Raw genomic sequence first — 115343 nt, forward strand, 5'->3', positions numbered from 1 at the left:
GATTACCAGGAAGGCGTGTACATGATGAAGTACAACGAGCTCTGCATCCTTCCTGAGGACAAATTAGCAAAATAAATCATAAAGGTGACATTATGCCAAAGGCGTTAATACTAGCAAACTCATCAAGTGGGCTCTATGATTTCAGAAATGAACTTCTTCTGGGACTTATGGATGAAGGATATGAAATAGTTATCAGCCTGCCTGATGATCTTAAGGTAAAAGAGCTGACTGCAGAAGGCTGCAGAGTAGTTCATACTGACATCAACAGACGCGGAGTCAATCCTGTACAGGACTTGGCTCTTTTTGGCGCTTATAGAAAGCTTTTAAAAAGTGAGCGCCCGGATGTGGTTTTGACCTATACAATAAAGCCCAATATTTACGGCGGATTTGCCTGCAGACTTGCAAGAATCCCATATTTTTCGACTATAACAGGTCTTGGAAGCACATTTGAGCGCGGAGGAATTTTGCTCAAAATGATAATCGCCATGTACAAGACTTCCTTAAAGGGGTGCAAATGCCTCTTTTTCCAGAATCAGAACAACAGGCAGATATTTGAAGACTGTGGCATACATGCCAAAAAGCATGTGACTGTAAATGGCTCAGGCGTTAATCTTGATAAACATAAATTTGAAGAATACCCCGGCCACAGCGATGACGTTACAAGATTTCTTTATATTGGAAGGATCATGAAGGAAAAGGGCTCGGAAGAGTATTTGTATGCAGCGAAAAAAATCCATGAGAAATATGGAGATAAAGTTTCTTTTTCTGCCATCGGTTACTTTGAGGACGAATTTGAAGACCAGGTAAAAGAAGCTGAGAAAAAAGGAATCCTTAAGATGATACCATATCAAAAGGATATTCATCCTTATATTAAAGAAGCGGACGCAGTAGTTCACCCTTCTTACCATGAGGGCATGTCAAATGTTCTGATGGAAGCAGCAGCCACAGGAAGACCGGTTATTGCTTCAGATATAAATGGATGCAAGGAAATCGTTGATAAAGACAGATCAGGAATTTTGGTTGAACCCAGAAACAGAGAGGCTCTTTTTGATGCAATCGATAGATTTATGCAGCTTGATGCCGATTCCAGGAAAGAAATGGGGCGCTTAGGCCGCAGCTGGGTTGAAAATAATTTTGACAGGAAAAAGATAATAAAAGCGTACATAGATGAGATTACTGCTTAATGAGGGGCGTTTTGCCATATTTGACAGCCGTAGTATAATACCTATGTATGTTATTGATATTAAATTTAAATTGAAATATTTTTTAGTGTGGAGGATACACCATGAGCTTATATGAGAAGCTCCTTTCTGGAGAGGAAAAGTTATCACTTGTAGGACTTGGATATGTAGGAATGCCTATAGCAGTGGCCTACGCCAAAAAAATCAAGGTTGTAGGATACGATTTCAACGCTGCTAAGGTTGATCTTTATAAAAAGGGAATTGACCCAACAAGAGAAGTTGGAGACGCAGCTATTAAAGAGACTTCTGTAGAATTTACAGCAGATCCTGAGAAACTTAAGGAATGTAAATTCCACGTTGTTGCAGTTCCAACACCTGTTAACGACGATCATACACCTGATCTTTCACCTGTAGAGGGAGCTAGCCGTACACTTGGTAAGTACCTCACAAAGGGTTCTATCGTAGTTTATGAGTCAACTGTATATCCGGGAGTAACAGAGGATATCTGTGTTCCTATTCTTGAAAAAGAGTCTGGACTTAAGTGCGGAGTAGACTTTAAGGTTGGCTATTCACCTGAGCGTATCAACCCTGGTGACAAGGTTCACAGACTTGATACTATTACAAAGATTGTTTCAGGTATGGATGAAGAGACTCTTGAGGAGATTGCAAACGTATACAGCCTCGTTGCACTTGCAGGCGTATATAAGGCTCAGTCAATCAAGGTTGCTGAGGCTGCAAAGGTTATCGAGAACTCACAGCGTGATATCAACATCGCTTTCATGAACGAGCTTTCAATGATCTTCCACAAGATGGATATCGATACAAAGAGCGTACTTGAAGCAGCAGGCACAAAGTGGAACTTCCTTAACTTCAGACCGGGTCTTGTAGGTGGTCACTGTATAGGTGTTGACCCTTACTACCTAACATACAAGGCTGAGGAACTTGGTTACCACTCACAGATCATCCTTTCAGGAAGACGTATCAACGATGATATGGGTAAGTATATCGCAGAGTCAGCTGTGAAGAGACTTATCGCTAACGATATCGCTGTTAAGAATGCAAAGGTTGCAATCCTTGGCTTCACATTCAAGGAGAACTGCCCTGATACAAGAAATACAAAGGTAATCGACATATACAACGAGCTTTTAGAGTATGGCATCACACCTGTAGTTGTTGACCCAGAAGCTGATTCAGATGAAGCTAAGAGACTTTACGGCATTGAATTCGATACTCTTGATGCGGTAAAAGACATGGATGCTGTTATCGTAGCTGTAGCTCACAAGGAGTTTGAGAACTACAAACCAGCAGACATTGTTAAGTTCTTTAATCCTGCCCATGCCACAAAGGTATTTATGGACCTCAAGGGCATTTATGACATGAACGACTACAAGGCACCTGAGTTTGATTATTGGAGGCTGTAAGCACTTAGCGAGGTTGTTTCGAGCTTAGTGCGCGCGTGTTCCGGCGAGCGAACGCGAGAGCGGAACTTCCTTATTTTTACAGGACGGTTTTGAAATACTAGATTTATTTAGATATATAAGGAGTTGTACATGAGTTATAAAGAGTTGAAATTCCCGGAGAATTCAGTGTTCCTCGTTACTGGTGGAGCTGGTTTCATCGGATCAAATATTTGTGAAGCACTTTTAAATATGGGTTATACAGTTAGATGTATGGATAACCTTTCAACTGGACATATTGAGAATATCCAGCCTTTTATGGGAAATCCTAAGTTTACGTTCATCGAGAAGGATATAAGAGACCTTGATGCATGTATGGAAGCTACAAAGGGCGTTGATTATGTTCTCAATGAGGCTGCCTGGGGATCAGTTCCCAGAAGTATTGAGATGCCTCTTTTGTATGAGGAGATCAATATCAGAGGAACACTTAACATGATGGAAGCTTCAAGACAGAACGGAGTTAAGAAGTTCGTCTATGCTTCAAGCTCATCAGTTTACGGTGATTCTACAACACTTCCTAAGAAGGAAGGGCAGGAAGGAAACGTTCTTTCTCCTTATGCTCTTACAAAGAAGACAGATGAAGAGTACGGTAAGCTTTACAAAAAGCTTTATGGCCTTGATACATATGGCCTCCGCTATTTCAACGTATTTGGAAGAAGACAGGATCCTAACGGCGCTTATGCAGCTGTTATTCCTAAGTTCCTTCGTCAGCTCATGAATGGTGAGACACCAACTATCAACGGCGACGGCAAACAGTCCCGTGATTTCACATATGTAGATAACGTTATTGAAGGAAATTTACGTGCTTGTCTTGCTTCTTCAGAGGCAGCAGGCGAAGCTTACAATATCGGTGCAGGCGGAAGAGAGTTCCTTATTGATGTTTATCATCATCTTACAGAAGCACTTGGCATGGATGTAGAGCCAATATTTGGACCTCCACGCGCAGGCGATATCAGAGATTCCAATGCTGATATTTCAAAGGCAAGAAAGAACCTTGGATACGATCCTTCCTATGATTTCCAGGCAGGAATCAAGCTCGCTATCGACTGGTATAAAGAAAACCTATAAGATATAGGGATTCAAAGTCATGAGAATTTCATGCTTGCATGATAATTCACATGACCTTGAAGACCGAACGAAGATGAGGAAAAAAGATATGCGAAGAATGAGCATATCGATTTCCGAATATTCGTAGCATGACGAGAGCGAAGCGAAGTCATGCGTATATCTTACACACGAGGATAACCATGAAGATAACAATCCGAATTGACGATATTGCTCCGGAAATTGATTGGAGAAACTTTAATAGATTCAAGGCTATCCTGGATCAACATGGGATCAAGCCACTTATTGGAGTCATTCCAGATAATAAGGACAGTAAGTTAAAGATATCAGATGCTCCCAAAGGTTTTTGGGAATACATAAAAAAGCTTCAGGATGAAGGCTGGATTGTTTCCATGCACGGATGCAATCATTTATATACCACTGTTAATGGCGGATTATTTCCTCTTAACAAAAAGTCTGAGTTTGCCGGTTATGACTATGAAACTCAGCTTGATAAAATACAAAATGGTAAAGAAATATTGGAAAGCCATGGAATAAAGACAGACATTTTCATGGCTCCTTCACATTCCTATGATCGCGTTACTTTAAAAGCACTGAAGGCCAGTGGCTTTACTACTATAACAGATGGCTTTGGGGATAGACCATATAAAAGGTGTGGACTTATTTTTTATCCAATATCTCTTCAGAAATCAAAAAGTGTTGCGTCAACTAAAGATGGCATTACAACTTTTGTCTATCACCCCAATACTATGGATGAAAAAGATTTCGAAAGATTTGAAAAGCTTTTTGATAAGGCCCAGGTTGTTTCCTATTCCGAATATTCAAAGTATAATGTAAGAAGTCGGAGTTTTATTGGAAATATATATGAATATGCACTGGCAAAAGGCAAATATTTAGCCGTTCGTATCAAAAGTTCTATGATGTAAAGTGCAGGTGCATTTGAACTTATAGTATCAGGGAGAAATGATATGGAAGAAGGATATGGACAGATAAGGGTGCTTCATGTTCTTGGGGGACTTGGAGTAGGCGGCGCAGAATGCCGTATTATTGATTTGTATCGAAACATGGATAGAGACAAGATTCAGTTTGATTTTCTTGTACACTATTCTCCAGAAAAAACAGGTAAAAAGAGTCCGACTTCAGATGAACTCATGGCAGTTCGCGAGCCGGACTATTTTGATTCTAGTGTAAAAAAGCTGGGAGGCAGAATTTTCTGTCTTCCTAAATTTGTTGGAACAAACCTTGTAGAGTATAAAAAGGCTATAAAGCAGTTTTTTAAAGAACATCCCAATGAATGGAAAGTTGTGCAGGGACATATGACAAGCACTGCAGCAATCTACCTTCCAATAGCTAAAAAGGCCGGAGTTCCTATTTGTATAGCTCATGCAAGAAGTGCCGGAGTTGACCAGGGTGTAAAAGGTCTTGCCACAAGAGTACTAAGGAAACCTCTCCATAAAGAAGGGATAGCGGACTATAGCTTTGCATGCTCCAGAGAAGCGGGTGTTTCTGTATTCGGACAGGATATGGTTGATGCCGGCAATGTTCGTGTAATACCAAATGCCATTGATATTAAGCGTTTTGCGTATAATGAACAGGTAAGAGAAAATATAAGAGATGAACTGAACGTTTCCAATGCCCTTGTAATAGGCCATGTAGGAAGCTTTAGATATGCCAAGAACCACGAGTTCTTGTTGGAGGTTTTTGCGCAGCTCTGCAGATTCCTCGACAATGATGAAAATAACCAGTACAGCATGCTCCATGGTATGAGAATAAGACTCCTTATGCTTGGAAAAGGCCCTCTTATGGATGAAATGAAGAATAGGGCTGAGAAGCTCCACATCTATGACAGATGCATATTTGCAGGGAACAAGAGCAATGCCAGTGAGTACTATCAGGCAATGGACTATTTCTGTTTCCCATCCAGATATGAGGGACTTCCCGGAAGTGTTATTGAGGCCCAGGCAGCAGGTCTTCAGTGCCTTGTGTCTGACGCAGTAACACCTGAAGTTAACGTTACTGAACTTGTTTCCATGATGAGCATAAATTCAGAAGCCAAAGACTGGGCAAGGAAAATCCTCGATGACTTGCTTCTTAGAGAGAATTATCAGAGCGACCCTCTTATGGAGGAAATCAAACTCAACCAGACTCTTACAGCAATAGCTGGAGAGCGCAGAGAGAGCGTATTTGAGTCCGATGATATGCCTGATCTTGATGCTCTTGATAAGGGCACTGGCTTTGAAAAGCTCAATGCTCCATCTGAGAAAAAGACAAAGCGCAATAATATAAATGAGTTTTCAATCGGAGACAGAGACAAATCTTCAGATTATATTTTGAGTAAGCTTCGTCATGCGGGATTCGATGTGAAGAATCAGGCCAAGATGATGACTTACTTTTACGAGAGAGGACATTTTTAATGCAGGATAAAACCAAAAAGAACCTCTTACTTATGGTTCCAATGCTCCATCAGGGCGGATTTGAGAGAGTGTGCGTCACAACTGCCAGACTTATGCAGGACTTTTATAACGTTCACATTCTTATATTCAGTTCAAAAGACATTAACTTTGACATTACAGGTCTTGATGTGATCGACATTGATGTTCCCGCCAAAAAAGGCAAGATCAATAAAGTTATAAACGTGTTTAAGCGCGTTCAAAAAGTTAAGAAAATAAAGAAAGACCTTAATATAGATATTTCCTACAGCTTTGGCAGTTCCTCCAACTATGTAAATGTTCTTTCAAGAGGAAAAGAAAAAGTGCTCACAGGTCTTCGCTGCCAGACGGATCTTGAAAGTCCAAGGCAGGTTCAGCTCTTTTGCAGCAGATCCGATCAGGTCCTGTCTTGCTCAAAAGAGATTGTAAGACAGCTGAAAAGAGATTTTAATTACGACAGAAGCACCTATATATACAATCCTCTCGATACTGAGGACATTCAGAAAAAAGGAAGCGAAACTATTGAAGATTTTCCTTTTGACAGTGATACCAAAGTAATAGCCTGCATGGGAAGAAATGACTACATCAAAGGAATCTGGCATCTTGTAAAGGCATTTTCGCTTGTTGAGAAAAAACATCCCGAGGCACGCCTTATGGTTCTTGGTGCCGGAAATTGGGATCCCTACAAAGAGATGGCTGAAAAGCTGGGCATTTCTGGTAAGATATTTCTTCCCGGAAACAGAAAGAATCCGTTTGCATACGTTGCGAAGTCGGATGTCTATGTTTGCAGTTCAAATCATGAAGGCTTTCCTAATGCAGTCCTGGAGGCAATGGCCCTCAAAAAGCCACTTATTTCCGCTGATTGTAAGACAGGCCCCCGAGAGATATTACTTGACGATGCCCAGTACAACGACCTCATCACACAGATTCCAAGCGGTGACAGCATAAAAGAGCCTATAAACGGCAAATATGGTATACTAGTACCTGATATGGGTGAAAATGTGGATATGGATATCACTCATGTAACAGAAGAAGAGAAAATGCTTGCAGAAAAGATTTGCATGCTTCTTGATGATAAGAACCTTAGAGATGAATATTCTGAGCGAGCTTTCGAGCGAGCTTTGAATTATACACCTGAGAAATACCGTGACAGCATACATGATATATTTAGGTTGTACGAGTAATGTACCATTCCGCCCACACCTATAGTACTCCTCCAGCAATTTGCTGAGGCTGGTACATTTTTGGAAGGAACGTAGATTCAACTTGGGAGATATATGGTGGTGGAGTGTGAGTGCGAGTATGTCCTTTTGCGAGCCTTGAAAAACGCCGGTACTTAGGTGGCGTTTTTTGACACCTTAGTACCGCTGCGTTTTTCACGGAGCGAAAGCGTCCGCAAAAACATACTCACACGAACACGATAACCCCATATATTCCAAAGTTGTGCTAAAACCCACGAAAGGAGCCACAAACAAATGCACTACAAAGTTGTGGTTTTTGGCGTAAAAGATACGTCGGAAAATATTATAGATTTTATACAGAAAGAGCTTTGCCCTGTTGACCTTGTCATCACCATCGCACCTAAGGTTACAGAGAAAAACCAGGTTTCCGGTTTTAAGGGCCTTAGTTTTTTAACTGATAAATACGGAATCCCTGTTTTTGAAGCAGACAGCTACTTCTTAAACGATGACAAGACAAATAAATTCATTTCTGAAAATACCTTCGATCTCGGAATCGTTATGGGTTGGCAGAGACTTATCCCCAAGGAAGTCCTTGATGTATTCAAAGCCGGAATCTACGGATTCCACGGCAACTGTGGATATCTTCCTTTTGGAAGAGGCAGAAGTCCTCTCAACTGGTCAATGATACTTGGAGATACAAGATTTAACTTAAATCTCTTTAGATATGATGAGCATGCAGATTCACCTAATGTTTTTGCTACAGAGATGTTCCAGATAAATGAACACGATGACATCAGAACAGCTCAGTACAAGAACATGATATGCTCCAAGAACCTTATAAGAAAACTTGTTAAGACCTACATGGAAAAAGGAACCATTGAGATCCGCACAGATTCCAAGGACTTTGATTCATGGTACAATAAGCGTACAGCGGCAGATGGAAAGATTGATTTCCATGAGAGGACCAGAAACATCTACAACCTTATCCGCGGCGTGGCAGCTCCTTTCCCGGGTGCATTCTGCTATGCGGATACAGAGGATGACGACCACAAAGTTACGGTGTGGGAGGCACATCCTTTTGATGAGATGATTGATTTCTCGGCCTTTGCTCCCGGAGAGATTGTTGATATGTTTGATGGAAAGCCAATCGTAAGGACTGTTGACGGTTCCATTAGAATAGATAGATTTGATAGTAAAGTGGAGTTATCCACAGGAATGGTACTTAAGTAATATGAAGACAATTGCATTTCATTTAAACTGCCTCGTTCAGGGAGGCGCAGAGAGAGTAGTTTCCAACCTTGCCAATCAGTTTGCCAAGGAGGGCTACAAGGTTTACGTTGCGACAGAATGGGTAGACGAAAATGAATTTGCTCTCGATGAGAGAGTTACCCGTGTTCACGTTGGACTTCGTGAGGGCGATGAAAAGAAAAACCGTATAACAAAGTTCTTTTTACGAATTAAATACTTAAAAGAGTTCGTTAAAAAATATCATCCGGATGTGCTTATTGCCTTTGCCCAGAGAGCCAATTACAGAGCCCTCATGGCAGCAGGAAACAGCGATGTTCCGGTAGTTATATCCATAAGAACAGACCCGGTTGGACACTACGATGCATTTTCTGATAAAGTGCAGATAAAATGGCTCTTCCCCAAGGCAGCGGGATGCGTATTCCAGACTACAGGCCAGAAGGAGTTCTTTAAACCATACCTACAGGACAATTCAAGGATCATCTTAAATCCTGTTAATCCTAAGTACTTTGGCCTGACAGCACCTGCAGAGAGAGAAAAGGCTGTTGTTCATCACGCAAGACTTGTGGACTTCAAAAATCAGCCAATGCTTTGCAGAGCCTTTATCAAGGTTCATGAAAAGCACCCGGATTATGTACTTAAGATCTATGGTCCGGATTCTTTTGACGGAACAAAAGAGATACTGGATAAGATAATTGCTGATAATCATGCGGAAGATTACATCCTTCTTATGGGAGGCAGCGATGAACTGGAAAAAGAGATTCCAAAGGGTGCAGTCTACGCCTTCTCCTCAGACTGGGAAGGCATGCCAAACTCTCTTTTGGAAGCTATGGCAATGGGAATGCCTATTGTTGCTACGGACTGCCCATGCGGCGGACCAAGGACTGTTATGACAGATGGCAAGAACGGACTACTTGTTCCCATAAAAGATGAGGACAAGATGGCAGAGGGCATCTGCAAGCTCATCGAGGACAGAGAGCTTGCTGAGCGCCTTGGAAAAGAAGCTGCAAAGATAGAGGAAATAGCAAACGCTGATGCAGTATTTGTTCAGTGGAGAGATTATCTTGACGAAGTGATCGCCAGATCAAAGAGATAATGATAAGGAGCAAAAATGTTTTCATTTGAAGATTACAGAGAAATACTTAGAGCAATAAAAGAGACAGGTCTTTACGCTACATACGAGGAAGCTCTTGAAAGAGACTCATGGATCATCATGAGACACGACGTTGAGTATTCAGTAGAAAGAGCGTATGCCTTGTCAAAGGTTGAGGAGAGCATGGATTTCAGGTCTACATTCTTTTTCCAGTGGACCAACAATTCCTACAACATCCTTTCAAGGAAAAACAGGGATATCCTCACAGATATGCATGAAAGAGGACAGACAATAGGTCTTCATTTTGCCTTAAACGGAATGACAGATATGAAGCTCATAAGAGAGCGTATCAGACAGGAGATCGATATGCTCAGCAACATGCTTGGATTCGAGATCAATTCTTTCTCAATCCACAGACCATCACCTGATGTACTTGCAGAGAACATCAAAATCCCAGGCATTATCAATGCTTATCAGGACAACTTCTTTTCTTTTGACCCTAAGGCTACACCTGAGTCAAAGCTTGAAGTAAAGTACATGTCAGATGCAAACCACATCTGGAGATATGGCTACCCTGATGCGGAGACAATTGGCAAACACCAGAAGATTCAGATCCTGACACATCCATTTGCATGGACCAAAAAAGGATATGATAACCTTGAAAATTACAGGGCACTCATCAATGAGAAATATGTAGAACTTCTTGATTCGATCGACAATGAGTGCAAGGACTTCGGGCCACTTAGGGATAACTTCGAGAAATTGCCACTTTGATGCTTTTAGTTAGTAGTAAATATTACACATTACATTAAGGAAACAACATAGAGAATGTGCGGAATTTGCGGATATATTTCCAAAAACAGAATAAGTGAAGATAATCTCAGAATCATGAACGATACCATGATCCATAGAGGTCCTGATGACAACGGAGTTGCTATTTACGAGGATAAGGACGGCTATTCAGTGGGGCTTGCCCAGAGAAGACTTTCAATTCTTGATCTGTCGCCACTTGGACATCAGCCCATGCATTCGGTCAATGGCAGAATAACAATTGTTTTTAATGGCGAGATCTACAATTTCCTTGAGCTCAAAGAGGAGTTGTCAGACTATCCATATAAGTCACACTGCGACACAGAGGTTATCATTGCAGCTTACCTTAAATGGGGCATAGATATGGTTGACCACATTCATGGTATGTTTGCAATCGCCATTTATGACAGAGAAACTTCTGATGTTTACCTTATAAGAGACAGGATTGGTAAAAAACCTCTCTTTTACTGGATAGATGGTGAGAATCTTGTGTTTGGCTCAGAGCTTAAGCCTATTATGAAATGCCCGGGATTTAAGCCTGAAGTAAGAAAAGATGTTATTTCAAGGTTTCTTTATCAGCAGTATATTCTGGCCCCTGACACTATTTTTGAGAATGTCTATAAGCTTGAAGCCGGTGGAGTCCTGAAGTTCCACAAGGGTCAAGTGACAAAGTGGAAATACTGGGACATCAAAAAGGTTTATGCTGAAAAGTCTAAGGATCAGATAGAGAGCTACGAAGAAGCTAAAGCGGGTCTTAAAGAGAGACTTAAAAAGGCAGTTGCTGACAGAATGATCGCGGATGTTCCTCTTGGAACTTTCCTTTCTGGTGGATATGATTCATCCCTTGTAACAGCCATGGCCCAGGAATTTTCTGATAAGCCTGTCAAGACTTTCTGTATCGGCTTTGATGTGCCAAGTTACAATGAAGCTGAATATGCAAAAGAGGTTGCCAAGCACCTTGGTTGTGATCACACAGAGCTCTATATTTCTGAAAAAGAGATGTTTGACCTTGTAAGCAGCATTCCTCAGTACTATGATGAGCCTTTTGCAGACAATTCACAGATCCCTTCAATGCTGGTAAGTAAGCTTGCCAAAAAAGACGTTACAGTTGCTCTTTCAGGCGATGGCGGCGATGAGTTTTTCTGTGGGTACAATATATATGACAACGTAAGACAGGCACAGAAGCTTGAAATTCCTGGAGCAATAGTTAATGCCATTGGACAGATTCCTTTGGGAAATGGAAAGCTTATAGACAAGATGCCTTTCAGGGTAAGAGTTGTTGCTGCAAACAGGAATCCTGAGACAAAGACACAACTTGTTTCAGGAAGCTATGTGAAGGCTGCTCACGCTTTTATAAGCGGAGTAGAGAGTTTTGACAGGGATGTAAGAGGTCAGCAACCGGTTCTTTTCCCATTTGAGTCATCATATGGGGTAAAAGATTTCCAGATAAGGCGAATGCTCCTTGATATGGATACCTATCTTCCCGATGATATTCTGGTTAAGATGGACAGAGCATCCATGAAGTATTCACTTGAGAACAGATGCCCTATCATGGACACTGAGGTAATGGAGTATTCCTTCAGAATTCCTCAGAAGTTCAAATATATGGACGGCGACAAGAAGCATATCCTTAAGGATATAGCTTATGACTATATACCAAAAGAGCTGCTTAATCGTCCTAAGACAGGCTTTGGCGTGCCTATGGATCAGTGGCTCAGAGGTCCGTTAAAAGACCAGCTCATGGACTTTAGCTCCACTTCATTTTTGGAGAAACAGGGAATTTTCGACAGTGCGTATGTTTCCAAATTTATCAATAACTACATTGTAAACGGAGACGCAGGTCCTGCTACAGGAGCCAACTTTAGTAAGATTTCCTGGTCATTCTTTATTTTCCAGCAGTGGTATAACTACTACGTTGGGTAATCACATTTTAGAAAGAGGTTAATTATGACAAGAGAAGAAGTTTTTGAGAAAATGAACGAAGTTTTCAGAGACGTTTTTGAAGATGACGATATCACAGTAACAGATGAGACAACAGCAGACGACATTGATGATTGGGATTCACTTGAGCACATCAATCTTATGAATGCTATTGAGCAGGAATTCGACATCAAGTTTACAATGGGTGAGATCGTTGGAATGAAGAACGTTGGCGCAATGGCTGACCTTATCCTTGCAAAGCTTGGCTGATGATTATTTGAGGTAAAAATGAAAGTACACCACATAGGATATCTGGTAAAAAACATATCAAAGACTGAGAAAAAGTTTTTAGAACTCGGGTATGAAATTGAATCTCCTACAAAGTTTGATGAGATTCGAAACATTGACATTGAGTTTTTGGTAAACGGAGATTACAGGGTAGAGCTGATCGAGCCCAAAGGCGAAGAGTCTCCAATGTATCCACTCCTTAAACGTTACAAGAACACTCCTTATCATCTGTGTTATGAAGTGGAAAACATTGACAATGCCATATCTGATCTTCAGGATAAGCATTACACTGTGATCCAGGAACCCAATATCGCACCATGCATTGAGGGCAAAAAAGTAGCTTTTTTGAATAACATAAGCATGGGAATCATAGAGCTCGTTGAAATGTAAGCAAACAAACAGATGTTATGCTGTATTATCTGGCTAACGTAAAAATGCATGTATATTCATTTTGAGAGGAATATAATCCCTTGGAACAAGGAAACAAGAGTAAAAAGCATATAGCGATGTATATAGGCTCCCTTCAGAAAGGCGGAGCAGAGAGGGTCATGACGAACCTTGCAGATTTCTTTTTCGAGCAGGGCTACAGAGTGACCTTTGTTACTACATACCTTGCTGACAATGAATATGAGGTCAGGCACGCGGCATGGAAAAGAGTTCCTGCAGGAGCTCCCGGAGCTGAGCTTGTGGCAGACCTTGATGAGAATCCTGCCTGGGTTGACCCAAATGGCGGAGAAAAAGATGGTATAGCCCGCGTTTTCTCAGCTCTTTTAAAGTCTGAACAAAAGGGCAGAGCTTATAATCTTCGCATGAGACATAAAAAGCTCCAGGACATCTGGAAGAATCTTCATCCGGATCTGATCCTCAGCTTTATCGGAAAAAACAATATTATGGCACTTTCAACTGCTGGCGGCGAGAAAATCCCGGTAGTAGTTTCTGTGCGCTCAGACCCTGACAGGGAATATGCATCTCTTTCAATGAAATCTTCGATGCTCGCTCTCTTTGGAAGGGCAGCAGGTGTTGTAGTTCAGTCACAGGGAGCAAAAGAGAAGTTCCCGGGCTATATACAAAAGAAATGCACTATACTTCCAAATGCCATCAATCCTTCATTTATCAGAAAACGCTACATTGGCGAGAGGGAAAAGAAAATTGTAATGGTGGCAAGGCTTGATGCCAATAAGAATCAATCAATGGTTCTGGAGGCCTTTAAAGAGATCCTTGAAAAAGGCCATAAGGACTACAGCCTTGTATTCTACGGCGATGGCCCCGACAGGATAAAGCTTCAGAATATGGCAGTTAAGCTTGGAATCGACAAAAACGTTGAGTTTAAGGGAAGTGTGCAGCATGTTGCTGAGCACATTGAAAAGGCATCTATGTTTATCCTTGCATCCAAGCAGGAGGGAATGCCAAACTCCCTTATTGAGGCCATGTCTTTGGGACTTCCTTGTATTTCTACGGATTGTCCTTGTGGTGGGCCGAGAGACCTTATAACTGACGGAGAAAATGGAATCCTTATCCCGGTAGATGACAGGGAAGCTCTTGTAAGCGCCATGGAGAAGCTTATCACGGATAAGGACTTTGCAGAGAAGATAGGAACTGAAGCTGTGAAGATCCAGGAAAAATGCAGTCCTGAAGTTACAAATCAGAAGTGGAAAGAATACTTTGATTCACTCATGTGACAAATGTTTGAATATATAGGAGCAAAAGGTGAAAGAATTAGAATACCCCTTTGATAGCAGCTACATAATGAAAAAGTCAAAGAGCCTAAAGAAGGCTCTTTTATCTGATGGAAGTGACAGGATCCACAAGAAAATAGCAGTCCTTGGGGGGTCTACTACCCATGACATTATAAGGATCTTGGAGCTCTTTTTACTAAATTATGGAATTGAGCCCGAATTCTATGAGTCTGAGTATGGTCAGTACTGGCAGGATGCAATGTTCCCGGGTGAACTTAATGACTTTAAGCCGGATATCATCTATATCCACACTTCAAACCGCAATATCACTGACTTTCCTACAATGGATGACAGCGCGGAGGCGGTAGAAGAAAAGCTCCAAAAGACCTATCAGCACTTTGAGACCATGTGGAAGAAGCTCTCTGACACCTATCACTGTCCTATTATTCAGAACAATTTCGAGGCGCCATTTTATAGGCTCCTTGGAAACAGGGACTTTTTTGATGTTCACGGTCGACTTTCCTTTATAAACAGACTTAACGAGAAGTTTGCTGAGTATGCAAGGAAGGCTTCAGACTCAGCTGAGAGCTTTTTTATCAATGATATAAACTACCTTTCAAGCTGCTATGGACTTGATCAGTGGTCAGATCCGCTTGCCTGGCACATGTACAAATATGCCCTTTGCATTCCGGCTATTCCTACCCTTAGTTTCAACGTTGCCAATATTATCAAGTCAATTTATGGCAAGAACAAAAAGGGACTTGTGCTTGACCTGGACAACACCCTCTGGGGCGGAGTTGTAGGTGACGACGGCGTTGACGGCATCGAGATCGGCCAGGAGACCAATCTTGGTCAGGTATATGCTGAGTTCCAGAATTATGTGAAAATGCAGAAGGACATCGGAGTTCTTTTGACTGTTGATTCCAAGAACGATGAGGAAAATGCTATCGCAGGTCTTAATCATCCTGACGGAAGCCTTAAGCCCGATGACTTTGTGGCTATAAAGGCCAACTGGGAGCCCAAGAGCGAGAATATGAAGGCCATAGCAAAAGAGCTGAATATCTTGCCTGAGTCCTTGGTATTTGTAGATGACAACCCTGCTGAAAGAGCTATTGTTGAGGGACAGATCAAAGGGGCAGCAGTTCCGGAGATCGACAGCCCTGAGCACTATATCAGGATTATTGACCATGCGGGCTTTTTCGAGGCCACATCTGTTTCTGATGATGACAGAAAGCGCAACGAGATGTATATGGCCAACAAAAAGAGAACTGAGCTTGAGGAGAGCTTTACTGACTACAGCGAGTACCTTAAGTCTCTGGAGATGGAGGCTGAGATCGCGCCTTTTGAGAAGATGTACATGCCTCGAATCGCGCAGCTCACCAATAAGAGCAACCAGTTCAACCTGACAACCAAGCGTTACACGCAGGATGACATCGAGAAAACTGCCGCAGATGACAGTAACATAACCCTTTACGGGAGACTTAAAGATAAATTTGGTGATAACGGAATCGTATCACTTGTTATTGGAAATATCCGCTCTGATGCTGAGCTTCATATTGATCTGTGGCTTATGAGCTGCAGAGTTCTAAAGCGAGATATGGAGTTTGCCATGATGGATGCTCTGGTTAAAAAAGCTGTGGAGCGCGGAGTTAAGACAATTTATGGCTATTATTATCCAACAGCCAAGAACAAGATGGTAAAAGAGTTCTACGATATCCAGGGTTTTGACCTTGTTTCTGAGGATGCTGACGGAAATAAGACCTACAAGCTGGATATAAGTAAGGACTATGAAAACAAGAATAAAGTGATCAGTGTTAAGTGACACTAGAGGCATACTATGTGCGGAATTGCAGGACTGATACAGTTTAAGGGCGATGCAGAAAAGAACATCCGAAGGATGAATGATCGGATGCTTCACAGGGGCCCTGATGACGGTGGAATTTACATAAGTGATGATGGAAAAGTCGCCTTGGGACACAGGCGACTTGCTATTGTTGACCTTTCCAAGAATGGCGCTCAACCCATGAAATCTCATAGTGAAAAGAGCGTCATTATTTATAATGGCGAGATTTACAATGCTGCTGAGGTAAAAAATCTTTTGCTTAAAGATGCTTCTTCAAAGGGTGTAGATATTGGTTCATTTCGCGGAACTTCTGACACAGAGGTTTTAGTAGAAGCTATTGAGTATTTTGGCATGAAAAGAGCTCTTTCTCTCTGCAAAGGAATGTTTGCAATTGCAGTCTATGATCTTGAGAAAGGCACTATTTCTTTTGCCAGGGACAGAGTGGGAGAGAAGCCTTTATATTACGGAAATGTAGCAGGAGCCTTCGCTTTTGCTTCTGATATCGGCTGCCTTCGCGTTGTTGATGGCTTTGCTAACGAGATAAACACTGATGTTTTGGATATGTATTTTGAGGAAGGATATATTCCGGCGCCTTACTCCATCTATAAGGGGATAAATAAACTGGAGCCTGGTACTATTCTTACTTTGAATGTGGAGACACTAAAGACTCAGAGTGAAGTTTACTGGTCAATGGCAGAAGCAGCTAAAAAGGGCCAGAGCAATATTTTTACAGGTAGCAGAAAAGAAGCGACAGATGAGCTCGAAAGACTCCTAAAAGAGTCCATCAGGGGACAGATGATCGCGGATGTTCCTCTTGGAGCATTTCTTTCTGCGGGAATCGACAGCAGCACTGTGGTTTCTCTTATGCAGTCCATAGCTCCCGGAAAAGTGCGCACGTTCACCATCGGCATGGAAGATGAGAAGTTCAACGAAGCGGTTATTGCAAAAGAAATCGCGGCGCATCTTGGAACAGATCACACAGAACTCTACATAAATGAAAATGATGCAAAGGCAGTTATTCCAAGGCTTTCTTCTATGTTTGGAGAGCCATTTGCTGATTCATCCCAGATCCCGACTTACCTTGTAAGCAAGATGACAAGGGAGCATGTAACGGTTTCTCTTTCAGGTGACGGTGGGGATGAGCTCTTTTGCGGATATAAGTCCTATAATTCAGTGGCAAGAGTCTGGGGAAAGGCAGCAAAAATACCTTATGCCTTAAGAAACCCTGTAAGCTCACTTCTTATGAATATTTATGGGCCGGATAATTCAGATGAGCTTAAGGATAAAGTAAAATTTGCAAAGGCTCAGTATTTTGGCGCAAAGTCTCCTTACGAAGTTCACAGAATGGAGCATGAGAGCGACCCAATAATTAAAAAGATTGCGCTTAAAAAGGGAGAAGCAAGGTATAAATGCCTTGATCTGCCGGCGGATTTCCTTGGAGAAGTCAACCACGAAGCCATGCTTATGGACATGTGCATGTACCATCCGGACGATATTCTGGTGAAGGTAGACAGGACAGCTATGGCGGTTTCTCTTGAAACAAGAGTGCCTATGCTTGATAAAGACGTAGTAGAATTTGCCTGGTCACTGCCAATTGAGTACCTTCGAAATGATGAGCAGGGCAAACTTGTTCTGCGTGATGTGTTGTATAGATACGTTCCTCGTGATATGATGGAGCGACCTAAAAAAGGATTTTCAATTCCGGTCTCTAAATGGCTATTGGAAAAAGACATAAGAGATTGGGCTGAAGCTCTTTTGGACAAGGACAAGATAAGGCAGCAGGGCCTTTTAAATCCTGATGTCGTTGAAAAGATCTGGAAAGATTTCACAGACCGTGGAGTTTACCGCATTCAGATCTGGTATATCCTTATGTTCCAGCAGTGGCTGGAGACTGAGTACCAGCGATAATAGAGAGATAATATGGGAATCACTTCGTTTTATTTTTTGTTGTTTTTTGTAATTACAGTAGCTGTATATTATACAGTGCCTCTGCTTTTTAAAGGTAAAGGTCAGTGGGTGGTGCTTCTTCTTGCAAGCATTGCCTACTATCTTTTGTCTGGCAATGGGGTGCTGATTTTGTATCCTCTTTTTGCATCATTTGCAACCTGGGGACTTTTGAAAATCCTTAAGAAGGCTGATACTGCTCCTAAAAGGCGCACAGTTCTCTGCCTTGAGCTTGCAGCCCTTCTTGGAATCCTGATATTTCTTAAGTATACCAAGCTGATCCATGGAGGAAGCATTGCAACTCCACTTGGTCTTTCTTTTTATACCTTCATTCTTCTTGGATATTTCATCGAAGTTTACAACGGACTTGCAGAGGGTGGTGAGAGTTTTTTAAAAACTGCCCTTATCGGAATGTATTTTCCTGTTATGATATCAGGCCCTATTTTCCAGATAAGAGAAACAGGAAAGCAGTTTTTTGAAAGACATAAGCTCAATTATAAAAACATAACCTTTGGCGCTCAGAGAATGCTTTGGGGCTTTTTTAAAGAGCTGGTTATTTCCGAGAGACTGGCTGTAGTTGTTAACACAATCTACAACAACGATACAGAGTATCCAGGCGCTTATATCATACTTGGGACAGTGGGCTTTGCGCTTCAGCTTTACACTAACTTTTCAGGCTGCATGGATATAGTTATCGGAGCTTCAGAGTGCTTTGGGATCATATTGCCTGAGAACTTTACTACTCCGTTTTTTGCTAAGAACATCAGTGAATACTGGAGAAGATGGCATATCACTCTTGGAGTGTGGATGAGAGAAAATGTCTTTTACCCACTCCTTAGAAGTAAGATGATCATGAACCTGGGCAAGACTTTAAAAAGTAAGCTTGGTAAAAAGAAGGGCAAGCAGTATACCACCTATGTTGCTATGTTTATCCTCTGGTTTTCTGTAGGTTTGTGGCATGGCGGTGAGATGAAATATGTTATTGGTTCCGGCCTTTTGCACTGGGCATACATAGTAATTGGTGAACTCACACTTCCATTTTTTACCTGGCTCTTTGGCGAAAAGATGAAGATCAATATGAAGGGCAGATTTGCTGACTGCGTGCGTGTTGTAAGAACATTTATCCTTGTTTGCATCGGTGACCTGTTCTTTAGAGCAGACAACGTTCCTCACGCACTTCGCATGTTAAAAGAGAGCGTATCTACTTTCAACCCACAGATATTTGTGGATGGAAGCCTTTTGAACCTTGGAATTGATATTGTTGACTGGGGAATCGTTGTGGTTTCACTTATCATTCTCACATGTGTTTCTGTTATGCAGTATCGCATGGAGAATGGAATTAATGATTACAGTAACGTAAGAGAATTCATTGCTGACAGGCCGGTAGTTCTTAGATGGTGCATCTACATCGCATTTTTATTCTTTGTGATATTGATCGCAGAGTATGGCCCTGGCTACAGCGCAGCGGAGTTTATATATAAGGATTTCTGATTTAAGAGCAAATTCGGTTTTATTCAGATAGAGAGAACATAGTTTAGTTATGACAAAGAAACAAGTAGCAAAAATAGTAGTTTTCATATTGATCGTATCCTGGCTCCTTTTGCATGTGACCTACTGCATCAGGACTAATGGTGATGTTAAAGACAGGTTTGTTGGTTTTTATTCAGAGAAGAATAACACCATAGATGCTGTAATGATTGGGTCAAGTCCGGTATATCCCTGTATCTCCAATCCAATGATCTACGGCGATATGGGAATAACCATGTATCCTCTGGCCTCCAATATGCAGAGACCTGTTGCCACAAAGTATCTGGTGGAAGAGGTGTTAAAGACTCAGACACCTGATCTTTTCATTTTTGAGATGCGCATGTGGACTGCAGAGGATGAGAACCTTCTTGGAAACATGGCCCACACAAGGGAAGTTACAGATAATCTCAAGTACTCCATAAACAGGATCAAAACCATAAATGCTATGGTTGAGGATCCATCAGAGAGACTTTCCTATTATTTTGATATCTTTAAGTATCATTCAAACTGGAAGACATTGGCTTTGTGGTCACAGCTTCGCACTTTCATGTATGAGTACCCGGATGATTATAAGGGATTTGTGCCCTATTCTTCAGTTGGACCTGTTGAAAGAACAAATAATGCTTCTATCACGGAAAGGCAACCAATTCCTGCGGAACAGGAAGATTATTTGACAGATCTTTTGACATATCTGAAAGAGAAGAATCTCAATGCTCTCTTCGTTATCACTCCCTATGATGTAAAGGAAGATGAGCAGAAAAAGATTAATTATATCAGCGACATAGTTACGGCAGCAGGCTACAACTTCCTTGATATGGACCAGTATGTAGATGAGATTGGCCTTGATCATGCTGTTGATTTCAAGGACTACGGAACCCACACCAATATCGTCGGAGCTTATAAAGTTACTAAGTTCTTTGAGGATTATCTTCAGAAGAACTATGTGAAAGATGGAGTATTGGCTGACCACAGAGGCGATTCCAGGTACAAGTCATGGGATGAAGCCTACAAGCTGTGGCTTGAAGCCTACGAGACCGGTTCTGCGGAAGTTACCTACAACGTTGAGAACAAGATTTACTATGACCTTGAAGAAGGCGAGTAATAGGGGGCGTTGTTTTATAGATACGACAACTATGGTATAATATGACGACAGGGTCAAAAGGCCATAATGCGTTCATGCTTGCATGATAAGCTTTATGACTCGTCAGACTTACAGTATGCACATGCAACCAACCTGGAGGAGCTATGATAATCATTCAGCTTAAGGGCGGACTGGGCAATCAGATGTTTCAGTACGCATTATATAAGTCTCTGAAAAAGCGCGGAAAAGAAGTTAAGATTGATGATAAGACAGGCTTTGTCAATGACAAGCTCAGAATCCCGGTATTATCCAGATGGGGCGTTGAGTATGACAGGGCAACTGATGAAGAGATCATAAATCTTACTGATTCTAAAATGGATCTTTTCAGTCGCATCAGAAGAAAACTCACCGGTAGAAAAACATTTAGAATAGATGAGGAATCCGGCAAATTTAATCCGGAGATCCTTGAAAAAGAGAACGCTTATCTCGTAGGTTACTGGCAGTGTGATAAGTACTTTGATGATAAGGATGTTGTCAGGGAAATAAGGGAAGCATTCGAGAAAAAACCACAGGAACTTATGACAGATGCTTCAAGCTGGTCAACACTGCAGCAGATTGAGTGCTGCGAGTCAGTAAGTCTCCATGTCCGCAGGACAGACTATGTGGATGAAGAGCATATTCATATCCACAATATCTGCACTGAGAAATATTATAAAAATGCTATTGATAGGGTGAGAAAGCAGTATCCATCAGCTGTGTTCTTTATTTTCACAGATGATAAGGAATGGTGCAGAGACCACTTCAAGGGACCTAATTTCATAGTGGTTGAGCTTGAAGAGGGCGATGGCACTGATATTGCAGAGATGACTCTTATGAGCAGATGTAAGCACCACATCATTGCAAACAGCTCATTTAGCTGGTGGGCAGCATGGCTCAATGATTCACCTGAAAAAATTGTTATTGCACCTCAGAAGTGGATCAATAACCGCGATATGGACGACATCTACACAGAGCGCATGACTAAGATTGCTCTGTGATGGTCATTATTTCTTTGAACATACAACAAATAGTTAGGAAATATCTTAATGAGTAATACGAAAAAGGTAAGCCTGCTTGCCAAGATAAATTACATATTTGATAAAAAACAAAAGGGACAGCTATTCATACTAGCTGTCCTTATACTGATTGGGGGTGTTGTTGAGACTTTAGGTGTCTCAATGATGATCCCGGTTATTTCAGTTATATTAAAACCTGAGTCTCTTCACAGACAGATAGAAAAACGTGAGATACTCCAGAATATCGTGAATGCACTGGGCCTTAATACTGACCTTAAGCTCGCCAGTGCACTTCTTATTTCACTTATTTTCCTGTTTATATTTAAAAATCTGTATCTGCTTTTCCTTGTTTACAAGCAGAACACATTCATTTCAAGAGCCAGAAATGACATGATAAGCAGGGTAATGAGAGAATTCTTAAATAGACCCTATGAAGATTACCTTGGTGCGGATATTCCGACAGTATTTAGAATAACTGACAGTGATATTCCAAAGACATTTACTCTGATGCTTTCTCTTTTGTCACTTTCAACAGAGATGGTAGTTTCAATCTGCCTTGGAATCGTGCTTTTGGCAGTAAACTGGCAGATGACAGTGCTTATCCTTGTGGTTTTGGTGATACTTACACTTATCATTACCAAGATTTTGAAACCAAGGCTTAACACAATCGGAAGGAAGAATCAGGAAACACAGTCAAGGATCGCCAAGTGGAGAATCCAGGCAATCTATGGACTTAAGGATGTAAAAGTATTAAACAGGCAGGATTTCTTTATCCGAAACTATTACGAGTCAGGCAGGATCGGGGCTGATATCGACAGAAATTATATTGTTCTGAACAATATCCCAAGGCTCCTTATTGAGACTGTTTTCATATCAGTAGTTCTTTTGTATGTGCTTATCTATCTTGTAAATGGCGGCGATGCGAAAGCACTTCTTCCGCAGATCACAGCCTTTGGTATGGCAGCCATCAGGATCATGCCATCAGCAAACAGAATTAACACATACCTTACTCAGATAGCTTACAACCAGTACAGTCTGGACTTTGTTTATAACAACCTCACAGAATCCATGAAAATGGAAAAAGAGATGCGTGCAGAGAGAGCCAAGGTTGCAGGACCTGCCCTTCATCTGGAAAAAGAGATTGAGCTTAAAGATATAACATTCCATTATCCTGATTCCGAAGACAATATCTTTACTGATGCTAACATGATGGTTCCAAGAGGAAAGTCAGTTGGTATCATTGGACCTTCAGGTGCCGGTAAATCTACAATTGTAGATATTCTGCTCGGACTTTTGCACGTTAAAAGCGGCGAGATCCTCTGCGATGGCAGCAATATCTTTAGTAACTACGAGTCATGGCTTGCGCAGATTGGTTATATTCCACAGTCTATCTACCTTGTGGATGAGTCCATCAGAGATAACATAGCATTTGGTATTGATGCTGATAAGATAAATGACGACAGAATCTGGGAAGTTTGCGAAGAGGCCCAGCTTGCTGACTTTATCAGGACTCTTCCCGAAGGCCTTGATACAAGGATTGGTGACAGAGGTGTCAGACTTTCCGGTGGTCAGAGGCAGCGTATCGGTATTGCAAGAGCTCTTTATCACAACCCTGAGATCCTTGTATTTGATGAAGCTACCAGTGCTCTTGACAATGAGACAGAAGCAGCAGTTATGGAAGCCATCAACAGTTTCCACGGCAAGAAGACAATGATCATCATTGCTCACAGACTTAACACCATTGCTAACTGCGATATTATCTACGAAGTTAAGGATGAGAAGATAAAAGAGACAACACTTGAAGGTAGGACCATCATTCAGTAATGTGATGTTTTGCCCTTGAATAATACATAAGATCTGGCAATCAGCCTGTAATCTTATGATTGGAGTTTATATGATAGGAACAGAGTTTATACCGGGGTATGGTCTCGGCAATCAGTTGTTTTTTTATATAGTCACTCGATGTATGGCGCTTGATAAAGGCGTGGAATATGGATTCATAAATCCCGGTCAGGTGGGAAACGTGGCCCAGTCCCATCAAGGCATGTATTTCATGGATATCGACATGGGAAAAGAAATCCCTATGGCCGACAAGGACAAATTCACGATTTTTACTGAGCAGGACGATCGCCTGTACATGGGCAATTCCAAGCATGACATGGCAAATGGCTGCTATATAAGTGGGCCGGATCCAAAGCTCTTTGAAATTGAAGACAATACTTTGATCTATGGTAATCTCCAGGATCAGAGCTACTTTGAAAAATACAGAGATCAGATCAGGGACTGGCTCAAGGTTAAACCTGAGTATGAATCCTATGAGTACACAGCGAATGACCTGTGCATCATAAACATCCGCGGCGGTGAGTATACCAATCACCCGGAGCTCTACCTTGACAGAAAGTACTTTTTAAATGCGATAAAAAATATGAAGAAGATCAATCCTGCCATGAGATTCATGGTGGTGACTGAGGATGAAGAGGCAGCAAGGAAGATTCTTCCGGAATATGAGTGCCATCATTTTGACATGGGAAAAGATTATGTGACAGTAAAGAATGCCAGATATCTTATTCTTTCCAATTCATCTTTTTCAATTATGCCTGTAATGTCAAGCACTGAGCTTAAATACGCAATTGCGCCCAAGTATTGGGCAAGGCACAATATATCAGATGGTTTCTGGTCTTCAGAACAGAATATCTACACCTTTTTGCACTATCAGGACAAAAAGGGAAGGATATTTGAGGCAGATGAGTGCAGAAGAGAGCTTGAAGAGTATAAAAAGAAATCAGCTCTTTATGCACGAAGGAATCAAAGGCCGGGTAAGCTAAGGCTCTTTTGCCAGGTGATCCGCAGGAAATGCCTCTATGGCTTGTTCTATGCAAAGAAGATTTTGAGAAGCCTTGAAAAGCGTGTAGGAATTATCAAGAGATTTCAGTATTGATAATAATTCTCAGCTATACGTTTGTATATCAAATATATTAGAGGAATAAAATGGAGAAAAAATTAAAGCTCCCGCAGGTTACGCTCTGTGCCATGACCAGTGTCAACGTTTATGAGACTGTGCAGGCCATGAAGTACAGCATGAGGGAGATTGAGTTTGGAGATGCGGTTCTTATTTCAGATAAAAGACCTTTTTATCTGCCAAAGAACATCAGATTCAGTTACACCTCCAAGCTCGACAGTATCGATAAATTTAATTACAAGATGGTCTATGAACTCAAGGATCACATAAATACAGACTTCTGTATGGTGGTCCACGCTGACGGATTTGTTATTCATCCTGAAAACTGGCGCGACGAGTTCCTTGAGTACGACTATATTGGCTCTCCCTGGCCGCTTCCTAAAAATGATTACGCCTACAGAGATTCAAAGGGCGAAATCTGTAGAGTGGGAAACAGCGTATCTATCAGGTCAAAGAGACTTTTGGAATATCCTACAGCCCATAATCTTAAGTGGGAAAAGGTTTACGATGGATTTTATAACGAGGATATTTTCCTTTGCTGTTACCATAAAAATGCCATGGAAGCCGAAGGCATGAAGTGGGCACCTATCGAAGTTGCAGTGCAGTTTGGAAGGGAGCATCCACTTCCTGAAAACAAGGGAATAGAGCCATTTGCATTCCATAAATGGTGGGGTGAGAATTCGGAGTATCCCAGATTCTACAGCCCAAAAAAGAGATTCAAAATGGCAGTAAGACCGCTTCTTTTCTGGAGAAGAAGTAAAAAGTGGAAAGAGGAGCATGGCATAGAATGATCTTTTCAGTTATAGTTCCGGTTCATAACGCAGAAAAGTACATAAAAGAATTGATGGATTGCATTATCCCTCAGCTTGGTAAGAGCGGAATGGATGCGGAGCTTATCCTGATAGAGAACGGATCAACGGATAATTCTCCTGCGATCTGTGATGAGTATGCAGCGGGTAATCCATTTGTTTTTTGCTATCACTATGGAAAGATCGGGGCATACGCTGCCCGCAAGGAAGGCATAAAAAAGTCCATGGGCCAATGGCTCATTTTTGTTGATGCGGACGATATTTTGGTGGATACCGCGATTGAGGATATATGTAGAGGGCTTACCGACGCTTCTATAGCTCACAGGCCCCTGGATATTATTTTGTATAACGCAGCTACAAGCAGTAATCCGTCCAAGAGAAAGTTCAACTTTCCTTTTGAAGAAAATAAGGTTTATCATGGAGCTTCCAAGGACTCTTTTTACAAGGTTATGTGTGAGGGTGACTCCCTTAACGCTATGTGGAACAAGTGTGTAAAGAGAGAGCTTGCGATTGAAGTCCTGCTTGATGACAGGGATATGTTTCTTAATTATGGCGAGGATCTTTTGCAGACCGCTGCTTTTTTGGATAAAGCCAGAGGAATCGTTTATCTTGATAAGATTCTCTACATCTACAGACCAAACGAAAAGGGACTTACAGGCGGTTATCACATTGAATATCTCCCCAATCAGGAGACAGCCTGGAATAAGTTTGACAGCTACGTAAAAAAATGGGGTGGCGAGCGTTTTGTTACTACAGTGGACAGAAGAAAGTCTTTGACTTGTAGCATTGCAATAGCCAAGCTCATTTATTCAGATCAGCCCATTTCTGTAAAGATGTCAGAGCTTTCAAATATATTTAACAGTGAATTTTACAAAAGATATAGCCAGATGCCGCTTCCTGACTGGGCTCCGGATGAGAGCAAGGATGTGCACAGACTTCAGATATCAAAAGGGGCGATGCAAAAGCTCTTTTTATCGGGAGTAAAATACAGTGCAAAGTCAGTGGCAAAGCGCGCGATAAAAAGGAAATGACCCATGGTTTACGATTTAATACCTTTTTTTAACGAAATAGATATATTAAAGCTCAGGCTCGGGATCCTTGACCCATATGTGGACAAGTTCATAATTGAGGAAGCTACTACGACTTTCTCCGGGGAGCCAAAAGAGCTGTGTTTTGAGAAAAATAAAGATCTGTTCAAGGAATACCTCGATAAGATAATCTACATTGTTGTGGATGAGGACAAAGACTTCAAGGTGACCCACGAGAGGGATTACTTCCAGAAAAATCACTTAAAACAGGGACTTGAGGAGATTGGAGCAACGGCGGATGATGTGATCATCTTTGGTGATGCCGATGAGATCCCAAATCCTCTTGTGTTAAAAGATATTGTGGATAACTTCGACAATACAAAAGTTTACCACCTGGCCCAGAGGAATTTTTATGTTTACATGAATAATGAGGAAAAGTCCGGAACACTTATGTCTATAACCGGCGAATTTCCTGATGTTCCACAGGCTGATAGAAAATGGCTTGGAACCAAGATAACTTCCATAAACAACATTCCAAGGGAAGGAATCGTAAGACTCAGAGACCTTGTTTCTGTGTGCGATAAGCGCTCAGTTCGTGTACCAAATGGTGGATGGCACTTTGGATATATGGGCGGACATGTGGAAAAAGACCCGACCAAGAGAATCGGCGTCAAGGTAAAAGCCGCAGCTCACCAGGAGTACAACGACAGGGAAGTTTTGAAAGAAACCATGGATCATCTCATCCTTGGACACGATATCTTTGGAAGAAATGCTCATTTTGAGAGATGCGAGATCGATGAGAGTTATCCACAGTACTTGAGGGAACACATCGCAGAGTACAGTCATCTTGTAATGCCAAAAGTAACAGCGTTTTCAAAATGCTATCACTACGTAGATATTACTGCAGGAAGATTCTGCAGGAAAGCCTATTACAAGGTGATGAGGATGCTGAAAAATAAATGATCATTGAATGGATTAATGCCAAAGAGAGTAATGATCATTGAATAGATATATGTTAATGAAGTAAATGTTGATTTCATGAATACATGGTTGGTAATCTAAAGTGAAATAGAGGAACTGATAATGCCTGAGAAAAAGAACAAAAGACTTTTCATAGGACTTGTGATTACAGCATTCTTAATGATTGCTGTCTATGAGTTTTTAACTCCAAACATGTCTGATGACATCATATATGGCGACACTGTGGCTAAGGCAGGAAACTTTTTTGATCTGTTTAGTCAGGAATATGAGCATTACATGAACCACAGTGGCAGAAGCGTTGCTCACTTTATTCTCAGAGTATTTCTTTTCATGAAGACAAAGAGCGTGTTCAACGTGGTTGCGGCAGCAGTTTTTACCGTTTTATCACTTCTTATGTATGAGAATATTGATCACAAGAGAAAATATGACATAAGGCTTTATGGTCTTGTGCTTTTATTTTTGTGGTTTTTAGACCCAGCTATGAGCAACACTGTCTTTTGGGAGACAGGTGCCTGCAACTATCTGTTTACAGGGACCATCGCTATTGCCTATTGTACATATTTTAGAAGGCACATGAGACTTGAGAGTGGCAACAGCCTTTCTCTCATGATCAAGATGTTTGTCCTTGGACTTTTGGCAGGCTGGTGCAACGAGAACACATCGGGCGGCGTTATCCTCTTTTGTCTGATCCTGTTTGTGGATAAATGGCTTGCGAATGGCAAAAAATGTGGATTCGTAAAGCCATGGATGATAACAGGTTTTATTGGAAATCTTATTGGATTTGCGGTTATGATCCTTTCTCCCGGCAATTTTGGAAGGGCGGAAGTTGCTGAGGAAGAGCACACAGGTCTTTTAGCCATAATGGCGAGGTTTTTGAAGATAGTTATCAACATAAGAGATAACTATTTCATTCTAGTGGCTGCTTTCGTAGTTCTTTTGATCTTCATTTACTACATGTCAGCAGATAAAAAGAAATTCCTTGAGACCACAAAGTACATGAGAATGCTGGGCTTTGTGGCTCTTATGACAGCTTTTTCACTTATTGCTGTTCCTTCATCACAGATAAGAACCTACTACGGTGCAAGTCTTTTCCTGATGATGGCGGTACTTAACGGTATAGGAATTGTGGCTAATACACATGTTATGTCAGGAAGCGCATCGGACAGAGAGGGCGGCCTTTCATATACGATGCTGCAGACAGCAGTAACTTCACTTGTGGCAGTTTGGGCAATTGTGCTTGCTTTCACTTATATCGAGCAGGGAGCAAACCTCGCCAGGATCAAAAGAGAAATGGATGAGCGTGATGCCTACGTTTGGCAGCAGGTAGAGGCTGGGGAAGTGGAAATTTGTGTTCCAAGGCTCAGACCACAGTGGGAAAACAGATTTTCTTTTGCCTATGATTCAGATATTTCTGATGATTGCGATTATTGGATCAATCTATTCTATACAGAGCACTATGGAATCGAATGTTTTTGGAGCGTTGATAGAGAGGAATGGACTGCGTACTAATGGAAAAAAAGGTAAGCATAATAATTCCGGTTTATCAGGCAGCCAAATACCTTGAAAGGTGCGTAGAATCCTGCCTTGGGCAGAAGGGCATAAATGCCGATGAGCTGGAAATAATCCTGGTCGATGATGGCTCAACAGATGGCAGCAGCGAGCTTGCAGATGAGCTTGAAAAAAGTGCAAACTGTGTAGCTGTTCATACCGGCAACCACGGCGTTTCTCATGCCCGCAATCTGGGAATTGAGAAGGCGACAGGCAAGTACATCTGCTTTGTAGATGCAGATGACTATGTTGGTGAGAGTTTTGTGACTGATCTTCTTGCTGCTGCGGGTTGTGAGAGTGCAACGCCAGTAATAATCGATTCCACAGATGCGTATTTGTCGGGACTTAGTATCAGTGGATATCAGTATATTGAGAACTCTATCCTGAATAGGAATACCCACGTTTGGGGAAAGCTCTTTTTACTTAGTGAGATAAGAGACAATCACGTCACCTTCAAAGAAGGGCTGACTATTGGTGAGGATCTTCTTTTTCTCCTGGATCTAGCTCTTTTGCAGGGAAAGAAAAAGACAGTGAAGTGCACTGGAACGAGTGGCTATGTTTATGTGGATAACCCTGAAGGCGCTATGAAAAAGGCTTTTAAGGCCAGCTACATGGATGAGATCATCTGCTGGAAAGAGGCTGAAGAAAAGCTTCTTGGGGCAAGAGAGTTTCTTTCAGAGTATTCTTTTGTGAGCGTCGCTGTAAGCCAGATCATGACAGCTCTTTTGGTGGCGGGGAAACTTGCAAGGACGGATGAAGTCGAAAGAGATAAAGATATAGAAACACTTGTTATTTCAAAAGTCAGGGAACAGGTCAGCCATGCCCTTAAAGTGAGAGGTGCTTTTGCTGCCCTTGAATTTGGATACAAGATCAAGGTGACTATTTTCAGAATCAATCCGAAGTTTTATCTTAAACTTTATGGGAATTATAAGAAATATTAAGGAAAGGATTCGCATGAATCTAAACAGACCGATAGTTTTATATTATCATGCCGGCAGCGGAAATCATGGTTGCGAGGCAATTGCAAACAGCACACTAAAGCTCATTCATAGAAAGAGGATCGAGCAGGGATGCGACATGGAGAACACTCCGATTCCTGTTGTTATTTCTAACAATGTGGAAGAGGACAGGAAATATTCCCTTGGAGAGCTGGAAAAGCAGGGACTTTGCGTTCTTGCCAATGAAAGGCATATTGATCAGGACTTTTTTGCCCATGTGATCTACTACGTATGGCGCAAGATAACCGGTGATAAGCAGTCATTCATGAGATACAGATTTAGGGATGGCTACAGGGCCTATGTTCAGGAGCATAACAGGTGCGATATTCAGAAACGGGATGAAAAAGCGGATATGAGCATTGCGACAAACAATACTCCCCTTGCGATTTCAATTGGTGGTGACAACTACTGTTATCCTGAGATGGTTTCAGACCTGATACTTGCTCATGATTATTTCAGAAAAAGAGGCTTTGATACAGTCCTTTGGGGATGCTCCATTGAGCCTGGCTCCCTTAAGAATGCAGCTCTTTTGCAGGATCTTAAGAACTTCGACAGGATTTATGCAAGAGAGTCCATAACTTACAATGCTCTTTTAAATGCAGGGATCTCTGCTGATAAGCTTGAACTTAGGAAAGATCCGGCTTTTGAGCTTGAAACAAACGATGTATCAGGGCTTCACGACGGAATCCAGGGAGCAAGCTTGGAGGCTGGTAATTACATCGGAATAAACTTAAGCCCAATGGTAATTGCCAAGGAGAAGACTCCGGGGATTACTATGGAGAACTACAAGAGATTCATTAAGTATATATTGGAAAGCACTGATCAGTCAGTCGCCCTGATTCCGCATGTTGTCTGGAGCAGCAGCGATGACAGAAAGCCACTTTCTGAGCTTTTTGAAGCTTTCAGGGATAGCGGAAGAGTCTTTTTGGTAGAAGATATGCCTGCTTCGGATCTAAAAGGCTATATTTCCGGCTGCAGCTTTTTTGTGGGAGCAAGGACTCACAGCACGATTGCCGCTTATTCAAGTGGCGTGCCTACCCTTGTTATTGGCTATTCAGTAAAGAGCCGTGGCATTGCGACAGATCTTTTTGGAAGTTATGAGAATTACTGCCTTCCGGTGCAGGAACTGTCAGATCCGGATGCGCTGATAAATGGCTATAAATGGGTTATGAGTCATTCATAACTGAATCGATAGTTGTGATGATGGATTTTATGTTTTAAGGTGTTAATAAACAGGGACGAGAAGAAAATTGGGGATGAAAATATGATAATTTTGCAGATAGCTGGTGGTTTGGGGAACCAGATGCAGCAGTATGCACTGTACAGGAAACTTTTAAAGTGCGGAAAAACAGTTAAGCTGGACCTTTCATGGTTTGGCCCGGAAATTCAGAAAAATATGCTTGCTCCACGTGAGTTTGAGCTGGTTCTTTTTAAGGATCTTCCTTTTGAAATTTGTACGAAAGAGGAAAAAGATGCTCTTATAAAGCAGAATCTTTTTCAAAAGATAGCAGGGAAAGTTTCACAAAAGCTTGGAAAAAGTGCAAGCTCCAACGCAAAGGTTTTTGTGGAAACCAAAATGTATCATGAAGAGATCTTTGACCTTGATGATGTTTATATCACGGGGTATTTTGCCTGCCAATATTACTACGACGATGTGATGGCAGAGCTTCAGGATCTGTTTGTATTCCCGTCTCACTCCATTCCGGAACTTGATCAGCGAAATGCTGTTCTTGCTTCGAAGATGGAAAAAGAAAATTCGGTAAGTGTCCACATCAGACGTGGGGATTATCTGAGTCCTGAAAATGTGGGAATTCTTGGGAATATTGCCTCTGATAAATATTATGAGAGTGCAATGAATTATTTCCTTGAAAAAGATGAGAATACTCATTTTTATATTTTTACCAATGACCATGAGTACGCAAGGGAGCACTACAGCGATGAATCCCGCTACACGATCATAGATTGGAACACCGGAAAGAACAGCCTTCAGGATCTCATGCTGATGAGTCATTGCAAGGGCAATATCTGTGCCAATTCCACATTTAGTTTCTGGGGAGCAAGACTTAATAAGCGTCCCGACAGAGAGCTTGTGCGCACACTTAAGATGAGAAACAATCAGGAAGCACAGCCTGAGATCATGCATGAGTACTGGAAGAATTGGATTCTCATTGATGAGAACGGAGTGATTGTCTGAAATGTGCGTGAGTGCACAGAGTGCCAGTAATTAGCGAAATGTTAGATGTATAAAGGAATTTGTTTTAATGGGTAGAGTTAAGTCAGCAACGAGAAATATTGCATTCGGATATATTGGTCAGGTCGCAACCATGATCATGTCTTTTGTGCTGCGAAAGATCTTTATCATGCATCTGAGCGAAACTCTGCTTGGTATCAACAGCACATACACAAATATTCTCTCGATTTTAAACATGGCAGAGCTTGGCATCGGAACAGCGCTTAACTTCAGCCTTTACGGCCCGGTTTCCCGCGGCGAAAAAGAGAAGATCAAGTCTTACATGCAGATGTACAGAAAGGCCTATTACTGTATTGCTTTGGTAGTGGCAGTTATGGGCACAGCTCTTGCGCCGTTCCTTAAGTATCTGGTAAAAAAGCCGGATGGAGTTCTTTTACGAGATCTCACCCTTTACTATTTCATTTTTCTTTTTAACACTGTCAGCAGCTACTTTGTTGCTTATAAATACAGTCTTGTAAATGCTGAGCAAAAGAACTATGTCCAGACCAATATTCTTACAATAACAAAGGTTATTACAGTCTTTTTCCAGATAATTGTCATCATCGTTACCAAGAATTTCTATCTGTTCCTGATAACAGATGCAGTGATCCAGCTTCTTCAGAAGATATTTGTTTCAAGATATCTTAACAAGATGTATCCATATCTTACGGAAAAAGATATTACGCCTCTGTCAAAAGAGGAGAGTGACACTGTCTGGAAGAAGACGAAAGCCCTTGTGTTCCATAAGGTTGGCGATGTAGCCAGACTTCAGACCGATGCCCTTATTATTTCTTCATTTATCGAAGTAAAAATGGCAGGCTTTGTTGATAACTACAACATGGTAATCAGCTCAGTCTCAAATTTTGTAAATATCATTTTCAATTCGGTAATCTCTAGCTTTGGAAACCTCATTGCCACAGAGTCCAAGGAAAAGCAGTACGAGATGTTCAAAGTCTACAGATTTTTTGCATCCTGGGTTTATGGCTACTCCTGCGTGGGATTCATGGTTCTTTTGACTCCTCTTATCAGGATAATGTACGGAGATTACTGGGCTCTGGCGCCAATGGTAATCTACTGTATTCTCATTGACTATTACTTTAAGGGCGACAGAATTGTCCTAAGTAACTATAAGACCGCAGCAGGCGTATTCGAGCAGGATAAGTACCTGGCTCTGATCCAGGGTGCAGTAAACCTCGTGATATCAATTGCGCTGGTGCAGACGCCCCTTGGCCTTGCCGGAATTTACGTTGGAACAATTGTTTCAGGATTAATTGCCAATATCACCAAACCAATCATTATCTACCGCACCTGCTTTGACATGAGCGCCAAAAGCTACTTCGTAGACACCTGCAAATACCTTGCAAGCCTTGTCTTTGTGATGGTTGTATGCAATGCTATCAGTATCAGGCTTCTTGCGGATTTGAATATTCTAACTTTCCTTGTTATGGCTGTAATCATTACTGTCGTATTCAACGGAGTGTATTTCCTACTTTACGGCAGAACAGCAGAGTTTAAGTATGTACTTGGCAAAGTCCTCGCCAAGTTTGGAAAATAGTAGTAAACATGATTTATATTTGCACGTAGAGGTGTTAATTATGGGCTATAGAGTTGATGAAAGATACAAAATGGTCTTGGACAGGACAGCCAATGATTTACTTGGAATCATGAATGTTTCCTTGGTCCAGCAGGCAAAAGACGTAGTAAAAAGGTTTATGGGGCGCTCGGTCCGCACTAAAGATCCATTGTTCTGGCCTGCAGGAATGCTGATGCTGGGACTTGTATCGGCAGCTGAGCAGGAAAACAGCGAAATAAAGAGCAAGTGCCTTGCTGTAATCTCAGCGCACCTTGATATGTGGCTTAAATCCTATGATGGAAAAATAGACTTTGTTGATGATGCCTTGTCTGGAGTTTGTTTTATTAAAGCATATGAGCTTACTCATGAAGATAAGTACAAAGAGGCAGCTGACAAGATAGCACAGTTTATATTAACAGCCCCTCGAGATGAGCAGGGAACGATCATCTATAATCCGGGGAGAAATTCATCCAATATTTTTGCTGACGGAGTGGGACAGGTTTCCATGTTCATGGCTGCTTATACAAGCGCCTTTCCGGATAGCGACATTGTCATAAGTTCCGGTTCCAGGCTTGATGCCAGCAAGCAGATCAAGAACTTCTTTGAAATGGGAGTAGACAAAAAAAGTGGGCTTAATTACCACGGATACTCGCTCCATGATAACCAGAAAAAAGGTCTTCTTGGCTGGGGAAGAGCATTCGGATGGCTTTACATGGGAGTCGCAGAGGCAGCCTGTGCTGCAATTAAAAGCAGTGATGAAGCAAATGATAATGACGAGAAAATTCCAAATAGCGAAAATCTCGATAGTAGTGAGTGCCAAAAAGATTGTCCTGATAAGAAGCGCTGTTTCATGAATTCCGGATTCAATATAACCGGACTTTACAGGAAGATGAGCAGAACAGCTCTTGAATATCAGCGTGCTGACGGCGGTTGGAGCTGGCAGATTCAGGGGACAGAAGGGCATATTGATATGTCTGCAACAGGCATGATCGCATATTCACTGGCAAGGGGGTATAACGCCGGGATACTTGATAACGTTGAAGACATAGATAGCTCTTTTGACAAGGCTGTTGAGTGCATGTTGTCGCATACTGAAAAAGGGGCAGTGCTTGACGCACTTAGCTCATGCGATGATTTTGGGGTTCATTATCAGACTTATGGACATTATCCTTGGGGACAGGGAGCAGTGCTCGCAGCACTTGCAGAGATAAGCTAATATGGGTTAGCAAATTATAAAACAATAGGAAAGAAAAGGGGATTACAATGAGATACGGAGCACTTGAAGCTGGCGGAACAAAGATGATAGTAGCAATTGGGGATGAGAATGGAAAGATCTTGGAGAGGGCATCTTTTCCTACGCTGACTCCGGCAGAGACAATGCCAAAGATGATTGATTTCTTTAAAGATAAAGAGATCGTTAGCCTTGGAATTGCCTGCTTTGGACCAATTGACCTGAATAAGGAGTCAAAGACTTACGGATATATTACATCCACACCAAAGCTTGACTGGAGAAACTACGATATCGTAGGAGAATTCAAGAAGGCGCTTAATGTTCCTGTTGGATTTGATACAGATGTTAACGGTTCACTTCTTGGCGAGATCACATGGGGATGTGCACAGAATAAGACTGATGCCATTTACCTGACAATCGGAACAGGCATAGGAGGCGGAGTTATGACCAATGGCAAGCTCCTTCATGGCATGCTTCATCCGGAGATGGGGCACATTAAACTTGCTTTGGAAGATGGAGATACCTACAAAGGAAAGTGCCCATATCACGGTACCTGCTTTGAAGGTCTGGCAGCAGGCCCTGCAATAGAAGAGCGCTGGGGCAAAAAAGCTATTGAACTTGCTGACAATAGCGAAGTCTGGGAACTTGAAAGTGCCTATATTGCACAGGCCCTCAGCTCATATATTCTTACCTTAAGTCCTCAGATAATCATTCTTGGCGGCGGCGTAATGCACCAGATGCAGCTCTTTCCACTTATCAGGAAAAAAGTCATTGAGCAGCTTAATGGTTACATCAACACTGATGAAATCAAAAACATTGATGAATACATCGTTCCTGCAAGCCTAAACGATGACCAGGGAATAATGGGAGCTGTGAAACTCGCTATTGATGCGGTTTGAGTCACAACAAAAAAATAGAGCGGCACCTTAGCGTGCCGCTCTTTTATTTAAGCGAATAAATCTAGTGAAGCTCCCTGAACGCCATATGTTTGACCGGACATATTTTGTCCATATCCAATTGTCATGCCTTGGAATTTCTGAGCGACTTCGTTGTAGGCCCTATTTGTTTCCTGAGATTTTTTTACATAGTCCATAGACATGGACAATGAATCAGAGTCTTCCTGGGGTGATGCGACCTGTGCATTTGGATATATCACAGGCGGCACATTCATCACGGCGCCCTGCATACCTGTCTCAGTAAATGCGTCAGATATATCAGCTTCGTTTTTTACCCTATAGTTCAAAGGCTGAACAAAACTCATTCCGTACATGTTTCCAATTCCACCAACTGTTAATCCCATACATACCCTTTCTAAAAAAGTGCAAACATCATTAAACAATTGTATCGAAACCGATTAAGACAATTGTTCCAAAAATTCAATAATATTGCTTTCAGATAAAAATCGGCAAAAAGCCCACCATTACTTACTTTAATGATATTCTCAGAGGATAAGGGAATCAATTATTGCCATTGAAATTTTGTATTAAATTTTTATGACCAATTATGAAATTTTGTTTAAATTTATGATAAAATTATGTTGAGGGGTAATCTTATCCTTCGGAAAAAGACTTCAATTGTTGGACATAAATGGAAAGAGAGAAAGGAGCGACCTGCTTATGAAAAACAGCCAGCTGCAATACTCTCCGTTCAAACCAAACTTGAAGACAGCCGAAGTATTTGCGTGGGGCGATCCGGAGTATAATCTTTTTGACCAGCTGAATGAAAAGTACGAAAAGACACACCCTGAGTATTCTAAGTTATCTTCGTACGAGAAGATGGTTATCAGAGAGCAGATCCATCATGAAGCTATTGGCTTGACGCCATTGAATCTTATTAAGAGCTTCATAGAAGATCCGCAATTTGATGAATTTAGAATTGTATGACATTTTGAATGTTTTTACCGTACTCATCTAATCCCAGAACTAGAAAATAGTTCTGGGATATTCTTTTTGCGATATATGCCCAAATCATCATCCTTTCTTTTCATACTGCACTTTGGCGGCATGGATCTGTTCGTTGACGTCGGCTAGAAACTGGTGGTTGGTTGGATCTGAGATGAACATTAGGAAATCGCTGGCTTCCTTGCGGGTGAGCTTTTGAATTCCGGTAAGATAGGACATGATTTCTTCCTGGGTCTTGCCCTCGCTGATAAAGCTTTCGACTTTATCGAAAAGAATCATAAACCTGCGGACTTTATTTTTAGTATTTATATGATGCAGTTCAATAACGATGGAAAGCAGAATGAACGAAGATGCCACAAAAAGAATCAGGCTCAGTATACCGTACAGATAGATACCAACCCTCATATTAAGAATGGTGGAACTTAAAGATGATAACACCAGAATAGAAAGAGATGTTATCAAGATGACCAGCCGGGTATAATTCCGGAGCTTGTCATCCAAATCCATGAGCTTTACAGCTAGTCCGAAAACTATGTAGAATACTGCTGCAAAGGCCATCCCCAGATAACACAACTGTAGCATATGTTTATCCCCCTTTATTCAATTGTAACAATCATAAATGAATTATGCAATTCTAAGTAGAATCTATTGACTTTTACACTACAATGCTTTAACCTTTAAAAGTAAATACGAGATTGTATACATATATACATTGTGTTTACACTCTTATGAAGGAGGAAAAATATTATGAAGAAGTTCACTAAGGCATTTAGCGTATTCATGGCGTCAGCGCTCCTTGCTACATCACTTGTTGGATGTGGTGATGCTCAGAGCACAGGTGCTACAGGAGCAGCAGAAGGCGAAGCACAGGCAGAAGGCAGTGCAGCAGGTGCTACATTTAAGATTGGTGCGATAGGACCTCTTACAGGTGGCGCAGCAGCTTACGGTAATGCAGTATGTAACGCAGCAGAGCTTGCAGTTGCAGAGATCAATGCAGCAGGCGGAATCAACGGTTATCAGGTTGAGTACAGCAAAGAAGATGATGAGCTCAACGCTGAGAAGTCAGTAAATGCTTATAACACTCTTAAGGACTGGGGCATGCAGATCCTTGTTGGTTCAACAACAAGTGCTTGCTCAATCGCAGTTTCAGAGTACACAAAGGCTGACAACATGTTCCAGCTTACACCTTCAGGATCAGCTGAGGATTGCGTAAAATATGACAACGTATTCCGTGTATGCTTCTCAGATCCTAACCAGGGTATTGCTTCAGCTCAGTATATTTCAGATCACAACCTTGCTACAAAGGTTGGTATCATCTACGACAGCTCAGACGTATATTCAAACGGTATCTATCAGAAGTTTGTTCAGGAGTCTGAGGGAAAGAACTACGAAGTAGTTTCAGCTGAAGCTTTCACACAGGACAACAACACAGACTTCTCAGTACAGCTTCAGAAGGCAAAAGATGCAGGTGCAGACCTTGTATTCCTTCCTATCTACTACAAAGATGCATCTCTTATCCTTACACAGGCAAACACAATGGGATATGCTCCAACATTCTTCGGTGTTGATGGTATGGATGGTATCCTTTCAGTTGAGAATTTTGACACAGCACTTGCTGAGGGCGTAATGCTTCTTACACCTTTCGCAGCTGATGCAACAGATGATCTTACAGTTAACTTTGTAAAGAACTACAAAGAAAAATATGGTGATACACCTAACCAGTTCGCAGCAGATGCTTATGATGCAGTATTCATCCTTAAGCAGGCACTTGAGTCAAAGAATGCAACACCTGATATGAGCACATCTGATCTTTGTGAAGCTCTTAAGAGCGCTATGACAGAGATTGAAGCTTCAGGTCTTACATCAACAAAGATGACTTGGGATGCAAGCGGTGAGCCTAACAAAGAGCCAAAGGCCGTAGTTATCAAGGATGGTGCATACGTTTCAGCCAACTAAGCTGAGGTAACCTGACGAGGTAATTTCGAGTCTGGTTCGAACGTGTTACACCGAGCGAAGAGAGGTGTAACTTCCTTAGAAAATAAAAGTAAATGCAAGCGAGGGCGCTTAGAAATAAATGCCCTCGTTTTCTGTTACTGTGTTATTATTATAATGATGCAATAATTAAATCAATTTTTAACATGAAAAAGAGCTTATTTGCGCATTATATTTAAGAGGAATCCGCATTCTCAGCGTTTTTCTCATCATGAAAAAAGATATCAATATTTTGGAGGAGACTATGAGTTTTTTGACATATCTCATAAATGGTCTGAGTCTTGGCAGTATCTATGCCATAATAGCCCTTGGATATACGATGGTTTACGGAATTGCCAAGATGCTTAATTTTGCACACGGTGATTTCATCATGGTGGGCTGCTACATTATTTTCTCAGTAAGCGCAGCACTTTCAGGCAATCCTATTATAGGGATCCTTATTGCCATTGTTCTCTGCACACTTTTGGGAATTACAACTGAGTTCGTGGCATACAGACCACTTCGAGGTGCAGCATCTCCTTTGGCAGTTCTTATCACTGCAATTGGTGTCAGCTACCTTTTGGAAAATGTAGCCCTTTTAATATTTGGTGCTGACATTAAATCTTTTACTTCCGTAGTCAAATGGGAAGGAATCACACTTTTTGATGGACAACTTAAGATCCAGGGAGTAACAATCGTCACAATTGTTGTGAGTATCGTTATTCTCATTGTTTTACAGCTCTTTATTAATAAGACAAAACAGGGACAGGCTATGCTGGCAGCATCTGAAGATAAGGGCGCTGCAGCACTTATGGGCATCAATGTTAACAGAACTATCATGCTTACATTTGCCATTGGTTCTGCTCTTGCAGCTATTGCGGGAGCGCTCTTGTGCTCAGCATATCCTTCACTTTCACCATATACAGGCGCAATGCCCGGTATCAAGGCCTTCGTGGCAGCTGTTCTTGGAGGAATCGGTTCGATTCCCGGAGCCATGATCGGAGGACTTGTTCTCGGTATCGTTGAGATACTGAGTAAGACATATATTTCATCACAGCTTTCAGATGCAATCGTGTTCGGTATTCTTGTTATCGTACTTCTTGTTAAGCCAACCGGCATTTTAGGAAAAAAATACTTGGAAAAGGTATGACTTGATGAGGTTTTTTCGAATCATAGTCAGACCTTTGTTCTGGCGAACACGAAGTGTGAGAGCAGAACTTCCTTATGACAAATCATCCTTAGTGAAAGGACTTATATAAATGAGCAAAACAAAACGTGACAATCTCATTACATATGGCATAGTAATTCTTGCCTTTATAATATTTCAGGTGTTATCGGCAACGGGCAATCTTTCAAGCCACATGAAAGGCCTTTTGGTTCCAATGACATACTATGCGGTTATCGCTGTGGCACTTAATCTTTGCGTCGGAATCCTGGGAGAGCTCAGTATCGGACACTGCGGATTTATGTGCATCGGCGCATTTACAAGTGCATTCTTTTCAAAAGTGACTGAGGAAGTGCTTCCAACTGCGCCAAGATTCATTATTGCATTTATCATAGGCATCGCTTTTGCTGCACTGTTTGGATTCCTTATTGGTATCCCTGTTCTGCGACTTAAGGGCGACTACCTTGCTATTGTTACTCTTGCCTTTGGTGAGATCATAAAAAATGTTATCAATGCTTTCTATATTGGAGTTGATAGCCATGGACTTCACTTCTCTATGAAAAACGCCATGGAACTCAACATGGAAGCGGATGGACAGATCATTGTAAACGGCGCCATGGGAATCACAGGAACACCACATGATTCCAACTTTGCTATTGGAATCGCAGTTCTTCTTATCTCACTTTTTGTTGTGCTCAACCTGATCAATTCAAGAGACGGCAGAGCTATCATGGCAGTAAGAGATAACTACATCGCTGCAGAGGCTTCAGGAATCAATGTCACCAGATACAAGATGATGGCATTTACCATTTCAGCTGCAATTGCAGGCGCTGCAGGAGTTCTTTTCTCACATAACATCACAACTCTTACAGCTTCATCCCAGTACTTTGGATACAACGCGTCGATCATGATCCTTGTTTACGTGGTTTTGGGCGGCATCGGAAATATCAGAGGAAGCGTGATCGCAGCATGCATACTTTACCTTCTTCCGGAGCTCCTTCGTGGCCTTAACACCTACAGAATGCTGATCTACTCAATCGTTCTTATCGTGATGATGATCGTTAACTGGTCACCTAAGGTAATCGAGTGGAGGAAAAGAACTTTTGGCAACCTCCTTAAGAAGAGCGGAAAGGAGATGGCATAATGGCACTACTTGAAGTAAACAATCTTAGCATCTCTTTTGGCGGTCTTCGCGCAGTTGGAGATTTTAATCTGAAAATTGAAAAGGGCGAGTTGTATGGCCTTATCGGACCAAACGGCGCCGGCAAAACAACAGTTTTCAACCTTCTTACAGGTGTTTATAAGCCCGATGAAGGAATCATAAAGCTTGATGGTCAGGATATTACAAGGAAAAACACGATTGAGATCAATCACGCAGGAATTGCAAGAACCTTTCAGAACATCAGACTTTTCAAGCAGCTTTCAGTTATAGACAACGTTAAGGTTGGTCTTTCTGAGCGCATTAAATATAGCCTTTTTGAGAGTGTTTTCCACCTTGGAAGCTACAAGGCAAAAGAAAAAGAGATGGAAGAGGAGGCCCTTCGCCTTTTAAAGGTCTTTGACCTTGACGGGGAAAAAGATATCCTGGCATCCAATCTTCCTTACGGTAAGCAGAGAAAACTTGAAATTGCCAGAGCTATGGCGACAAATCCTAAGCTCCTTTTACTTGACGAGCCGGCAGCAGGCATGAATCCTAATGAGACAAAGGAGCTTATGGAGACAATAGCCCTTGTGAGAAGAGAGTTTGATATGACTATCCTTCTCATTGAGCATGACATGAAGCTTGTTTCAGGAATTTGTGAGAAGCTCACAGTGCTCAACTTTGGACGAGTGCTGTGTCAGGGCGAAACTAAAGAGGTTCTGGCGGATCCGGAAGTTATAAAAGCATACATCGGAGATTGAATATGGCAAATTTACTTGAAGTCAATAATTTAAGCGTATATTACGGTGTGATCCAGGCTCTAAAGGGGATTTCTTTCCATGTAGATAAGGGCGAGATTGTTGCTCTTATTGGTGCGAACGGAGCAGGTAAGACAACAACACTTCACACCTTATCAGGCCTTATAAAGGCCGATAGCGGCAGTATCTTATATCAGGGAAAAGAGCTGACAAAGATCCCAAATCATAAGATCGTCAGCCTTGGAATGGCGCAGGTTCCTGAGGGAAGAAGAGTTTTTGCAGAGATGACTGTTCTGCAGAACCTCAAGATGGGTGCTTATACCAGAAATGATAAGGCAGAATTTGAGAGCACTCTTGAGATGATATACAAGCGCTTCCCTAGACTTGAAGAGAGAAAGAGCCAGTTTGCAGGAACTCTTTCAGGCGGTGAGCAGCAGATGCTTGCCATGGGTCGAGCACTTATGTCACACCCTGACATTATCCTTATGGATGAGCCATCCATGGGACTTTCACCTATATTTGTAAACGAGATTTTTAGCATCATTGAAGATGTTAATAAAGATGGAGTGACAGTGCTCCTGGTTGAGCAGAACGCCAAAAAGGCACTTTCCATCGCCAACAGAGCCTATGTCCTCGAGACCGGAAGCATCGTAAAAGAGGGGGATGCTCACGAACTTCTTAATGATGAATCTATAAAGTCTGCTTATCTAGGAGAATAAACATGAAAAAAAACATCGTCATTACAATAGCCCGTCAGTACGGCAGTGGCGGACGTACAGTTGGAGAAATGCTGGCAAATGAACTTGGCATCCACTACTATGACAAAGAACTTAGCAAGATTGCTTCAGAAGAAAGTGGCATAAGTGAAGGCCTCTTTCTGGAAGTTGATGAAAAACGCAGAAAAAGAGGTTTCCTTCGCACTCCGGTAAATGTGTACAAGGGAGATGTTATAGGCCCTGACAGCAAGGAATATACATCAGAAGACAATCTTTTTAATCTTCAGGCTGCTACAATAAAGAAACTGGCAGAAAATACAAGCTGTGTTATAATTGGACGTGCGGCTAATTTCGTTTTAAAAGATTACGAAAATGTGCTAAGTGTTTTTGTCCATGCACCACATGATTTCCTGATGGAGCAGGCAGGCAAGGTTCAGCCACTTACAGGAAAAGAGCTGGAGAAATACATAGCAACAGAGGATAAATACCGCGCCGAGTACTACCATCATCACACAGGACAGAACTGGACAGACGCCATGAACTATGACCTGTGTCTTGACAGTAGTAAACTTGGATTTGAAGGAACTGTTAGAGCCATAAAGGCCCAACTGAAAGTACGTTTTGGCGAGGATATTTTTGAATGAAAAAGTTTTTTGAAAACAAAAGAAATTTGATTATTGGAGTACTAGCTCTCGAGCTAGTACTTCTTGTGGTTAATGCCCTTAGATTTTACAGGCATGAAGAGATCTCTTTTACCAGCGATGATATGATACTTTCATATTATGATGAGGCAACGGCCAGCACAGTGACAGAGCCGGGCTTTTACGCTGATCACTCCAACAAACCTGAGAGTGTGATCTATACACCGGAGTTTTTCCTGCGCAAAGGAATCTACGCCGTAACAATGGATTTTGAAGCAAATGGCGGAACATGGCATCAGTCATACGGCACACTTATCGCTACAAAAGATACAACTCCTGATGGACAGGCCAATCTTGTCAGCAGCGACCGCGCTGAGCTTCCTGCAGGATCACACCAGATCACATACCGCTCATGGGTTCATTATGGCACTGATTTTGCAGTGAGAATGGGTCCTGCAACTGATGAACAGGGCGATGGCTACTATTGCCTGGTCAATGGTGTATCAGTCGTCTACATGGCAGGTCAGACAATCCTTCATGAGACAACCAAGCTCCTGTTTGCCCTCCTTTTGATCGATATAGTGCTTTTCCTTTATTTATTTAAGAAAAAAGAGACCATCGATTACCTCAGCCGCAAAGCCTATGTTGTTGCGGGCATGGTTTTCATTGTATTTTTATCAAGCTTACTTCTCTTTTACAGAAAAATATACTTTGGTGATGACATTTTCTATCACTTAAGAAGAATTGCCTTTCTTGCTGAGGGTCTTCAGACAGGCCAGTTCCCGGTCAAGATCCAGAGTGGCTGGGATAATGACTATGGATACGCCGTTGGCGTAGGATATGGTGATGTGTTCCTTTACCCTTCAGCAATCCTGGTAATTTTAGGATTCAGCATCCAGTTTGCCTACAAGTTTTATTATGTTCTCCACAACGTGCTTACAGCCTGGATTTCCTATCACATGGGCAAAAGAGTTTCAGGTAATGACTACATAGCTCTGTTGTGCGCAGGTTTCTATACACTTGTTGGATTCAGACTTCAGGCTCTTTACACAGGAGCAACACTTGGAGAGCTTGGTGCTTACACCTTCCTTCCTATGGTCGTACTTGGACTTTACGATATTTACACAAGGGAAAAGAAATATGGCTATGTCACACTTGCATTTGGTATCGCGCTGGTAGTTGCAAACCACGTTATCACGCCATATATTCTCGCTTTTACAATTCCTCTTTTCTGCCTTCTCATGATTGAAAAGACACTGCAAAAGCCTGTACTCATTGACCTGTTTAAGGCTATGGGACTTACATTTTTATCCAGCGCGTTTTTCGTTGTGCCGCTCCTTGATTTCTTTGATGACATGAGAGGCAATGACTACACTGATATTCTCTGGGAACGTGGTCAGGAGATGGTTACTATCTTCACTGAAGTTTATGACAAAGGCAGAGAGTCAGGCGGCTGGGCAGGCATGGGATATGGAACCATTGTTATAATGGCCATTGGCCTTGCTGCAGTTCTCACAGGAAAGTTTGCAAAAAAAACAAGCGTTTATGCCAGAATATGGCTCTTTAACTGCTTCCTTTTCTATATGTGCTTAAACAACAAGCTGCTGTTCATATTTAAGGACAGACTTTACAGCATTTACGAACACTACGCAGAGATTCAGTATCCATGGCATGTGCTTGATATTGTTTGCGCAGTGACTGTATTTATTTTGGCAGTTTCACTTAAAGTGATAGTAAAGGAAAATACAGGCAAACAGATAGCTATTGTTGTGGGAGCTATCATCATGATGACCTGCATTTATCACGCGGGAGAACTCTACAAAGAAACTGCTGTAGAGGCAAACCCTATCACTATGTTTGACAACACTCCGCTGAGAGTCAACTTTGATGCAGAATTTATCGTTACAGGAAGAGATGAGAGTCTTATTTCTACAGAGCCTGATATGGTGATCCGTGAGGAAACAGAGGCAACAGCTTCTGTGGTGGAGAGAAAAGGACTTCAGATCACAGCAGAGGTTAACAATCCTACAAGTGAGACAGTTACTGTAGAAGCACCTCTTTGGGGCTACAGATATTACACAGCCAAAGGCAATGGCCAGAAGTTAAAGACCTACAGGGCAGAGAGCTACAAGCTTGCTATTGATATTCCTGCAGGATTTAGCGGACAGATAAAGATAAAGTTCACAGAACCATGGCATTGGAGACTTGCTGAACTTGCTTCTCTTTTAGCATTTATCTTCTGGGGTTGGAAACTTTATTCATACAAAAAGGAATCTATAAATGTCACAGAATAAATTTATTTTAATAGACGGAAGCTCAATGCTTGTTACCAATTACTACGGCAATCTTCCCAAAGCACTTTTGTTTGAAAAAGATCCTGAGAAAAAAGAAAAGCTCTTTTCCCAGATCATGCATAATGAGGCAGGCCAGTACACAAACGCCATGTATGGTATGATGCGAACGATCATGAAGATAATCGAAGAGCAAAAGCCTACGCATATGATGTTTGCCTTTGATATGACAAGGGATACCTTCAGAAGGGAAAAATATGCCGATTATAAGGGAAACCGTGGCGAGACTCCGGAGCCTTTAAAAGAACAGTTTAAGAACATGGAAGAGCTCCTTTCGGAGATTGGCTTCCAGGTCATGTATGACATGAAGTACGAAGCCGACGATATAGTTGGAAGCGTTGTTTCTAAGTTTGAAAAAGAGATTCCTTCTTATATCATCACCAAGGACCACGATTATTTGCAGCTGGTCAGCGACTACACAAGAGTCTGGCTTATTCAGACCAAGCAGGAGACTGCTGATGAACTGCAGGCTAAATACAGCGCAGAATATGGTTGGACTGGAAAGATAGTAAAGATTCCCGATAAGGCCTTTGAAGTTACACCGCCTCTTTGCTTATCTGAGTACGGCGTTAATCCTGCGCAGATACCGGATCTTAAGGGTATCCAGGGAGATAGCAGTGATAATATTCCGGGTGTTAAGGGCGTTAGTAGCGCAGCAATGCCGCTTCTGGCTGAGTATGGCACTGTTGAAGGAATCTATAGCGCTATTGATGCCTGCGAAGGCGATGCCAAGAAGTTAAAAGAGCTGGGTGCTTACTGGAAAGAGAATCTTGGAATATCAAGAAGTCCTATGAAAGCCCTGACTGAGTACAGGGATATGGCATTTTTGTCAAAAGACCTTGCCATGATCAGAAGAGACTATGATTTCAAAAAGGAACTTGATGATTTTAAGGTAAATATCAATGTGGAAAAGGCCAGAGAACAGTTTGAAAAATACGGCTTTAAGTCTCTTATGGAAAAACTTTAATGCGAAATTATTACCACACTATATTAATTAATTTACATAGAATAATTTATTACGTTATAAAATCCCGTCTTTGGCTTCTTAATATCGACAGCCACACAGATGAAGAGAGATACGCTCTTGCCAATGAGATGGTAACCAAGATGAACAGATCTTCAGGTTACAGTACTAAGGCTTTTGGAACAGAGAATCTGCCAAAAGAGGGCGGATATATGTTGTATCCCAATCATCAGGGGAAATATGACGTATTAGGAATATTTACAACTCACAAAAAGCCTTGTTCCTTTGTTATGGATGAAAAGAGATCCCATATCATTCTGGTTTCTGAGTTCTTGAATCTTGTTAAGGGCAAAAGACTTGTCTTAAATGATCCAAGACAGACCATAAGAGTTTTCCAGGAAATGGCAATGGAACTTAAAAACGGAAGGAAATTTATTCTTTTTCCTGAAGGCGGGTACAAGGAGAATAACGGGAACATAGTTGAGAAGTTTAAGGCGGGAAGCTTTAAAGTTGCTCAAATGGCCAAGGCGCCGATAGTGCCTGTTGCCCTTGTTGATTCTTATAAAGTTTACAACTCTGATACGCATTATGGACCTACACAGACCTACGTGTACTATTTAGATCCGATAAATTATGATGAGTACAAGGGCCTTAAGACTGTGGAAATAGCAGAAATGGTAGAAGAGCGTATCAAGGCCAAGATTAGTGAACATTTTGAACCGATTGCGGAGTGAAAAACATGTTTTTAGACAAGATTGCAGAGTCAACCCATAAATTCCTTTTAAGAATAAGTGGATTGGCTTTTTCTTTTATGATGATATTTATTCTTATAAACCTTTTATTTGCAAAAAATATTCCATATTCTGAGTTTCATAGAAGAGGATTTGTTCTTGCAAACAGCATACTTTTAATTCTGGGAATAGCTTTTTTGGTGCTGCTTTTAAAGGTCATGACTCATGTAAATGCACAGAAGATGCATCGTATTCTGACAATTCTTGGCTTTGTTTTGTCAATTTATGTAGCTCTTTGTACCTTGTACAGAACAGGGTGGGATGCAGGAACTATTATATCTGCTGCTCTTTCAGTGTCAGCAGGTGAAGATACAAATCTTACCTATTTCTCAGCCAATCCCAATAACAGGCTCTTTACGGCTATCATAATTGGAATATTCAATATGTGCAGGAATATTGGGATTAATGACACCACAGTGCTTTATGAGGTTGTAGCACTTGTTCAGGCCTTTCTTTTCTTTGCTGCAGGTCTTTTGACCAGGGATATAATCGCTGTTATCACAGGGGATGAAAAGACCTCTCTTTTTGGCTACGTTATCTATAATCTATTTATTGGGCTTTCTCCCTGGATCTCCATTGCTTATACAGATGGCGCGGCAATCTTATTCCCGGTGCTTTTGTTATGGATTTTTTTAAGACTTCCTGAGAAAAATGCCATTCAAAAGATTTTAAAGTGGGTTATTTTATCAGGCGCCGCTGTGGTTTCATATGAGGTAAAGGCAACCGCCATAGTTATGTTTTTTGCACTTTTGGTGGCATCGTTTATATTTGCTTTCAAAGGCAAAAAGCCAAAGGAAATAATCGGAAATTTATTTGTTGTCATATTTGCAGCTGCACTTACCCTGATCGTCTTTAAGAGCGGAAGCGCTATGGTTATGGGAACATATTTTTTTGAAAAGGCCACCGGAACAGAAGTTAACAGCGAAGCAGAGATTACAGCTTTTCATTACCTCATGATGGGACTTAATGATGAGCATGATGGAACCTTTAACTTTGAAGACAGTGAGTTTTCGGATTATATCTCAGATTATGACGAGAGAATCTCAAGGGAAAAACATGAGATAAAAGACAGGGCAAAAAATCTTGGGATCATCGGAGTTATTAAACTCTATGACAGAAAAATGCTTCTTACCTATAATGATGGATCCTTTGGTTATGGCCTTGGTGGAGAATTCGGCTCTAAGGATTTCATAGAAGAGATGCTTATTGAGGATGCAGCCTGGAATATTCCCGTAAGATTTTTTGAAATGCCAGGTTATGCGGGATTTAAGTACTACATCACATTTCTTCAGATGATCTGGCTGGGACTTATAGCTTTCTCTTTTTGTATGAAAAAAGACAATGTAAATGAACTGTCACTGGCTGTATGTCTCATGGGTATAACGGCATTTATCATGCTGTTTGAGGCCCAACAGAGGTACCTGTTCATATTTGCACCCATATGGCTTATCGCAGGAGTGATCGGTATGAGAAACTTCTCAAAAAAGTGATCACATAACTGTCATAAGTGCCTTTACGATAAAGGTATCATTATTCTGAATAAAGCTTGCAATACCACAGTATTTTTCTGCGATTGATTTTATCTGAACTGTGCCCATGCCGCTCTGAATTGCCCTTGAGCTTACAGGCATACCATTTTCGTCAAATTTGGTGTCGATACAGCATGGGTTTTTGCTCTGAATCTTGAGCTTTCTACCGTCATACTCAATTTCAATCTGTATGGAACGGCCCTTGGGAGAGGGAATTCTTTCCTGGGCTTCGAAGGCGTTTTCAAGTATGTTGGCTACAAGGCTTGTGAGGTCTGTAGATTCCATTGGAATCTTATCCGGAACAATGGCCTTGGCTCTGAGTTTAAAGCCAAGCTTCTGACAACGTGCAGAGTAGATCGATAAAAGCTCATTAACTATCTGATTATCACAAAAAGATACTGAGGTGACAGTATCAAGCATGGAGTCAATCTCTTTCAAATAAGATAAAGCTTCATCATATCTCTTTTCACTGATAAGTCCTGCCACTACTCTGTTGTGATGGCGAACATCATGCTTATATTTGCGAATGGTCTGTTCGTTGCCCTCATAGATAGAGATCTGTTCTTTGAGGCGCTTACTCCTGGCATCCTGATAGTATGCGATCTCTCTGTCGGATTCTTTTTTATGCATCTGGAATCTTGTAAGTTCATATTCCATAACAGCAGCGGCGAGCATGACTACAACATATATTATCGGGAACCAGTTGATCATGTTACTTCCATAGGGCTGAAGGTAGTTAAGAAGGGGAGTCTTGAACAAAAGAATACTCAGGAAATATCCGCTTAGAGCACTAATGGTTCCAAAAAACACCCCGGCCAGATAATCGGTCACAAATGGCATGATAAGGATAAAGAGCCAAAAGGCGTCCATTCCGATGGTCCAGTCAGTCTCCATGATAAGGTGAATGAAAAGGATAATTGATAGCATATAAGAACCGGCAATAGTGATGATTATGTGCTTGTTGGTTTTCCAGAGCACAATTGCCAAAGCAAGGAAAAGTATAGCAATGCTGATATTGGTCACGAGACCATGTTTGTATTCATCAAGTGCAGCGGGAATAGTAGCAATAAGACTATATAAGATGAAACCGGTCAACAGTATGATGGTTGTTCTGGTCTTCTCTTTACACTGAATAGGGTCAGATTCAAAAGCTATGATCTGTTTCAAAGAATATTTGGGTCTTATATCCAAAAAATTAACCATGTTTTAGCTCCCCCGGAAATACAGATGCTGTCTTTGTAATGATATTGTATAATATTATCAATGGTTTTATAAAGTCAAAAATAGGGGAATTGGCATGAATAAATTATTTGCAGTTTTTGCGGCGATAGTTTTTATTGCGGGGGTTGTCTTTTTTACAATTGCAGAGCTTAACAAGGACAATGAGGAAGAACCGGAAACCTACAAATGGATGAAGATTTTTTCGATAATAATAATCATTCTTGGTATAGTTCTCGCAATTGCATGCAGAAATAATTGGTAGTATACTGATTTATAACTAAAATCTATTTTCTATTAAGGGGAGGAAAAGAAAAATGGCAGCTAGTAAAGTTACTACAAAGATTGAACTTCAGTTTGGAGACAAGGCAGTTACAGAGGATCAGCTCGTTTCTGCAGCAAAAAAGGCCTATGGCAAAAAAGACATCAAGTCTCTTGACATCTATGTTAAGCCAGAAGAAGGAAGAGCTTACTACGTTGTTAACGGCGAAGTAAACGGTAGCTTTGAGCTTTAATTCTGGGAACTATTCGTAAGGAATCATGAACAGGTGGAAGAGTTAGCTCTCCCGCCTGTTTTTCTGTATTATTATATTTATAAAGGATCATTTATGATAACAAAACTTTTCAAAACCAGAAAAACTATTCTCTATAGCTTTTTTCTCACCCTTTTATTTTTTGGAATCAATTACAGAGTAGAATTTGCCACAGATACCTATTACAATTTCATTCAAAAAGGTGCCTGGGTGGCTTGTCTTGACAATGGACGACCGTTTTTAGCCCTGTGTTTTTATATTTTGGAATCTCTGCCGATTTCAGTTGGGATGATATATCATATAATGCAGCTTTTGGGAATCGTGTTCCTTACTGCTGCGACAGCTCTTTTGGCTGGAACGTATAACAGGTACATGGAGTCAGAGACAATCGCTGTGGTGCTCTCATTCCTCACCATTGCCAATCCTCTTATAATCGAGTATTTCCTTTTTGAAGAAAAAGGAATCTTCATGTTGGCGATTCTTCTGAACGTGATAGCAGCGCTTATCACGGAAAGAACCTGGAGAAAACAAGGGGAGAGTTCTGGAAAAGAACTAGTTTTGTCTGCGCTATTTACTTTTTTGTGCATGCTGGTGGCGGTTCTTAGCTATCAGACCAGTGTTCAGGTATTTGTAGTGTTAAGTCTTCCCTTCATTGTGATCTATTCACGAAACGTTCTTGATTTTGTTAAAAAGAATGTTTACGTCGCTTTATTATACGGCTGTTCCATGGGATGTGCCCTGGCAGTTGCCAAATACATCCTTCACACAGAAAGAGCTGTTGTGAGCATGAACCTGCAGGAGGGATTTGCAAGGACAGCCGATATTATCCGCGATATTACGGCAGATAGTTTCTACCATCTTCATAAGGGCGAGTTTTTCCTGTGGTGCCTTATTCTGGCCGCTATTATGGCAATAAGCCTTATAAAGGCTGAAGAAGGCCGTATAAAGCTCTTTTTATCATATGCATATATATGGGCAGGATGTCTTGTGGCGAGCTTCTTTATATTTGTATTAAACGGCTCTGCACTTCCATCACCCAGAACGGTCTACACCTACGGAATGCTCTTTGGCGTGATACTGTTTTACTCTGCCATTCAGAAGAAAAAAATAATTTTAAACCTGGCACTTGCTGCGGCAGTCATAATTCTTGCCATGGAGTATATTTCTTTTGGCTCAGTATTTATTGACAGATATCAGTGCAATGAGGCTGACAGATATTATGCACAGCTGATCCGTGAGCAGATCCGCGAATATGAGGACGAAACCGGCAACGAGATTGACACCATAAGCTATTACAAAGATGCGACTATTACCTGGTGGGATGAAGGCTACGGGGACACGATGCTCATGTCAAGGGCGCAGTCCTGCGGATGGAGTGCACTTAATTCTCTCAATTTCTATCTGGGAAGAGAGTATATCGAGGGTGAACAGGACCCTGAGATTGCAGAGTATTTCTCTCAGAGAGACTGGGGAATGTATTCTGAGGATCAGCTGATCTTTAAGGACAATGTCCTGCATATATGTGTTTATTAAATTATGACAAAATAATAAGAGTGAGAGTGTGAGAGTGGAGACAGTTATCAAGATTATCAGGAAATTATATGAAGGATTAATATCGTTTCTGACCTTAGGAATCATTACCTTCCTTTTGTTTTTAGGAAGTCGGACAACAGCAGTTTTGACCCAGTCGGAGCATCTGCTGTTTATTGAGGAGTCACCGCTTTCTTTCCTGTTTTGGATCATGGCAGCAGTTGTGGTGGCATTTCTTTTTACCAGGTTTGAATGGGGAAAAGAGCTGATCAGCAAGATAAATACAGATGAAAAGCTATATAGAAGGGTAAGAACATACCTGGCATTTGGACTGTTTTCAGTGTGTCTTTTCTGGGTGCTTAGTACACAGATGATGGCAAGAGGCGATCAGCTTGAGATCCAGGAGGCAGCTTTCAGAGTGCATTTGGGAGATTTCGGCGAGCTTCTTCCTGACGGTTATATAGGTGCACACTACAATCAGATTGGGCTTATGCTCATCAGTTACCTGTTTTCTTTTATATTCGGAAGTCAGAACTATCTTGTTTTTCAGATATTCAACTGCGTCGCTGTGGCAGTGATATATGTCCGTCTTGCAGATCTTGGAGCTGTGATAAAACTCAGTAATTTTAACAGGCTCCTGGTGCAGGTAAGCGGCTTTTTCTTCTTGCCGATCATCTTTTTCAGTTCTTTTGTCTATGGAAATATCATAGGGCTCGCACTTGCCTTATGTGCCCTTAATTATGAGTACAGATTTTTTGAGGAAAAGAAAAAGAGATATGCCTTTGCTTCTGCTCTGCTCATAGCGCTGGCTACTATGGTAAAGCCAAACTTTGCAATCTATATGATAGGAATTCTGGGATTTGCAGTCTTGTCAGTCATAATCAAAAAGGATGTAAAGAGCCTTTATTACGTGGCTCTTGTGCTTATATTTTTTGCACTGCAGACCTATGGAACGAAATTTGTTTTTGAAAAGATGTCAGGACTAAAGCTTCAGGATGGCATAAGCCCATACGCCTTTGTAGCTATGGGACTTCAGGAAGGGGGCTTAGGACCGGGATGGTATGATGGATATAATGACTTGTCTTATGAAATAGTCAAATACGATACCAAGGCTCAGCGCCAGGAAGCTATTTGGAATATAAAGGACAGACTTAAATTTTTCCTTGAAAATAAAGAAGAAGCCTTTAGCTTTTTTACCAGAAAGACTGCGGCCCAGTGGGTGGAACCAACCTATGAATCAATCTTTATCCTGAATGAGGACAGCGATTATACCGTAAAAATCAGTGCCTGGGTATGGTGGATCATAAGCGTTTCCGGCAGCAGTGTTATAAGCAGGCTTGGTAAGATCTTTCAGATATTGGTACTGTTTGGAGCCCTATTGTTTATGCTCTTGTTCCGCAGAGATGGGGAATATTACAAGGCTTTGACGCCTTTGATGATACTCTTTGGAGGATTTGCCTTCCATTTTGTATGGGAAGCAAACGGGCAATATACCATTATATTCTTTGTACTGCTTATTCCATTTGCAGTTAGCGGATATGCGCAGTTATCAGAGCTTATTGCAGGGATGGGCAAGGCAGGGGAATTTAAGGTTGCGCTTAATAGACTGTCTCTTATAATAGCAGCAATATTTTTCATCGGTTTTACTGTTTTTTACCATGGAAGAAGCCAGTACCTGGCAGCAGACACAGAGAGCTATAAAGCCTATGTGCAGGCTTCGAAAGAGGAAGTAGTGATTCCTGACAGCACCTATAACCTTAAGTCAGAATCAGATCTTTACGTGACGGCAGTCCCTGATCCGGACAAGGAATACAGCTTTGATGATGACGATAAGAAGATGTACCTTAATCTTTCATCGGAAGCCACAGCCATCCGCCTAATAAACTATCACGGAAGAGTAAGGCTCTACATAGCAGATAAAAACCTCTACCTTGACCACGGCTCAGAACCCCTCATAGCCACGACCTATCGCGATACAGACGACCAGCTCTGGATAATAAAGCCCTCAGATACAGACAGCCAATATTACATCATCCCCTGCTCTGAGCGCATTAACACTTTTGACAATCGCATGAGCATCACCTCTGACTATCATCTTGGCTACGACGCCTCCGGCAACCTCGTCATCACAGATGATAGCACTAGCGGCCTCTGGACATTCGAGCAGTAAAAGATGAGTTTGAAGACACAGGGAAGACACAGGGACGGTTCTAATGACTTGCTTTTAATAAGTCATTAGAACCGTCCCTGTGTCTTCTACCTGTGTCTTCTACAATTTTATATCATTTTCTGTAGGCCGCTACGACCTTTTCTACAGCTGCGATTACGTCTGAGACGTCGGCGTCGGTCATCATTGGGTAGAGAGGAATGCTCATGATGCCCTTGTAGATGGACTCGGCAACTGGGCAGAGGCCCTTGTTATAGCCTCGCTTTTTGTAGAATGGGAAGTAGTATACAGGTACATAGTGGACCTGTGGCTGAACGTTTTCAGCGCTAAGTGCATCAAAGAATTCTCTTCTGGTGCAGGTAAGCATGTCGAGCTTTAACTGAATGATGTAAAGATGCCTTGTAGTGTCTGATTCAGGAATCTCTTTCTGCACAAAGATCTCAGGAATCTTGCTGAAGGCTTCGTCGTACTTTTTAACTATTTCTTTTCTACGGGCAGAGAATTCAGGGAGCCTGTTAAGCTGACTTATTAAAAGTGCTGCCTGGAAATCAGTCATACGATAGTTAAAGCCAAGTTCCTGCATCTCATATACCCATGGTCCTTCAGGCTCTTCGTCGAACTCATCAGGGTTTCTTACAATTCCGTGCTGTGATGCAAGGTGAAGCTTTCTGTAAAGCTTAGGATCGTTGGTTGTGATGGCTCCGCCTTCACCTGCCGTAACAGTCTTTACAGGGTGGAAGCTAAAACATGTCATATCTGCAAGAGAGCCTTCAGGCTGACCCTTGTATTTGGTTCCGATAGCGTGAGCTGCATCAACGATGAATAAGATACCGTGTTTGTTGCATATTTCTCTTATTTTTTCATGCTCAACAGCCTGACCTGTAAAATCAACTGCAACTACAGCCTTGGTCTTGTCAGTAATATGAGCTTCAATGCTCTCGGGGGAGATATTGTATGTCTCAGGGTCAACATCAGCAAATACAGGTGTTGCACCCACATATACAGCGCAGTTGGCAGATGCTGCAAAGGTAAGAGGAGTAGTTATAACCTCATCTCCAGGACCTATTCCTGCAGCTATACATGCGCAGTGAAGTGCAGCAGTTCCGTTGCAGACAGCTACTGCATATTTGGCTTTGGTTACTTCACATAGCTTTTTCTCAAGGGCTTCTACCTGAGGTCCACAGGTGATGAGATCACCTACAAGAGCCTTGGATACAGCATCAACGTCCTCCTGATTGATCCACTGGCGACCGTAATATATCTTTTCACTTCTCACGGGTGTTCCACCGTTTATAGCAAGTTTTTCCATAATCTATCATGCTCCTTAATATATTCTGAAATTAGTTATAATCATATGCGCCTATACCATAAATTGTAGGCTCGATTTTGAATTTGGCAAGGTCTTCTTCACTAAATGTATCATAAACAGCTTTGCTGAAGTATAGATCAAGTGATCCGCATCTTACATATTCAAAGCCGGAGTGGTCGATATTGTCCATATCTGCTCTGAAATGGATGTCATCTCTGTTGTATTCAATGATCATGTCAGCTTTTGTGATGTCATAGTCAGGGTTTCCAACAACTTCACCTGCCTCCCAGTTCCAGTACATGCAGTCCGGTGTGTTGTGAGATGAAAGCCAGTAATCAGTGGTAAGTCCGGCTTCATAGTTTGTTGCAGAGAGTGTTGAAACTACATCTGCACCATCTTTCTTGAGCTCAAGGAGTTCATCAAGCATGGCCTGAACACTGTCACCTCTGAATCTGAAATAGTCTGCATCTAATGCAACTGTTCTGATAGAAAAAGCTACCATGGCACAAAGAGTGATGGTATAAACAACGCGTCTTCCCTTAGTCTTCAAAACGCCATATCCGTAAGGAATAACAACAAACAAGAATGACCAGGCAAAAGATAAGGGCAAAAGATATCTTCCATAGAAGCCTTCTTTCTGGTAAAGAAAAAGCTGAGGGAGAATAATCGCAATGAGCATTATGGCCTCCATCCACAATTTCTTCATGGCATTGTAATATGTCGCCAGAATAAACAACAAAAGTACTCCAAAGTACCAGAAAAACATCAGGTCGCCATGAATAGAATCAATGAAGTTATGTATGGTATCACTAAGTGGGTATCCAAGTTCAACTGAGCCATAGCTGTTTACACCAAGAACAAATACTATGTAAGATATCAGAACTAAGAACACACTGCCAATAGCGATTTCGTAAGCAAGTCTCTTTTTGACAATTTCCCACAGGATTGAAAGTGAGAATTTTCCGTCATAATTACCTTCTTTATATGCATAGAACATTGTAAAAAGAATTACGAAAGGTATCAGGCAAAGGAATGATTCGTGGAAATTTGCCATGCAAAGGAATGCAACAAAACTTGAAATGGCAAATGCCCTTGAGTTTGTTTTGAAATATCTGAGCATCAGATAAAAACCCATAGAAAAGAAAACTGTTCCCTGAAGCTGTGGAGTTCCAAGTTTCCACCATACGGAGCTCTGATGACCACAAAAGGCAGACAGTGAAAAGAGTGCTGAGTAAAAGTAGTTAAGATCAAGCTCTCTTCCGATGTAATATAAAAAGATAAGAGAAAGGATTGCTTCTACCGCTTTTAATATATAATAAGGAACTATGTTAAAACCAAAGAGGTAAGCCTGAGGGACTCTTAATGGGTAAAAAAGAAATCTGGCTCTTCGCTGCTCAAAATGATCTCTTAAAAGTTCGCTTTTTATAATATCTAATACGGACTCACCTTCATTCATACGAGTGATGTACCAAAAAAACTGATGGTCATCCACAAGATGCCATCCGGTGAACATTGTCCCAAAACCTATTACTATTGTCAGTACCAAAGCGCTGGCAATACCTGCAACTAATGCTAATTCCCAAAAGGAATTGATATTGAACTTCTTTCTCATGAAAAATCTCCCCAAAAACTAAATTCAAACATCCTTATAGTATAACGTTTCGCCCCGATTTTTCAAACCAAATTTCATATTTAATTGCTTTATGCTAAAATATCAATAAAAACAGGATTTTTAATGAATGGATAAAAGAAATTGTGCACCTGTGGTGGCTTTTGCCTACAACAGGGCTGATAAGATAATAAGGTGCCTTAAGTCCCTTGAAAAAAATAAAGAGGCCGTGGATACTGACCTTATAATATATTGCGATGGTGCAAAAAGCGAAAATGGCAGAGCTAAAGTTGAGGATACCAGAAAGGCCCTTCATCAGTACAAAGAAGAAGCGGTATTTGCAAACATAAAACTGGTGGAGGCTCCACAGAATAAAGGCCTTGCAAAGTCCATCATAGAGGGCGTGACAGAAGTTCTGGAAGAGTACGGCAGGGCAATCATCGTTGAGGATGACCTCATTGTGTCTGAAGATTTTCTTGATTACATGAACGGAGCACTTAACTACTACGAGAGTAATGAGAACATAGGAGCCATAAGCGCATACACTTATCCTCTTGAGGTACTGAAAGATTACAAAAAAGACATTTATGCTATGCATAAGGGCGATTGCTGGGGATGGGCTACCTGGAAAGACAGGTGGGATAAGGCATCCTGGGCTGATGTTGACTTCAACGCATATTTCCGGGATAAAAAGCTTAGAAAGAACTTTGAAAATACAGAAAATGGCTGGGATCTTTTGATGCTCCTTCAGAGTCAGGGCAAGATCAGTTCCTGGGCAGTCAGATGGGTGCTTAGTTTATACAAGAGAGGTCTTTTGACTATATATCCAAGGGACAGCTTTGTGACCAATGCAGGCTTTGATGGGAGCGGAACTCACTCTAGTAAAAGTGAGGAAAGCCAGTACTTTACTGAACTTAAAAAGAGGACAAGTCCGATTGTTTTTGAAAATCCAAAGCCTGATCCTGCACTGGAAAAAGAAGCCGCAAGATTCCCAAGGAAAGGAACAAAAGCAGCCTTCAAGTATTACCTTAAAAGAGTATATGTAAGACTTTTCGATATCTTACGAATCTTTTCAAAATAATGAAACTGGAGAATATCTTTATTTATGCAGATGGTTTTTACGACATTATTTGACAGTTATTACCTGGATAAGGGGCTGGTTCTGTACAGGTCTCTCGAAAGAGTAACTGACAATTTTACGTTATATATTTACACATTTGATCAGAAGGCTTTTGATGTCTTAAGCTCTTTGAATTTAAAACATGCAGTCATACTGTCAAACACGGATCTTGAAAAAGAATATCCAATCCTTCTGAAGCTAAAGAAAGAACGCTCAAAGGCAGAGTACTGCTGGACATGTACTCCTGCCAGCATCGAGTATATTCTCAATCACTTTGATGTGGACAATTGCACCTACATAGACTCAGATCTTTATTTCTTTTCTGATCCGCAGATCCTTCTTGATGAGATAAAGGATGCTGATGCCAATATAGTCATTACGCCCCACCGATTCTCGAATAGCCTGAAAGACAGGCGTTACAAAAAAAGAAGCGGCGACTACTGCGTAGAGTTTAACTATTTTGACAATTCCGAAAATGCCAAAGAAGCTCTAGCCTGGTGGAAGGAGCGCTGCTTTGAATGGTGTTTCCATATCTATGAAAAAGACAGAATGGGAGATCAGAAGTACCTGATGAAATTCCCACAGCTCTTTAAGGGAGTCCATGAACTTGAGCATTTAGGTGGAGGAACAGCTCCCTGGAACCTGGCACAGTATGAGTATACAGGAAAGATGACTAATCAAAAGGCGCCGGTCATGAAGGAAAAATCCACAGGAAAGGAGTTTCCTGTTGTGTTTTATCACTTCCAGTCCATGCGCTATGTGAATAAGGATTTCATAATCGTAAGGTCAGAGACAAATTCCAAAAAGACCAAAGACATCCTTTACAGACCTTACCTTATAGAGATTGAGTCGATTCGAAAAGAGCTTGAGAGAGACTTTGGGATTACCTTTTATGTGGCCCAGTCCTATGCCAGCAATCCGATAATAAAATTTGTTCAGAAGTATATTCTCAGATTCAAGATGAAGAGCTTCTCTGATTTGTATGATCTTAGGAAACTCAGATGATTTTGAGTTGAAGTATGAAAAAACGCGGCGAAAGCCCCGGAAAAATGGGAGAGCAGATAAATGACTTCAAACTGGATGAAGATAGTACTTAAGGCTCAGAAAATAAAATACGGCAAAAATCTTCTTTTAAAGGGAGCTCCTGTTATATTCAATAAAAAGGGAGCTTCAATGGAATTTGGAGATAATGTAACCATAAAAAGCAGCTTTTTGTCGAATCTTGTGGGGCTTTATAGCAGAACCATAATAGTAACAAGGGCTGAGAATGCATTTATCTCTATTGGAAACGGAGTTGGAATTTCCGGAGCGACCATCTATGCAAGAAAAGGCATTACAATCGGTGACAATACCTGCATTGGCGGCAACTGTAAGATTTTAGACAATGATTTTCATCCTATAGAGGCAGAAAGTAGAAACAAGCTCCTTTCTGACCCTCATGGCGGGGATTCAGACCTTGTTCCTGCAAAAGAGATCCATATAGGCAAAGACTGCTTTATCGGCTGCAATACTATTATCTTAAAGGGCACAGTCCTCGGAGATGGATGTGTTGTAGGAGCAGGAGCTGTTGTCAGCGGTAAATTCGAAGCTGGCTCTGTTATTGCAGGAAATCCTGCGAGAGTGATAAGAAAAATTACTCATGAATAATTTTTTTGGAGGAATTGTTTAGATGCTATTTTCTAGCACCACGTTTATTTATATTTTTTTGCCGACAGTTATTATTATTTATTATGGGTTTCTTCGAAAAAATCGCCAATTTCAAAATGTATTCTTGTTCGTGGCAAGCTTAATGTTTTATGCATGGGGCGAACCTAAATTTGTTTTTGTTATGATGGCGTCAATAGTAATTAACTGGTTATTTGGACTTATTATACAGAAAGAACGAGGGAAAAGGCTTTCGAAAATCGCTTTGGTATTAGATATTTTTGTTAATCTTTTTCTTTTATTTGTCTTTAAATATTTAAGTTTTTCATTATCTATACTACAGAATCTGAGTAAGACAGATCTGCATATTATTTCGATTGAGTTGCCTATTGGTATTAGTTTTTTTACTTTTCAGGCAATGTCATATGTTATAGATGTGTATCGTCAAAATGGGAAAGCCCAGACTAATTTATTAAATGTTGGGCTCTATATATCTTTTTTTCCGCAACTGATAGCGGGGCCAATAGTCAGATATGAAACTGTGGCAAATGAAATTCAGAGTCGAGTTGAAACGAGTGATGACTTCTTTGACGGATTTGCGAGATTTGTTATTGGGCTTTCTAAAAAGGTATTATTAGCTAATAATTTTGCCGTTTTGGCTGATCAGGCGTTTGATAGTGTGAAGAATACTGGAAGTGTTTCCGCTTTGTTTGGATGGCTTGGGGCGATAGCTTACACTTTACAAATATACTATGACTTTAGCGGATATAGCGATATGGCTATTGGCTTAGGAAAAATGTTTGGATTTCATTATAAAGAGAACTTTAATTATCCTTATATTTCAACATCTGTAACAGAATTTTGGCGTAGATGGCATATGTCGCTAGGTACTTGGTTCAGGGATTATTTGTATATACCGTTAGGTGGAAATAGATGTAGTAAGAGGAGAAATGTATTTAATCTTTTTATAGTCTGGACGTTGACAGGTCTTTGGCATGGTGCTAATTTTACATTTTTAGTTTGGGGGCTGATGTATTTTGTTTTGCTGATTGTTGAAAAAAATACGGGAATCCTGAATGTAAAAGGTAGACTTGTGTATATCTTGAAATGGATTTATACAAGTTTCTTTGTAATTATCGGATGGATTATTTTTAGATCAGATTCATTGTCTGAGACATTTATTTATTTAAAGAACATATTTTTATTAAATGGCAATTCATTGTCGGATGGTATATTTCATGGGTGGTTTACGCAAAGTATTGCGCTGTTATGCATAGGAGTAATATTTTGTACGCCTATAGCCAGGTTGATGGTATTAAAAGTAAAAGAGAATAAGACTGCGAAGATGTTTGAAGTGATAGTTCTATGTTGCTTATTTGTGCTTTCTTTAGCCTCTTTAATCGGAAGTTCATATAATCCATTTATTTATTTTAATTTCTAGGAGCGTTATTTTGAATAAATTTAACACAAATTGTATTTTATTTGCTTTTGCGACCGGCCTTATTTTATATGGTTTATTTGGAAACAGTTGTATTCGTGTAGCAGCTGGTACAGCTCATATGGTTTTAGCAATAGTTCATTTTGATACTGAAGGAATTGAATCAGCAAAGGCTAGTATAGATAAAGCAACTAGTGAATTATTAAACTATCATGACATAATGATGGATATTGATTCTATACGCAATAACATTTGGGGGACAAGAGTAATATATAAAGATGATACAACGGTTATAAAATCAGATTCTGATTCTCTAATAGAAGTTAGATCCCTAAAAAGTGAAAAAGAGCTAAATGAGACTGTGACGCGAATAAAGGAATTAGAAGATGTTGCAGAGGATAATGGAGCAAAATTCCTTTATTGCGCTATTCCGACAAAAAATATGTTTACAGTTGCGCCAAGCAATGTTCCTGATTACTCAAAAGAGAATTACCAAAATTTTTTGATGAGACTTAATGATGAAAATATTCCGACGTTGGACTTATCTATTGTAATGGATGATAGTGATGCTGTTGATACGGATTATTATTATCGTACAGACCATCATTGGAAAGCGGAATGTGGGTTTAAGGCAGCTGGGGCTTTGTGTGAAGAATTATCTAATAGATACAGTTTTTCATATAATGAAGCATATACGGATATCAGCAACTATGAGATAACAACTTTTAAGAATTGGTTTTTAGGATCATATGGAAAAAAGGTGGGATTGTATTTTACTTGGTATGGTGCAGATGATTTTGATTTAATTACACCTAAGTTTTCTACAAGTTTTGTTGTAGAAGAGCCTTTTGATGGGGAAAAACGTGAAGGTACATTTGAAGATACTATACTTTTTAAAAAATATGTAGATGAAAAGGATTATTACGAAAATAATCCTTATGGCGTGTATAGTGGTGGAGATTATCGGTTACAAATAATTGAGAATAACCTGAATTTAGGAGGGAAGAAAGTATTAGTTTTAAGAGATTCATTCAGTTGTCCTCTTACTCCCTTTTTATCATTACAAACAAGAGAATTACACATATGCGATATGAGAGATTTTATTCCGGATGAAAAAATGAATATGGCGGATTATATTCAGCAACAAAAGCCTGACTATGTTATTGTGATTTTCTCAGGAGTACATGGGATAGAAAAGGGTGGAAGATTCGATTTCTTCTAATGATGTGCGTGAGTCAGAGGTAATTATGGAAAAGAAAAGAATGTTTAAAAAACTTCGGATATATGCATTGATAGCTGTTATTTCAGTCATACTTATTTATTTAGGCAAATTGATATTCACCATCCCGAGTGGAAAAGAAGATATTGGGTATATATCTTTTTATGAGAAACTGGCAGCTGCTGAGCCGGTAAATGTTTTGATAGTTGGCGACTCCATAGCAGCAGGCACAGGGGCAAGTAGTGGCAACAGCTGGGCTGCCAGACTGCCTGAAGCTATAAAAGAAAAATATGGTTCAACATGCAATGTTACCAATATTTCAATGGGCGGTAATACCAGCTATGCCGGTGTTTACAGGGTTAAAGAACTGGATAATAAAATGGATTATGATCTGGCAATTATCTGCTATGGTGAAAATGACGCTGATGATGAGAACTTTTCTACAGAATATGAATCAATTATTAGGGCAATCATGGCCAGATCTGGCAATTGCAGTATTTTGAGTATCCTTGAGAGTTCACAGCGTGAATATACCAATAAGATGAATCAGATAATTGAAATAGCTGATTATTACAATATTCCTGTAGTCGATACTATAAGTGCATTCAATTCAGGTGAATATAAGTATGAAGAATTAGTAGGTGCTCCGGATGATATAGTTCATCCAAATGATCTCGGACATTCAGTGTATCTGGAAACATTGGCGGGCGTGATAGATGAAGAAGTTACGCGTGTGAAAGAAACTCAAAGCAGCGATCTTTTAGAATATAATGAAACTGTAGTTTATGGCGTGGAGGACTTTGGACGAATAGGTTTAAGCAAATATAAACTTAATCTTGATAAGCCTGTAAAGGCAGCAGTTGGTATATATAGGAGTTATGTTCCGGGAGAAAATGGACTAAAGATCTACTCAAATGGAAAGCTTATTTATGACAGCTCTTTTGAATGGAATTATGGATTTGGACAGGAACATATAGATAAAATAATCAGTGAACCCTGCGAGTTTGAGGATTCACTGACTGTAGAGTTCTCTTCGTATGAAGCTGCGAAGTATTTTAAGGGTATCATGTTAAGTGATATCTCTGATTGATGACATACTATTCTGCTTAAAATAATTCCATACATAGACTGCAAATACCAGTAAAAACGGATTTCTTCCAATGTATCTGGAAATAAATGTAGCTTCTACAAAGGTGTAGATACCAAGTGACAATATGATGACCATAGTCCACAGATCTTTTTGTTTCAGGCACAGATAGCAGAACAAGAGGATAAGTGCGACTACTATTATGCCCGGGATTATTCCGTACCAATAGAATATCCTTACCCACCCCATGTCAAAAAACTCTTCTGAGTTGTGGTCTGAAAATAGCTTCCATGAGGTAATGACGCCATCGTGATTATCGCCTGCAAAGTATAGATTACTAATCCTATAATTGGTGAGTTTTTCAAAAGCCCAATATATTTCTCCAAAGCGTGGAGATAGGGTTTCTGCGTAGGCTCTGATAACAAGCCAGGCGGATAGGACTGAAGCGGCTACACAGGAGATAGGGGAAATAATGGTTATGACGATATAAGGCCATTTTTTATTCTCTAATACCGGCAACAGCTTGATAATGCCGGCAATTACAAATGTAAAGAAAATAATTATCATTCCTGTCCTGGACACAGTGATCACAGAAACAATTCCCATCATTACAAAAGCTAAAACAAACTGATAGATCTTGGAGCTTTTTCCATAGAGCCATATCCACAGCAAAAGCAAAAGATACGAACTGCTAAAAAGTGTGTTGGGGTGGCCGAAACCAAATACAAAGCGCGTCTCTTCGCCGACTGACCTTCCAAAATCCGTAGTCAGTGAAATGTCTCCTGCAATTCCCAAAACAGACAATAGAGCAATTATTCCAAATCCTGTAAGGCACAGGCAAAAAGCGTATTTCATTGCCTTTTTCAGATCAGTGTTTTTTGCCGCCAACATAAAAGTGGCAATTCTAAGCAGATCATTTTTACCTGACAATTTATAACAAACAATTGTGAATAACCATACGGCTGCGATTGTCAGCCATTCTTTTTTGCTGTGCTCAGTAATAACAACTGCTGATAATGCTATTAAAAATGTGATGCGGAAGAGGTGACTTTCAATTCCAATGGTCACTTCACTTTTTTCGACGATCATGAGTATAAGCTCAAACGTGAGAGCTATATAAAAAAGAATATTACCAATCCTGGCTCTGTTCATTTTACTTTCCCCTATATAGTATAAATGTGCTAGAATATAGCCTAGGTTATTATAGCATATAGGGACATTAATTATGAATAATGGAGTAAGCTATATAGGAAATATTAAAAAATAAGGTGTGGATATGGAACTAAGAGAGAATGCATTTTTTAAAAAAGCATATGAGATATCAAGAAAGACTTTGACATACGTATCACCTACGTTGGCATCTAAGTTTATTTTCAGAATTGCCAAGGGGAGAAGGCTTGATCTTAACAATCCTGTTTTGTTCGATGACAAGATTATGTGGCTTAAACTAAAAAAATATTATAAGAATCCCATTATTACCCAATGCGTAGATAAATATGCAGTAAGAGATTATATAAAGGAATGTGGTTGCGAAGAAATATTGAATGATCTTATAGGAGTTTATGATAGCTCAAATGAGATAAACTGGGATGAACTTCCGGATAAGTTCGCACTTAAGTGTAATCATGGCTGTGGATATAACATAATTTGTGATGACAAGAGCAAGCTGGATATTGAAAAGACCAAGAAACAGCTTGATGACTGGATGAAAGAGGATTATTATCTTAACTTTGCTGAAGTTAATTACAAATATGTTCCCAAGAAGATAATATGCGAAAAATATCTTGCTTCAAAAGATGGCTTTTTGCCTAATGATTATAAAATATACTGTTTTGATGGCGTGCCAAAGCTTGTTCTTACCTGCTATGACAGGGATGATGAGAAAGAGCAGATACAGCTGGTATTTACTGACCTTGATTTTAATATTTTGGACTATGGTGCCGAGGGGATCAACGACGGACGTAAGATTGAGAAACCTGAGTCTTTCGATAAGATGCTAGAGTATTGCCGCAAGCTTAGTAAGGGATTTCCATTTGTCAGAATGGATTTTTATGATATCGATGGAAAAGTATTTTTTGGTGAGATGACATTTACTCCGGCAGGAGGACTTGCCAAGTATTACAACGATGAAGGTCAGAAACGTTTAGGAGAAATGATATCAATATGATGAAGGTATGCTTTATCGGCGATGTGTATTTAAATCCCAAACATAATTGTGGCAACTTTACATTTTCAAAAGATGTGAAAGAGCTTTTTTCTGAATGTGATAATGTGTGTATCAATTTAGAAGCTCCTATATTAAATAAAAAAAATGCGACTCCACTAGATAAAAAGGGCCCTAATCTATATCAGGACTATTCAAGACTTGCAAGTTTTACAGAGCTTCAAAATGTGTCTTTTTGCCTGGCCAACAATCATATAATGGATTACGGCGAAAAGGGGCTAGATAGTACTATTTCCTTTTTAGGAGCTGATAGATGCCTTGGAGCGGGTGATGATTGCTATAAAGAACTCATTGTTTCTGATAAAAATGGTGAACATACCATTGCTATTCTTGCAGTCGCAGAGAACGGATTTGGATGCGAAGATGCAGAAAACGGTTATGGATATGCTTGGTTTAACAGCCACAAATTTTGGAACAAGCTTGATGAGCTAAAAGGGAAGTATAATTCACTTGTGGTAATATCTCACGCTGGCCTTGAAGATACAAATTTACCACTTCCTGAAATCAGAGAACATTATAAGAGATACATAGATCATGGCGCAGATGTGGTCATAGCGCACCATCCACATGTTATTCAGGGAAAAGAAGTATACAAAGGTAAGGATATATATTATAGTCTTGGGAATGCTGTTTTCGAGCAGCTTGACACAGGAATTCCATATAATCCTGAAAGTATTGCAGTTGAACTCGAAGTAGATGGTACAAAGACGACAAGCAGAGTGATTCCTCTTAAGTATGAAGATGGAATACTTAAGAAAGATGAATCAGCTTTCATATTGTATGATAAGGCCTGTTCTCTATTGGAAGATGAGAGTAAGTATCAGGCTGAAGCTGATAAAGTCTGTCTTGACTTCTATGCTAAAATCTATAGGAACTATTACGCGAGTATATTTGGACGTCAAAATAAATTAAAAAACCTGGTAATGTCAATTATGTATCTTTTTGGCAAGGATATATTTGATGAGAGCATGCTCTTTCATAATCTCTTTATAGAAACCCATTATTGGTGCGTTAAGAGAGCATTACAGCTAAAGAGGAGAAGGCTTACAACTAATGAAAATTGAGAAGTTATATGAAGCTACTTTGAGCACAAATGAAAATACCATCAATAAGCTTCACTATAAAATAAATAAAGCTCTTGTTAATCTCTTTTACCCAAGATTTGGTAAATGTGGGTATGGGCTTGATGACAAGCACAATGTAATTATCTCCCTTACCAGTTATCCGGCCAGGATTGATACGATTTATCTTACCATCAGAACTCTTCTGAATCAGACATATAAGCCTAAGGGCGTATATCTGTGGCTTTCTGATGATCAGTTTCCTGAAAGAAAAAAGAGTCTCCCTGATTCACTTTTGGAACTGCAGAAGTATGGACTGAGCATAAAGTTTTGTGATAATCTGTATCCTCATAAAAAGTACTATTATACTATGCTTGAAAATCCTGATTCCGCTGTTGTAACTGTTGATGACGATGTATTTTACCCGGAAAACATGTTACAGAGACTTGCTGAAACAGCTGAAAAGTATCCTGATACTGTCTGCTGCTACTGGGCGCATAGAGTTCATCCCGGAAATGATGCAGAGTCACTTTCTTATGATAAATGGAATTTGGAAAAAGAGGGATATGAACCGTCATATGGTATAATTCCAACCGGAGTAGGAGGAGTATTATATCCACCACATTGTTTAGCTCAGGAAGGCTTTGATAAAGAGGCCATCAGAGAATGTGCTCTTAGGACAGATGATCTGTGGCTTAAGGCAATGTCTGTCTTGAATCACAAAAAGGCAGTCCGTGTAGGTATTCCGGCCAAGATACCTTTTGCTATAGTTAAGACTCAGAAAACAGGTCTTTACTACGAAAATGTCAATCATAACAACAGCGCAGATTCATGGGAAAAGATAATCAAAAAATATCCCAAGTGCGCGGAGATACTTATAAATGAAAATGATACAGAAGATTAAGCAAATAGATTTAAATATACTTGATATTCTTCTTTTTTTATCACTACTTTTACAGGATGTGGGAACATGGGGATTTCTTCCCCTCAATGCCTTTCAGATACTGATCCTTTTGATGGGACTTGTCATGGGAGTGCAGATTATTCTTGGCAAAAAGAAGATAGTAGTTCCATACAAAGTGCTGATAATTCTTGCATATATGGGCCTTATAACAGCGCTTCATTATTTCGATTTTGAAGCTGTTAAATACTTTGGATATACTTGCATATCCTTCTGTGTTTTGGCACTTTATTACCTCTATGAAGATAATAAAGAGAAGATTCTTGGAATTATATATGTAGTGGCAGCAGTGCTGGCAATCTACGGATTATTACAAGAAGCGGGATATATGTTAAATATGCCCTTTTTGTATTTTCCATCAAAGCTTGGCTGGCACCGCTTTTATGAGACAGAGATTGGCGGTGGGTTCATTGCTCTCTATTCTTTTTATGGGGAGCCGGCGCATTTGGCAAGTGTATTCTGCGCAGGAATCCTTTTGGGAACACACAGAGATAAAGAAACGCATAAGGGATATGCATTTGCTAATCCAGTTGTAACAGCACTGATTTTTATAGCTACGCTTTTGACCGGATCGGCGACGGTTTATCTGGGACTTTTGATCACTGTTGTTGCAGTGCTTCTTAACCTTAATATTGCTAATAAGTACAAGATTGGGCTCTTTACTTCTTTTGCAGTAGTGATCATAGCTGCATTTATTGTGTTGGATGATCTTTATCAGAAGATAATTGTGGACAGATTCCTGGGGCTTGCAAAAGAGTACTACATTGTTGGAAACGCGACGGTATATGCGATCATTTCTAACCTTAGAGTTGCCATTGCCAAAATGATGCAGGGACATATCTTTGGAACAGGTTTTGATTCTCACAGATATTCTTATCCACAGATGGTCGATCAGATGTATGGAGCTGGTGCACCCTATATCAATGGTGAGGATGCAGCATCAATTTTTACAAGAGTGTTTTCTGATTTTGGAATCGCAGGACTCCTGATAACAATTGTGTATCTGATGAAGAAATTGGTAGATGGTGTTAAAGCTAATGACTACATACTGATCACTATGACAATTGTCTTTGTAATTCAGGGGATACGCGACGGTAGTTATACGAACATCATGCTGATGATGCCTTTTGTATTTATGCTTTATTCGGAGCATATAACTGGCAGTCAGCTGAAAAGATAGATTGGTTAACGCATATGATATCTATAATAGTTCCTGTTTATAATGTTGAAAACTACGCACGAAAGTGCATAGAGTCCCTTATAAGTCAGACATATAAAGATATAGAGATTATTTTGGTGGACGATGGTTCTACTGATAGCAGTGGGGCAATTTGTGATGAATATGCACAAAAAGATAATAGAATAAAAGTAATCCACAAAGAAAATGGCGGATTGTCAGATGCAAGAAATGCCGGACTTGACATTGCCAGTGGCGATTACATAGGCTTTGTGGATAGTGATGACTACATAGATGAGCATATGTATGGACACCTCTATGATATATTAGTTGATAATAATGCTGATATGTCGGTTTGCGATTTCTTGGAAGTAAGTGACACTGATGATGCTAAAGATGCTCAATCAGAAAGTAAGATAGAAATCATAGAAGATAAGGACGTTTACAAGCTTGTTACTTCGTTTAACACTGCTGACATAACTGCTTGGAATAAATTATATAAACGCGATATCTTTTCAGATTATAGATTTGAAAAGGGGAGATTACATGAAGATCAGTGGGCGATACCTTATGTGGTCTCAAAGTGTAATAGAATTGTAAAGAGCAGTGCTAAGTTGTATTATTATGTGACCAGAAACGATTCTATATCTAAGACCAGGCTTTCACCTAAGAGAATGTGGGATCTATTAGATGCTTTGAGCAATTCATGTGGCTTTTTTAAAGATAAAAGGTTATATGATGAGCAGAATATAGAGGCTCACAATCTTTGTAATCAAATAATGGATTTTTATGAGAACGCCTGTGACTTTTTTGATGAACCTATAGGAATCAAAAAGGAGTTGCATGATTATTTTAAAAAATCAATGCAGCTGAACAGTAACGTGTTTTCTTTTAAACAGGTTGTATATAATAGTTTTATGCTATTCCCACAGATAGGAATCGTTATAAAAAAGATAAGAGAGAGAATGTAATGGAATCAAATTGGACAAAGATAATCAAACCAAAAACAGGATGGTTTGAAATAAATATAAAAGAGTTATTCAGATATAAAGATTTAATATTCTTATTTGTTAAGAGGAATTTTTCAGTTCAATACAAACAGACAATTTTAGGACCCTTATGGTTTATTATTAATCCACTTTTGACGACACTTATGTTTACTTTGGTGTTCGGTTCAATGGCTGGTTTCTCAACAAGTGGTGTTCCACAGTTTGCATTTTACCTTTGCAGTACAGCCTTATGGCAGTACTTTTCATCATGTCTGACACAGACATCTACAACTTTCACTTCTAATGAGAACATTTTTGGTAAAGTGTATTTTCCGCGTCTGACAATGCCTATTGCAACAGTGTTGTTTTCACTAATTAATTTTGTGGTTATATTTACAGTTTCTATTATAGTTAACATTTATTACTGTGTTACAGGTCAGAATGTTGTCATATCCTGGTATTTTCTGCTTGTTCCGGTTCTTGTTTTTCAGACGGCTCTATTGGGGCTTGGTACCGGGATAATAATATCATCCCTTACTACCAAGTATAGAGACCTGGCTGTGCTCGTAAGTTTTGGTGTTACTCTTTGGATGTATGGCACACCTGTTGTCTATGATCTTAGTATCGTTAAAGGCGCTTTTGCCAAAGTTATCATGCTTAATCCAATGACACCTATCATGAATAATTTCAGATATGCAGTTTTGGGATGCGGAAACTTTGAAGTGAGTTATTGGGTAGTCAGCTGGATAACAACGATAGTTGTACTAATGGCAGGAATTCTTCTCTTTAACAGAGTAGAAAAAACATTTATGGATACAGTATAAGGATAAATATATGTCAGAAGTAGTTATAAAAATAGAAAACTTAAAGAAAAAATATCGACTTGGAACAATAGGCGGAACTACCCTTTCAGCAGAGCTTCAGTCCTGGTGGGCCGGTATAAGGGGTAAGGAAGATCCCAATATGAAGATTGGGCTGGATAAAAGTAAATACGGTGATGAGTTTTATGCGCTTGAAGGGATAGACCTTGAGATACACAAAGGTGAAGCCGTTGGTATTATTGGACACAATGGTGCCGGGAAATCAACACTTTTAAAGATTCTTTCCCAGGTAACTGCCCCAACAGAAGGATTGATCAAGATTAAGGGCCGAGTATCCAGTATGCTTGAAGTTGGCACCGGATTTCACAAGGAATTGACCGGTAGAGAAAACATCTACATGAATGGCGCGGTTCTTGGTATGACAAAAAAAGAAGTTGACTCCAAGATTGAGGATATCATTGATTTCTCTGAGTGCCGTGATTTTATAGACACTCCTGTTAAAAGATACTCCTCAGGTATGTATGTAAAGCTTGCCTTTGCTGTGGCAGCTTATCTTGATGCTGAGATAATGGTCATGGATGAAGTTCTGGCTGTTGGTGATGTTAAGTTCCAGAAAAAATGTCTTGGAAAAATGGATGATGCTGCGCATACAGAGGGTAAAACGGTTCTGTATGTAAGTCATAACATGACAACTATAAGACAGCTCTGTACAAGATGTATTGTTCTTAATCATGGAAAAGTAGTATTTGATGGTGACGTTGAAAAAGCAATACAGGTTTACATGGAGCAGGGCGCTGTGGAGATGAAGAGTTTTTATGACCTTAAAGATTCCAAGAGACCTTCGCTTGATCATGGCAGAACACTTCATGTGAACTCCCTTGAATTCATAAATAAGACTGCGCCTTCATATCGCAATGATGAAAAGGTTGTCTTTGAGGTGAACTTTACATCCAATATCGATATAGATGATCTGAGAATCTACTATACAGTATTAGACGAAGAAGGAAAGATTGTTGGAACAGTGCAATCAGATGTTATTTGTAGTCCAAGAAAAGGGGAGACAAGAACATGTACCATGGAAATGGATGTGTCCAATTTTGTAGAAGGCACGTATTCATTCTTACTTGATATGTATTCATCAAGTGGCATGGGGGCTCACTTGAGCTATGATCATCCTTTGGATTATATTTATTTTGAAATCGCAGAAAGTGCAGAACAGGATACTATTTTCTGGCAAAAGCGATATTTTGGTAGTATACGACTTAATGGTTTGAAGTGCATAGGATGTACTTAAATATTCTGTTATGGAGATAAGCTGGTAATGAAAGTAAAATTTGTTGATTCGTTTTTTGCCAGGGAGCAGACAATGGGCGTTCTCAATGAATTATTTGAGAATGTTGAAATATCGGATGACCCTGATTTCGTGTTTTGCTCAGTGGATTACAAGGCTGAGCATATGAATTATGATTGTCCAAGAATCATGGTCATAGGAGAAAATATTGTTCCGGATTTTAATTGCATTGACTATGCTGTTGGCTTTAACTACATGAACTTTGAAGACAGGTATTTGAGAGTTCCTCTCTATAATTTTTATTTAGATGATTATAAATTGGCCATAAGGCGGCATATTGATTATAAAAGGGACGATAATAAAAAGTTTTGCAATTTTGTATATTCCAATGGTAGAAATGCAATACCTGAAAGGGACAGCTTTTTTGCTGATTTATCTAAGTACAAGCAGGTTGATTCTGGTGGCAGGCATCTCAATAATATTGGAGGTCCTGTTGACGATAAGAGGGAATTTCAAAAGCAGTATAAATTCTCTATAGCATTTGAAAATGCTGTATCAAGGGGATATACGACAGAAAAAATAATTCAGGCATTTTCTGCCGGAACTATTCCGATTTATTATGGTAATCCTTTGGTTGCAAAAGAGTTTAATTCAAAGGCTTTTATCAATTGTCATGAATACAGAAGTTTTGATGAAGTTATAGAAAAAGTAAAAGAATTGGATAATGATCCTGATTTATACGATAGTATGATGAGAGAACCTATATTTACGGATATTGATGAAAGGCAAGATCCTTTGAAAGATTATCGTAAGTTTATCTATAACATTTGTAGTCAGGAATCAGATAAGGCTATTAGAAGATGTGATGACTGTTGGGGTGGAAAGATACAGCGCGAGAAAAAAAGGTGCTATAGATTTCTGACATCTACAGAAGGAAATGGTTTAAAAGCTCGAGTTATAAGAAAGCTTACAGAGATATGACTTTAGCTTTAAGAGGAGATTTAATGGATAGGTTTGATGTGCCTGTAGTTCTATTTACTTTTAAGAGAATTATTCCCACCAGAATGGTTATGGAAGTAATTGCTAAAGTGAAGCCGACTAGCCTCTATATCTTTGCTGATGGAGCAAGGAATTCTGTTGAAGGTGAGAATGAAAAAGTTTTAGAAGTAAGAGAATATATAAAAAAAGCTATCGATTGGGATTGTGAAAAGAATATATTTTTTTCAGAGTTTAATAAGGGATGTGACAGGAATATCCGTGAAGGCTTAGATAAAGTTTTTTCTGAGAAGGAGAGAGCAATAGTTCTGGAAGACGATGCTGTTCCTACTGAGAGCTTTTTCTATTATTGCAGGGAGTTACTTGATAGATATCAAGAGGATAAGAGGATTCAGTTTATAGGCGGATATAATGCAGTGGGTAATGACAGTAAAATATCCGGAAGTTATGCATTTTCTAAAACACCGCCTATGAATGGCGCGATTGCGACATGGGCTGACAGATGGAATAATTGCGATTTTGATCTTAAGAATTGGCCTGAGAATAAGAGAAAGAATAGATTTGACAGCTTGTATTTTTCTGGCGAACTTAGAAAGAGATATATTGAGTATTTTGAGCTTTCATATGAGAAGAAGTCCACTGCCTGGGATTATATTTTCCTGCATGATATGCTTGATAAAGACAGATTTGGAATAGTACCAAAAAATAACCTGGTCACAAGTTACGGCTTTATGGATGGAGCGTATCATCCACAGAGGAAAGATGAGACTGAACGATTTAAAGAAATGATGACAGCTTCTGAAATCGAAGAGGTTTATCCTATAAAAGCTTACCCGGAAGTAACGAGGAATGAAGCTTATGACAGGATGAGGCAGGATAAGCTTCTTGCAGTTAGGGGGAGCTTTATTAAGCGCCGTATTCTTGATGTGTATTTGTTAATCAAAAATGTTGCATATAATAAGTTACCAAGAAAACATTGGAATATGTTAAAAAAGATAATTGTTAGGAAATAAAAATGCTTATTATCATTACCGGGACAATATCACCAGATACAAACGTTGGGCAGTTGACGATTCGCGACTCATCTGAAAGATTAAGGCAGTATGTGGATGCTCTTAAAGCTTTAATTGAGCAGAAGCCAGATGCTACTATAATATTCTGTGACAATAGCGGATATGATATGCAGAAACTGAATGAACTTAAGAAAATAGCTTCTGCTAATGATGTTTGTTTGGAACTGCTTAGTTATACCGCTGATAGTAAGAAAGTAGTTAAATATGGTAAGGGATATGGAGAAGGCGAGATAATAAAATATGTTATCGATAATAGCCGGTATATAACGGATGACGAGTACATAGTCAAGATAACCGGGCGACTAGTGGTCGATAACATATCAGATATATTGAGAAAGCTAAAAAGGGATAGGATATATTTCAATATTCCTAATATTCATCGAAGAGATATATTTGATACGAGGCTTTATGCTATGCCTTTGAAAACATATAAGAAGTTCTTTTTAGATAAATACAAAAAAGTGGATGATAATGGCGGATATTATCTTGAGCATGTATTTAGAGATGTTGTTATAAATAACAAGCTTGAATCAACTAATTTCCCCTGTTATCCGCGTATAGTCGGAAAAAGTGGGACTGGTGGAATAAGTTATGAATACACTGAATGGAAATGTAAGATAAGGGATATACTCAGTGTTTTTAACTTTTACGGAAAAACAAAATGACATATTTTTATTACTTATTCTTTTTAATTATATTTGGTGCAAAGGTAGCAGGCTTGTATGATGGACAGCCTGCCTTTTATGCTTGCCTGGCTGTGGGCGGAGTATTTTATCTGCTAAAAATGTTGACAACAAAATTGTCAATGTTGGATTACGCAGTTACTGCAGCTTGTTTAGGACTCGGAGCAATAATATATCTGTCATCAGGTGAAAAAGGTTTGCTATTATTTATGCTCATGGTTACCGGAGCCAAAGGTGTCGGCAGCAAAAAAGTTATGAAGATGGCCTGGCTAGTTGGAAGTCTTGTTTACTTGGTTCTGATAGGAATAACATGTCTGGGAATACTTCCTGATGGGTACCATGTTGTAAGTAAGTTTTTAAACACAATGTTTATCAGAAGATATCTGGGACAGCCAGGATCTAATGTAACTCATACAGTATTATTCATTCTTATGGCGATTGGAATTGCATTGGTGATAGACAAAATCAGGGATTACAAAACTCTTATTTCTGCGCTGGTTGTCATCATGCTTTTAAACGTGTATTTGTTTGCATATACCATGAGCGTAACAGGACTTTTGTCTATTAGCTTTTTGGCTTTTTTGACACTTGTTATGTTTGGTGTAAAAAGGATAGATGGCAAAGTTTTTGCTGTTTTATCAAATGCTGTTATGACATTGATAATAAGCGTATCTATAATCCTTCCAATGGTTGTAAGTGGAAAAGCATATGAAATCGCTGATAAAATTTTTAATCACAGAGTTGAGTACGCCAAATACTACCTTGAAAATGAGAAAATAACACTGTTTGGAAGCAGATTTGCGCCTGCACCAAATGGCAACTATTATCTTGATAATGCGTTTATGTATCTATTCCTTCAGCTTGGAATAGTAGCATTTATTGTTATTATATTTTTGATGTTTTTTACGCTTAATCATATACTTAAAGATAATGATAAAGGTGCGCTTATCATTTTTGCCTCCTTTATGTTTATTGGTATGTCGGATCCATTTTTGTTTAATGCATCATTTAAGAATGTGATTTTTATCTATACAGGAAGGTATCTGTATGAATTCCTGAATGAGTTAAATCTAAAGTATGATCTAAAAGAGTATAGACTGATTAAGTGGAATTATAGTTTAAAAACTTTAAATGCTGCATATGATAAGTGTGTGTCATTTTGCAGGAATATAATTAACTATTTCGAGAATAATGCGCTGTTTAGTGTTATTATATTTGTTGTACTTCCTATGTTAGGAGTGTTGATTTATTATCTGTGGCCACAGTTATATGATGTGAGTCTTTTGGCAGCAGGTGACAGACTGGCGTATTATACAGAGTCTGAGATCAATCTTAACAAGGAACTTAATGAAAATTTAGCCGTGCTGAGAACGGGAGTACTTGATGGAGTAGTACTTGCTGTAGTTGTAAGTCTGATCAAATATAAAAGGACTGAGTTCATAAATTTGTTGAGGAAATAATTATTGGACTTTGGCTGAACCAAGTGAAAATATATGAAATATAGAAATAAGGAAAAATTTTATATAGCGTTGATTTTTGGAATAGTAACACTATTAAATATATACGCGGCAATTCACCATACGATGTGGAGAGACGAGACTCAGGCTTGGCTTATTGCTAGAGATACTTATTTGAGAGCGGATTCATTATTTAGTGTTACATCATATGAAGGGCACCCTTTTTTGTGGTTTGTAGTTCTTATGCCATTTGCTAAACTGGGATTTCCGGCTTGGACATTAAAGGTTTTGTCGCTTGTTTTCATTACTGTAGCGCTAGCTTTATTTTTACTGAAAACTGAATACTCTATTGGCATAAAGGCATTGGTGGCAATTTCACCAATTTATTTGTATAGTTTGGTTGTTCCTGCAAGAAGCTATAGCTTGGCGGCGCTTTTAATGACATGCATCATTGTCGTTTATAAGGACCGAAATAGAAAACCATTGTTATATGCGATTTTTCTAGCGCTTCTATTACAGACCTTAACTATTTATGGCGGTTTTGTTTTTGCATGCGGTCTAATGTGGTTTATTGAGACATGCATAGAAATAAAGAATAGAGAAGTAAAAGTAACTGAAGTGATAAACAGAATACTAGGAATGGTTCTGGTTTTCTCTAGTGGAGTTTTTTTACTATGGGAATTTAGATATACAAATGCTGTAGTTAATGAAAGCGAGTGCAAGCCAGTAGAGGCTTTATTTGCATTGTTCAGAGAAGGATGTTCGGATTTAGAGAGCTTGTTTGGAAAAGGCTATTTAATTGTCTTTACGATTAGTATTGTGCTATTGATTCTTCTTTTTCAAAAAAAAGCTCCAAGTTTTTTCCAAACTATAGTTATTTTGTTTTTAGCTATTGGATGGCAAGTATATATTTATACATTCGTGTATTTTGCATCAAAATTCAGGCTGGTTTCATGGCTTTTGTTTATTCTTTTAGCAATAACAATGAGCTATGAATATATCGAATCCTATAAGCATTTTCTTTTTGTTTTTATTGCAATAATGATGATTTTAAGTGCTTATAGTGTAAATAGCTGGAGTATTAGTGAATTTAAAAAAAACTATACATATTCACAAAGCAAAGAAATTGCAGATGCAATAAGTGAATTACCGACGGATGCTGTAGTATTTATAAGTAGTAGTGAGTATTGTTCTCCGGTTGTGGCTCAAGTAAGCGTTGATAGAAATATCTATAATCCATTTAATAGAAAAATAGCAAGTTATGTAGACAGAAATCCAGAAAAATCAGAGGGCATGACTTATGAAGAATTTATTAGAACCGTCGAGGAAATGTTCCCTGGAATTGCTGATTGTTATGTAATAGTTAATAGCGGAGAATTAGTACATGACTATGGCATTGAGTATTATGGAGTAAGAATTGAAGGGCTGTGTGAAAACGTAAAAGAAGGATATACATGTTTTGAGAAGATCTATGAAAATACAGCTGAGATAGTTTTACAAGACAGTTTTTATTTGCTGAAAATAAATTTGAATTAGTGGGAGTAACATGATGATTCAAAATAGATACATATATAGATGGCTATGCATGGTACTGTTCTGTACTTTAGCGACATGCATGTTCTTTTATGTATGGTATAGCTTTGTAAAAGTAAATAACCAAACCGGTAGTTTGCTGGGACTTGGTAACCTGTCCATGGCAGCAGGCATATATTTGGTGTTGTATATATTAATTGGCAAGGCACTTAAGGCATTTACAATAGGAGTAGATAGGAAAGCCAATCTTTTGGCATCACAGGTCCTCACTCTTTTTAGTGTCAATGCCACTGAGCTATTTGCATCTTGTGCAATTACCGGACAGTTTAGATTCTTTCCGGATTTTTTATGGAGATATTTATTGCTTGCACTGGTGCAGAGCCTTGTGCTGTGTCTTTTGACAATACCGATGGTTGATCTATACAGGAAACTCTTTAAACCGCAGCAATTATTGGAGATATATTGTGATGAGTCCAATGAGACGCTGGATTTCATGAATGGCAGACCTGATAAATATCACGTTGCCAAGACAGTAAATATCTCTGAAGGAACAGATAAGATATTTAGTCTGATAAATGAGTATGAAGCGGTTCTTATCAACGATATTCCTTCCGAGCAGAAAAACGTTATATTGAAAGAGTGCTTCAGGATTGGTAAAAGAGTCTATTTTACTCCTAAGATTTCTGATATTATCGGAAAGAACTCAGATGATATAAACCTTTTTGATACGCCTCTTTATCTTTGCAGGAATAATGGAATATCTGTTTTTCAGCTTGCGGTAAAAAGATTTTTTGATATTCTCTTTTCACTTATCGCACTAATCATTACAAGCCCGATTTTTCTGATCACCACCATTGCTATTAAGTTAGAGGATGGCGGACCGGTGTTCTTTAGACAGAACAGAGTTACAATTGGAGGAAAAGAGTTCAGTATCTTGAAGTTCAGGTCCATGATTGTGGATGCTGAAAAGGACGGAAGACCACACCCCGCTGGAGAGGCTGACGACAGGATTACCAAGGTTGGCCATGTAATAAGACCAACCAGAATAGATGAACTTCCACAGTTTATCAATATCTTGAAGGGGGATATGTCGATTGTCGGACCACGTCCTGAGAGAGTTGAACATGTGAGGAAGTACACTAACGATATTCCTGAGTTTTCTTACAGGCTTAAAGTTAAGGGCGGCCTTACAGGTGTTGCCCAGGTTTTTGGTAAGTACAATACAAGCCCATTAAGTAAGCTTAAGATGGACATATTTTATATAACAAATTATTCACTTTTGCTCGATTTGCAAATACTCTTTGAGACTGTTAAAATTCTTGTGCAAAAAGAAAGCACGGAAGGCTTTACAGAGGAAAAACAGGAAGAGATGCATAACGCGGATAGTGAGATTGGAGATAGAAATGAGTGAGTTTAGTGGAGCAACACTTTTAATAACAGGTGGAACAGGATCTTTTGGAAATACAGTGTTAAAGCACTTTTTGACAACTGATATCGGTGAAATCCGTATTTTTTCAAGAGATGAGAAAAAGCAGGATGACATGAGGCATGAGCTTCAGGCAAAATACCCAGATCATGCTAAAAAGGTTAAGTTCTATATTGGAAATGTAAGAGACATTCAGTCAGTTCATGACGCTATGCCGGGAGTTGACTATATTTTCCATGCGGCAGCACTTAAGCAGGTTCCTTCATGTGAGTTTTTCCCAATGGAAGCTGTTCACACAAATGTTGAGGGAACTAACAATGTCCTTCATGCAGCTATCGAGGCCGGAGTTAAGAGAGTAGTATGCCTTAGCACTGATAAGGCTGCGTATCCTATTAATGCTATGGGTACATCAAAGGCAATGATGGAGCACGTCGTAAGAGCTAATGCACGTGTGGCAGCAGAAAGAGGCAACACAGTTATCTGCTGTACCAGATATGGGAACGTTATGTGCAGTAGAGGATCAGTTATTCCTCTTTTCATAGATCAGATCAAGGCTGGTAACCCTATTACAATTACTAACCCTGATATGACCAGATTTTTGATGAATCTTGATGAGGCAGTAGATCTTGTTAAGTTTGCCTTTGAGAATGCAAGGCCGGGAGATCTTTTCATCCAGAAGGCTGATGCCAGCACAATTGGAGATCTTGCGAAGGGAGTTCAGAAACTCTTTGGAGATACAGGAACCAAGATCATTGGAACAAGACATGGTGAAAAGCTTTACGAAACTCTTATGACAAGAGAAGAGAGATTAAGGTCTGAAGATATGGGCCAGTACTTCAGAGTATCTGCGGATAATAGAGATCTTAACTATGATAAGTACTTCATCGATGGCCAGGTGACAACACAGGCTGAGGAGAGCTATACATCCCACAACACCAATCTTTTGGACGTGGACGGAGTAGTAAAAAAGATTCTTACAACTGATTATGTTAAAGAGCAGTTGGAGGCTATGGAGTAATGAGAATCCTTGTTACAGGAAGTAATGGATTTGTTGGCAGAAATCTGGTTTGGAATCTGAAGGAAATCCGTGATGGTAAGAACATGACAAGACCTAATATCACCATCACGGAGATTTATGGATATGACATAGGAACTTCAGAGGAAGAGCTGGAGTATGCCTGCTCAAGATGTGATTTTGTTTTTAACCTTGCAGGAGTTAATCGGCCCTTAAATGCCGAGGAATTCATGGAAGGTAATTTTGGTTTTGCAAGTAAACTTCTTGAGACCTTAAAAAAGTTTGATAATAAATGTCCTGTTATGCTCTCAAGTTCAGTTCAGGCGACCTTGTCAGGACGTTTTGCAGATTCAGAATATGGGAAGAGCAAACTTGCAGGTGAGAACCTGTTTTTTGACTATGCAAAAGAGACTGGAGCAAAAGTCCTTGTTTACAGATTCCCTAATCTTTTTGGAAAGTGGTGTAAGCCCAATTACAATTCGGCAGTAGCCACTTTTTGTAATGCTTTCGCTAATGACCTTGAATATAAGGTTAATGACCCTTCTACAGAGCTCAACCTTGTTTATATTGATGATCTTATCAATGAGATGTTTGATGCCATGGAAGGGAAAGAGCACAGGTGTAACTATGCAGAAGGCAGTGCAGAACCTACAGCTGCTGAGAATGGCAAGTACTGTTTTGTTCCAACAAGCTACCATGTAACTCTGGGAGAAATCGTAGGTTATCTTGAGAAATTTAAAGCTATGCCGGGAAGTCTTATTATGCCTGAGATTCCGGATGGCTCTTTTGAGAAAAAACTTTTTAGTACATATCTTACATATCTTCCTGCTGAAAAAATGTCTTTTCCTCTAAATTCAAATGTGGATAACAGGGGCAATTTTACTGAGCTCATAAGAACTCTTAACTGTGGACAGGTCAGTATAAATGTTGCCAAACCCGGGATTGTGAGAGGCGAACACTGGCATAATTCAAAATGGGAAATCTTCATAGTTGTAAGTGGTCATGGTCTTATCCAAATGAGAAGGATAGGCGTGGATCCTGAGACAGAGGAGGCTTACCCTGTTATTGAGTTTGAAGTGACAGGTGAGCAGATGAGAGCAATCCAGATGCTTCCTGGGTATACGCACAACATAATAAATCTCTCCAAGACGGAGAACCTTGTTACTGTTATGTGGGCTAATGAGATTTTCGATAAAAATCACCCTGATACTTTCTATGAGCAGGTTGTTACAAGTAATGCCCGTGCGGTTATGGAAAAAGGAAACATATGAAGAAGATATTAGTTATATGCCAGTATTTTTATCCTGAGCAGTTCAGAATAAATGATATATGCTCTGAATGGGTAAAAAGAGGCTATGACGTAACGGTACTGACCGGAATACCTAATTATCCACAGGGCAGATTCTATGATGGATATGGATGGTTTAAAAAGAGAAAAGAAATATGGAACGGTGTTAAGGTCATAAGAATACCTCTGATAGCCAGAGGAAAGACGCCAATAGGACTTGCTCTAAACTATTTTTCATTCCCTATTTCAGGTTTCTTTTGGAATCTGTTTACAAGAGTAAAAGCTGATTATGTCTTTATGTTTGAAACATCACCTATGACCCAGTGCAAGATTGGCGTGAGATATGCTAAAAAGCATAGAGTCCCTCTTTATCTCTATGTTCAGGATCTGTGGCCTGAAAACGTTGAGATAGTTACAGGCGTTCACAGCCCACTTGTAATCAAGCCTATAGATAGGATGGTTGATAAGATATACAAGGCATGTGATGAGATATTTGTAACTAGTCCAAGCTTTGTGAAGGCAATTGTAAACAGGGAAGCCTCGGTTCCTGAGAGTAAGGTGCACTATTGGCCTCAGTATGCGGAGGAATTTTACAGGCCTGTTTCAAAAGAAGAAGCAAGGGAACAGATCAGCGTGGGAGAAATACCTGAGGATGACTCATTTAAAATAGCTTTTACAGGAAACATAGGCTATGCTCAGGGACTTGATATATTACCCAAGGCTGCAAAACTGCTTAAAGAAGAGAATGTTAAATTTGTTATAATTGGTGATGGAAGATATAAAGCTAAGTTTCTGCAGGAAATAGATGAGTCTGGAGTGCGAGATAAGTTTATTATGATCGACAGGCAGCCTGCGGAGAGAATCCCTTATTATTTAGGACTGTGCGATGCTGCATTTATTTCTTTCATGGATACAGAACTTTTTACCTGGACTATTCCTGCTAAGCTCCAGTCCTATATGGCCTGCGGTATGCCAATAATCGCCGCTGCAAAGGGCGAAACAGAGCGAGTTGTTACGGAAGCAGAATGCGGAGTGTGTGTTGGCATTGGAGATCATGAAGGGCTTGCAAAGGCAATAAGTACAATCATAGCAAATGATAATCATAAACATGCTTATAGGAAACTGTGTGGTTTGAAATCACGAAAGTATTTTGATGAGCATTTTACCAAGAAAAAGCTCATGGATGAGTTTGAAGAGTATTTAGGATAAAAGGCAAAATGGAGAACGTGAATAAAATGGCGAATATAGGATTTAAGGATAACGGAAAGTTGAAATTATTGATAATTGTAGGAACTCGTCCCGAGATTATCAGGCTTTCAGAGGTAATAAAGAAGTGCCGCAAATATTTTGACGTAATACTTGCGCATACAGGACAGAACTACGATTACAATTTGAATGGTGTTTTCTTCAAAGATTTAGAACTTGATGATCCTGAAGTATATCTTGATGCAGTTGGAAGTGACCTTGGCGAGACTATGGGCAACATTATAGCTGCATCATACAAGCTCATGGTAGAGATAAAGCCTGATGCTGTTTTGGTACTTGGCGATACCAACAGCTGTCTTTCGGTAATAGGCGCAAAGAGACTTCATATTCCTATTTTCCACATGGAAGCAGGCAACAGATGTAAAGATGAGTGCCTTCCTGAAGAAACTAACAGAAGAATTGTGGATATTATCTCCGATGTGAACCTGGCATATTCAGAACATGCAAGAAGATATCTGGCGGATTGCGGACTTCCAAAAGAGAGAACCTATGTTACCGGATCCCCGATGGCAGAAGTACTTCGTGCAAATCTGTCTAAAATAGAAGCAAGCGATGTCCATGATAGAATATCTAAAGAAACCGGAATAGAGATAAAGCCTGGTAAATACATCCTACTATCTGCGCACAGGGAAGAAAATATTGATACAGCCGAGAACTTTACATCACTTTTCACAGCAATAAATAAGATGGCAGAAAAGTATGATATGCCAATCCTATATTCATGTCATCCTCGTAGCAAAAAGAGATTGGAAGAAAGCGGTTTTAAACTCGACAGACGAGTTATACAGCATGAGCCTTTAGGCTTCCATGATTACAACAGCCTTCAGATGAATGCGTATTGCGTAGTATCTGATAGCGGGACACTTCCGGAAGAGAGTAGTTTCTATCTGTCTATAGGAAAGCCATTTCCTGCAGTTTGTATTAGAACATCGACAGAGAGGCCGGAAGCCCTTGATAAAGGCAACTTCATTCTTGCTGGAATTAACACAGAGTCTCTTTTGCAGGCGGTTGATGTGGCAGTTGAGATGAACAACAACGCTGACAACGGCGTCCCAACTCCTGATTATATGGATGAAAACGTATCAGATAAGGTGGTTAAGATAATTCAGAGCTATACAAGGGTTGTGGATAAAATGGTTTGGAGAAAACCATGAAATTATTACTGATAAATTCTGTTTTAGGCTTTGGCTCTACAGGGCGTATTGTCCTAGATTTAGCCAAAGAATATGAAAAAAACGGATATGAAGTAAAGATAGCATATGGTAGAAAATCCAATGATTCTGCGGATGGAAGAAAGTATGGCGTGCGTATCGGTGGCGATATGGACGTCTATTTCCATGTATTGTATACTAGGTTGACGGATAAACATGGATTAGCATCCAAGAGTGCGACAAAGAAGTTTCTGAAATGGGCAGAAGAGTTTAATCCTGAAGTTTTATGGCTTCATAACATTCATGACTATTATATCAATTATGAGCTGCTATTTGATTGGATTAAGTCAAGGCCTCAGATGGAAGTGAAATGGACTCTTCACGATTGCTGGTCATTTACCGGACATTGCTCCCACTTTGAATACGTAAAATGCGATAAGTGGGAAAAAGGCTGCGAGAACTGTCCTCAACTTGACCAGTATCCAAAGAGTAAGGTTGATAATAGTTATGATAACTATAACAGGAAGAAGCATGCTTTTGCCGGCGTGAAGAACATGACACTTATCACGCCTTCAAGCTGGCTTAAGAATCTCGTGAAAAAGAGTTTTCTTTCTGAATATCCTGTGGAAGTTGTCTATAACACTATAGATACAAACGTATTCAAGCCTGTGCCCAGTACTTTTAAGCAGGATCATGGCATACAAGATAAAAAGATGATTCTTGGGGTTGCAAGTACCTGGAATGACAGAAAAGGACTTAAAGATTTTGTAGAACTCTCAAAATTATTGCCGGAAGACAGATATAAGATAGTGCTCATAGGCTTGAATGAAAAGCAAATAGAAAGTTTGAAAGCTGAAGCTCCAAGGATTCTTGGAATGCCAAGAACTTCTAACGTTAATGAGTTAATTAAAGCTTATTCTGCAGCGGATGTCTTTGTTAATCCAACTTATGAAGATACATTCCCGACAGTTAATATGGAGGCTGAAGCATGCGGTATACCTGTTATTACATATAATACCGGGGGCTGTGCGGAGACTATCGAACGGGATGATAGCGTGGCTGTTGATCATTCGATAAAAGTATTGGTCTCACTAATTATAAATAATAATCTATAATAGGAATATGTTTATGCGGATTTTGTATTATCTAAAAAAAGGAATTAAGTATGTAATCAATTCGGATGCTAGATTTATACATAGCATCTCAAAAGGAAACTACCATACGGAAATGAGTGATATTGAATATTTGTCTAAACTGTGGAGAGGACTTAATGGTTACGAACTGAATTGGAACAATCCAAAGAATTATACAGAGAAGCTTCAATGGTTAAAAGTATTTGATCGAAGGCCTGAATATGCAAAAATGGTGGATAAGGCAGAAGCCAAGAAATATGTATCCAATATTATTGGGGAAGATTATATTATACCTTCATACGGTGTATGGGATAGGTATGATGATATTTGTTTTGATGATTTGCCACAACAATTCGTTTTAAAGACAACGCATGATTCTGGCGGAATATTCATTATAAAAAACAAAAAAGAAATAAATCACAAAGAATTAAAAGATAGAATAAATACTCGATTGAATGATGATTATTGGCTTCGGAGCAGAGAAACAGTTTATGAAAAAGTACCACATAGAATAATAGCAGAAAAATTGATCAGTGCTGGAACTCCGGTAGATTATAAAGTGCTTTGCTTCAATGGAAAGGCTGAATATATTGAATTTTTGCAAGGAAGGCATACTAATAATTTTACTCAGGATATTTATGATACAGATTGGAATTTGACGTCTTACAGTCAAAAAAATGAAGTGACAAGTGGAATACCTGTGACAAAACCGCGCAATCTTGAAAAGATGGTGAGGCTGTCTGAATTATTATCAAAAGGAATACCCGAACTGCGAGTGGATTGGTACGAGGTGGAAGGGAAACTATACTTTGGTGAATTGACATTCTATGATTCTGGGGGGATGTTACCATATACTCCGCCTGAATTTGAAAGAAAACTTGGGAATCTGATTGATTTGCCGTGTGGAGGTAAAAATGGGATGGCGTAGAAATATAATTAATGAATTATATAATGTTGAAGACAAACTTGATATCGCATGGAAGAGAAAACTTCAAATTACAAAATTTAAAGATAAAAGAAGAAGCGATATCTTTTCAAAAGTTGTATTAACGGATGAACAGAAAAATGAAATAGATACCATTTATAGGGATAATTATGGTGAAAAAATACCATATGTTTGGCATAGACATTATACAGCTTTTACAAATAGATTTGACGCTTGCTATTTTCCTGAATTACTTTATGGACCGGAATTTGAGCACTTTATGAATCTTGATAAAGCATATAATAGAGTGCTGGAAGATAAGAATATCACTCCCTTACTGGCAAAACAAATAGGAGTGTTAACGCCATCAGTAATTATTCAAGCATCAAATGGTATTATTATGGATGGGAAATATCAACAATTAACATTGCCAGAGGCTATTTCTATATTAAATAACATAGGAGATGTTTTTTGCAAACCAACTATTTTGACAGGTAGCGGTAAAGGATGCAGGAAACTGTTCATTAAAAATGGAGTAGATGAGTATAGTGGAGATTCCATTTATACAATTCTTAACGAATTAGGTAATGATTTTCTTATCCAAGAATTATTAAAGTGTCACAGTTCAATAGAGAAGATTTATTCGCAAAGTGTTAATACATTTAGAGTTATTACATACAGGTGGAAAGACAATGTTTATACAACACCGAGTATTATGCGAATAGGAAGTGGCGGAGGATATTTAGATAATGCTCATGCGGGAGGAATTTTTGTTGCCATTGATGATAATGGCAGTTTGCATGAGCAGGCTTTTACAGAGTTTAGGGAAGTGTATAGGGAGCATCCAAATACAAATGTGAAATTTATAAACTATAAGATACCTGATTTTCCTAAAGTGTTGACTATTGCCAAGAGAGTACATCAATTGATGCCTGAAATCGGAGTTGTTAACTGGGATTTTACAATTAATGAAACAGGTGAGCCTGTGTTAATTGAAGCCAACATTATAGATGGTGGAATATGGGTGGTTCAGATGGCTCACGGGTGTGGACCATTTGGTGAAAAAACTCCTGAAATATTGAGATGGATGCGAATGATGAAAAAAATAAAAGTAAGTGAACGTCGAGATTATGCATTTGGAAGGGCTTTTGAATAATAGGTTTTTTAAGGGATGGAAAATGAAAATATTATTTGTAGGTGATGGCTCTTACGATATGTACTCAAAAGCCTTTTTTAAGGCGGCCTGCGATATGGATGATGTTGAGGCTGATCTATTGGAATATGGGAATATGAATATTAAATCTATTCCTAATAGCAATTACTTTAAAAGAGCAGAGTATCATTTTTGTGTAGGCCCTGATGTTAATAAGATAAATTACGAGCTGCTTAAGCGTTATGAATTAAAAAAATATGACATTATATTTTTGTATAGTGCTGAGTTAATCTATCCAAGAACAGTTAAAAAACTAAAAAAACAAGGTGCATATATAGCAATATATCATAATGATAATCCGTTTTCGGAAGGTGCTAAAAAATATCGTTATAGGCATTTCATTAAATCTATTAAGTTTAGTGATATCGCTTATGCATATCGAAAAAGCAATATTAGTGATTATTTAAAATATGGGGCAAAGAATGCAAAGCTTTTGATGAGCTATTATATTGCCAATAAGAATTATTATGTAAATGATGATGATATAAAAATAAATGTACCTGATGTATGCTTTGTTGGGCATTATGAAGATGATGGAAGACTAGATTATATTTATAAATTGCTTGAAAAAGGAATTCAAGTAGGTGTGCCTGAAGTTTGGAAGGGTGTATGTGGTGCTCGTGAGAATCTCGTTTTTTTAGCTGATACTCTTAATAAATACAACGAAATTTTAAACAAGACTAAAATTGCAATAGTATTTTTGTCTTCTCTTAATAAAGATACATATACCAGGCGATGTTTTGAAATACCTGCAGTTAAAACAATGATGGTAGCTCCTTACACAGAAGATATAGCAGCTATGTTTAAAAATGGTGAGGAAGCTGTTTTGTTTAATAATGCAGAAGAATTTGTAGAAAAAATTAACTACTTTATAAAACATGAAGACGAGCGTAAAGTTATTGCAGAAAATGGATATATAAGATTAAAAAAAGATGGGCATGAAGTGACTGATAGACTAAAAAGTATCATCATGGATTGGACATTGAAGGAATCCATGGATATTTAGATATTAGAGGTATTGAGAGTACTATATATGAATAATCAAGAGAATGAAAAGGTGTATTCGAAAAAAATAGCATTGTACACTAATATTTTAACTCCATATAGAAAATTCTTTTTTGATTTGTTAAACGACGAATGTAGAAAAAGAAATATTGATTTTAAAGTGTTTGTTATGGCAGCTACTGAACCAGATAGACAATGGAGTTATGATGATTATAAAGCCTCATATACCCAATTGTTGAGTGGAAAAACATTAGTAATTAAGCATGCATATATTCATTTTAATTTGCATTTAAAAGAAATAATTAAATCATATGATCCAGATATAATGATATGTTCTGGAAGTTATCTGTGCCCGGGGATATGGACTCTTGCTTTGAATAAACGTAAGTTGGGATATGAGTGTGCTTTTTGGAGTGAATCGCACATTGGCCAGAAACGTGATAACAATTACATAGTGGCATTTATCCTAACAATACTTAGAAAGATGATTTATGAGAAATTTGATTTCTTTTTCTATGCAGGTGAACTGTCGTATGATTTTGTAAAAAAGTATGCGGGTTCGGGTGCAAAAGGGATTTTTGTCCCGAACTTGATTAATGAAGCTGTTTTTTCTAAGTCATTGAAAGATGGGCAGTTGGATAGGAGAGTAGTTAGAGAAAAGTATAAACTTCCTTTAGACAAGCGCGTAATGTTTATGCCTGCGAGGCTTAGCCGAGTAAAAGGAATCGATGAATTTTTGACTTTGTTTACTATGTGTAAAAATACTGAAAATATACATATTGCCATAGCTGGAGATGGCGAGTTAAAAAATGTGTTAGAGAAGCGGATTGCTGAAGAAAACTTACCGGTATCACTTTTAGGATATTTAGATGAAAAGGAGATGGTAAACCTATATTTATCAAGTGATATATTTTTACTTCCTTCATTATCTGATCCAAATCCATTGTCTTGTATCGAGGCTCTTTGGTGTGGATTGCCCTTGTTTATATCTGATAAGGTAGGAAATTATAAAGAGGTACTAAAAGAAGGATACAATGGATATGTGTTCTCATATGACAATTTAGGCGATGCACTTGATAAGCTAAATAGATTGTTGACTGCTGATGATGAATGGTTTTCAAATGCAGCAAGGTGTTCTTTCGAAAAAGCGCATGAAATGTATGATTCAAAACGAAGTGTTTCTAGGATAATAGATGAACTTAGTTATATATATTGAGATGGAGAATTATTTTGGCAGATAATAGAGGTATAAATTATAAAAGAGTAGTTTTTACTACACATACATATTCACCATATAGTGATGGAGTATCTGTTGTAAATCATTATCTGGCAACTGGATTATCTAAAAAAGGATATAAAGTCGAAGTAATAACATATAAATCGGAATTGCTGAAAGAAACAGAGCTGTGTGAAAATGTTTTAGTACATAGGGTGGTTGAAAAGAATAGACTCGATAAATATGTTGAGTATATTAAAAATAATGTGAAGAGCGATGATGTATTGATAAATGTGTGCATTCAGACTCCGACTACAGATTTATTATTAAAAGAATTGCAAAGCATCAAGTGCTACAAAAAAATATTATATACACATGGCACATATAGCTTTAGATGGAACAGTTCCGATTGGTCAAATTTGCGAAGTATTGTGGCGAAAATATATCATAATATAATTTGGGGGAAATATTTTTTAGATAATAAGAAATATTTTAAAAAATATGATGCCATAACACAATTACATGCAAATGACGAAGGGAATGTTATTTTTGAAAGAATACTCGGCCTAAAAACATGTATTATAGAAAATGCTGCTGATGATGATTTCTTTACTGAAAATGACAATGTAGAAGTGCTTGGCAAATATGATTTATCTTGCGGATATTTATTGTGTGTAAATAATTTTGACGCAAGAAAAAATCAAGAAATGCTTATTCGATCTTATTATATGAGTAATACGCAAAAGGATTTAGTTCTTATAGGGTCGGAAGAAAATGAATATGTGGAAAAGCTGAGGAATTTAGATGAGCAACTTCAACAAAAGGCAATCGAAAAGGGAGATAGAAAACGAGTTATAATTTTGGCTAATAAAGTGCCTAGAAGCAGCATTTCAGCAATCGTAAAAAACGCAGGTATTTATTTACTTGGTAGCACATTTGAAATGTTTCCTGTTTCGGTAATAGAAGCAATGGCAGCAGGGATACCGTTTGTTGCAACTGATGTTGGTGTTGTAAAGTATCTTCCAGGTGGTCTTGTAGTAAAAGTTAATGATAAGCGTGCTATGGCAAGAGAGATAGATAGATTATCAACTGATGAGAAACTGTATAACAAGCTATCATGTGAAGGCGTGAATTACGCCAGAATGAGAATGCAGATTTCAGATAAAGTTAATGATTTGGAAAAAATGTTTATTGAGTAAAATATTGATAGAAATAGTAAATATGAAGTGAAATAGAATTATCAATAATTATTTTCATGTATCAAAACATAGAAAGAGGTAAAATGGGAGAAGAATTGTTGAGTGTTATAGTTCCTATCTATAATGTAGTAGAGTATTTGGATGCATGTATTCAGGGTATTATTTCATCTAGTTACGCCAATATAGAGGTGATATTAGTTGATGATGGCTCTACGGATGGATCTGGTGAGCTATGTGATAGATATGCAAGGGAAGATAACAGAATTAAAGTTATACATAAGGAGAATGGAGGGCTTGTTAGTGCCAGAAAGGCCGGGGTAGAAATAGCTACTGGAAAGTGGACTAATTTCATTGATGGTGATGATTACATATTAAGTGATTACTACGAAAAAGTATTGCCTCACATGAGAGAGAATAATGTTGAAATGGTTGTTATTGGTTATACCTCAATTAATTTTGACGGAACCTTCGATGGGATAGGGAAAAGTAGTATACAAGAAGGTATATATTCTGTAGAAGACTACGATAAATATCTTGATAATAACGGCGAGAAATTAGGTTTCATTTACGATGACAATAAAATATATATTACAGAGTACTTAAAAGAAGCTATTAAAGAAGTGAATAATGATGTTATAAGAGCTGAGGATTTGAATCTAACTCTTTCATACATGAAATATTGCCGAAATTTTTATGTGGATAATTCGTCATTTGGTTATCAATGCGTAAAAAGAAAGACATCTATTACACATACGTATGATAAAGAAAGCATTAAACATACGGCTAACTATATAGCAAGTAGTTTGAAGCTTATTGAGGATAAGCTACATGATGAAAACTCAGAGAAATATAATAGGATGATTTACAATGCAGCTTTTAATATTGTAATGAGTGATTGCATAGGGTGTACATTCTATTACTATGGTAAGAAGCGAATATTGCAGATTGTAAAATATTTTAAGGATATGGCAAATAATGATGTCATACGTTCTCTTTTTGAAAACGGTGTGGAAAAGAATTATTTTTATGGGAATAGATATAGGTTTGCTTTATTGATGAGTAAAAAAGCATACTTCAGAGCTTTGATTATGAGAATTAGAAAACAGGTTCGATAATTATTTTAAGAGGAGAGTAAGAATGAAGATATTAGCAGTTGGAGCCCATTTAGATGATATTGAAATTGCATGTGGCGGCACATTAGCAAAGGCGCTCAAAAATGGTCATGATGTAAAAACACTAATTATGAGCAAGTCCGGATATACTAATAAAGATGGAGCAGTTCAGAGAACTGATGAATCAGCAGTAAAAGAGGGAACGGAAGCACTTAATATTCTGGGAGTTAGAGATATTGAAATACTTGATTTTGAAACTAAAGATATTCCATTTCATTCAAGTGTAGTCAATGCTATAGATGTGTGCATAAGCCAATATAATCCAGACATTATTTTTACGCATCATCCATTTGATACCCATCAAGCACATGTTGGTGTAAGTAATGCTACTATAGCAGCAGCAAGAAGAAAAAATACCATTTTTTTCTATGAGCCGATATCTCCATCTGGAAGATCATATGTTGCGTTTAGACCTCAGCTATATATCCCAATTGAGGACACAATCAATCAAAAACTAGATGCGCTAAGGGCCCATAAGACTGAATATCATAAATTTGGTAAAGAAGATTGGATAGAGGGGGTTAATGCTAGATGTGGATTTAGAGGATATGAGATGGGAAAGAAATTTGCTGAGGCTTTTGAAATATTACGATTAGAAATGAGTTTTTCGGAGGATATGTTATTGTGATTATTACTATACATCAACCAGAGCATTTACCTTGGCTTGGATTTTTGAATAAAGCAGCTAAAGCAGATTTGTTTGTAATTCTTGATAGTGTACAGTTTGAAAAGAATTATTTTCAAAATAGGAATAGAATACTAGGAACAAATGGCGTTCAATGGATAGGAATACCAGTAAGCTTGTCAGGGCATATGAATGCTTCAATTGCCGAAACCCTTATTTCGAACGTCGACAAAAAATGGCGCGAAAAATATTTGAGAACAATTCAAATGAGTTATAGTAAGTATCCATATTTTAATGAAGTATATCCTTTGATTGAAGAAAGCATAGGCATTGAGACAGATCATTTCAGTGACATAAATATTGCTATTATTGAAAAACTTTTCGATAAACTCGAAATTAAGTGCGATATTGTTCTCTCTTCGAAATTAAATGTTGAGGGACTAAAGTCGGATCTTATATTGGATATATGCAAAAAGACAAATGCTGATGCTTATATTGCAGGTCCATTTGGCAGAGATTATCTTAATTTATCTGATTTCAATAATGAGCGAATTAAAGTGTATTATAACGATTATGAGCATCCAGTATATGAGCAGAAACGAAGTAATGAATTTATAAGCCATTTATCTGGGATAGATTTGTTTATGAATGTAGGTTTTATTGAAGGGAAGAAAATAATGATGCAAGGTAACGAAGGACTAAGTGAAGAATAAAAGAAGCTTAGTTATTGAAAGGTAGATATGCTGAATGCTACATTATCAATAATTGTTCCAATATTCAATGGTGAAAAAACTTTAGAAAAATGTATAAAAAAAATACTAGGTCAGGTTGATGAAGGAACTGAAATAATACTGGTTGATGATGGTTCCACAGATAGGACGGGTGAGATTTGTCAAAAACTGTCAAATGCTGATAAAAGGGTAGTTATCATTAAAAAGGAAAATGGCGGTGTTTCCAGCGCTAGAAATTCAGGCATCGAAGCTGCTTCTGGGAAATATATAATGTTTATTGACTGCGATGATTTTTTAGAAGACGGCTATTTTGATGCTTTCCTAAAAATGGAGAAACTAATTGATGAAGGCGTGATAGTTTTGACTAAAATCAAAACGCATTATATGGAATCAAAATCAGTAGTTGTTGAAGGGATGGATTTTGACGCGGATAAAAAGTTGAGCCTTAATTGTATCGTAGATATTTGGAATGAGCATCTGTGGAACGCTCCGGTTAACAAAATCTATTTGCGCAAGGTATTACGTGATAACTGTATACGATATGATTGTAATATAAAGATGGGTGAGGATTGGCTTTTTAACAATGCATATATTAGGGCATTAAAGCCAAAAGGATTTTATATTATAGGCGATGTGTCATATGATTATTATTTCGATGAAAACCCGTGGCGGCATTGCACTCCAGAGGATTTCTATGAAAATAATAAGAGACAAGTAGAAGACTTCTTGTATACTTTGAAGGAGCTTAACATTGACAAGCATGAAGTGGATAAGTTTGAGAAGAGAGATTTAGATTTTACAATTGTAGAATTAAAACGAATAGCGAGAAACCATACTAAAAAAGTGCAGGAAAGAATAGAAGCAATCAATGTGCTTTTGGATAGAGAGAGGGTTCCAAGCAAAATTATAAAGAATAAGTCCTTGTTAAAGAAGGATGAAGTTATTGAGTTTATTTTAGGAAATGCGATAGTTATAGTTATATGGGAAGTGATACGTGAAAAATTAGGACTTATAAAAGCCGGAATACGTGGAGGAAAATGATTGTATAGAGATGCATTAATATCCGTAATTGTTCCTATCTATAATGTTGAGAAATATCTTGAGAAATGTATTTATTCTATTACTAATCAAACGTATAAAAATTTGGAAATAATACTAGTCAATGATGGTAGCACAGATAACTGTTCTACCATCATTGACAGTTTTATTAAATTAGATAATAGAATTAAATATTTTTTTCAAGAAAACGCAGGATTATCTGCCGCTAGGAATACTGGAATTGAAAATGCTAGTGGCGATTATTATCTGTTTATAGATAGTGATGACTATATTCATCCTCGAATGGTAGAGATTTTATACAATAATTTAAAAGAGTATAATGCTGATATTTCAATATGTGACCTTCATTGGATAGAAGAAGGGGAATCCGTCGGTGAATATGTAGATAATAATCCTATGGTATATTCAGGTAAAGACGTACTTAGAAAACTAATAGGAGATGATTTAATCTCGGTAGTTGCTTGGAATAAATTGTATAAGAAAGAAATTTTTGAGGAAATCAGATATCCTGTAGGACGCATTCATGAAGATGAGTTTGTAATACATAGAATTTTAGCAAAATGCCATAAGAGTGTATATACTGATGCAAAACTATACTTTTATATAAAAAGAAAAGGATCGATTGTAAGCACTCAATCATCTAAAAGCCTTGGAGATGGATTTTTAGCGTTTTGTGAAAGATTTGTATGGGCTTTTCCTAAAAAAGATAAGGTGTTTACTGATTGGTGTTTTGATGTTATGTTGAATGAAGCAAATTATATAATCTATAAAACTAATACTGATGAACATGAAGTTTTAGTTAGAAATGTAAAAAAAATGATTGAGCAAATTTTGAAGGACTTACCTTTTTCTACGCATATTACATGGAGAAAGATAATAGTAGGAAAAGTTTGGATTAGGAATCCTAAAAAAGGGAATAGCTTAAGACGATATTTACACTGTTAAATATATTAGAAGCTTTAAGTTACTGTTATAATAAATATAAAATGCTAATAGAGGAAATGTGTTAACATATAAAAGTTCAGAAGGAAAGATTAGATGCAAAAAAATGATAAATGGGATATTGATATTACGCCTAGAAGAAAATGGTATGAGCTTAGGCTCAAAGAAGTATATAGTTATAGGGATTTGATATGGCTCCTTGTAAAAAGGAGCTTTTCTGCGCAATATAAGCAGACTGTTTTAGGACCGCTTTGGTTCATAATTAATCCTCTTATTTCATCGTTTATTTCAACTTTAGTATTTGGAAATATTGCGGGAATTGAATCTGATGGAGTTCCATATTTCCTCTTTTATTTATGTGGTTATACTTTATGGAACTACTTTTCAACATGTGTAAATCAGACATCGACAACATTTACTACAAATGCCAATATCATGGGAAAAGTGTATTTTCCTAGATTAACTATGCCTATTTCATCAGTTATATTTTCAGCTTTGAATATGATAATCATTTTCTTTTTGTCGATTATAGCGATGATCGTTTATAGGATCCAGGGATTTGAGATTCACACTACTGCAATGATATGGATTATTCCACTTCTTATGCTGCAGACTGCAGTACTTGGACTGGGAGTTGGTATTATCATTTCTTCTCTTACGACCAAGTATAGGGATTTAACAATACTTGTTGGATTTGGTATCCAGCTTTGGATGTACATTACACCTGTAGTATATCCTATGACTGCTGTTAAGGGATCACTTAAAACTATTATTTTATTGAATCCTATGTCAGCTGTTATACAGAATTATAAGTATGCGCTTTTAGGTATAGGAACATTTGAGCCGTTATACTGGCTCATCAGTGTTATTATGACTGGCGTTCTGTTCCTTCTTGGAGTTCTTTTGTTCAATAATGTAGAGCAGACATTCATGGATACTGTCTGATAAGTATAATAGAGTTAAAGGATGTAAAATGTCAGATACAGCGATTAAGATAGAAAACTTAAAAAAACAGTATACACTCGGTGCTATTGGTGGAAAGACTCTTTCTGCGGATCTTAACATGTGGTGGGCAAAAGTCAGAGGAAAAGAAAATCCATATGCCAAGATTGGTGAAGATACCAGTAATTATGGTCAGAAGTTTTACGCATTAAATGGAATCAATCTGGAGATAAAAAAAGGTGAAGCAGTCGGTATAATTGGAACCAATGGTGCAGGAAAGTCCACTCTTTTAAAGCTTCTCTCAAGAGTTACAGCTCCTACTGAAGGTAGAATACGTATAAACGGAAGAATAACATCTATGCTTGAGGTTGGGACAGGATTTCATCCTGAACTTACTGGCCGAGAGAATATCTATATGAATGGTGCTATTCTTGGAATGACAAAGGCAGAGATTGACTCCAAAATGGAGGATATAATTGAATTCTCTGAGTGTAGACAGTTTATTGATACACCTGTTAAGAGATATTCTTCAGGAATGTATGTTAAGCTTGCTTTTTCAGTGGCAGCACATCTGGATTCTGATATTATGATCATGGATGAAGTACTTGCAGTTGGTGATATGAAGTTCCAACAGAAGTGCCTTGGAAAAATGGATGATGCAGCTCACGGTGAGGGAAAAACTATCCTTTATGTAAGCCACAATATGACAACGATTAGGCAGTTATGTTCCAGATGTATAGTGCTCAGTCATGGAACAGTAATATTTGATGGCGATGTTGAGAGCGCAATCGAAGTTTACATGGGTGAGAACAAGGTTTCTAATGCAGAAACAGAAATAGCGAAAGTAAAGAGAGCTCCTGAGTTTTCTGACCATAAAGTAACCATGACAAAACTGACAGTAGATAATGATCAGGGACAGTACATGGTTGGGGATGTGATAAAAGGGAAGCTTTTTGTTGATTCTCCGGAAACTATAGATGATGTTCATCTGAGAATCATAGTTAAGCATGCAGATGGAACTCCGATAACCATGTCTACAAGCAGCTCTACAGTTTCTTTTAACAAGGGCGAGAATGATATTGATTTTGTACTTGATACATCAATGCTTGCTCCCGGTAGATACAATCTTGGTTTTGTAGTATATAACGTTAATGAGTACGGTACAGATCAGACCCTTGATGGTGTTCATTCTGTATATGTGTTCCAGGTATCTGGTGGCGATGGCTTCAATAACAATATGGAATGGAAAAATAAGTATTGGGGCTATGTGCTTGGAAAAGAACTTGAAGTTAAATAATTGGTGTTTATTATGGGAAAAATAAAAAGATATTTAGATTGCCATATTCCGATAACTACTTGTAATCTGAAATGCAGTTATTGTTATATAGCACAGTTGGATCAATTTCAAAATGTTAAGCCGAAAGTTTTTCACACTTTAGATGTGGAAAAAAAGGCATTTTCTCAGGAAAGACTAGGCGGGCCCTGCCTTGTAAACCTATGTGCAGGTGGTGAGACGCTTCTTTATCCTGATATTGCTGGTCTTGTAAGAGTGATTTTGGAGAATGGTCATTATGTAATGATTGTCACAAATGGTCTTCTTACCCATAAGATAGAAGAGCTTCTTGAGATAGATTATGAACTTAGGAAAAGAATCTTCTTTAAGTTCTCATATCATTACGTAGAGCTTAAAAGACTTAATTTATTTGAACAGTACTTTGAGAATATAAATAAAGTCAGACGTGCAGGAGCTTCTTTTACATGTGAGCTTACGCCCTGTGACGAAGAGATTGAATATATAGATGATATAAAGAAAAGGTGCATGGATAACCTTGGGGCTTGGCCGCATGTTACTATTGCCAGATCTGATATTGACCCAGACCACAGAATACCTCACCTTTCAAATCTTTCTTTTGAGGATTATATAAACACTTGGAAAGTATTTGATTCAAACCTTTTTAATGAAAAGATTAAGTTCTTTTATGAAAAGAGAACCGAATTTTGTTATGCCGGTGATTGGAGTCTTTTTGTTGATCTTGAAACAGGAAGCATTACGCCATGTAATTGTGGAAAACGGCTGGGTGACTTCTATGACTTTAGTAAACCAATTAAGTTTAGGGCTATAGGTAACCACTGTAGTTTAGCTCATTGTTTTAACGGACATAGTTGGCTGTCTCTTGGTGATATTCCAGAGTTTGATATTAAGAACTATGCTGAACTCAGAAACCGCAAATGCGCAGATGGCACAGAATGGCTTAATCCAACTATTAAGGAAGCATTTAGTTCAAAATTGGTAGAGCAGAATGAAGAATATAGTGAACTCAAGAAAAAAATCACTAATTTTTGTTATAGGTTTTATTAGTGTTATCAGCGCTGCTCTGTTGCTATATGGACTAGTTTTTTTCTTTAACAGAAAGACATTAAAGTTTAGTATTGATGATTCAACAGAGATTTTACTGGACATTGCAAATAATGACTATAATAGCATTTTTGACTCTCCAACGCTTGGATTACTAAAGGAATTGCATGAGACATATGACCTTGACCCAACTCTTTTTCTTTTTGAACAGCTTGGTTCATTTAATAAAACGGATTTTCCGGATAAGTACCGGGAAGAGTTTGTGCAGAACAGCGACTGGTTAAAGCTGGGGTGGCATGGAATAGATGATGGAATAAAAGGTATATATTATTGTGATACAGATGTCGTTGGTTATGATTTTTCCCAAGAAGAGGATGCGTTGATCCAATCTGACAGAGTCGGTGTGCTCAGAAAAAAATATGATGGCAAGACTATCTCATACCAGTTGACCAATGTGAGATTGGATAATCTTGACAGCGATGATGAATTATTACGCCTTCTGAATGGAAGAGCAGAAGATAGAGATGTTGTGGTATTTACCCACGCATGGATGCTGCAGAATTCAGCAAAGTATATTGAACCTGTATGCAAGTGGGCTGAGGATAATGGTTACAAATTGAATTGGAATTAGGTATATGGGGATTTATTCTGTTCTAAAAAAGATAGATAGGGAATTGCATATTGATAAGTTGCGATATTATGCGAAGGATAAAAGGTATTCTTTTGAGCAATACTTTGCTATTAAGAAAATGTGCAATGAAGCAGATTTTATAATGATTAACACTCCGAATCATGGAAATCTTGGAGATCATGCGATTGCGATAGCGGAACAGAGGTTTTTTTACGAAAGATTTCCGAGCATAAGATATAGAGAAATAACTGGGGACTATTACAGAAAGAATAGCAGTATTATAAAAAAACTCATGAAGACCAATATAGTCCTTGGGATTAGTGGTGGGGGATATATTGGTGATGTCTGGATGGAAGAGGAAGAACTTGTAAGAAGTGTTGTAAGTTCTTTCCCTGACAATAAGATTATTATATTCCCGCAGACCGTGTACTACAGAGATACAGAACAGGGAAAGCAAGAGTGGGAAATAACTAAGAAAATTTTTGATAATCATAGAGCAGATGTGACTTTCTTTTTAAGGGAAAAGAAATCTTATGATTTTATTAAGAATAACCTTCCAACGTTAAAGAATGTGTTCCTCACTCCGGATATGGTTCTCTCTCTAGAAAAAAACTATGGGTTTAAAAGAAATGGAATTTTGCTTTGTTTTAGAGATGACAGGGAAAAATACATTTCTATAGATATTGTCAAAGAAATAGAGAAATGTGCAAAAGAAAAAAATATAGAAATTAAGCGCTCTTCTACTGTATTGGAGAGGAATGTAGATGTTTCGGAAAGAGAACAAGCAGTTGAAGAAAAACTAAAAGAGTTTGCATCTGCTAAACTTGTGGTGACTGACAGACTTCATGGAATGCTTTTTGCGGCAATTACCGGAACCCCATGTATAGCTTTTGACAATGAGACCGGGAAAGTTGGCGGAGTGTATGAGTGGATAAAAGATTTGAATTATGTTTTTTTTAGTGACAGAAATTACTCCGAAAGGATGCTATTTGATTATATACAGCATCTGATTTGTAAAAAAAATGATGTCTACAAAACAGATGTATATGAATGGAAGAAGTTTTTTGAGACTATTAAAAATAATATATTATCGGTATGAATTTCTAGGTGAATATTTGTTATGAGGCTAATTAAAGGCATTTCTAAAAAAATCTTCAGTATTATATTATGCATGGTAATAGCTGTATTTATTGCTTTTCTTTTGATATGCACATCATATATACTTCCAATTGATCGTATTGAAAAAAATGTTGCTTCTTCGGCCAGATATATACAGAAAGAAGGTTCATATCCAGGATTAGCGTGGTGGACTACACAGTTAGATAATGTGACTGATTCTGCTATGCTATTAGTAGCTGCCAATGATACGGAGGAATCTCTGATTGTTGAAGCTATGTCCTCACATTTAGGAGGTATTAATGATGCTGATTTAGCAGTTACTATAGTTAAGCACTATATAGATGGGCAGGAGTTTGATAGGATAGGAAGTTATTCAAGATATTGGCATGGCTATGTAGTTGTTTTAAGACCTCTATTGATGCTTACCGATTACCTAGGAATAAGAATTATTAATGGTATTATACAATTATTTCTTATATATTATATTTGCAGATTGTTATTCCTAAAAGGACGAAAAGAATATATTAGTTCTATTCTTGTCTCTTATGGTATGTTAATGCCGTTAGCGTTGGCGTTGTCATTACAGTTTTCTCCGTGTTTTTATATAGCGACAATAGCTTCTATTTTCATTTTGATTATTGGAACTGAAAAGATAGATAGATATGGTTATTTGATATTTCTTATAATTGGGGCAATGACTTCGTTTTTTGATTTTTTGACATATCCAATAGTAACATTGGGGGTTCCTATGCTGTTCTATTTTGCAATAAAAGATAGTTCATGTGGAATAAAACATGTTAGGATAGTGGTTGAAGATAGTATTTGCTGGGGAGTTGGTTATATTGGAATGTGGTCGTCAAAATGGATATTTGCTACTGCTATTACTGAAAAAAATGTTATTAAAGATGCTGCAGATACTTTTCTTTATAGAACATCACAATATCAATCACAATCAATTGAAATTTCACGCATATCTTGTGAGTTAAGAAATTATGGTGCTTTTTTTAAGACACCTGTTACGATGGTTTTGGTCGTCATTGTAGTGTATTTGCTTATCAATATTATTAGGGCTTGTGATAATAATATCATAGGAATTTTAAAAATCATGTTTCCATATTTCATGATTGCTATGATGCCATTTGCATGGTATGCCTTTGCACTTCAACACTCTTATGCTCATTTTTGGTTTACTAATAAAGCGTGTGTAGTTTCTATTATGGCAATTATGTTTGGACTTCATGATGTCCTAAGAAGTATAACGAACGTAAAGGAACAAGAATGAAAAGGTACAATATAATCACTATTGCATGTGGGATTTTTATAGCTTATATGGTTGGAACTTTGGTTTGGATTAGCTCATATAGTGTTTTAGTTGCAGATGATTTTTCACATGGACTTACAGTAGGAGCATTTAATGAACCATTTATACCGTATTTATTTGCTTCATTCAGATTTGTAAGAAAAGTTTTTTTTGAAATAACAGGTGCCTATTTTACAATGTTTATTCAGGCATTATTTAGTCCAATCAATCATTATGGATTGAGCCAACTTAGGGTTGTGATGGCATTTAACTCATCGTTATTCTTTTTATCACTTTTTATTATTTTTTTTACCACGATAAAAAAGTATGCCATAAAGAATCTTGCTGTGTCAATGATCCTTCTTTCTACAATAGTTTTTTCTATATGTGGTTATCAGACTTATCCTGAGGTGTTCTTTTGGTTTTCTGGAGCAACAGGATATAGTTTTCCTTTATCAATGCTTTTAATAGCCCTAGCGGGAGTTATTAATTTGGATAAGAGCAAAAAAAATATACATTTTGCTATTGCTTTATTGTTTGGGATTTGTGCGATGGGTGGAAATCTGACTGTGTCAGGAACTGGCTGCTATGTATTGCTTATTATCATTGTATACTTAGGAATTCTAAACAAAAAATTTCCGATTAAGCATACGATAGTTTTTTTTGTATGGTTTATTTGTGCATTAATAAATGCAACTTCACCAGGACAATTTAACAGAAAAAGCATGCTGGATGATTCAGGAATACAAGTTGGCACAGCTATAATTAATTCTTTATTTATGGCAAGAGCACGCTTTATAGAATTGTTAAATTATAATTATTTATTAATGCTTATGCTGGTATTCTTGTGTGGGATAATAATTGGAAGTAAAAAGAGTTATTTCAGAATAGTAGATCTGCTTTTTTCTTTTGTTGGAATGTTAACCCCAGTGGTTACGATATTTCCTTATACGCTTGGAACAAATGGAACGCAAGTTCCAGATAGATGCGGCTTTGTTATGGATGTTGCTATTATTCTGGCATCGATAAATGTTGTGTTTATTCTTGGGACATTAGTCAGCAATAAAGTAAACACTAGCATAAGGATACTAACTGGATGTGCAATTGTAATATTCATGGTGATTTATTGCAAATATGATGGGTATGGATTATCAGATTTTAAAACTTATGAACTAAGCAGTCAGCAAATATATGATGATATATACAGAAATCATTATTATAATCATGTAGAATTTTACGACTGGGTAAGATCCCAAAAAGGGCAGGATGTCGTGGTAACACCTGAGCACTGCCCTTATGGTATAGATAATGTGTATAATCTTTATCTTTTTGTTAATTCAGATGAGTGGGTCAATAATTGTGTAGCACAGTATTGTGGAGTTAAGAGCATAAGAGTTGACTATGACTGATTAATGCTTACAAAGTAGGAGAAAGAAATGTACAGAAAACTTCCGGTGGGGATGCATTGCTGTTTGCAGCATATTCAAGAAAAGTGTTCAAGGTAGGAATTGCATTTGAATCACCTACGAGAAAGCTTGTGGGATGAAAAGTTGGATAATCACGTACAACTTTTATAAATTTATAGATTTTTGTAATAAAAATTAGGGATTGGTAATGTGTTATGAATGATATAGAATTGCGCAGAGCGCAGCTTACAATGTTGGAAATATTGAAAGAATTTAAGAGGGTATGTAATTTACTAGGATTGTAAAGTGGATACAGTTATATTCCAGGCTTACTAGAGCTAATAACAATATTATTGTTTCTCCTGGGTACATGAGTACTACACGGAGAATTACATTAGGGATTCCGTTGATATACATGGCAACTGTTGATAGCAGACATAGTTTGGAATATAGGCTGCATGACTATCTGTATATATCAATTTGTTGGGCGATGGGTCTTGCGTCTACTATATCTGTAAAAATTATTTTGGCTGGTTTTGTCATGGGAATAAACGATGGTGCAGATAAATTATTACTACGAATGGGCAATGAGTACTCATATGGCTACAGATTTATGGTGGTAACTTATTATGCTATTTTTTCTTTTGCAATAGAGTGCTTTAAAGATAAGATTTTGAGTAAACGATAATTTTAAGAGCTTTTTTGTTAAGCGATAAATAATGAACTTATATTGAGATAATTGGAGCGTTTGTTAATGAATACAAAATCAAGTAAATTAAGTACCTTCATTATGTTTGTTATATTTGGTTCGATTTTATTGGCATTTTTGGGAGGCGGTGGAACCGGTGACGCACAGTACTTTATGGGATGGATAGAAAATGCTGAAGAATACGGAATAATAGATGGTTTTAGGGAAAATTATGATATGTATCCGCCCTATTCGGCGTTGGTTTTGTACTTGGTTTATCGCTTATTCATTTTTGTTCCTAATGCAGCTCTTTTTTCCATAAGGATTTGCACGGCAGTATTTATGATTATTAGCTGTGTAGTGGCTAAGCTTATCTTCAAAAATGACAAGATGGTCTATATATTTTTTTTAACTACTTTCCTATCTGTTACAAATGGCTATCTAGATATCTTTATTGTTCCGTTTGCGCTTATGGCATATTACTTTTTTAAAATGGACAAATATTTTTGGGGCGGATTATTTCTTTGCCTAATGTGCCTTATGAAATATCAACCCCTTATTGTAATGCCGATCGTGGCTGCCGGATTTGTAAATATTAACAGGGAGAAAAAAAATATAATTATTAAGTGGGAAAAGATAATAAAGATTTGTATCGGAGCTATTATCCCGCTGATTGTTACTTTTGCTATTTACAAAAAGCCATTCTTCTGGTCGATTTATGTGGCTCTGTTCAGGGATAGCAGTTTTATCGCACCAAACGGATTGAATTTCGGTTGGATAGTGCAATTTTTATATGAGAAAGTTACGGGAACGCTTGTTGGCAATAGAGTAGATATCATGTGTAGTGTTAAAGCACTTGTTGCCTTTAAGTTTGTCTTTGTACTTGGTTATATTGTGGTGCTCGTGCAAACTCTTTTTGCTATAGGAAAGAGTTTGACGTATATTTTGAAGAACAGTTTTATTGTGTATATTTTGTACTATCTTTTTAACACCAATGTGCATGAAAATCATTTTTTTGTAGGAGTGCTTCTGGCAGTAATGCTTTATCATGAAGTGGGTGAAGATTTTTTTCCATTTCTATGCGCTGCAGCGTTTATGTTTAACATGAATGTAGCAGTATTTTACGGCGTTTGGGGAATTACAGGTGGATTTGACAGGGTTATACTGGGCGTGCTTGATCCGACAATAGTTTTAGCGTTTGTGAATGTGATATTTGGAGTTGTGATGATATGGAAAATTGAAAGAAGTAACATTTTTGATAATACCTTAAAGGAACCAAAAATTACTGGCATATAAAAAATAATTGGTTAGCATAGTTATGAGGAAAACAGAATGCGTGGTTCACATCATATTATTGTATCAAACTCTACTGTGAAGTATGAATTTGATATTAAAAGGAACATAACAATCATAAAGGGAAATAGTGCTACAGGTAAAACTACGCTCGTTGAGATGATAAACGAACACTATGAATCTGGTGACGAAAGTGGTGTGACTGTTAGCTGTGACAAAGAATGTAGAGTTGTTGCAGGAAGAGAATGGAAGCTATTGTTAAGTAATATCAATGATAGCATAGTATTTATTGATGAGGATAATGATTTTCTTCCTTCTGTTGAATTTGCTGAGGCGGTTAAATGCTCAGATAATTACTATGTTATTGTAACCAGGGAAGGATTAAGTAATCTCCCTTATAGTGTAGATGAAATATATGGCATAAAATCATCCGGTAAGTTTTCAAGTTTGAAGCAGGTGTATCATGAGTTCTACCATATTTATGGTGATAATCCGCCCATAATGGATTCACATCCAGAGACTGTTATTGTTGAAGATTCAAATTCCGGTTATGAATTCTTTAATGGTGTCTCAGAGGGAAAAGATTATAAGGTAATTAGTGCTAAAGGAAAATCTAATATTTTTAAAGAGATTATAGCGCATAGGGGTGAAAAAATTTTGGTAATTGCCGATGGAGCTGCATTTGGCTCTGAAGTTGACAGAGTAATGAAGCTTGTTTCCGGTAATAATCGAATTATATTGTTATTACCTGAATCTTTTGAATGGCTTGTATTATCTTCCAATGTTTTTAGTAAAAAGATTAATAGTGATATTCTGAACCATACATCTGAATATGTTGAGAGTGCAGAATTCTTTAGCTGGGAGCGATTCTTTACTCAATATTTAATAGATACGACCAAGAATTCATATTTAGCATATAGCAAACACAGGTTAAATCCGGTATATTTGCATGACGTTAATAGAAAAGCAATATTAAATACAATTAAGCATATTAGTATTTGATAACTGTATCGTCGATTGGAGATATTATGGTTTCGGTTTATTTTGGAGATATGCACGGAGTGATATATAATCCGGCAAGATATTTTAAAAATACTTACACTGACGAATGGATAGTAGATGATTTCTGTAAAGAAATGATTAAAGACGTGGATAAGTCAGAAGTAATTGGGCCAAGAATTATTGACAGTCCTGTTTTGGGCGGGATTACTCCGCGAGAACTGTCAGGGGGAGTAAAAACGCTCATTTGCATGTATAAATGCCCGGACAAAGTATTCAATGCATCAGCTTGTGGTGACAATTGTGCTAAATGGATATTAGAAATTGGCAAGAGAAAAGATATTATGATCAATTTAAGACATATCATGGATTTTGGTAGCGGAGAATTCAATATTAAAGTTTTGAACACAGATCAAGTCGTCAATAACATGGAAGAACTGATTCCAATCGCAGGGCAATTTGTAAGATAAGCAAAGAATTAAGGAAAAGAATGGAGAAACAAAGGTCATGTCAATTGCAGTGGCTCCAGAGTGCCTTTACCCATTTGATGCAGAGGACTGGAAGGACGGAAGCAAGTTCTTTTACGATAAAGATCTTGTGGAATATGAGGATGGGCCATATACTTTCCGAAGGTAGGTTGATTATATGAAGCGTACTTATGAAAATGGATTTGTGTGAAATGATATAATTAGAGGTAGCATCACAATAGACATAGATAGTAGGAGCAGACATGATTGAAAATGCGTTGCCGATTGGCGTTGAGAGTTTTGAGAAAATAATCAGAGAAAATTACTACTATATTGATAAGACCGGACTGATCGAAGATTTGCTTCTGAGCAGGGCTGAGGTTACGCTTTTTACCAGACCCAGGAGATTTGGTAAGTCTTTAAACATGAGTATGCTCAAGGCATTCTTTGACCTGGGAACAGATAGATCGTTATTTGATGGACTGCAAATATCCAGGGCCGTTGATCTGTGTGATAACTATTTGGGGCAATATCCTGTTGTTTCGATTACCATGAAAGATGTGTCCGGTAGCAGTATAAATGAAGCCAAGGCGCAGATTAAATCAATTATTGGCAAAGAAGCCTTGAAGTACAGCTATGTTTTAGAGGATAAAGGTCTGTCTGACGAAGAAAAATCTATCTATAAGGCTATCACAGAGGTAACTAATGGCGAATTTGTAATGGATGACATTGTTCTGAGGAATAGCCTGATGAACCTTACACACGTTATCCACAAGTTTTACGATAAAAAAGTTATTCTTCTTATAGATGAGTATGATGTGCCTCTTGATAAAGCGCATTTGGGCGGATACTATGACGAGATGTCCTCGTTATTAAGAGATATTTTGAGTTCTGCATTAAAGAGTAATGATAGTTTGAAAATGTCTGTTTTGACAGGATGCCTGAGAATTGCAAAAGAAAGCATCTTTACAGGACTTAATAATCTCAGGGTTCAGTCCATTTCTGACGTAGGATTTAGTGAGTGGTTTGGCTTTTCTGATAAAGAGGTTATCGAATTACTTGAGGATTATGGTTTTGCCGATAAGCATGATGTTGTCAAAGAGTGGTATGACGGATATAAATTTGGCAAAAACAATGTCTATTGCCCTTGGGATGTGATCAATTATGTTCAGACATTAAAATCGGATGATGAAGCTATGCCTGAATTATACTGGTCTAATACAAGCAGCAATGGTTTGCTATATGATATGATTGCAGATGCCAATGATCAGACCAAACACGAGATAGAATTGTTGTTATCCGGAAATGGAGTAAAAAAAGAAATCCATTCAGAATTAACATACAGAGAGATCAGTGACTCTGTCGATAATATCTGGAGTGTTCTTTATATGACCGGATATTTAACAATGAAGTCCAGAACGGAAGATGGAGAATATGAGCTTGTAATACCAAACAGAGAAATATATTCTCTTTTGAAAAGTAACATCTATCAGCATTTGAAAAGAGATGCAATTCAAAAGGCAGGGGAGGCCAATAGCCTTTTTATGGCAATTGTAAATGGAAATGCAGAGGAATTCGAGAGGCGGTTTTCTGACTATTTGCTGAAGTACATCAGTATCAGAGATACTAATGTCAAAAAAGAGATGAAGGAAAACTTTTATCATGGTTATCTTTTAGGCATTCTGAGCGCAGTATCCGGAGCAGTAGTATCAAACAGAGAATCAGGTGAAGGCTTTGCAGATATTATTATTAAATCCGCGGAGAAGCGTGTAGGTGTAATACTGGAAATCAAGTATGCTGAAAATGAAAAGCTTGATCAGTATTGTAGTGAAGCTTTGAAGCAGATTGAGGAAAAGAATTATGCACAGTCTTTAATTGATGACGGTATGGATACAATCATAAAATATGGAGTTGCCTGCTATAAAAAGAGATGTAAGGTAGTGAAGGCATAATTCTTGCAAAACTCACAGATTCTTCGTATAGTGTTCTTGACTATTTTTTTGATTCGGAGAAGCAGATTTTTGAATAAAGAAAAATTATTAGAAATTATAAATAATCCTATATTGAAGCGAATTTCGGAGGCTATGTTTACCATAGCCTTTTGTCTGTATTTCTACGCAAATTGCGCGGTAGCGTATAACATTGTATATGTTGAGGCAGTAGATGCACTTGCAGATTTCATGTTGTTCTTGCTCCCGGTGATTGTGGTGCTGCAGTGGATCACACATTTGGACAGGAAAAGAGATATCATCATTGGAGCAGTAGTGATTGTCTTTTTTAAGATAATCGTGCTGCTTGGAGTATGCAGAATTGACGCCAGGTATTTTCCGCTTCTTATTGCAGCCAGCATTGGTGTAGATTACAAAAAGGTCCTGAGGGCTTGCGTGGTGCTCTGGGGCATAGTTATTGTGGCTGTAATTCTTGCTACTGCAGTTAGTGGCGGGGGTAATACTGTTTATGCCACCAAAGCCAGGATCAGGTCAGGTGGCGGTCTCGGATACGTTACTGACGCTGCCAGCTGGGTGCTGTACATGGCTATGTATTTTTTTATCACATCTGAGTACGAGACAGATTACATTGCGCTGATCTTGGCCGGTGTTTCTGCTCTTGCAGCCAGGTTCTATTTTGATTCCAATACCTCTACATTCATGTCAGTTCTTTTGTTCGTGCTGATCATCTATTCACGAATAGAGGTCAGATTCTGGAAAAAGAAAGCAGTGAAGATCATTTCAGTTATCCTTAACCTGCTGGCACTGACACTTATTCCTATAACAACAGGTTTTCTTATTATTGCTGCCATTCTTTATGACAAGGGCAACACCCTTATGGCGCAGATTGATAAGCTGATCCATTGGAGGATCAAGCTTACAAGCCAAGCGATTACTGAGTATGGAATCAAGCCTTTTGGTGTGGATTTTGGATTGGTTGGAGCTTCAGCTCCGGGTATGAAGTCATACGATTACAATTACCTTGATTCCTCTTTCGTCAACATGATGGTCAGATTCGGCTGGGTTATTGCACTGGTAGTTTTTATTATCTGGATTTACGAAGTTTTCATGGCTATGAGTGGCAACAGGCGCAGGTTTGTGCTGGTGTCCATCGTTATTGCCATCCATTCTTTTGAGGAGCAGCATTTCTTTGAAATTCTGTACAATCCAATCCTGTGGATGCCTTTGGCTTACGGTGTTAACAGCAGATTTGCCAGCTATGGTGCTTACCTTAAGAGAAAAGAGAAAAAGGCTGCAAGCGAGAATGTTGAGACAAAGGACCTTTTAAAGCAGTCTCTCGTTGCCTGGGCTGTAAGGGCTGTGCTTATATTGATTTCACTTTTAGCTTCACCGATGATTTTTGCGCGCTTCAGGACCTTGTATGACATCAAGGAAGAACTTGGAAGTGCCAGCTCTTTTGAGGATGCAAGGTATCTTGCTATTTTCTTTTTTGCAGCGCTGGTTGCCATTATTTGGGGCGCAGGACGCATTGCCAAAAAGCTCTATAAGAAAGAAAAGCTGATCGTTGATAAGAAGAAAGATATTGTGGTTCCGGCAGTTGTCGGAGGTGCATTTTTAATAGCACTGGCAGTATATGTGGCTGCAGGCATAGGTATTCATGTTAAGCGCGATGTGTATTCTGCAAGGATCGAGGCTGATAAGGCCGCAATAGATGTGATCCTTGATGCGGCAGAATATCCTGTTTACTCAGATGAATATACCGAAGGCTACAAGAAGGCCTTTTCAGGCATCAAGTATTCACGTTATACAGGCGCTGACCTTGTAAGGCAGCTTGATTGTACAATCATCACTGATAAGGATAATGAAGTTGTGCAGTACTTCAACAGAGGGTGCTCCTATGCGCAGATTTCTGACTATTCTGCGATTTACACTACAGACAATGCTGTTGAAGAGGCTTTAGCTGCAGCAGGCTACCATGTTACAGGTTATTTCAACTTGGAAAAAGAGGTGGACCTTGGAGTTACATTTACTACCAATTCCATGACTGTTACGCCCGGAAGTTATACTTTGGCCGGATCAATTTCTTTTGTCCCTGAAGAGGGAAAAGAATATAGTGGCAGCGCACAGATTGCGGCTATTTCCATTGCAGATGCTGATTCTGAGGAGAAAATCAAAGTCAGGATCAGAGATCTTGATGAGAACGGTAATTACAATTATGAGCTAAAGTTTAAAACTAAAAATGAAGGCATGACCTTCAGCATTACCTCCTCTTATGGAAAAGAGCTTTCGGCATCACCTATGCAGATGACAGTGGATGGCGGTGAGACTACAGAGCCTACGGTTTATGCAGTGTATAACGGAAGCAGTGCTATTTATGCAGGTAAGTATGTTCTTGATCTAGCTCTTTTGGCTGATAATTACCAAAGTGAGCCTGAAAACGAAAATATCGGTAAGATAGAGTACACAACCAATGGAGAGAGAACTGGGAATAAGCCTATTTATGTGGGCGGATTTGATGATCAGAAAGCGCAGACTGTGGAACTTGCATTTAGTTCAAGTGGTGAGGGGTTTGATTTTACCATTACTATTGATAATAAATTTGCGCCCAAGATCAGTGTTCTTACATACATTCAGAAGCCGGATTATGATATTCACTATACTTATGATGATGAGGGCTATGTAGTAAGGGCTGAGTATTACGATCTTGAGGGTAATAAAGCTACTGCGCCGGATGGATATTTTGCTATTGAGTATGAGAATGATAAGGATGGCAATCAGACAGTTGTCAGATATTTGGATGAGAATAATGAGCGCGTTTTGATTCCTTCAAGAGGCTATGCTGAAGCTCACAGGATATATAATAAGCTTGGGTATCTCATTTATGAGAGTTATTTTGGAGCTGATGGTGAGCCTATTACTAGGGCTGATGGCTTTGCTGCATATTCCAATGAAGTTGACACCTATGGCAATGCTACCCAGGTCAGGTATTATGACGGTGAAGGAAATCTTGTCGATATAAGCGCAGGCTATGCTGTGGTCGACAGAAGGTTTGATGATGAAAAACGTGTGATTTATGAGACCTTTACCTGTGCAGATGGCAGCAAGTACGTGGCTCCACAGGGCTATAGCGGCTGCAGATATGAGTACGATGAGGCAGGCAATAAGTCCATAATTGTTTACCTTGATGAGAATGACAAGCCTATTTTGACCACATGGGGCTATGCTGAGGTTCACAAGGAATTTGACGAGATGCATCGTGTAACTGTTGAGTCATATTATGGCACGGATGGCGAGGTCATGGAGACTGCGTCTGGTTACGCAACTCTTGTCAATGAATATGACGACAATGGTAATCTGGCGGCTATCAGGTATTTTGGCATTGATACCAGCACAGGTTACACTGAAATCAGAAGAGAGTATGATTCCAAGAACAGGGTCATCTATGAGGGCAAGTTCAACAGCGATGGCGAGGGTATCATTTTGTCCGGTCAGTATTCTGCATATAGAAAGACTTATGATGAAGCTGGAAATGTGGATAGCATTATCTACTATGGAACCGATGGCAATCTGGTGATGATTGACGGCGAGTATGCAGAGGTACATTACAAATATGATGACAGCAAGCGCGTGATCTATGAGAGCTTTTTTGACGGGGAGGGAAATCCTGTTCTCCGCGGTGGCGGCAAGTATCACGGTCTTGGCTATGAGTATGATGAGGCCGGAAACAGGAATGTAATCAGGTACTACGACAGTGCTGATGCGCTGGTGCTCATTGATGGCCAGTATGCTGAGGTTCACAGGACTTTTGATGAAAATAAGAGGACTGCGAGCGAGAGCTATTTTGGACTTTCAGGTGAGAAAGTGGTTATGAACGCCGGTTATCATATGGTTTCCTATGGCTACGATGAGGAAAATAATGTTAATGTTATTAAGTACTATGACATGGATGGCAATCCAATGCTGATAAATTCCGGTGTCCACGAGATCCGCAGGACCTTTAATGAGGTCAGAAAGATAACCCGCGAGGAGTATTACGGAACTGATGGCAATCCTATTGCCAACACCGCCGGAGCTGCAGTTGTAACCCGTGAGTACTACGACGATGGCTCGCTTATCGGCGAGTATAAATACGACGTCGATGGGAATTTGATTGAGGAGTGACAGGGACAGGCATTCAGATAGGAGAAAATGATAATATGGCGAGGCCATTGTTTACGGTGATCACTGTCTGCTATAACAGTGAAAAGACAATAGAAAGAACTCTGCAGAGTGTTTTAGATCAAACAGAGCAGGATTATGAATATCTCATAATTGATGGGGCGTCTACTGATGGCACTCTTGATATAGTAAGGCGCTATGAGCCTGAGTTTGGTGGAAAGCTTCATATCTTTTCCGAAAAAGATAATGGAATCTATGATGCCATGAACAAGGGGATAGCAAAAGCCTCTGGAGAACTGATCGGACTTGTTAACAGTGACGACTATTATGAGCTTGATGCGCTGGAGAATATGAAGAAGGCGTATCTGGAGAATGTTGCATGTAAAGGCAATGACACGAGTCAGGATGTGGATTTAAAACGTCACATCATCCTCTACGGTATGCAGAGGCGCCTTCGTGGTGGCGAAGAGATCGAGATAGAATTCATCAACCACAGAATCCTTGGTGAGAGTATGATCTGCCATCCCACATGCTTTGTGAGCAGGGATGTCTATGGCGATTTCGGGGCATATGATACCGGCTACCAAAGTGCTGCAGATCTGGACTTTCTTTTGAGGATAAAGAGAACCACAGATACTGTGTTTATTCCGGTTTATCACATTATCTCCAACTTTGAGCTGGGTGGAATGTCTGCGTCGGGCCGCGGTGCCAGAGAGGCTGCAAGAGTAAGATGCAAGTACGGGGTATATTCCAGAACAAGGATGAATTATGTGATATTACAGAGTAGGATCATAGACTTCGTCCATTGGTTGAAAAGAAAGTGAACAATCCTGTAAAAATATGCGCTATTTTTGAATAAATGTCAATTATGCATATATAATGCATAATTGACATTTATGCGTTATGAGCGCATAATTAATCCAAGGAGAAATATTATGGGATATGTTGCTGTTATAGGAGATATCAAAGATTCAAAAAAAGTGCATAATCGCGGATTAGTGCAAAATGAGCTTAAGAGGGTGCTTGCATATATTAATTCTAAGTATATTGAGGACGTGGCAGCTAATTTTGTCATAACACTTGGAGATGAGTTCCAGGGCCTTCTGATAACCGGTAATAATCTTTTTGAAATAATAAGGCTGATAAAGAGAAGTATGTATCCGGTTGAGATTCGGTTCGGGATAGGTGTTGGGAAAATAACAACTTCAATTGATCCACAGGCTGCAATTGGGGCTGATGGTCCGGCTTTTTATGCTGCAAGAGAAATGATAGAAGAGCTGAGAAGGCAGGAAAAAAAGCTTAAGGATCAGGCACCGGATGTAAAACTTGCTATATATGGAAAACCAGATGATATACAGGTTGAGCAGATTAATACTTTTCTTAGAATGACTAAAATGATAGAAAAGAGCTGGTCATCTGAGCAAAGAGAGACAATAGTTGATACTATAACAAATGGCGGTAGTCAGGCAGAACGGGCGAAACGATTGAAAACTACACAGTCGACAATTGCCCGAAGATTAAAATCTGCAAATTATGATGCGTACAGAGATATAGAAAATATAACGGACAGGGCGTTTACAAAGGTTAAGGTATGAAGGATTATTTGTTATATTTGTTTTTGGGGCATATTCTTGGGGATTTTTACTTTCAAACAGAAAAAATTGCCAGGCTTAAAGATAGAAGTTATAAAGGTGTGTTGATTCATTCTTTTGAGTATCTGCTGATAATGATTGCTTTAGCAATTCCATTTTTGTCGGTAGATATGCTTCTGGCAGCGGGATATGCATCAGCTGTGCATTGGGTAATAGACTCTGGTAAATATATAGTCAAGAAAAAGAAACACTTCAGTGATCTGGGAATGTTTGTCATTGATCAGATGCTACATGCAATTAGCATTATAATACTGGCGTTGACGTTCTGTGTATGGCATTTTATAGTAAATGGAAAGCAGATTATTGCTCTTGCACAGATGCTGTCCATTGATACATATGTGTTAAAATGGGTATTATCAATATTATTGATTCATAAACCTGTAAATATATTTATTCAGAAATTTTTGAAAGACTATAAGCCTGCTGACGATAAGAATACTGGCAACGATGACATTATTAACAGAGAAAAGAATATTGGTAGGATTATTGGGACTATTGAGAGAATAGTGATGTTGATATTGATCAGTAGAAATCAATATGCAGCATTGGGATTGGTTTTGACAGCCAAGTCAATTACCAGATATGACAGAATAGTAAAGGATAAGGCATTTGCAGAATACTATCTACTTGGAACGCTTATGAGCGTTTTATGCGTATTGGTAATAAGTGTTATTGTTACAATATAAATGAAGGGAACATGAAGATAGCAATATTGGATTGGATGTGTCGGTTATGAATAAAAGCTTTACAAACAGAATACTTGGGATAGACGTAGCCGTCACGAATCTGGAAGATGC

Annotated in this window: 104 protein-coding genes (2 of these 104 cut by a window edge); 98 read left to right on the forward strand and 6 right to left on the reverse strand. The window is 38.8% G+C overall.

Going from position 1 to position 115343, the window contains the following annotated elements:
- The 31 genes from G585_RS0102330 to G585_RS0102480 form a co-directional block, all read left to right on the forward strand.
- Nucleotides 1-75, forward strand: partial view of an ATP-grasp domain-containing protein gene (locus G585_RS0102330; protein ID WP_022772694.1) — the 3' end only. 915 nt of this gene lie to the left of the window's left edge; only the last 75 of its 990 coding nucleotides appear in the window; its start codon lies off the left edge, out of view; the stop codon is at nucleotides 73-75.
- 17 nt (nucleotides 76-92) lie between these two features.
- Nucleotides 93-1184: a glycosyltransferase family 4 protein gene (locus G585_RS0102335; protein ID WP_022772695.1), complete on the forward strand. Its 1092-nt coding sequence runs from the start codon at nucleotides 93-95 to the stop codon at nucleotides 1182-1184.
- A gap of 101 nt (nucleotides 1185-1285) precedes the next feature.
- A complete protein-coding gene (locus tag G585_RS0102340) occupies nucleotides 1286-2602 on the forward strand; it encodes a nucleotide sugar dehydrogenase (protein WP_022772697.1) in 1317 nt (438 codons plus the stop codon).
- Nucleotides 2603-2731: 129 nt separating this feature from the next.
- The gene (locus G585_RS0102345) at nucleotides 2732-3706 is read left to right on the forward strand and encodes an SDR family oxidoreductase (RefSeq protein WP_022772698.1); all 975 of its coding nucleotides are present in this window, start codon (nucleotides 2732-2734) and stop codon (nucleotides 3704-3706) included.
- Between the two features lie 179 nt (nucleotides 3707-3885).
- Complete coding sequence (locus G585_RS0102350; protein WP_022772699.1) at nucleotides 3886-4629, forward strand: DUF2334 domain-containing protein; 744 nt, start codon at nucleotides 3886-3888, stop codon at nucleotides 4627-4629.
- A gap of 42 nt (nucleotides 4630-4671) precedes the next feature.
- Nucleotides 4672-6117 (forward strand): glycosyltransferase, encoded by a 1446-nt coding sequence (locus G585_RS16825; protein ID WP_022772701.1) that lies wholly within the window; start codon nucleotides 4672-4674, stop codon nucleotides 6115-6117.
- Nucleotides 6117-7316, forward strand: coding sequence for a glycosyltransferase (locus G585_RS0102360; protein WP_022772702.1), 1200 nt, complete (start codon nucleotides 6117-6119; stop codon nucleotides 7314-7316). The genes G585_RS16825 and G585_RS0102360 overlap by 1 nt, the downstream gene beginning before the upstream one ends.
- Nucleotides 7317-7607: 291 nt before the next feature.
- Nucleotides 7608-8543: a methionyl-tRNA formyltransferase gene (locus tag G585_RS0102365; protein ID WP_022772703.1), complete on the forward strand. Its 936-nt coding sequence runs from the start codon at nucleotides 7608-7610 to the stop codon at nucleotides 8541-8543.
- Nucleotides 8500-9654, forward strand: a complete 1155-nt coding sequence (locus G585_RS0102370; protein ID WP_242829979.1) for a glycosyltransferase — start codon at nucleotides 8500-8502, stop codon at nucleotides 9652-9654. The genes G585_RS0102365 and G585_RS0102370 overlap by 44 nt, the downstream gene beginning before the upstream one ends.
- A 15-nt stretch (nucleotides 9655-9669) precedes the next feature.
- A complete protein-coding gene (locus G585_RS0102375; RefSeq protein WP_022772706.1) occupies nucleotides 9670-10425 on the forward strand; it encodes a hypothetical protein in 756 nt (251 codons plus the stop codon).
- Between the two features lie 54 nt (nucleotides 10426-10479).
- Nucleotides 10480-12384: an asparagine synthase (glutamine-hydrolyzing) gene (asnB, locus tag G585_RS0102380; RefSeq protein WP_022772707.1), complete on the forward strand. Its 1905-nt coding sequence runs from the start codon at nucleotides 10480-10482 to the stop codon at nucleotides 12382-12384.
- A 24-nt stretch (nucleotides 12385-12408) separates the two neighbouring features.
- On the forward strand, nucleotides 12409-12651 hold the full coding sequence (locus tag G585_RS0102385) for an acyl carrier protein (protein ID WP_022772709.1): 243 nt from the start codon (nucleotides 12409-12411) through the stop codon (nucleotides 12649-12651).
- Nucleotides 12652-12669: 18 nt separating this feature from the next.
- Nucleotides 12670-13059 (forward strand): VOC family protein, encoded by a 390-nt coding sequence (locus G585_RS0102390; protein WP_022772710.1) that lies wholly within the window; start codon nucleotides 12670-12672, stop codon nucleotides 13057-13059.
- Between the two features lie 80 nt (nucleotides 13060-13139).
- Nucleotides 13140-14348, forward strand: coding sequence for a glycosyltransferase (locus G585_RS0102395; protein ID WP_022772711.1), 1209 nt, complete (start codon nucleotides 13140-13142; stop codon nucleotides 14346-14348).
- Nucleotides 14349-14376: 28 nt separating this feature from the next.
- A complete protein-coding gene (locus tag G585_RS0102400) occupies nucleotides 14377-16167 on the forward strand; it encodes an HAD-IIIC family phosphatase (protein ID WP_022772713.1) in 1791 nt (596 codons plus the stop codon).
- A gap of 15 nt (nucleotides 16168-16182) precedes the next feature.
- Nucleotides 16183-18096 (forward strand): asparagine synthase (glutamine-hydrolyzing), encoded by a 1914-nt coding sequence (gene asnB, locus G585_RS0102405; RefSeq protein ID WP_022772714.1) that lies wholly within the window; start codon nucleotides 16183-16185, stop codon nucleotides 18094-18096.
- Nucleotides 18097-18108: 12 nt separating this feature from the next.
- Nucleotides 18109-19623, forward strand: a complete 1515-nt coding sequence (locus tag G585_RS0102410; RefSeq protein WP_022772715.1) for an MBOAT family O-acyltransferase — start codon at nucleotides 18109-18111, stop codon at nucleotides 19621-19623.
- A gap of 49 nt (nucleotides 19624-19672) precedes the next feature.
- Complete coding sequence (locus G585_RS16830; RefSeq protein WP_022772717.1) at nucleotides 19673-20761, forward strand: hypothetical protein; 1089 nt, start codon at nucleotides 19673-19675, stop codon at nucleotides 20759-20761.
- Between the two features lie 143 nt (nucleotides 20762-20904).
- Nucleotides 20905-21777, forward strand: coding sequence for an alpha-1,2-fucosyltransferase (locus G585_RS0102420; RefSeq protein WP_022772718.1), 873 nt, complete (start codon nucleotides 20905-20907; stop codon nucleotides 21775-21777).
- 48 nt (nucleotides 21778-21825) lie between these two features.
- Nucleotides 21826-23619 (forward strand): ABC transporter ATP-binding protein, encoded by a 1794-nt coding sequence (locus G585_RS0102425; RefSeq protein ID WP_022772719.1) that lies wholly within the window; start codon nucleotides 21826-21828, stop codon nucleotides 23617-23619.
- A 70-nt stretch (nucleotides 23620-23689) separates the two neighbouring features.
- Entirely contained in the window at nucleotides 23690-24733 is a 1044-nt protein-coding gene (locus G585_RS0102430; protein ID WP_022772721.1) for an alpha-1,2-fucosyltransferase, read from the forward strand.
- A 50-nt stretch (nucleotides 24734-24783) separates the two neighbouring features.
- Nucleotides 24784-25545: a DUF5672 family protein gene (locus tag G585_RS16835; RefSeq protein WP_022772722.1), complete on the forward strand. Its 762-nt coding sequence runs from the start codon at nucleotides 24784-24786 to the stop codon at nucleotides 25543-25545.
- A complete protein-coding gene (locus tag G585_RS18670) occupies nucleotides 25518-26594 on the forward strand; it encodes a glycosyltransferase family 2 protein (RefSeq protein ID WP_155827718.1) in 1077 nt (358 codons plus the stop codon). The genes G585_RS16835 and G585_RS18670 overlap by 28 nt, the downstream gene beginning before the upstream one ends.
- 3 nt (nucleotides 26595-26597) lie before the next feature.
- Nucleotides 26598-27554, forward strand: coding sequence for a hypothetical protein (locus G585_RS0102445; protein WP_022772725.1), 957 nt, complete (start codon nucleotides 26598-26600; stop codon nucleotides 27552-27554).
- Between the two features lie 120 nt (nucleotides 27555-27674).
- The gene (locus G585_RS0102450) at nucleotides 27675-29081 is read left to right on the forward strand and encodes a DUF3329 domain-containing protein (protein ID WP_022772726.1); all 1407 of its coding nucleotides are present in this window, start codon (nucleotides 27675-27677) and stop codon (nucleotides 29079-29081) included.
- Nucleotides 29081-30061, forward strand: a complete 981-nt coding sequence (locus tag G585_RS0102455) for a glycosyltransferase family 2 protein (RefSeq protein ID WP_022772728.1) — start codon at nucleotides 29081-29083, stop codon at nucleotides 30059-30061. Before G585_RS0102450 ends, G585_RS0102455 begins: the two co-directional genes overlap by 1 nt.
- Nucleotides 30062-30074: 13 nt before the next feature.
- A complete protein-coding gene (locus G585_RS16845; protein ID WP_034480987.1) occupies nucleotides 30075-31301 on the forward strand; it encodes a polysaccharide pyruvyl transferase family protein in 1227 nt (408 codons plus the stop codon).
- An 81-nt stretch (nucleotides 31302-31382) separates the two neighbouring features.
- Complete coding sequence (locus G585_RS0102465) at nucleotides 31383-32312, forward strand: alpha-1,2-fucosyltransferase (RefSeq protein ID WP_022772730.1); 930 nt, start codon at nucleotides 31383-31385, stop codon at nucleotides 32310-32312.
- A gap of 67 nt (nucleotides 32313-32379) precedes the next feature.
- A complete protein-coding gene (locus G585_RS0102470) occupies nucleotides 32380-33903 on the forward strand; it encodes a lipopolysaccharide biosynthesis protein (RefSeq protein ID WP_022772732.1) in 1524 nt (507 codons plus the stop codon).
- Between the two features lie 40 nt (nucleotides 33904-33943).
- Nucleotides 33944-35137, forward strand: a complete 1194-nt coding sequence (locus tag G585_RS0102475) for a glycoside hydrolase family 88 protein (protein WP_022772733.1) — start codon at nucleotides 33944-33946, stop codon at nucleotides 35135-35137.
- A 47-nt stretch (nucleotides 35138-35184) separates the two neighbouring features.
- A complete protein-coding gene (locus tag G585_RS0102480; protein WP_022772734.1) occupies nucleotides 35185-36051 on the forward strand; it encodes an ROK family protein in 867 nt (288 codons plus the stop codon).
- 47 nt (nucleotides 36052-36098) lie between these two features.
- Here G585_RS0102480 and G585_RS0102485 read toward each other — a convergent pair whose 3' ends face one another.
- Nucleotides 36099-36452, reverse strand: a complete 354-nt coding sequence (locus tag G585_RS0102485) for a hypothetical protein (protein WP_022772736.1) — start codon at nucleotides 36450-36452, stop codon at nucleotides 36099-36101.
- A gap of 316 nt (nucleotides 36453-36768) precedes the next feature.
- Between G585_RS0102485 and G585_RS0102490 the strand changes: the two genes are divergently transcribed.
- A complete protein-coding gene (locus G585_RS0102490; RefSeq protein WP_022772737.1) occupies nucleotides 36769-37035 on the forward strand; it encodes a hypothetical protein in 267 nt (88 codons plus the stop codon).
- Between the two features lie 87 nt (nucleotides 37036-37122).
- Here the strand turns inward: G585_RS0102490 and G585_RS0102495 are convergent, their stop codons facing one another.
- Complete coding sequence (locus G585_RS0102495; protein WP_022772739.1) at nucleotides 37123-37635, reverse strand: hypothetical protein; 513 nt, start codon at nucleotides 37633-37635, stop codon at nucleotides 37123-37125.
- A 165-nt stretch (nucleotides 37636-37800) separates the two neighbouring features.
- On the opposite strand from G585_RS0102495, the gene G585_RS0102500 reads away from it, so the two are divergent.
- The 10 genes from G585_RS0102500 (at nucleotide 37801) to G585_RS0102545 (ending at nucleotide 49041) form a co-directional block, all read left to right on the forward strand.
- On the forward strand, nucleotides 37801-39009 hold the full coding sequence (locus tag G585_RS0102500; protein ID WP_022772740.1) for an ABC transporter substrate-binding protein: 1209 nt from the start codon (nucleotides 37801-37803) through the stop codon (nucleotides 39007-39009).
- Between the two features lie 280 nt (nucleotides 39010-39289).
- The gene (locus G585_RS0102505) at nucleotides 39290-40174 is read left to right on the forward strand and encodes a branched-chain amino acid ABC transporter permease (protein ID WP_026663730.1); all 885 of its coding nucleotides are present in this window, start codon (nucleotides 39290-39292) and stop codon (nucleotides 40172-40174) included.
- 109 nt (nucleotides 40175-40283) lie between these two features.
- Nucleotides 40284-41333: a branched-chain amino acid ABC transporter permease gene (locus tag G585_RS0102510; protein WP_026663731.1), complete on the forward strand. Its 1050-nt coding sequence runs from the start codon at nucleotides 40284-40286 to the stop codon at nucleotides 41331-41333.
- Nucleotides 41333-42091 (forward strand): ABC transporter ATP-binding protein, encoded by a 759-nt coding sequence (locus tag G585_RS0102515; protein ID WP_022772743.1) that lies wholly within the window; start codon nucleotides 41333-41335, stop codon nucleotides 42089-42091. Before G585_RS0102510 ends, G585_RS0102515 begins: the two co-directional genes overlap by 1 nt.
- 2 nt (nucleotides 42092-42093) lie before the next feature.
- A complete protein-coding gene (locus G585_RS0102520; RefSeq protein ID WP_022772744.1) occupies nucleotides 42094-42807 on the forward strand; it encodes an ABC transporter ATP-binding protein in 714 nt (237 codons plus the stop codon).
- A gap of 2 nt (nucleotides 42808-42809) precedes the next feature.
- Entirely contained in the window at nucleotides 42810-43448 is a 639-nt protein-coding gene (locus tag G585_RS0102525) for an AAA family ATPase (RefSeq protein ID WP_022772745.1), read from the forward strand.
- Nucleotides 43445-45739, forward strand: a complete 2295-nt coding sequence (locus G585_RS0102530; RefSeq protein WP_022772747.1) for a hypothetical protein — start codon at nucleotides 43445-43447, stop codon at nucleotides 45737-45739. Before G585_RS0102525 ends, G585_RS0102530 begins: the two co-directional genes overlap by 4 nt.
- On the forward strand, nucleotides 45726-46763 hold the full coding sequence (locus G585_RS16850) for a 5'-3' exonuclease (RefSeq protein WP_022772748.1): 1038 nt from the start codon (nucleotides 45726-45728) through the stop codon (nucleotides 46761-46763). Before G585_RS0102530 ends, G585_RS16850 begins: the two co-directional genes overlap by 14 nt.
- Complete coding sequence (locus G585_RS0102540) at nucleotides 46763-47494, forward strand: lysophospholipid acyltransferase family protein (protein WP_022772750.1); 732 nt, start codon at nucleotides 46763-46765, stop codon at nucleotides 47492-47494. The genes G585_RS16850 and G585_RS0102540 overlap by 1 nt, the downstream gene beginning before the upstream one ends.
- Nucleotides 47495-47499: 5 nt before the next feature.
- On the forward strand, nucleotides 47500-49041 hold the full coding sequence (locus tag G585_RS0102545) for a hypothetical protein (RefSeq protein WP_022772751.1): 1542 nt from the start codon (nucleotides 47500-47502) through the stop codon (nucleotides 49039-49041).
- On the opposite strand, the gene G585_RS0102550 is transcribed toward G585_RS0102545, so the two are convergent.
- Complete coding sequence (locus G585_RS0102550) at nucleotides 49042-50283, reverse strand: sensor histidine kinase (protein ID WP_022772752.1); 1242 nt, start codon at nucleotides 50281-50283, stop codon at nucleotides 49042-49044.
- Nucleotides 50284-50377: 94 nt separating this feature from the next.
- On the opposite strand from G585_RS0102550, the gene G585_RS0102555 reads away from it, so the two are divergent.
- The 4 genes from G585_RS0102555 (at nucleotide 50378) to G585_RS0102570 (ending at nucleotide 54531) form a co-directional block, all read left to right on the forward strand.
- Nucleotides 50378-50563, forward strand: a complete 186-nt coding sequence (locus tag G585_RS0102555; RefSeq protein WP_022772754.1) for a hypothetical protein — start codon at nucleotides 50378-50380, stop codon at nucleotides 50561-50563.
- 52 nt (nucleotides 50564-50615) lie between these two features.
- On the forward strand, nucleotides 50616-50813 hold the full coding sequence (locus G585_RS16855) for a DUF6465 family protein (protein WP_022772755.1): 198 nt from the start codon (nucleotides 50616-50618) through the stop codon (nucleotides 50811-50813).
- A 93-nt stretch (nucleotides 50814-50906) separates the two neighbouring features.
- Nucleotides 50907-52364 carry a glucosyltransferase domain-containing protein gene (locus G585_RS0102565; RefSeq protein WP_022772756.1) on the forward strand — a complete coding sequence of 486 codons (1458 nt, stop codon included), beginning with the start codon at nucleotides 50907-50909 and terminating at the stop codon, nucleotides 52362-52364.
- Between the two features lie 28 nt (nucleotides 52365-52392).
- Nucleotides 52393-54531 (forward strand): hypothetical protein, encoded by a 2139-nt coding sequence (locus G585_RS0102570; RefSeq protein ID WP_196802877.1) that lies wholly within the window; start codon nucleotides 52393-52395, stop codon nucleotides 54529-54531.
- 112 nt (nucleotides 54532-54643) lie between these two features.
- Here G585_RS0102570 and pseC read toward each other — a convergent pair whose 3' ends face one another.
- Entirely contained in the window at nucleotides 54644-55837 is a 1194-nt protein-coding gene (gene pseC, locus G585_RS0102575; RefSeq protein WP_022772759.1) for a UDP-4-amino-4,6-dideoxy-N-acetyl-beta-L-altrosamine transaminase, read from the reverse strand.
- 31 nt (nucleotides 55838-55868) lie between these two features.
- On the reverse strand, nucleotides 55869-57449 hold the full coding sequence (locus G585_RS0102580; protein WP_022772760.1) for a hypothetical protein: 1581 nt from the start codon (nucleotides 57447-57449) through the stop codon (nucleotides 55869-55871).
- Between the two features lie 127 nt (nucleotides 57450-57576).
- Here G585_RS0102580 and G585_RS16860 point away from each other — a divergent pair, with 127 nt between their 5' ends.
- From G585_RS16860 to G585_RS0102610, 6 genes are read left to right on the forward strand one after another with little or no spacing between them, the layout of a single operon-like run.
- The gene (locus G585_RS16860; RefSeq protein ID WP_022772762.1) at nucleotides 57577-58527 is read left to right on the forward strand and encodes a glycosyltransferase; all 951 of its coding nucleotides are present in this window, start codon (nucleotides 57577-57579) and stop codon (nucleotides 58525-58527) included.
- A 24-nt stretch (nucleotides 58528-58551) separates the two neighbouring features.
- Complete coding sequence (locus tag G585_RS16865) at nucleotides 58552-59571, forward strand: hypothetical protein (RefSeq protein WP_022772763.1); 1020 nt, start codon at nucleotides 58552-58554, stop codon at nucleotides 59569-59571.
- Between the two features lie 60 nt (nucleotides 59572-59631).
- A complete protein-coding gene (locus G585_RS0102595) occupies nucleotides 59632-60213 on the forward strand; it encodes an acyltransferase (protein ID WP_022772765.1) in 582 nt (193 codons plus the stop codon).
- Nucleotides 60214-60235: 22 nt separating this feature from the next.
- On the forward strand, nucleotides 60236-61651 hold the full coding sequence (locus G585_RS0102600) for an MBOAT family O-acyltransferase (protein ID WP_022772766.1): 1416 nt from the start codon (nucleotides 60236-60238) through the stop codon (nucleotides 61649-61651).
- Nucleotides 61652-61661: 10 nt separating this feature from the next.
- The gene (locus G585_RS18675) at nucleotides 61662-62870 is read left to right on the forward strand and encodes an alginate O-acetyltransferase AlgX-related protein (protein ID WP_022772767.1); all 1209 of its coding nucleotides are present in this window, start codon (nucleotides 61662-61664) and stop codon (nucleotides 62868-62870) included.
- 25 nt (nucleotides 62871-62895) lie between these two features.
- On the forward strand, nucleotides 62896-63957 hold the full coding sequence (locus G585_RS0102610) for an SGNH/GDSL hydrolase family protein (protein WP_022772769.1): 1062 nt from the start codon (nucleotides 62896-62898) through the stop codon (nucleotides 63955-63957).
- On the opposite strand, the gene G585_RS0102615 is transcribed toward G585_RS0102610, so the two are convergent.
- Nucleotides 63937-65106 (reverse strand): hypothetical protein, encoded by a 1170-nt coding sequence (locus tag G585_RS0102615; RefSeq protein ID WP_022772770.1) that lies wholly within the window; start codon nucleotides 65104-65106, stop codon nucleotides 63937-63939. The genes G585_RS0102610 and G585_RS0102615 overlap by 21 nt on opposite strands.
- Before the next feature lie 124 nt (nucleotides 65107-65230).
- Here G585_RS0102615 and G585_RS0102620 point away from each other — a divergent pair, with 124 nt between their 5' ends.
- From G585_RS0102620 to G585_RS0102845, 46 genes are all read left to right on the forward strand, one after another.
- Nucleotides 65231-66121 carry an ATP-grasp fold amidoligase family protein gene (locus G585_RS0102620; RefSeq protein WP_022772772.1) on the forward strand — a complete coding sequence of 297 codons (891 nt, stop codon included), beginning with the start codon at nucleotides 65231-65233 and terminating at the stop codon, nucleotides 66119-66121.
- On the forward strand, nucleotides 66118-67242 hold the full coding sequence (locus G585_RS0102625; RefSeq protein WP_022772773.1) for a CapA family protein: 1125 nt from the start codon (nucleotides 66118-66120) through the stop codon (nucleotides 67240-67242). Before G585_RS0102620 ends, G585_RS0102625 begins: the two co-directional genes overlap by 4 nt.
- On the forward strand, nucleotides 67232-68143 hold the full coding sequence (locus G585_RS18680) for a glycosyltransferase family A protein (protein ID WP_022772774.1): 912 nt from the start codon (nucleotides 67232-67234) through the stop codon (nucleotides 68141-68143). The genes G585_RS0102625 and G585_RS18680 overlap by 11 nt, the downstream gene beginning before the upstream one ends.
- Nucleotides 68121-69380 carry an O-antigen ligase family protein gene (locus G585_RS0102635; RefSeq protein WP_022772776.1) on the forward strand — a complete coding sequence of 420 codons (1260 nt, stop codon included), beginning with the start codon at nucleotides 68121-68123 and terminating at the stop codon, nucleotides 69378-69380. The genes G585_RS18680 and G585_RS0102635 overlap by 23 nt, the downstream gene beginning before the upstream one ends.
- 14 nt (nucleotides 69381-69394) lie before the next feature.
- On the forward strand, nucleotides 69395-70348 hold the full coding sequence (locus G585_RS16880) for a glycosyltransferase family 2 protein (RefSeq protein WP_022772777.1): 954 nt from the start codon (nucleotides 69395-69397) through the stop codon (nucleotides 70346-70348).
- The gene (locus G585_RS0102645; protein ID WP_022772779.1) at nucleotides 70348-71190 is read left to right on the forward strand and encodes an ABC transporter permease; all 843 of its coding nucleotides are present in this window, start codon (nucleotides 70348-70350) and stop codon (nucleotides 71188-71190) included. The genes G585_RS16880 and G585_RS0102645 overlap by 1 nt, the downstream gene beginning before the upstream one ends.
- Before the next feature lie 10 nt (nucleotides 71191-71200).
- Complete coding sequence (locus G585_RS0102650; protein WP_022772780.1) at nucleotides 71201-72481, forward strand: ABC transporter ATP-binding protein; 1281 nt, start codon at nucleotides 71201-71203, stop codon at nucleotides 72479-72481.
- 27 nt (nucleotides 72482-72508) lie between these two features.
- Nucleotides 72509-73459 carry a glycosyltransferase family 10 domain-containing protein gene (locus tag G585_RS16885; RefSeq protein WP_022772782.1) on the forward strand — a complete coding sequence of 317 codons (951 nt, stop codon included), beginning with the start codon at nucleotides 72509-72511 and terminating at the stop codon, nucleotides 73457-73459.
- 23 nt (nucleotides 73460-73482) lie between these two features.
- The gene (locus tag G585_RS16890) at nucleotides 73483-74487 is read left to right on the forward strand and encodes a hypothetical protein (protein ID WP_022772783.1); all 1005 of its coding nucleotides are present in this window, start codon (nucleotides 73483-73485) and stop codon (nucleotides 74485-74487) included.
- Between the two features lie 2 nt (nucleotides 74488-74489).
- Entirely contained in the window at nucleotides 74490-75212 is a 723-nt protein-coding gene (locus G585_RS0102665; RefSeq protein ID WP_022772784.1) for a hypothetical protein, read from the forward strand.
- A complete protein-coding gene (locus G585_RS0102670) occupies nucleotides 75209-76690 on the forward strand; it encodes a hypothetical protein (RefSeq protein WP_022772786.1) in 1482 nt (493 codons plus the stop codon). Before G585_RS0102665 ends, G585_RS0102670 begins: the two co-directional genes overlap by 4 nt.
- Nucleotides 76691-76723: 33 nt before the next feature.
- Nucleotides 76724-78223, forward strand: coding sequence for a hypothetical protein (locus G585_RS0102675; protein WP_022772787.1), 1500 nt, complete (start codon nucleotides 76724-76726; stop codon nucleotides 78221-78223).
- A gap of 13 nt (nucleotides 78224-78236) precedes the next feature.
- On the forward strand, nucleotides 78237-79631 hold the full coding sequence (locus tag G585_RS16895) for a sugar transferase (RefSeq protein ID WP_022772788.1): 1395 nt from the start codon (nucleotides 78237-78239) through the stop codon (nucleotides 79629-79631).
- A complete protein-coding gene (locus G585_RS0102685; RefSeq protein WP_022772790.1) occupies nucleotides 79624-80664 on the forward strand; it encodes a polysaccharide biosynthesis protein in 1041 nt (346 codons plus the stop codon). The genes G585_RS16895 and G585_RS0102685 overlap by 8 nt, the downstream gene beginning before the upstream one ends.
- The gene (locus G585_RS0102690; RefSeq protein WP_022772791.1) at nucleotides 80664-81932 is read left to right on the forward strand and encodes a polysaccharide biosynthesis C-terminal domain-containing protein; all 1269 of its coding nucleotides are present in this window, start codon (nucleotides 80664-80666) and stop codon (nucleotides 81930-81932) included. The genes G585_RS0102685 and G585_RS0102690 overlap by 1 nt, the downstream gene beginning before the upstream one ends.
- Nucleotides 81929-83158, forward strand: a complete 1230-nt coding sequence (locus tag G585_RS0102695; RefSeq protein WP_022772792.1) for a glycosyltransferase family 4 protein — start codon at nucleotides 81929-81931, stop codon at nucleotides 83156-83158. The genes G585_RS0102690 and G585_RS0102695 overlap by 4 nt, the downstream gene beginning before the upstream one ends.
- 26 nt (nucleotides 83159-83184) lie before the next feature.
- Nucleotides 83185-84369 carry a non-hydrolyzing UDP-N-acetylglucosamine 2-epimerase gene (wecB, locus tag G585_RS0102700; protein ID WP_022772794.1) on the forward strand — a complete coding sequence of 395 codons (1185 nt, stop codon included), beginning with the start codon at nucleotides 83185-83187 and terminating at the stop codon, nucleotides 84367-84369.
- Nucleotides 84366-85481: a glycosyltransferase gene (locus tag G585_RS16900; RefSeq protein ID WP_022772795.1), complete on the forward strand. Its 1116-nt coding sequence runs from the start codon at nucleotides 84366-84368 to the stop codon at nucleotides 85479-85481. The genes wecB and G585_RS16900 overlap by 4 nt, the downstream gene beginning before the upstream one ends.
- A 112-nt stretch (nucleotides 85482-85593) precedes the next feature.
- A complete protein-coding gene (locus tag G585_RS0102710) occupies nucleotides 85594-86427 on the forward strand; it encodes an ATP-grasp fold amidoligase family protein (RefSeq protein ID WP_196802878.1) in 834 nt (277 codons plus the stop codon).
- Nucleotides 86414-87580, forward strand: coding sequence for a sugar-transfer associated ATP-grasp domain-containing protein (locus G585_RS0102715; protein ID WP_022772798.1), 1167 nt, complete (start codon nucleotides 86414-86416; stop codon nucleotides 87578-87580). Before G585_RS0102710 ends, G585_RS0102715 begins: the two co-directional genes overlap by 14 nt.
- 22 nt (nucleotides 87581-87602) lie before the next feature.
- Nucleotides 87603-88643, forward strand: coding sequence for a glycosyltransferase family protein (locus G585_RS0102720; RefSeq protein ID WP_022772799.1), 1041 nt, complete (start codon nucleotides 87603-87605; stop codon nucleotides 88641-88643).
- Nucleotides 88644-88670: 27 nt separating this feature from the next.
- Nucleotides 88671-89858: a glycosyltransferase family 4 protein gene (locus tag G585_RS0102725; protein ID WP_022772800.1), complete on the forward strand. Its 1188-nt coding sequence runs from the start codon at nucleotides 88671-88673 to the stop codon at nucleotides 89856-89858.
- 14 nt (nucleotides 89859-89872) lie between these two features.
- Nucleotides 89873-91057 (forward strand): glycosyltransferase family 4 protein, encoded by a 1185-nt coding sequence (locus G585_RS0102730; RefSeq protein ID WP_022772802.1) that lies wholly within the window; start codon nucleotides 89873-89875, stop codon nucleotides 91055-91057.
- Between the two features lie 83 nt (nucleotides 91058-91140).
- Nucleotides 91141-92172 carry a glycosyltransferase family 2 protein gene (locus tag G585_RS18685; RefSeq protein WP_022772803.1) on the forward strand — a complete coding sequence of 344 codons (1032 nt, stop codon included), beginning with the start codon at nucleotides 91141-91143 and terminating at the stop codon, nucleotides 92170-92172.
- Nucleotides 92173-92194: 22 nt separating this feature from the next.
- Complete coding sequence (locus tag G585_RS0102740; RefSeq protein WP_022772804.1) at nucleotides 92195-92857, forward strand: PIG-L deacetylase family protein; 663 nt, start codon at nucleotides 92195-92197, stop codon at nucleotides 92855-92857.
- Nucleotides 92854-93567 carry a WbqC family protein gene (locus tag G585_RS0102745; protein ID WP_022772806.1) on the forward strand — a complete coding sequence of 238 codons (714 nt, stop codon included), beginning with the start codon at nucleotides 92854-92856 and terminating at the stop codon, nucleotides 93565-93567. The genes G585_RS0102740 and G585_RS0102745 overlap by 4 nt, the downstream gene beginning before the upstream one ends.
- 27 nt (nucleotides 93568-93594) lie before the next feature.
- A complete protein-coding gene (locus tag G585_RS0102750; RefSeq protein ID WP_022772807.1) occupies nucleotides 93595-94626 on the forward strand; it encodes a glycosyltransferase family 2 protein in 1032 nt (343 codons plus the stop codon).
- Nucleotides 94627-95589: a glycosyltransferase family 2 protein gene (locus tag G585_RS16910; protein WP_022772809.1), complete on the forward strand. Its 963-nt coding sequence runs from the start codon at nucleotides 94627-94629 to the stop codon at nucleotides 95587-95589.
- A 93-nt stretch (nucleotides 95590-95682) separates the two neighbouring features.
- The gene (locus G585_RS0102760) at nucleotides 95683-96531 is read left to right on the forward strand and encodes an ABC transporter permease (protein ID WP_022772810.1); all 849 of its coding nucleotides are present in this window, start codon (nucleotides 95683-95685) and stop codon (nucleotides 96529-96531) included.
- Between the two features lie 28 nt (nucleotides 96532-96559).
- Complete coding sequence (locus G585_RS0102765; protein ID WP_022772811.1) at nucleotides 96560-97825, forward strand: ABC transporter ATP-binding protein; 1266 nt, start codon at nucleotides 96560-96562, stop codon at nucleotides 97823-97825.
- A gap of 12 nt (nucleotides 97826-97837) precedes the next feature.
- On the forward strand, nucleotides 97838-98887 hold the full coding sequence (locus G585_RS0102770) for a radical SAM protein (protein ID WP_022772813.1): 1050 nt from the start codon (nucleotides 97838-97840) through the stop codon (nucleotides 98885-98887).
- Nucleotides 98841-99515 carry a hypothetical protein gene (locus G585_RS0102775; protein ID WP_196802879.1) on the forward strand — a complete coding sequence of 225 codons (675 nt, stop codon included), beginning with the start codon at nucleotides 98841-98843 and terminating at the stop codon, nucleotides 99513-99515. Before G585_RS0102770 ends, G585_RS0102775 begins: the two co-directional genes overlap by 47 nt.
- 4 nt (nucleotides 99516-99519) lie before the next feature.
- Nucleotides 99520-100614 (forward strand): polysaccharide pyruvyl transferase family protein, encoded by a 1095-nt coding sequence (locus tag G585_RS16915; protein WP_022772816.1) that lies wholly within the window; start codon nucleotides 99520-99522, stop codon nucleotides 100612-100614.
- A gap of 21 nt (nucleotides 100615-100635) precedes the next feature.
- Nucleotides 100636-101916: a hypothetical protein gene (locus G585_RS0102785; RefSeq protein WP_022772818.1), complete on the forward strand. Its 1281-nt coding sequence runs from the start codon at nucleotides 100636-100638 to the stop codon at nucleotides 101914-101916.
- Complete coding sequence (locus tag G585_RS0102790) at nucleotides 101913-103343, forward strand: DUF6056 family protein (RefSeq protein WP_022772819.1); 1431 nt, start codon at nucleotides 101913-101915, stop codon at nucleotides 103341-103343. The genes G585_RS0102785 and G585_RS0102790 overlap by 4 nt, the downstream gene beginning before the upstream one ends.
- Nucleotides 103344-103782: 439 nt before the next feature.
- Complete coding sequence (locus G585_RS0102795) at nucleotides 103783-104028, forward strand: hypothetical protein (protein WP_196802880.1); 246 nt, start codon at nucleotides 103783-103785, stop codon at nucleotides 104026-104028.
- Between the two features lie 66 nt (nucleotides 104029-104094).
- Nucleotides 104095-105324 carry a hypothetical protein gene (locus G585_RS0102800; protein WP_022772822.1) on the forward strand — a complete coding sequence of 410 codons (1230 nt, stop codon included), beginning with the start codon at nucleotides 104095-104097 and terminating at the stop codon, nucleotides 105322-105324.
- Nucleotides 105325-105360: 36 nt separating this feature from the next.
- On the forward strand, nucleotides 105361-106323 hold the full coding sequence (locus tag G585_RS0102805; RefSeq protein ID WP_022772824.1) for a hypothetical protein: 963 nt from the start codon (nucleotides 105361-105363) through the stop codon (nucleotides 106321-106323).
- A gap of 26 nt (nucleotides 106324-106349) precedes the next feature.
- Complete coding sequence (locus G585_RS0102810) at nucleotides 106350-106790, forward strand: DUF4869 domain-containing protein (protein ID WP_022772826.1); 441 nt, start codon at nucleotides 106350-106352, stop codon at nucleotides 106788-106790.
- Nucleotides 106791-106827: 37 nt separating this feature from the next.
- Nucleotides 106828-106956: a hypothetical protein gene (locus G585_RS19975; protein WP_022772828.1), complete on the forward strand. Its 129-nt coding sequence runs from the start codon at nucleotides 106828-106830 to the stop codon at nucleotides 106954-106956.
- Between the two features lie 94 nt (nucleotides 106957-107050).
- Nucleotides 107051-108739 carry an AAA family ATPase gene (locus G585_RS0102820; protein WP_022772830.1) on the forward strand — a complete coding sequence of 563 codons (1689 nt, stop codon included), beginning with the start codon at nucleotides 107051-107053 and terminating at the stop codon, nucleotides 108737-108739.
- 132 nt (nucleotides 108740-108871) lie between these two features.
- Nucleotides 108872-112897 (forward strand): hypothetical protein, encoded by a 4026-nt coding sequence (locus tag G585_RS0102825; protein ID WP_022772832.1) that lies wholly within the window; start codon nucleotides 108872-108874, stop codon nucleotides 112895-112897.
- Between the two features lie 35 nt (nucleotides 112898-112932).
- Complete coding sequence (locus G585_RS0102830; RefSeq protein ID WP_026663734.1) at nucleotides 112933-113718, forward strand: glycosyltransferase family 2 protein; 786 nt, start codon at nucleotides 112933-112935, stop codon at nucleotides 113716-113718.
- A 111-nt stretch (nucleotides 113719-113829) separates the two neighbouring features.
- Nucleotides 113830-114489, forward strand: coding sequence for a SatD family protein (locus G585_RS0102835; protein ID WP_022772835.1), 660 nt, complete (start codon nucleotides 113830-113832; stop codon nucleotides 114487-114489).
- Nucleotides 114486-115232, forward strand: coding sequence for a DUF3307 domain-containing protein (locus G585_RS18690; protein ID WP_022772837.1), 747 nt, complete (start codon nucleotides 114486-114488; stop codon nucleotides 115230-115232). Before G585_RS0102835 ends, G585_RS18690 begins: the two co-directional genes overlap by 4 nt.
- Nucleotides 115233-115278: 46 nt before the next feature.
- Nucleotides 115279-115343: the beginning of a glycosyltransferase family 4 protein gene (locus G585_RS0102845; RefSeq protein ID WP_022772839.1), read on the forward strand. It continues 1699 nt past the right edge of the window; only the first 65 of its 1764 coding nucleotides appear in the window; its start codon is at nucleotides 115279-115281; its stop codon lies off the right edge, out of view.

This window comes from Butyrivibrio sp. AE2015 (assembly GCF_000420825.1).
Taxonomy (GTDB): domain Bacteria; phylum Bacillota; class Clostridia; order Lachnospirales; family Lachnospiraceae; genus Butyrivibrio.

Bases quoted from the DNA above. Each gene is read 5' to 3' on its own strand.
- G585_RS0102335 (WP_022772695.1), top strand. From the start codon at position 93: ATGCCAAAGGCGTTAATACTAGCAAACTCATCAAGTGGGCTCTATGAT.
- G585_RS0102340 (WP_022772697.1), top strand. From the start codon at position 1,286: ATGAGCTTATATGAGAAGCTCCTTTCTGGAGAGGAAAAGTTATCACTT.
- G585_RS0102345 (WP_022772698.1), top strand. From the start codon at position 2,732: ATGAGTTATAAAGAGTTGAAATTCCCGGAGAATTCAGTGTTCCTCGTT.
- G585_RS0102350 (WP_022772699.1), top strand. From the start codon at position 3,886: ATGAAGATAACAATCCGAATTGACGATATTGCTCCGGAAATTGATTGG.
- G585_RS16825 (WP_022772701.1), top strand. From the start codon at position 4,672: ATGGAAGAAGGATATGGACAGATAAGGGTGCTTCATGTTCTTGGGGGA.
- G585_RS0102360 (WP_022772702.1), top strand. From the start codon at position 6,117: ATGCAGGATAAAACCAAAAAGAACCTCTTACTTATGGTTCCAATGCTC.
- G585_RS0102365 (WP_022772703.1), top strand. From the start codon at position 7,608: ATGCACTACAAAGTTGTGGTTTTTGGCGTAAAAGATACGTCGGAAAAT.
- G585_RS0102375 (WP_022772706.1), top strand. From the start codon at position 9,670: ATGTTTTCATTTGAAGATTACAGAGAAATACTTAGAGCAATAAAAGAG.
- asnB (WP_022772707.1), top strand. From the start codon at position 10,480: ATGTGCGGAATTTGCGGATATATTTCCAAAAACAGAATAAGTGAAGAT.
- G585_RS0102385 (WP_022772709.1), top strand. From the start codon at position 12,409: ATGACAAGAGAAGAAGTTTTTGAGAAAATGAACGAAGTTTTCAGAGAC.
- G585_RS0102390 (WP_022772710.1), top strand. From the start codon at position 12,670: ATGAAAGTACACCACATAGGATATCTGGTAAAAAACATATCAAAGACT.
- asnB (WP_022772714.1), top strand. From the start codon at position 16,183: ATGTGCGGAATTGCAGGACTGATACAGTTTAAGGGCGATGCAGAAAAG.
- G585_RS0102410 (WP_022772715.1), top strand. From the start codon at position 18,109: ATGGGAATCACTTCGTTTTATTTTTTGTTGTTTTTTGTAATTACAGTA.
- G585_RS16830 (WP_022772717.1), top strand. From the start codon at position 19,673: ATGACAAAGAAACAAGTAGCAAAAATAGTAGTTTTCATATTGATCGTA.
- G585_RS0102420 (WP_022772718.1), top strand. From the start codon at position 20,905: ATGATAATCATTCAGCTTAAGGGCGGACTGGGCAATCAGATGTTTCAG.
- G585_RS0102425 (WP_022772719.1), top strand. From the start codon at position 21,826: ATGAGTAATACGAAAAAGGTAAGCCTGCTTGCCAAGATAAATTACATA.
- G585_RS0102430 (WP_022772721.1), top strand. From the start codon at position 23,690: ATGATAGGAACAGAGTTTATACCGGGGTATGGTCTCGGCAATCAGTTG.
- G585_RS16835 (WP_022772722.1), top strand. From the start codon at position 24,784: ATGGAGAAAAAATTAAAGCTCCCGCAGGTTACGCTCTGTGCCATGACC.
- G585_RS0102445 (WP_022772725.1), top strand. From the start codon at position 26,598: ATGGTTTACGATTTAATACCTTTTTTTAACGAAATAGATATATTAAAG.
- G585_RS0102450 (WP_022772726.1), top strand. From the start codon at position 27,675: ATGCCTGAGAAAAAGAACAAAAGACTTTTCATAGGACTTGTGATTACA.
- G585_RS0102455 (WP_022772728.1), top strand. From the start codon at position 29,081: ATGGAAAAAAAGGTAAGCATAATAATTCCGGTTTATCAGGCAGCCAAA.
- G585_RS16845 (WP_034480987.1), top strand. From the start codon at position 30,075: ATGAATCTAAACAGACCGATAGTTTTATATTATCATGCCGGCAGCGGA.
- G585_RS0102465 (WP_022772730.1), top strand. From the start codon at position 31,383: ATGATAATTTTGCAGATAGCTGGTGGTTTGGGGAACCAGATGCAGCAG.
- G585_RS0102470 (WP_022772732.1), top strand. From the start codon at position 32,380: ATGGGTAGAGTTAAGTCAGCAACGAGAAATATTGCATTCGGATATATT.
- G585_RS0102475 (WP_022772733.1), top strand. From the start codon at position 33,944: ATGGGCTATAGAGTTGATGAAAGATACAAAATGGTCTTGGACAGGACA.
- G585_RS0102480 (WP_022772734.1), top strand. From the start codon at position 35,185: ATGAGATACGGAGCACTTGAAGCTGGCGGAACAAAGATGATAGTAGCA.
- G585_RS0102485 (WP_022772736.1), bottom strand. From the start codon at position 36,452: ATGGGATTAACAGTTGGTGGAATTGGAAACATGTACGGAATGAGTTTT.
- G585_RS0102490 (WP_022772737.1), top strand. From the start codon at position 36,769: ATGAAAAACAGCCAGCTGCAATACTCTCCGTTCAAACCAAACTTGAAG.
- G585_RS0102495 (WP_022772739.1), bottom strand. From the start codon at position 37,635: ATGCTACAGTTGTGTTATCTGGGGATGGCCTTTGCAGCAGTATTCTAC.
- G585_RS0102500 (WP_022772740.1), top strand. From the start codon at position 37,801: ATGAAGAAGTTCACTAAGGCATTTAGCGTATTCATGGCGTCAGCGCTC.
- G585_RS0102505 (WP_026663730.1), top strand. From the start codon at position 39,290: ATGAGTTTTTTGACATATCTCATAAATGGTCTGAGTCTTGGCAGTATC.
- G585_RS0102510 (WP_026663731.1), top strand. From the start codon at position 40,284: ATGAGCAAAACAAAACGTGACAATCTCATTACATATGGCATAGTAATT.
- G585_RS0102515 (WP_022772743.1), top strand. From the start codon at position 41,333: ATGGCACTACTTGAAGTAAACAATCTTAGCATCTCTTTTGGCGGTCTT.
- G585_RS0102520 (WP_022772744.1), top strand. From the start codon at position 42,094: ATGGCAAATTTACTTGAAGTCAATAATTTAAGCGTATATTACGGTGTG.
- G585_RS0102525 (WP_022772745.1), top strand. From the start codon at position 42,810: ATGAAAAAAAACATCGTCATTACAATAGCCCGTCAGTACGGCAGTGGC.
- G585_RS0102530 (WP_022772747.1), top strand. From the start codon at position 43,445: ATGAAAAAGTTTTTTGAAAACAAAAGAAATTTGATTATTGGAGTACTA.
- G585_RS16850 (WP_022772748.1), top strand. From the start codon at position 45,726: ATGTCACAGAATAAATTTATTTTAATAGACGGAAGCTCAATGCTTGTT.
- G585_RS0102540 (WP_022772750.1), top strand. From the start codon at position 46,763: ATGCGAAATTATTACCACACTATATTAATTAATTTACATAGAATAATT.
- G585_RS0102545 (WP_022772751.1), top strand. From the start codon at position 47,500: ATGTTTTTAGACAAGATTGCAGAGTCAACCCATAAATTCCTTTTAAGA.
- G585_RS0102550 (WP_022772752.1), bottom strand. From the start codon at position 50,283: ATGGTTAATTTTTTGGATATAAGACCCAAATATTCTTTGAAACAGATC.
- G585_RS0102555 (WP_022772754.1), top strand. From the start codon at position 50,378: ATGAATAAATTATTTGCAGTTTTTGCGGCGATAGTTTTTATTGCGGGG.
- G585_RS16855 (WP_022772755.1), top strand. From the start codon at position 50,616: ATGGCAGCTAGTAAAGTTACTACAAAGATTGAACTTCAGTTTGGAGAC.
- G585_RS0102565 (WP_022772756.1), top strand. From the start codon at position 50,907: ATGATAACAAAACTTTTCAAAACCAGAAAAACTATTCTCTATAGCTTT.
- pseC (WP_022772759.1), bottom strand. From the start codon at position 55,837: ATGGAAAAACTTGCTATAAACGGTGGAACACCCGTGAGAAGTGAAAAG.
- G585_RS0102580 (WP_022772760.1), bottom strand. From the start codon at position 57,449: ATGAGAAAGAAGTTCAATATCAATTCCTTTTGGGAATTAGCATTAGTT.
- G585_RS16860 (WP_022772762.1), top strand. From the start codon at position 57,577: ATGGATAAAAGAAATTGTGCACCTGTGGTGGCTTTTGCCTACAACAGG.
- G585_RS16865 (WP_022772763.1), top strand. From the start codon at position 58,552: ATGCAGATGGTTTTTACGACATTATTTGACAGTTATTACCTGGATAAG.
- G585_RS0102595 (WP_022772765.1), top strand. From the start codon at position 59,632: ATGACTTCAAACTGGATGAAGATAGTACTTAAGGCTCAGAAAATAAAA.
- G585_RS0102600 (WP_022772766.1), top strand. From the start codon at position 60,236: ATGCTATTTTCTAGCACCACGTTTATTTATATTTTTTTGCCGACAGTT.
- G585_RS0102610 (WP_022772769.1), top strand. From the start codon at position 62,896: ATGGAAAAGAAAAGAATGTTTAAAAAACTTCGGATATATGCATTGATA.
- G585_RS0102615 (WP_022772770.1), bottom strand. From the start codon at position 65,106: ATGAACAGAGCCAGGATTGGTAATATTCTTTTTTATATAGCTCTCACG.
- G585_RS0102620 (WP_022772772.1), top strand. From the start codon at position 65,231: ATGGAACTAAGAGAGAATGCATTTTTTAAAAAAGCATATGAGATATCA.
- G585_RS0102625 (WP_022772773.1), top strand. From the start codon at position 66,118: ATGATGAAGGTATGCTTTATCGGCGATGTGTATTTAAATCCCAAACAT.
- G585_RS18680 (WP_022772774.1), top strand. From the start codon at position 67,232: ATGAAAATTGAGAAGTTATATGAAGCTACTTTGAGCACAAATGAAAAT.
- G585_RS0102635 (WP_022772776.1), top strand. From the start codon at position 68,121: ATGAAAATGATACAGAAGATTAAGCAAATAGATTTAAATATACTTGAT.
- G585_RS16880 (WP_022772777.1), top strand. From the start codon at position 69,395: ATGATATCTATAATAGTTCCTGTTTATAATGTTGAAAACTACGCACGA.
- G585_RS0102645 (WP_022772779.1), top strand. From the start codon at position 70,348: ATGGAATCAAATTGGACAAAGATAATCAAACCAAAAACAGGATGGTTT.
- G585_RS0102650 (WP_022772780.1), top strand. From the start codon at position 71,201: ATGTCAGAAGTAGTTATAAAAATAGAAAACTTAAAGAAAAAATATCGA.
- G585_RS16885 (WP_022772782.1), top strand. From the start codon at position 72,509: ATGAAAGTAAAATTTGTTGATTCGTTTTTTGCCAGGGAGCAGACAATG.
- G585_RS16890 (WP_022772783.1), top strand. From the start codon at position 73,483: ATGGATAGGTTTGATGTGCCTGTAGTTCTATTTACTTTTAAGAGAATT.
- G585_RS0102665 (WP_022772784.1), top strand. From the start codon at position 74,490: ATGCTTATTATCATTACCGGGACAATATCACCAGATACAAACGTTGGG.
- G585_RS0102670 (WP_022772786.1), top strand. From the start codon at position 75,209: ATGACATATTTTTATTACTTATTCTTTTTAATTATATTTGGTGCAAAG.
- G585_RS0102675 (WP_022772787.1), top strand. From the start codon at position 76,724: ATGAAATATAGAAATAAGGAAAAATTTTATATAGCGTTGATTTTTGGA.
- G585_RS16895 (WP_022772788.1), top strand. From the start codon at position 78,237: ATGATTCAAAATAGATACATATATAGATGGCTATGCATGGTACTGTTC.
- G585_RS0102685 (WP_022772790.1), top strand. From the start codon at position 79,624: ATGAGTGAGTTTAGTGGAGCAACACTTTTAATAACAGGTGGAACAGGA.
- G585_RS0102690 (WP_022772791.1), top strand. From the start codon at position 80,664: ATGAGAATCCTTGTTACAGGAAGTAATGGATTTGTTGGCAGAAATCTG.
- G585_RS0102695 (WP_022772792.1), top strand. From the start codon at position 81,929: ATGAAGAAGATATTAGTTATATGCCAGTATTTTTATCCTGAGCAGTTC.
- wecB (WP_022772794.1), top strand. From the start codon at position 83,185: ATGGCGAATATAGGATTTAAGGATAACGGAAAGTTGAAATTATTGATA.
- G585_RS16900 (WP_022772795.1), top strand. From the start codon at position 84,366: ATGAAATTATTACTGATAAATTCTGTTTTAGGCTTTGGCTCTACAGGG.
- G585_RS0102710 (WP_196802878.1), top strand. From the start codon at position 85,594: ATGAGTGATATTGAATATTTGTCTAAACTGTGGAGAGGACTTAATGGT.
- G585_RS0102715 (WP_022772798.1), top strand. From the start codon at position 86,414: ATGGGATGGCGTAGAAATATAATTAATGAATTATATAATGTTGAAGAC.
- G585_RS0102720 (WP_022772799.1), top strand. From the start codon at position 87,603: ATGAAAATATTATTTGTAGGTGATGGCTCTTACGATATGTACTCAAAA.
- G585_RS0102725 (WP_022772800.1), top strand. From the start codon at position 88,671: ATGAATAATCAAGAGAATGAAAAGGTGTATTCGAAAAAAATAGCATTG.
- G585_RS18685 (WP_022772803.1), top strand. From the start codon at position 91,141: ATGGGAGAAGAATTGTTGAGTGTTATAGTTCCTATCTATAATGTAGTA.
- G585_RS0102740 (WP_022772804.1), top strand. From the start codon at position 92,195: ATGAAGATATTAGCAGTTGGAGCCCATTTAGATGATATTGAAATTGCA.
- G585_RS0102750 (WP_022772807.1), top strand. From the start codon at position 93,595: ATGCTGAATGCTACATTATCAATAATTGTTCCAATATTCAATGGTGAA.
- G585_RS0102760 (WP_022772810.1), top strand. From the start codon at position 95,683: ATGCAAAAAAATGATAAATGGGATATTGATATTACGCCTAGAAGAAAA.
- G585_RS0102765 (WP_022772811.1), top strand. From the start codon at position 96,560: ATGTCAGATACAGCGATTAAGATAGAAAACTTAAAAAAACAGTATACA.
- G585_RS0102770 (WP_022772813.1), top strand. From the start codon at position 97,838: ATGGGAAAAATAAAAAGATATTTAGATTGCCATATTCCGATAACTACT.
- G585_RS16915 (WP_022772816.1), top strand. From the start codon at position 99,520: ATGGGGATTTATTCTGTTCTAAAAAAGATAGATAGGGAATTGCATATT.
- G585_RS0102785 (WP_022772818.1), top strand. From the start codon at position 100,636: ATGAGGCTAATTAAAGGCATTTCTAAAAAAATCTTCAGTATTATATTA.
- G585_RS0102790 (WP_022772819.1), top strand. From the start codon at position 101,913: ATGAAAAGGTACAATATAATCACTATTGCATGTGGGATTTTTATAGCT.
- G585_RS0102800 (WP_022772822.1), top strand. From the start codon at position 104,095: ATGAATACAAAATCAAGTAAATTAAGTACCTTCATTATGTTTGTTATA.
- G585_RS0102805 (WP_022772824.1), top strand. From the start codon at position 105,361: ATGCGTGGTTCACATCATATTATTGTATCAAACTCTACTGTGAAGTAT.
- G585_RS0102810 (WP_022772826.1), top strand. From the start codon at position 106,350: ATGGTTTCGGTTTATTTTGGAGATATGCACGGAGTGATATATAATCCG.
- G585_RS19975 (WP_022772828.1), top strand. From the start codon at position 106,828: ATGTCAATTGCAGTGGCTCCAGAGTGCCTTTACCCATTTGATGCAGAG.
- G585_RS0102820 (WP_022772830.1), top strand. From the start codon at position 107,051: ATGATTGAAAATGCGTTGCCGATTGGCGTTGAGAGTTTTGAGAAAATA.
- G585_RS0102825 (WP_022772832.1), top strand. From the start codon at position 108,872: ATGTTTACCATAGCCTTTTGTCTGTATTTCTACGCAAATTGCGCGGTA.
- G585_RS0102830 (WP_026663734.1), top strand. From the start codon at position 112,933: ATGGCGAGGCCATTGTTTACGGTGATCACTGTCTGCTATAACAGTGAA.
- G585_RS0102835 (WP_022772835.1), top strand. From the start codon at position 113,830: ATGGGATATGTTGCTGTTATAGGAGATATCAAAGATTCAAAAAAAGTG.
- G585_RS18690 (WP_022772837.1), top strand. From the start codon at position 114,486: ATGAAGGATTATTTGTTATATTTGTTTTTGGGGCATATTCTTGGGGAT.